Annotated in this window: 102 protein-coding genes and 1 tRNA gene (1 of these 103 running past the window's edge); 71 read left to right on the plus strand and 32 right to left on the minus strand. The window is 34.1% G+C overall.

Features of this window, described 5'->3' with window-relative positions; all coding sequences use genetic code 11:
• Window positions 1-441 precede the first annotated feature (441 nt).
• From ACNQGX_RS10320 to ACNQGX_RS10540, 45 genes are all read left to right on the plus strand, one after another.
• Complete coding sequence (locus tag ACNQGX_RS10320; protein WP_417975957.1) at window positions 442-1,461, plus strand: PDDEXK nuclease domain-containing protein; 1,020 nt, start codon at window positions 442-444, stop codon at window positions 1,459-1,461.
• Between the two features lie 405 nt (window positions 1,462-1,866).
• Window positions 1,867-2,394 (plus strand): GNAT family N-acetyltransferase, encoded by a 528-nt coding sequence (locus ACNQGX_RS10325; protein ID WP_417975959.1) that lies wholly within the window; start codon window positions 1,867-1,869, stop codon window positions 2,392-2,394.
• Window positions 2,395-2,458: 64 nt separating this feature from the next.
• Window positions 2,459-3,247: a PhzF family phenazine biosynthesis protein gene (locus ACNQGX_RS10330; RefSeq protein WP_417975961.1), complete on the plus strand. Its 789-nt coding sequence runs from the start codon at window positions 2,459-2,461 to the stop codon at window positions 3,245-3,247.
• 202 nt (window positions 3,248-3,449) lie between these two features.
• Window positions 3,450-4,742 carry a DUF2268 domain-containing putative Zn-dependent protease gene (locus tag ACNQGX_RS10335; protein ID WP_417975963.1) on the plus strand — a complete coding sequence of 431 codons (1,293 nt, stop codon included), beginning with the start codon at window positions 3,450-3,452 and terminating at the stop codon, window positions 4,740-4,742.
• Between the two features lie 520 nt (window positions 4,743-5,262).
• Window positions 5,263-5,835, plus strand: coding sequence for a helix-turn-helix domain-containing protein (locus ACNQGX_RS10340; protein WP_417975965.1), 573 nt, complete (start codon window positions 5,263-5,265; stop codon window positions 5,833-5,835).
• Window positions 5,836-5,944: 109 nt separating this feature from the next.
• Window positions 5,945-7,423, plus strand: coding sequence for a serine hydrolase (locus tag ACNQGX_RS10345; protein WP_417975967.1), 1,479 nt, complete (start codon window positions 5,945-5,947; stop codon window positions 7,421-7,423).
• Between the two features lie 332 nt (window positions 7,424-7,755).
• Window positions 7,756-8,658 carry a cation diffusion facilitator family transporter gene (locus tag ACNQGX_RS10350; protein ID WP_417975969.1) on the plus strand — a complete coding sequence of 301 codons (903 nt, stop codon included), beginning with the start codon at window positions 7,756-7,758 and terminating at the stop codon, window positions 8,656-8,658.
• Window positions 8,659-9,047: 389 nt separating this feature from the next.
• On the plus strand, window positions 9,048-9,494 hold the full coding sequence (locus tag ACNQGX_RS10355; protein WP_417975970.1) for a GNAT family N-acetyltransferase: 447 nt from the start codon (window positions 9,048-9,050) through the stop codon (window positions 9,492-9,494).
• Window positions 9,495-9,501: 7 nt separating this feature from the next.
• Window positions 9,502-9,792, plus strand: coding sequence for a DUF1272 domain-containing protein (locus ACNQGX_RS10360; protein WP_417975972.1), 291 nt, complete (start codon window positions 9,502-9,504; stop codon window positions 9,790-9,792).
• Between the two features lie 174 nt (window positions 9,793-9,966).
• Entirely contained in the window at window positions 9,967-10,428 is a 462-nt protein-coding gene (locus tag ACNQGX_RS10365; protein WP_417975974.1) for a GNAT family N-acetyltransferase, read from the plus strand.
• A gap of 98 nt (window positions 10,429-10,526) precedes the next feature.
• A complete protein-coding gene (locus ACNQGX_RS10370) occupies window positions 10,527-11,174 on the plus strand; it encodes a DUF7010 family protein (RefSeq protein WP_417975976.1) in 648 nt (215 codons plus the stop codon).
• A 216-nt stretch (window positions 11,175-11,390) separates the two neighbouring features.
• Window positions 11,391-12,530 (plus strand): helix-turn-helix domain-containing protein, encoded by a 1,140-nt coding sequence (locus ACNQGX_RS10375; protein WP_417975979.1) that lies wholly within the window; start codon window positions 11,391-11,393, stop codon window positions 12,528-12,530.
• 153 nt (window positions 12,531-12,683) lie between these two features.
• On the plus strand, window positions 12,684-14,153 hold the full coding sequence (locus tag ACNQGX_RS10380; protein WP_417975981.1) for a serine hydrolase domain-containing protein: 1,470 nt from the start codon (window positions 12,684-12,686) through the stop codon (window positions 14,151-14,153).
• Between the two features lie 67 nt (window positions 14,154-14,220).
• Window positions 14,221-15,210 (plus strand): alpha/beta fold hydrolase, encoded by a 990-nt coding sequence (locus tag ACNQGX_RS10385; protein WP_417975984.1) that lies wholly within the window; start codon window positions 14,221-14,223, stop codon window positions 15,208-15,210.
• Between the two features lie 1,526 nt (window positions 15,211-16,736).
• Window positions 16,737-17,606, plus strand: a complete 870-nt coding sequence (locus ACNQGX_RS10390) for an ABC transporter permease (protein ID WP_417975986.1) — start codon at window positions 16,737-16,739, stop codon at window positions 17,604-17,606.
• Between the two features lie 105 nt (window positions 17,607-17,711).
• Window positions 17,712-19,007, plus strand: a complete 1,296-nt coding sequence (locus ACNQGX_RS10395) for an ABC transporter ATP-binding protein (protein WP_417975989.1) — start codon at window positions 17,712-17,714, stop codon at window positions 19,005-19,007.
• Window positions 19,008-19,017: 10 nt separating this feature from the next.
• The gene (locus ACNQGX_RS10400; RefSeq protein ID WP_417975991.1) at window positions 19,018-19,881 is read left to right on the plus strand and encodes a class I SAM-dependent methyltransferase; all 864 of its coding nucleotides are present in this window, start codon (window positions 19,018-19,020) and stop codon (window positions 19,879-19,881) included.
• Window positions 19,869-20,954, plus strand: a complete 1,086-nt coding sequence (locus ACNQGX_RS10405; RefSeq protein WP_417975993.1) for a glycosyltransferase WbsX family protein — start codon at window positions 19,869-19,871, stop codon at window positions 20,952-20,954. The genes ACNQGX_RS10400 and ACNQGX_RS10405 overlap by 13 nt, the downstream gene beginning before the upstream one ends.
• Window positions 20,955-21,851, plus strand: a complete 897-nt coding sequence (locus ACNQGX_RS10410; RefSeq protein ID WP_417975995.1) for a glycosyltransferase family A protein — start codon at window positions 20,955-20,957, stop codon at window positions 21,849-21,851.
• Window positions 21,848-22,702, plus strand: coding sequence for a glycosyltransferase family 2 protein (locus ACNQGX_RS10415; RefSeq protein ID WP_417975997.1), 855 nt, complete (start codon window positions 21,848-21,850; stop codon window positions 22,700-22,702). Before ACNQGX_RS10410 ends, ACNQGX_RS10415 begins: the two co-directional genes overlap by 4 nt.
• A 4-nt stretch (window positions 22,703-22,706) precedes the next feature.
• A complete protein-coding gene (locus tag ACNQGX_RS10420; RefSeq protein WP_417975999.1) occupies window positions 22,707-23,486 on the plus strand; it encodes a glycosyltransferase family 2 protein in 780 nt (259 codons plus the stop codon).
• 77 nt (window positions 23,487-23,563) lie between these two features.
• Window positions 23,564-24,469: an IS1595 family transposase gene (locus tag ACNQGX_RS10425; protein ID WP_417976001.1), complete on the plus strand. Its 906-nt coding sequence runs from the start codon at window positions 23,564-23,566 to the stop codon at window positions 24,467-24,469.
• Between the two features lie 24 nt (window positions 24,470-24,493).
• Window positions 24,494-25,516 carry an acyltransferase family protein gene (locus ACNQGX_RS10430; RefSeq protein ID WP_417976003.1) on the plus strand — a complete coding sequence of 341 codons (1,023 nt, stop codon included), beginning with the start codon at window positions 24,494-24,496 and terminating at the stop codon, window positions 25,514-25,516.
• 66 nt (window positions 25,517-25,582) lie between these two features.
• Entirely contained in the window at window positions 25,583-26,230 is a 648-nt protein-coding gene (locus ACNQGX_RS10435; RefSeq protein WP_417976005.1) for a methyltransferase domain-containing protein, read from the plus strand.
• A gap of 8 nt (window positions 26,231-26,238) precedes the next feature.
• The gene (locus ACNQGX_RS10440) at window positions 26,239-27,417 is read left to right on the plus strand and encodes a glycosyltransferase family 4 protein (RefSeq protein WP_417976007.1); all 1,179 of its coding nucleotides are present in this window, start codon (window positions 26,239-26,241) and stop codon (window positions 27,415-27,417) included.
• 1 nt (window position 27,418) lies between these two features.
• Window positions 27,419-28,564, plus strand: a complete 1,146-nt coding sequence (locus tag ACNQGX_RS10445; protein WP_417976010.1) for a glycosyltransferase family 4 protein — start codon at window positions 27,419-27,421, stop codon at window positions 28,562-28,564.
• A gap of 14 nt (window positions 28,565-28,578) precedes the next feature.
• Window positions 28,579-29,460 (plus strand): glycosyltransferase family 2 protein, encoded by an 882-nt coding sequence (locus ACNQGX_RS10450; protein WP_417976013.1) that lies wholly within the window; start codon window positions 28,579-28,581, stop codon window positions 29,458-29,460.
• A 21-nt stretch (window positions 29,461-29,481) separates the two neighbouring features.
• Window positions 29,482-30,918 (plus strand): MBOAT family O-acyltransferase, encoded by a 1,437-nt coding sequence (locus ACNQGX_RS10455; protein WP_417976015.1) that lies wholly within the window; start codon window positions 29,482-29,484, stop codon window positions 30,916-30,918.
• Between the two features lies 1 nt (window position 30,919).
• Window positions 30,920-31,825 (plus strand): hypothetical protein, encoded by a 906-nt coding sequence (locus ACNQGX_RS10460; protein ID WP_417976018.1) that lies wholly within the window; start codon window positions 30,920-30,922, stop codon window positions 31,823-31,825.
• A gap of 41 nt (window positions 31,826-31,866) precedes the next feature.
• Window positions 31,867-33,027, plus strand: coding sequence for a cytidylyltransferase domain-containing protein (locus tag ACNQGX_RS10465; RefSeq protein WP_417976020.1), 1,161 nt, complete (start codon window positions 31,867-31,869; stop codon window positions 33,025-33,027).
• The gene (locus ACNQGX_RS10470) at window positions 33,020-33,895 is read left to right on the plus strand and encodes an N-acetylneuraminate synthase family protein (protein WP_417976022.1); all 876 of its coding nucleotides are present in this window, start codon (window positions 33,020-33,022) and stop codon (window positions 33,893-33,895) included. Before ACNQGX_RS10465 ends, ACNQGX_RS10470 begins: the two co-directional genes overlap by 8 nt.
• Before the next feature lie 228 nt (window positions 33,896-34,123).
• The gene (locus ACNQGX_RS10475) at window positions 34,124-35,521 is read left to right on the plus strand and encodes a glycosyltransferase family protein (protein WP_417976024.1); all 1,398 of its coding nucleotides are present in this window, start codon (window positions 34,124-34,126) and stop codon (window positions 35,519-35,521) included.
• A gap of 1 nt (window position 35,522) precedes the next feature.
• Window positions 35,523-36,956: an MBOAT family O-acyltransferase gene (locus ACNQGX_RS10480; RefSeq protein WP_417976027.1), complete on the plus strand. Its 1,434-nt coding sequence runs from the start codon at window positions 35,523-35,525 to the stop codon at window positions 36,954-36,956.
• A gap of 107 nt (window positions 36,957-37,063) precedes the next feature.
• Entirely contained in the window at window positions 37,064-37,939 is an 876-nt protein-coding gene (locus ACNQGX_RS10485) for a hypothetical protein (protein ID WP_417976029.1), read from the plus strand.
• A 3-nt stretch (window positions 37,940-37,942) separates the two neighbouring features.
• Window positions 37,943-39,097: a glycosyltransferase family 4 protein gene (locus ACNQGX_RS10490; protein ID WP_417976031.1), complete on the plus strand. Its 1,155-nt coding sequence runs from the start codon at window positions 37,943-37,945 to the stop codon at window positions 39,095-39,097.
• Complete coding sequence (locus ACNQGX_RS10495) at window positions 39,091-40,623, plus strand: glycosyltransferase family 2 protein (protein WP_417976033.1); 1,533 nt, start codon at window positions 39,091-39,093, stop codon at window positions 40,621-40,623. Before ACNQGX_RS10490 ends, ACNQGX_RS10495 begins: the two co-directional genes overlap by 7 nt.
• Window positions 40,613-41,464 (plus strand): FkbM family methyltransferase, encoded by an 852-nt coding sequence (locus ACNQGX_RS10500; protein WP_417976035.1) that lies wholly within the window; start codon window positions 40,613-40,615, stop codon window positions 41,462-41,464. The genes ACNQGX_RS10495 and ACNQGX_RS10500 overlap by 11 nt, the downstream gene beginning before the upstream one ends.
• Window positions 41,461-42,480: an exostosin domain-containing protein gene (locus ACNQGX_RS10505; RefSeq protein WP_417976037.1), complete on the plus strand. Its 1,020-nt coding sequence runs from the start codon at window positions 41,461-41,463 to the stop codon at window positions 42,478-42,480. The genes ACNQGX_RS10500 and ACNQGX_RS10505 overlap by 4 nt, the downstream gene beginning before the upstream one ends.
• The gene (locus ACNQGX_RS10510) at window positions 42,477-43,478 is read left to right on the plus strand and encodes a glycosyltransferase family 2 protein (protein ID WP_417976039.1); all 1,002 of its coding nucleotides are present in this window, start codon (window positions 42,477-42,479) and stop codon (window positions 43,476-43,478) included. The genes ACNQGX_RS10505 and ACNQGX_RS10510 overlap by 4 nt, the downstream gene beginning before the upstream one ends.
• The gene (locus tag ACNQGX_RS10515) at window positions 43,475-44,284 is read left to right on the plus strand and encodes a class I SAM-dependent methyltransferase (RefSeq protein WP_417976041.1); all 810 of its coding nucleotides are present in this window, start codon (window positions 43,475-43,477) and stop codon (window positions 44,282-44,284) included. Before ACNQGX_RS10510 ends, ACNQGX_RS10515 begins: the two co-directional genes overlap by 4 nt.
• Window positions 44,285-44,312: 28 nt before the next feature.
• Window positions 44,313-45,179 carry a class I SAM-dependent methyltransferase gene (locus ACNQGX_RS10520; RefSeq protein ID WP_417976043.1) on the plus strand — a complete coding sequence of 289 codons (867 nt, stop codon included), beginning with the start codon at window positions 44,313-44,315 and terminating at the stop codon, window positions 45,177-45,179.
• Window positions 45,180-45,716: 537 nt separating this feature from the next.
• Window positions 45,717-46,838 carry a glycosyltransferase family 4 protein gene (locus ACNQGX_RS10525; RefSeq protein ID WP_417976045.1) on the plus strand — a complete coding sequence of 374 codons (1,122 nt, stop codon included), beginning with the start codon at window positions 45,717-45,719 and terminating at the stop codon, window positions 46,836-46,838.
• A gap of 220 nt (window positions 46,839-47,058) precedes the next feature.
• On the plus strand, window positions 47,059-48,141 hold the full coding sequence (locus tag ACNQGX_RS10530; protein ID WP_417976047.1) for a glycosyltransferase family 4 protein: 1,083 nt from the start codon (window positions 47,059-47,061) through the stop codon (window positions 48,139-48,141).
• Window positions 48,138-49,481, plus strand: a complete 1,344-nt coding sequence (locus ACNQGX_RS10535; RefSeq protein ID WP_417976049.1) for an O-antigen ligase family protein — start codon at window positions 48,138-48,140, stop codon at window positions 49,479-49,481. The genes ACNQGX_RS10530 and ACNQGX_RS10535 overlap by 4 nt, the downstream gene beginning before the upstream one ends.
• Before the next feature lie 278 nt (window positions 49,482-49,759).
• Window positions 49,760-51,154, plus strand: coding sequence for an exopolysaccharide biosynthesis polyprenyl glycosylphosphotransferase (locus ACNQGX_RS10540; protein ID WP_417976051.1), 1,395 nt, complete (start codon window positions 49,760-49,762; stop codon window positions 51,152-51,154).
• 62 nt (window positions 51,155-51,216) lie between these two features.
• On the opposite strand, the gene ACNQGX_RS10545 is transcribed toward ACNQGX_RS10540, so the two are convergent.
• Together ACNQGX_RS10545 and ACNQGX_RS10550 are read right to left on the minus strand one after the other, a co-directional pair.
• Window positions 51,217-52,353 (minus strand): lipoprotein N-acyltransferase Lnb domain-containing protein, encoded by a 1,137-nt coding sequence (locus ACNQGX_RS10545; protein ID WP_417976053.1) that lies wholly within the window; start codon window positions 52,351-52,353, stop codon window positions 51,217-51,219.
• Window positions 52,354-52,377: 24 nt separating this feature from the next.
• The gene (locus tag ACNQGX_RS10550) at window positions 52,378-53,448 is read right to left on the minus strand and encodes a putative type IX sorting system protein PorV2 (protein ID WP_470303509.1); all 1,071 of its coding nucleotides are present in this window, start codon (window positions 53,446-53,448) and stop codon (window positions 52,378-52,380) included.
• Between the two features lie 192 nt (window positions 53,449-53,640).
• Here ACNQGX_RS10550 and ACNQGX_RS10555 point away from each other — a divergent pair, with 192 nt between their 5' ends.
• Both ACNQGX_RS10555 and ACNQGX_RS10560 read left to right on the plus strand, forming a co-directional pair.
• Entirely contained in the window at window positions 53,641-54,357 is a 717-nt protein-coding gene (locus tag ACNQGX_RS10555) for a CDP-alcohol phosphatidyltransferase family protein (protein ID WP_131915373.1), read from the plus strand.
• A 9-nt stretch (window positions 54,358-54,366) separates the two neighbouring features.
• Entirely contained in the window at window positions 54,367-55,230 is an 864-nt protein-coding gene (locus tag ACNQGX_RS10560) for a glycoside hydrolase family 25 protein (RefSeq protein ID WP_417976055.1), read from the plus strand.
• A 1-nt stretch (window position 55,231) separates the two neighbouring features.
• Here the strand turns inward: ACNQGX_RS10560 and ACNQGX_RS10565 are convergent, their stop codons facing one another.
• The 5 genes from ACNQGX_RS10565 to ACNQGX_RS10585 all read right to left on the minus strand — a co-directional run bounded on the left by ACNQGX_RS10565 (window position 55,232) and on the right by ACNQGX_RS10585 (window position 58,513).
• Complete coding sequence (locus tag ACNQGX_RS10565; protein WP_417976058.1) at window positions 55,232-55,468, minus strand: hypothetical protein; 237 nt, start codon at window positions 55,466-55,468, stop codon at window positions 55,232-55,234.
• 96 nt (window positions 55,469-55,564) lie between these two features.
• The gene (gene lptB / locus ACNQGX_RS10570) at window positions 55,565-56,305 is read right to left on the minus strand and encodes an LPS export ABC transporter ATP-binding protein (protein ID WP_131915371.1); all 741 of its coding nucleotides are present in this window, start codon (window positions 56,303-56,305) and stop codon (window positions 55,565-55,567) included.
• Window positions 56,306-56,386: 81 nt separating this feature from the next.
• Window positions 56,387-56,740, minus strand: a complete 354-nt coding sequence (locus ACNQGX_RS10575; RefSeq protein WP_417976061.1) for a carboxymuconolactone decarboxylase family protein — start codon at window positions 56,738-56,740, stop codon at window positions 56,387-56,389.
• On the minus strand, window positions 56,733-57,548 hold the full coding sequence (tatC, locus tag ACNQGX_RS10580) for a twin-arginine translocase subunit TatC (RefSeq protein ID WP_131915369.1): 816 nt from the start codon (window positions 57,546-57,548) through the stop codon (window positions 56,733-56,735). The genes ACNQGX_RS10575 and tatC overlap by 8 nt, the downstream gene beginning before the upstream one ends.
• Entirely contained in the window at window positions 57,548-58,513 is a 966-nt protein-coding gene (locus ACNQGX_RS10585; protein ID WP_165929406.1) for a KpsF/GutQ family sugar-phosphate isomerase, read from the minus strand. The genes tatC and ACNQGX_RS10585 overlap by 1 nt, the downstream gene beginning before the upstream one ends.
• Before the next feature lie 85 nt (window positions 58,514-58,598).
• On the opposite strand from ACNQGX_RS10585, the gene recQ reads away from it, so the two are divergent.
• On the plus strand, window positions 58,599-60,794 hold the full coding sequence (gene recQ, locus ACNQGX_RS10590; protein ID WP_417976064.1) for a DNA helicase RecQ: 2,196 nt from the start codon (window positions 58,599-58,601) through the stop codon (window positions 60,792-60,794).
• A gap of 82 nt (window positions 60,795-60,876) precedes the next feature.
• Here the strand turns inward: recQ and ACNQGX_RS10595 are convergent, their stop codons facing one another.
• Complete coding sequence (locus tag ACNQGX_RS10595) at window positions 60,877-61,116, minus strand: hypothetical protein (protein ID WP_417976067.1); 240 nt, start codon at window positions 61,114-61,116, stop codon at window positions 60,877-60,879.
• 205 nt (window positions 61,117-61,321) lie between these two features.
• Between ACNQGX_RS10595 and ACNQGX_RS10600 the strand changes: the two genes are divergently transcribed.
• Window positions 61,322-62,884, plus strand: a complete 1,563-nt coding sequence (locus ACNQGX_RS10600) for an NAD(P)/FAD-dependent oxidoreductase (RefSeq protein ID WP_417976069.1) — start codon at window positions 61,322-61,324, stop codon at window positions 62,882-62,884.
• 259 nt (window positions 62,885-63,143) lie between these two features.
• Here ACNQGX_RS10600 and ACNQGX_RS10605 read toward each other — a convergent pair whose 3' ends face one another.
• The 8 genes from ACNQGX_RS10605 to ACNQGX_RS10640 form a co-directional block, all read right to left on the minus strand.
• Window positions 63,144-63,503 (minus strand): cupin domain-containing protein, encoded by a 360-nt coding sequence (locus ACNQGX_RS10605; protein WP_417976071.1) that lies wholly within the window; start codon window positions 63,501-63,503, stop codon window positions 63,144-63,146.
• A gap of 517 nt (window positions 63,504-64,020) precedes the next feature.
• Complete coding sequence (locus ACNQGX_RS10610) at window positions 64,021-64,683, minus strand: hypothetical protein (protein WP_417976073.1); 663 nt, start codon at window positions 64,681-64,683, stop codon at window positions 64,021-64,023.
• Window positions 64,684-64,841: 158 nt separating this feature from the next.
• Entirely contained in the window at window positions 64,842-65,327 is a 486-nt protein-coding gene (locus ACNQGX_RS10615) for a nuclear transport factor 2 family protein (RefSeq protein WP_417976076.1), read from the minus strand.
• Between the two features lie 79 nt (window positions 65,328-65,406).
• Complete coding sequence (locus ACNQGX_RS10620) at window positions 65,407-66,192, minus strand: CHAD domain-containing protein (protein WP_417976078.1); 786 nt, start codon at window positions 66,190-66,192, stop codon at window positions 65,407-65,409.
• 391 nt (window positions 66,193-66,583) lie between these two features.
• Window positions 66,584-67,897 carry an amidohydrolase gene (locus ACNQGX_RS10625; RefSeq protein ID WP_417976080.1) on the minus strand — a complete coding sequence of 438 codons (1,314 nt, stop codon included), beginning with the start codon at window positions 67,895-67,897 and terminating at the stop codon, window positions 66,584-66,586.
• A 209-nt stretch (window positions 67,898-68,106) separates the two neighbouring features.
• Window positions 68,107-68,733, minus strand: coding sequence for a peptide-methionine (S)-S-oxide reductase MsrA (gene msrA / locus ACNQGX_RS10630; protein WP_417976082.1), 627 nt, complete (start codon window positions 68,731-68,733; stop codon window positions 68,107-68,109).
• Between the two features lies 1 nt (window position 68,734).
• Window positions 68,735-69,295: a peptide-methionine (R)-S-oxide reductase MsrB gene (gene msrB, locus ACNQGX_RS10635; RefSeq protein WP_417976084.1), complete on the minus strand. Its 561-nt coding sequence runs from the start codon at window positions 69,293-69,295 to the stop codon at window positions 68,735-68,737.
• A gap of 381 nt (window positions 69,296-69,676) precedes the next feature.
• On the minus strand, window positions 69,677-70,138 hold the full coding sequence (locus ACNQGX_RS10640; protein ID WP_417976087.1) for a GNAT family N-acetyltransferase: 462 nt from the start codon (window positions 70,136-70,138) through the stop codon (window positions 69,677-69,679).
• A gap of 167 nt (window positions 70,139-70,305) precedes the next feature.
• On the opposite strand from ACNQGX_RS10640, the gene idi reads away from it, so the two are divergent.
• The 7 genes from idi (at window position 70,306) to ACNQGX_RS10675 (ending at window position 73,898) form a co-directional block, all read left to right on the plus strand.
• Window positions 70,306-70,833: an isopentenyl-diphosphate Delta-isomerase gene (gene idi, locus ACNQGX_RS10645; protein WP_417976090.1), complete on the plus strand. Its 528-nt coding sequence runs from the start codon at window positions 70,306-70,308 to the stop codon at window positions 70,831-70,833.
• Between the two features lie 102 nt (window positions 70,834-70,935).
• Complete coding sequence (locus tag ACNQGX_RS10650; protein WP_417976092.1) at window positions 70,936-71,346, plus strand: 6-pyruvoyl trahydropterin synthase family protein; 411 nt, start codon at window positions 70,936-70,938, stop codon at window positions 71,344-71,346.
• Window positions 71,346-71,801, plus strand: coding sequence for a peroxiredoxin (locus ACNQGX_RS10655; protein ID WP_417976094.1), 456 nt, complete (start codon window positions 71,346-71,348; stop codon window positions 71,799-71,801). Before ACNQGX_RS10650 ends, ACNQGX_RS10655 begins: the two co-directional genes overlap by 1 nt.
• Before the next feature lie 48 nt (window positions 71,802-71,849).
• Window positions 71,850-72,818 carry a type I phosphomannose isomerase catalytic subunit gene (locus ACNQGX_RS10660; protein ID WP_417976096.1) on the plus strand — a complete coding sequence of 323 codons (969 nt, stop codon included), beginning with the start codon at window positions 71,850-71,852 and terminating at the stop codon, window positions 72,816-72,818.
• A gap of 68 nt (window positions 72,819-72,886) precedes the next feature.
• Complete coding sequence (locus tag ACNQGX_RS10665) at window positions 72,887-73,153, plus strand: hypothetical protein (RefSeq protein ID WP_029286506.1); 267 nt, start codon at window positions 72,887-72,889, stop codon at window positions 73,151-73,153.
• Window positions 73,154-73,231: 78 nt separating this feature from the next.
• Window positions 73,232-73,305: transfer RNA gene (locus tag ACNQGX_RS10670), tRNA-Thr, on the plus strand.
• A 128-nt stretch (window positions 73,306-73,433) separates the two neighbouring features.
• A complete protein-coding gene (locus ACNQGX_RS10675) occupies window positions 73,434-73,898 on the plus strand; it encodes a hypothetical protein (RefSeq protein ID WP_417976098.1) in 465 nt (154 codons plus the stop codon).
• Window positions 73,899-74,050: 152 nt separating this feature from the next.
• Here ACNQGX_RS10675 and ACNQGX_RS10680 read toward each other — a convergent pair whose 3' ends face one another.
• From ACNQGX_RS10680 to ACNQGX_RS10730, 11 genes are all read right to left on the minus strand, one after another.
• Window positions 74,051-74,761, minus strand: coding sequence for a DUF4369 domain-containing protein (locus tag ACNQGX_RS10680; RefSeq protein WP_417976100.1), 711 nt, complete (start codon window positions 74,759-74,761; stop codon window positions 74,051-74,053).
• 215 nt (window positions 74,762-74,976) lie between these two features.
• Window positions 74,977-76,845, minus strand: coding sequence for a M61 family metallopeptidase (locus ACNQGX_RS10685; protein ID WP_417976102.1), 1,869 nt, complete (start codon window positions 76,843-76,845; stop codon window positions 74,977-74,979).
• 76 nt (window positions 76,846-76,921) lie between these two features.
• Window positions 76,922-78,319 carry an alpha/beta hydrolase family protein gene (locus ACNQGX_RS10690; RefSeq protein ID WP_417976104.1) on the minus strand — a complete coding sequence of 466 codons (1,398 nt, stop codon included), beginning with the start codon at window positions 78,317-78,319 and terminating at the stop codon, window positions 76,922-76,924.
• A 1-nt stretch (window position 78,320) separates the two neighbouring features.
• The gene (locus tag ACNQGX_RS10695; RefSeq protein ID WP_417976106.1) at window positions 78,321-78,665 is read right to left on the minus strand and encodes a hypothetical protein; all 345 of its coding nucleotides are present in this window, start codon (window positions 78,663-78,665) and stop codon (window positions 78,321-78,323) included.
• A 64-nt stretch (window positions 78,666-78,729) separates the two neighbouring features.
• Entirely contained in the window at window positions 78,730-79,008 is a 279-nt protein-coding gene (locus ACNQGX_RS10700) for a DUF2805 domain-containing protein (RefSeq protein WP_131915345.1), read from the minus strand.
• Window positions 79,009-79,126: 118 nt separating this feature from the next.
• Complete coding sequence (locus ACNQGX_RS10705) at window positions 79,127-79,954, minus strand: sterol desaturase family protein (RefSeq protein ID WP_131915344.1); 828 nt, start codon at window positions 79,952-79,954, stop codon at window positions 79,127-79,129.
• A 45-nt stretch (window positions 79,955-79,999) separates the two neighbouring features.
• Window positions 80,000-80,602, minus strand: coding sequence for an alpha-ketoglutarate-dependent dioxygenase AlkB family protein (locus tag ACNQGX_RS10710; RefSeq protein WP_417976108.1), 603 nt, complete (start codon window positions 80,600-80,602; stop codon window positions 80,000-80,002).
• 68 nt (window positions 80,603-80,670) lie between these two features.
• Entirely contained in the window at window positions 80,671-81,378 is a 708-nt protein-coding gene (gene aqpZ, locus ACNQGX_RS10715) for an aquaporin Z (protein WP_131915342.1), read from the minus strand.
• Between the two features lie 17 nt (window positions 81,379-81,395).
• Window positions 81,396-81,761, minus strand: coding sequence for a DoxX family protein (locus ACNQGX_RS10720; RefSeq protein WP_417976111.1), 366 nt, complete (start codon window positions 81,759-81,761; stop codon window positions 81,396-81,398).
• Window positions 81,762-81,844: 83 nt separating this feature from the next.
• Window positions 81,845-82,741 (minus strand): EamA family transporter, encoded by an 897-nt coding sequence (locus ACNQGX_RS10725; RefSeq protein ID WP_417976113.1) that lies wholly within the window; start codon window positions 82,739-82,741, stop codon window positions 81,845-81,847.
• A 223-nt stretch (window positions 82,742-82,964) separates the two neighbouring features.
• On the minus strand, window positions 82,965-83,219 hold the full coding sequence (locus ACNQGX_RS10730) for a DUF2721 domain-containing protein (RefSeq protein ID WP_417976115.1): 255 nt from the start codon (window positions 83,217-83,219) through the stop codon (window positions 82,965-82,967).
• 142 nt (window positions 83,220-83,361) lie between these two features.
• Between ACNQGX_RS10730 and ACNQGX_RS10735 the strand changes: the two genes are divergently transcribed.
• The gene (locus tag ACNQGX_RS10735) at window positions 83,362-85,467 is read left to right on the plus strand and encodes a TonB-dependent receptor domain-containing protein (RefSeq protein WP_417976117.1); all 2,106 of its coding nucleotides are present in this window, start codon (window positions 83,362-83,364) and stop codon (window positions 85,465-85,467) included.
• 42 nt (window positions 85,468-85,509) lie between these two features.
• Here the strand turns inward: ACNQGX_RS10735 and ACNQGX_RS10740 are convergent, their stop codons facing one another.
• Both ACNQGX_RS10740 and ACNQGX_RS10745 read right to left on the minus strand, forming a co-directional pair.
• Window positions 85,510-86,025, minus strand: coding sequence for a TlpA family protein disulfide reductase (locus ACNQGX_RS10740; RefSeq protein WP_417976119.1), 516 nt, complete (start codon window positions 86,023-86,025; stop codon window positions 85,510-85,512).
• Between the two features lie 109 nt (window positions 86,026-86,134).
• Complete coding sequence (locus tag ACNQGX_RS10745) at window positions 86,135-86,650, minus strand: YybH family protein (RefSeq protein ID WP_417976122.1); 516 nt, start codon at window positions 86,648-86,650, stop codon at window positions 86,135-86,137.
• Window positions 86,651-87,032: 382 nt separating this feature from the next.
• Between ACNQGX_RS10745 and ACNQGX_RS10750 the strand changes: the two genes are divergently transcribed.
• Window positions 87,033-87,500 carry a hypothetical protein gene (locus ACNQGX_RS10750; protein ID WP_417976124.1) on the plus strand — a complete coding sequence of 156 codons (468 nt, stop codon included), beginning with the start codon at window positions 87,033-87,035 and terminating at the stop codon, window positions 87,498-87,500.
• A gap of 240 nt (window positions 87,501-87,740) precedes the next feature.
• Here the strand turns inward: ACNQGX_RS10750 and ACNQGX_RS10755 are convergent, their stop codons facing one another.
• Window positions 87,741-88,637, minus strand: coding sequence for a TlpA family protein disulfide reductase (locus tag ACNQGX_RS10755; protein WP_417976126.1), 897 nt, complete (start codon window positions 88,635-88,637; stop codon window positions 87,741-87,743).
• Window positions 88,638-88,923: 286 nt separating this feature from the next.
• Window positions 88,924-90,825, minus strand: coding sequence for a molecular chaperone HtpG (htpG, locus tag ACNQGX_RS10760; RefSeq protein ID WP_417976128.1), 1,902 nt, complete (start codon window positions 90,823-90,825; stop codon window positions 88,924-88,926).
• Between the two features lie 180 nt (window positions 90,826-91,005).
• On the opposite strand from htpG, the gene ACNQGX_RS10765 reads away from it, so the two are divergent.
• From ACNQGX_RS10765 to ACNQGX_RS10775, 3 genes are all read left to right on the plus strand, one after another.
• Window positions 91,006-91,482, plus strand: coding sequence for a lipocalin family protein (locus ACNQGX_RS10765; RefSeq protein ID WP_417976130.1), 477 nt, complete (start codon window positions 91,006-91,008; stop codon window positions 91,480-91,482).
• Window positions 91,483-91,496: 14 nt separating this feature from the next.
• Window positions 91,497-92,192: a YiaD family glycine zipper/OmpA-like lipoprotein gene (locus ACNQGX_RS10770; RefSeq protein WP_417976132.1), complete on the plus strand. Its 696-nt coding sequence runs from the start codon at window positions 91,497-91,499 to the stop codon at window positions 92,190-92,192.
• A gap of 104 nt (window positions 92,193-92,296) precedes the next feature.
• Window positions 92,297-93,244, plus strand: coding sequence for an ABC transporter ATP-binding protein (locus tag ACNQGX_RS10775; protein ID WP_417976134.1), 948 nt, complete (start codon window positions 92,297-92,299; stop codon window positions 93,242-93,244).
• A gap of 61 nt (window positions 93,245-93,305) precedes the next feature.
• Here ACNQGX_RS10775 and ACNQGX_RS10780 read toward each other — a convergent pair whose 3' ends face one another.
• Window positions 93,306-95,720, minus strand: coding sequence for a S9 family peptidase (locus ACNQGX_RS10780; protein ID WP_417976136.1), 2,415 nt, complete (start codon window positions 95,718-95,720; stop codon window positions 93,306-93,308).
• A 342-nt stretch (window positions 95,721-96,062) separates the two neighbouring features.
• On the opposite strand from ACNQGX_RS10780, the gene ACNQGX_RS10785 reads away from it, so the two are divergent.
• The 10 genes from ACNQGX_RS10785 to ACNQGX_RS10830 all read left to right on the plus strand — a co-directional run.
• On the plus strand, window positions 96,063-97,070 hold the full coding sequence (locus ACNQGX_RS10785; protein WP_417976137.1) for a 3-oxoacyl-ACP synthase III family protein: 1,008 nt from the start codon (window positions 96,063-96,065) through the stop codon (window positions 97,068-97,070).
• Between the two features lie 158 nt (window positions 97,071-97,228).
• Window positions 97,229-98,197: a type I phosphomannose isomerase catalytic subunit gene (locus ACNQGX_RS10790; RefSeq protein ID WP_417976138.1), complete on the plus strand. Its 969-nt coding sequence runs from the start codon at window positions 97,229-97,231 to the stop codon at window positions 98,195-98,197.
• A gap of 408 nt (window positions 98,198-98,605) precedes the next feature.
• Window positions 98,606-99,616, plus strand: coding sequence for a LacI family DNA-binding transcriptional regulator (locus ACNQGX_RS10795; protein ID WP_417976140.1), 1,011 nt, complete (start codon window positions 98,606-98,608; stop codon window positions 99,614-99,616).
• A gap of 820 nt (window positions 99,617-100,436) precedes the next feature.
• On the plus strand, window positions 100,437-103,775 hold the full coding sequence (locus tag ACNQGX_RS10800; RefSeq protein WP_417976142.1) for a SusC/RagA family TonB-linked outer membrane protein: 3,339 nt from the start codon (window positions 100,437-100,439) through the stop codon (window positions 103,773-103,775).
• 31 nt (window positions 103,776-103,806) lie between these two features.
• A complete protein-coding gene (locus ACNQGX_RS10805) occupies window positions 103,807-105,381 on the plus strand; it encodes a SusD/RagB family nutrient-binding outer membrane lipoprotein (RefSeq protein ID WP_417976144.1) in 1,575 nt (524 codons plus the stop codon).
• Window positions 105,382-106,016: 635 nt separating this feature from the next.
• Window positions 106,017-108,014, plus strand: coding sequence for a beta-mannosidase (locus ACNQGX_RS10810; protein WP_417976147.1), 1,998 nt, complete (start codon window positions 106,017-106,019; stop codon window positions 108,012-108,014).
• A 164-nt stretch (window positions 108,015-108,178) separates the two neighbouring features.
• Window positions 108,179-110,443, plus strand: a complete 2,265-nt coding sequence (locus ACNQGX_RS10815; RefSeq protein ID WP_417976150.1) for a GH92 family glycosyl hydrolase — start codon at window positions 108,179-108,181, stop codon at window positions 110,441-110,443.
• A gap of 59 nt (window positions 110,444-110,502) precedes the next feature.
• Window positions 110,503-112,785 (plus strand): GH92 family glycosyl hydrolase, encoded by a 2,283-nt coding sequence (locus ACNQGX_RS10820; protein WP_417976152.1) that lies wholly within the window; start codon window positions 110,503-110,505, stop codon window positions 112,783-112,785.
• Window positions 112,786-112,789: 4 nt separating this feature from the next.
• On the plus strand, window positions 112,790-114,250 hold the full coding sequence (locus tag ACNQGX_RS10825) for a glycoside hydrolase family 125 protein (protein WP_417976153.1): 1,461 nt from the start codon (window positions 112,790-112,792) through the stop codon (window positions 114,248-114,250).
• A gap of 15 nt (window positions 114,251-114,265) precedes the next feature.
• Window positions 114,266-115,343: the 5' portion of a glycoside hydrolase family 18 protein gene (locus tag ACNQGX_RS10830; protein WP_417976155.1), read on the plus strand. It continues 38 nt past the right edge of the window; 1,078 of the gene's 1,116 nt are visible here — the first part of the coding sequence; its start codon is at window positions 114,266-114,268; its stop codon lies off the right edge, out of view.

Raw genomic sequence — 115,343 nt, forward strand, 5'->3', positions numbered from 1 at the left:
TGAATAGCCATTATTTAAAACTAACTCAACACATTCTTTCTTAAATGCATAATCATATTTTGATTTTCTTTCCATAAAAATACCCCAAATAGTGTCTAACTTTTTGGGGGCAGTGCATTTAAACCTTTTTAAGCGAGGTTTTAAAACAGGAAAAATAAATCCCATAGTTTTCTGAATTTTAAGTTTGCCTTCTATAACTTAAAAGCGGAGTTTAATACTTCCGCTAATCGAATGCCCGCTTTGTAGATTTGTGATTGCGATAGGGATTACATTGGAAAAGATGCTGTGTGATACATTCCGTTGTTTTTTACTATGTTTGTATATGTTACTGGATTCTAATGTTTTCTTGTTAGAATTGGTTTCTCTTCAATAAAAGACTCTGTAACTAAATCCAAAAGAAGTATAATAATTTTTTAGTACAAATGCTCAAGAAATAATAGTATGGCAGGAAAAATAAATGAGATAACAATTATTGAAACCGATTTACTCAACGAGTTATCTCTACTTGTGGAACAAAGCCAGCAGCAAGTTATTGTTCAAAATAATAGTGTTTTAACGTTGCTTTTTTGGCAAATTGGTTTTCGTATCAATGAAACTGTACTTCAAAACAAGCGTGCTGAATACGGTAAACAAATTGTGCCGACGGTGTCGGCACAATTGGAAAACAAATACGGAAGAAATTTTGAAGAAAAAAATCTTCGACGAATGATGCAATTTGCTGAACAATTTACAGATAAGCAAATTGTCGTGACACTGTCACGACAATTGAGTTGGTCTCATTTTTTAGCAATCATACCGATCAAAAATCAAGAAGCTAAGTTATTCTACGCACACCAAGTGACCCATCAGTTAATGAGCGTTAGGGATTTGCGAAAACAAATTGCTAGCAAAACTTTTGAGCGTGCCGCAATAGCAAACATTCAAACAAATCCATCGGAAGATGATCTACAATACACATTTAAAGATCCCTATTTATTGGATTTTCTTAATTTAGGAAATGCTTATTTAGAAAAGGATTTAGAACAAGCAATATTATATGAATTAGAAAAATTTATTCTCGAACTGGGCAAAGGGTTTACGTTTGTGGAACGCCAAAAACGAATGATTATAGATGGCGAGGATTTCAATTTAGATTTGCTTTTCTACCATCGAAAATTGAAAAGATTAGTAGCCATTGAATTAAAATTAGGAAAATTCCAAGCCAAACATAAAGGTCAAATGGAGTTGTATCTCAAATGGTTAGATAAATACGAAAAACAAGAAGGAGAAAATACACCAATAGGACTAATCCTTTGTGCTGAGAGCAGCAGAGAACAAATAGAGTTACTCGAAATGCACAAAGACGGAATAATGGTTGCCGAATATTGGACAGACTTGCCTCCCAAAAAGCAATTTGAAGAAAAAATACATCTGCTTTTAACCGAAGCAAAAGAAAGAATTGAAAGAAAAAAGTTGTTGTAAAAGACAAAGACTATGCTGAATACCAAGAATATAAAGCGAAGTTTAATTGTATGGATAATTGAATGCCAGTTTTTGGGTTTGTAATTGAATTGTTATTGCACTGGGATTATATAAGAAAAGATGCTGAGAGGTGTCTTTTTTTGTTTATTATATTTTTTCTAATAATGAGGAAAACCGTAAAGAATTGTAAAAATGGTTTTGGATTTGTGTGAATTTGGTTAATCCGGATATAAGGCTTAATTTAGTCCCAAACCACTTGTAGCAGCGGGACGACGTCAAACTGTCTAAAAATCTAAAACAAGTCTCTGAGAATTGCATATAGGTCCGAATATAAAAAAATAAAATGGTGGTTATTAGACCTACTGACGTTGGTGGTAACTTTGAACAAGCATATCTAAAAAAAGAATGGCAAATATTGAAATAACAAAAGTAAAGCTAAACGAGATTGACCAATTGCAAAAAATTGGCAGACAAACGTTTCAAGAAATATTTTCAGAATCAAACTCTGAAGAGAATATGAAAAACTATTTAGAGGAAGGATTTTCTAATGAAAAACTAACCGCGGAACTTAACGTCAAAAACTCTGAATTTTATTTTGCATCGCTTGAAAATGAAGTAATTGGCTACTTAAAAATCAACTTTGGAGAATCACAAACTGAGCTCAAAGACAACAGAGCTCTTGAAATTGAACGAATATATGTGTCCAAAGAGTTTCACGGAAAAAGCGTTGGACAATTACTGTATGACAAAGCAATCCAAATAGCAAAAGAAAAAGATGTAGAATATGTTTGGTTGGGTGTTTGGGAAGAAAATCCAAGAGCAATACGTTTTTATAAGAAAAATGGTTTCGTTGAGTTTGACAAACACATTTTTAAAATGGGAGATGACGAGCAAACAGATATAATGATGAAACTGCAATTGACACACATGTGAGAAAGTAGGCTATTGCCATAATACTAAGCCCTATTTGTTAACAGTAATTTAAAAGAACAACACAATGAAACTTAATCTTTATCAAATAGACGCATTTACAGACAAGACCTTTGGTGGAAATCCAGCTTGTGTCGTGCCTCTGGAAAAGTGGCTAACAGATGACATCTTATTGGAAATAGCGAAAGAAAATGCAGTTGCCGAAACAGCTTTTTTCGTAGACAAGGGCGACAAAATACACTTACGTTGGTTTACACCTGAAATTGAAATGGATCTATGTGGTCATGCTACTCTTGCAACAGCACATTGCTTAAAGGAAATTCTCAACTACAAAAGCGATAAAATTGTTTTTGAAACATTAAGTGGCGACTTAACCGTCTTGGTTGATAAGGCACTTTACAAAATGGATTTTCCTTCGAGAATGCCATCATTAGACACTTTACCAAAAACTATTGAAAATTCACTGAATATTAAACCCAAAGAAGTTTTTAAGTCCAGAGACTATGTTTTGGTTTATGACAACGAAACTGAAGTTAGAAATATTAAAATTGACAGGCAGTTTTTTGACCAAATAAATCTTGACCCAGGTGGTGTAATTGTGACAGCAATAGGTGACAACTGTGATTTTGTTTCAAGATTCTTTACTCCTCAAGCATCCATTCTGGAAGACCCTGTAACAGGTTCAGCCCATTGTTCTTTAATTCCATTTTGGGCGGCAAGACTTAATAAAAAAGAACTTTATGCACTTCAAGTTTCAGAACGAATAGGAAAACTCTTTTGTGAAGACAAGGGCGACCGTGTTATGATTAGTGGACGAGCAAAAACCTATTCTATCGGAAACTTGTGGACAGAATAAAAAGTAGCAAGGGTTTCGTTGCGTGCGCAGCACGAATAATGAAACCCGTGTTGAACGGAACAGAAGCAGGTAAAAAGTATTTAATTATAGTTTAAATCCTATATATTTACTTTATAATCAATAAAATAAAGTTCGTTTGGAGGTTTTTATCCCGACGCTTCGGGAGAACTGACTTTGTGTGACATACTAAAAACAGAGAATTATGAAAATACTAAAAATTTTAATTCTTTTATTTCTTCCATCATTATGTTTCAGCCAAAAAATTATTACTGATGATATAAGTAATTTTTGGAATGCGTATGACAAAATAGTTTTAGAGAAAGACTCATTGAAACAATTAGACTTAATCAAAACCTTATACATAGATAAAGGGACTCCTGGGCTAAATGGCATTATGAGAGCAAGAAGGTATTCAGCAGATGGATACATTTATGCTATAAATAATTATCCCAAGTTTTGGACTTCTGTTCGTAATAATACGTTGAAATCGAATCAATTCTCAAAAGAAATACAAGCAGGTATAGAAAAGCTAAAGGTAATTTATCCGAATTTAAAACCTGTGAATATTTATTTTGAAATAGGTGTTTTAAGAACTGGAGGAACTACAATTGACGGTATGTCTTTGATAGGGAGTGAGATTGCTTTGACAGATTCAACTATAATAACCAGCGAATTTGACCAACAATACCCACATTTGAGAAACTACTTTAATACCAATCCAATCAATAACGTTGTTTTTCTCAATATTCACGAGTATATTCACACACAACAAAAAGAAACGATTGGTACTACACTTCTATCGCAGACTATAATGGAGGGAGTTGCTGAATTTTTGGCAGAAATCGTATTGGAAACGAAATCTCCAAATCCACAAATTGAATATGGTTACAAAAACGAAGAGAGAATAAAACGTGAATTCGAAAAGGAAATGTTTTCACCTAACATTTATAATTGGATTATGAACAGCCTAGAGAATCAATTTGGAATGCGAGATTTAGGCTACTTTGTTGGTTATGCAATTTGTAAGAAATATTATGAAGCCTGTAATGACAAAAAAACGGCAGTCAAAGAAATGATTGAATTGGACTATAACAACGAAAAAGAACTAATTAAGTTTGTAGAGAAAACGGATTATTTTGATAAACCATTAGCCTATTATAAAAATGAACTTGATAAAATATCTCCCAAAATTGCTTCCATAAAACCATTCAAAAACGGCAGTAAAAAAGTAGAAGCAGGAGTAATTCAACTCTCCATAACTTTCTCCCAAGAAATGAATCCAAATTTTAGAAGTTTTGATTATGGTCCTTTGGGTAATGAATATTTATATAAGTTTAGAAAAATAATTGGTTGGAGCAACAATAACAAAATCTTCACTTTTGAAGTAGAAGTTGAACCCAATCGTCATTATCAATTCGTAATAGGCAGTTCTTTTAGAAATATTCAAGACATCAGGCTTAAACCTTATTTAGTTGAGTTTAAAACAAGAGAGTGATAAGTACTTCACACAACAGCAGTTTCGCTAAATTTGGGATTAATACTTGTCAAAAACGGAGTTTTTGATTTCATGGTAAAAGAGGAAATCTCAATTCCTTATAAAATTTTCGTTTTACCCCGAGCCTATAGGGAACCGAAAATCTAGAAGTTGTGTCATAAAGATACTACGATTTTCATTTTGCCCCTGGCCTAAAGGGATTTAGTGAAAAGTGAAAAGTGAGAAGGAAGTTTTATGAGCATTTGTGGAATAGGAGTTATAATGATAGTTGGAAGAGTAGGGGGAAGAGGTCAAAAAGATGCTGATGAGGTGTCTTTTTTTGTTTTATAATGAAGGATAAAATGTAAGCCTCATAGAGTGTTCTGACTTTTTGCCATTAGCTTTTTACCCTCCAAAAGGATGCAACAAATAAAAAGTACGTTTGATGATTTGTAATAAAAAAACTATATATTAGCTAAACAATAAATAAGCCATTTTATGGCTGGTATATACAAGTTAGCGGTAATTTTAAAACCACAGAATGTCAAAATTAAAAAGTATAAGAGAATTACAAAATCTGACTCAAGAAGAATTATCTGAAAAATCAGGGGTTTCGGTAAGAACAATTCAGCGAATTGAATCAGGAAAAGAGCCAAAAGGGTATACACTTCGAGTTTTGGCAAAAGCATTAGAAGTAGAAGAAGACGAATTGGTTTACAAAGAATCTGAACAAGAAAAAGCCGAGATTGTTGAAGAAAAAGAAGTATCCAAAGAAGCGGTTTTGATTAACTATTCCTCACTAAAATTAATCAACCTTTCCTCAATTCCATTTATCGTAATTCCGCCACTGAACATCCTCGTTCCGCTTGTTCTGATGCTGACGATGAAACAAAAAAATATCTTAACAAAGCAACTCATTTCTGTTCAAATACTTTGGACGATAATTGCACCCATCGTGTTTATGTTAGGCATTTTTTTAAAGCTCGGCAACAAGTTTACCCTAATCATTATGATACTAATTGTTTTATCTAATGTATTTATTGTCCTTCGGAATGCAATAGAAATAGATAGAAATAAAAAACTTCGTTACAGGCTGAATTTCAGTCTGATATAAAAATTTGTCGGGATTTTGTCAGGTTATTGTCGGGGAGCTTTTTAGGATAGAAAAGATGAGTTTCTAACCTTTGCTAAAAAAAATAATTAGAGCAAAACAAAATTTCGTTATGACAAAAAAGATTCTCTTAAGCTTCATCATCGCCATCATTTTTAGTGCAAACAGCAAAGCACAGGTTGACAAAAATTCAGACCTCTATAAAACCATTCTTTCTAAAGACAGTTTGCTTTTTAATGTAGGTTTTAACACTTGCGACATCTCTCAATTTGAAAATTTGTTGAGTAATAATTTAAAATTCTATCACGACAAAGACGGAGTTTCTGATAAAACAAAATTTCTTTTCGACTTAAAAAATGGACTTTGTAAAAGTCCAGAAACTCGCCAAGTAAAACGATTTTTAGTAAAAGAAAGTACCGAAATTTTTCCGCTTTATAAAAATGGAATTCTTTACGGTGCAGTTCATAATGGAGAACACCTATTTTCTGAAAAACGGGAAAGCCAACCCGGAATTGCGAAGTTCACCAACGTTTGGCAATTGGAAAACGGCAAATGGAAATTGGCGAGCTCATTTAGTTTCGACCATCAAGCCTATGAAAATAAAAAAACAGAAAATCCAATTTTTGATAACGATGTTGAAATTGAGAAGTGGTTGAAACAAAACAACGTTCCAACACTTGGATTAGGAATTATTGAAAATGGTAAACTACAACAAGTAAAAGTTTTTGGGGAAATTACAAAAGGTGTATCTGCACCTCACAATACTATTTTTAATGTTGCTTCTTTAACAAAACCCGTAACCGCAATGGCAGCATTGAAGTTAGTAAGTTTAGGAAAATGGAATTTGGACGAGCCTCTTCATAAATATTGGATTGACCCCGACATTGCCAACGACTCTCGAAATAAAAAATTGACAACAAGGCTAATTTTAAGCCACCAAACAGGTTTTCCGAATTGGCGAGGAAATAATGATGATGAAAAACTCAATTTTCTTTTTGACCCAGGAACAAATTACCAATATTCAGGCGAAGGATTTGAATATCTCAGAGAAGCATTGGAGAAAAAATTTAAAAAATCCTTACAGCAATTAGCTGATGAACTTATTTTTCAACCACTAAAAATGGATGATACAAGATATGTTTGGGACAAAAATGTGGACACCACAAGACTTGCCATTGGTTATAACAAAGACGGAAATGCTTATGAAACTGTAAAAAACAAAACACCCAATGCCGCCGATGATTTAATGACGACCATTGAAGATTACGGAAAATTTTTGGTAAGTGTAATGAACAGCGATGGACTGATAACAAAAGTATTTGATGAAATGATTGCACCTCAGGTTGCAAGTACAAGAGGGAAACATTTTGGTTTAGGTTTTGAAATTTATGATTTAGGAAATGGAGAATATGCTTTGTCGCACGGTGGTTCAGACAAAGGCGTTCAAACCATTGCGTTTATTTTCCCTAAAACAAAACAAGGACTTTTGATTTTTACTAATTCTGATACAGGCGCAAGTGTTTATGAAAACTTGGTAAAACATTATTTAGGAGAAAACGGACAAAAAATATTTGACATCGAAACGAAATAAAAAAACTACCGCTAACAGCAAGGGTTCGTTGCGTGTGTAGCACGAACAATCAAAACTGTATTGAACGGAACTGGTGATAGTTTTAAAAAGTATTTTAATTGTAGTTCAAATAATCCCATATATTTACCTTTTAATTAGTTAAATTTAGATTCGTTTGGAGGTTTTTATCCCGACGCTTCGGGAGAACTGATGTTATGTGCAATAGCAAAAATAACAGAATTAATGTATTAAGAGTAAACACACAGGAATGATATAGGCTCCAGACAAAAGACCAAAGAAATAACACTTGTCGGGAAAGCCTGTTAAATTGACGGTGGCATTTTTATCATACTATGAAACAAATTTCTTCAGGTAAAGCAGTATGGACATCCTTCTTGGTAGACTTTGGGGATATCGTCCTCAATGTGGTAGTGATGATTGTAACGGGAAGTGTTGTGATGCTTGCCGAAGCGTTCGAAGGATTATCTGATCTGGTGGCTTCCGGCCTTCTGCTTATAGGGCTTGGTATTGCCAGGCGAAGACCCAACAAAAAACATCCGTTTGGCTATGGTAAAGCACTCTTTTTCTGGACACTGATCTCCGCGATTGTCATACTTGTTTTCGGAGCGAGCTTATCCATTTTTTTTGGGGTACAGCGATTACTTTATCCTGAAGAAGTAGAAAAGATTGTGTGGGCCTTTGCTGCCCTGTGTATTTCCATTATCACCAATGGCTATGCTTTATCATTGAGCTCGCGCAGGCTACTGGGAAAGGAAAAATTTACGAAATTGTTTCGCATATTTTTATCAACAACGCATGTTGAGAGCAAGAATACCTTCATTCTTGATTTTGCCGGTACGTTTTCAGCTATTGTGGGACTCCTATCTCTCAGCCTGTATCAGTTGGTAGGCATCCAATATTTTGATGCGATAGGAGCCATACTGATCGGGATTCTTGCTGCTGCTTCATCCTTGCTGCTGATATGGGGAGTAAAAGATTACCTTATAGGCAAAACTGCTTCGGAAGATATAGAGCAGAGTATCAAACAAGCAGCTCTTAAGATCACCGAGGTTGATAGCATTATTTCTTTGGATACGATGTACCTTGGCAGCGAGAAGCTCCTAGTCCACCTTGATATCCATTTACGTCACAGCGTGAATAACGATTCAGGAGAGATAGTGGAAAAAATCAAACAATCTGTTCAAAAGGCAGTGCCAATTGTTTATTCTATTCAAATAGAAACACAAGCACGTTAATCCTCTTTTTTATTATGAGATGAAAAGAAGAGAATGGGGAAGATCAACAACTAAAAAAATATTAAGGGGCCAATAAAGTAGGGTGAGATGGAGCAACCAAATGAAGCATTATAAAACTAAAGCTTTGCGCCGCATTTTTAATTTAAATGACCACAAACTTTTAAAACAATATCTAAAAGCATTGGCTTTGTGTTTTGGGGTTCGAATTGTTTTCTTTTAAAAACCATCACGCAACTTTTTACAGAAAGAATTTCGATTGTAGTTTAAATCCCATATATTTACTTTCTAATTAACAAAATTGAGTTCGTTTGGAGGTTTTTATCCCGACGCTTCGAGAGAACTGACGTTGGCAACAAGCAGAAACAAGCATCCGTACCAATAAGAAACATATGAAAATACGAAAAATAGAACTAAATGACATTAAGAATTTATCCAAGCTTTTTAATGACTACCGAATTTTCTATGAAATGGAATCTGACTTGGAAGGGTCAGAGAAATTCCTGCTTGAAAGAATTAAAAACAAGGAATCCGAGATTTTTGTAGCTGAGAATCCAGAAAACAACTTAATTGGTTTTGTTCAAATGTATCCAATTTTCTCATCGACAAGGATGAAAAGACTTTGGCTTTTGAATGATTTATTTGTTGTTAAAAATCACAGAGGACTTGGCGTTTCGGTTTTGTTAATCAATAAAGCAAAAGAACTTTGCATAGAAACCAATTCTTGTGGAATAGTTTTAGAAACTGCAAAATCAAACGATGTTGGAAACAAACTATATCCAAAAGCTGGATTTTCAATGGACTTAGATCATAATTATTATTCGTGGAATAACAAATAAAGAAAGAATGTTAGAAATTAGACCTATTTGTGAACATTGCGCAAAATCTTTACCAAACGAAAGTAAAGAAGCAATGATTTGTACTTTTGAATGTACTTATTGTAAGGATTGTGTAGACAATCTCTTAGAAAATGTTTGCCCAAATTGCGGAGGTGGATTTGAGAAAAGACCAATTAGACCGAAAGAATTGCTACTGAAATATCCATCCAAAATGGAACCTCTACTTAAGCCAGTTAATTTAATTGAGTTTGAAGTTTTGAAGAGTAAAAACAAGGATTTAGAACCCAACAAACGATAATGCCAGCCGCCAACAGCAGTTTGGGTAGATTGAGGATTTAGTGGAATTAGCGTTTTTAATCGTATTTCGTTTAGTCGAAAATACGCTGTCATTAACTCCCCAGCCACGCCAAGCGCAGAACGTTAGTGGCAAGCATGCCGCACGAGACGGAATAAGCATCGAGAAAACTATATTATGGATATTGAAATCAAAAAAATTAATTCCTCAGAAAATGAAATCGTAATTGAACTATTTGATAAATATCGAATATTTTACAAACAACCTTCGGATATTGAGCTTGCAAAAACATATATAAAAGAATGTTTAGAACAAAATGAAGCACAAATCTATGTTGCGTTCGTAAAGGAAAATCCAAAGCCAATAGGTTTTACTCTGTTGTATCCAAAATTTTCTTCAGTTTCCGCTAAAAAGAATTGGCATATTGGAGATTTATATGTTGAAATAGACCAAAGAAAAAAAGGTATTGGAAAAAAATTGTTAAATACAGCTTTAAATTTTGCGAAAAATGATGGAGCAAATTTCATTTCATTAAACACTGCAATTGATAATTATTCTGCACAAAAAATTTATGAAAACTTTGGTTTTGTAAAGCAAGAACATTTGCCAGGATATTTATATTATCAATTTAATATCTAAAATTAATGCCAAAGTCCCGTGTCTTTGCGAAATTTGGGCTTTAAGGCTTAAAATAATGGCGATTTTGTATTTGTAAACTTTCTCTTAAATTTATATATTTGGCTAATCGTTTCCCAAACTTAGCAAAGACACGGGACGTTCCAGCAAGCAAAAAACAAGCTCAAAAATCTAACGCAATTATGACAAATAAAAATTTAAATATCGGTAATTTACAAGATGCTCAAGGTGATATGAGAGATGGCTACGGCTACGGCTCAATCGGTGTTTTTGTTTCAGGGATAGTTTGGGTATTTTCGAGCTTAATTGTGAATTACCATTCATCACAAAAAGGGATCTGGACTTTAATTATTGGAGGAATGTTCATCTTTCCAATGGCAACATTAATTGGAAAACTAATAGGTATTAAAGGAGGACATAATAAGAATAACCCTCTTGGAAAACTTGCAATGGAAGGTACAATATGGATGATTATGTGTATTCCGTTAGCTTATGGTTTGTCGCTGATTAAAGTAGAATGGTTTTTTCAAGGAATGTTGATGATAATTGCTGGACGATACCTGACCTTTGCAAGTATTTACGGTATGCGCTTTTATTGGGTTTTGGGAACTATTCTGGGATTGGCAGCTTATACTCTTTTTAAAATGGAAGCAGGCAGCTTTCCCTCTGCATTGACAGGAGGTTTAATTGAAATTATATTTGGTATAGTTATTTATGGTCTTTACAGATATGACAAACAAAAAATATAGACAATTAATGGACACTCTTTGATACATAAATGGAATGAGATTAAAATGCCTGTGGGTAACACACGTTTCAATCGATTTGCGGATTTAGTGGAATTACCGTTTTTAATCATAATTCCGTTCAGCCAAAAATACCCTGGTAATAAGCCCCCAACCACGCCAAGCGGCCAAACGTTTGCAATAATTATGAACCGTAATACTACCAAAAAAAGATAAGGAATGGATAAGATTAATTTATTAATAATTGTGACAGTAATCTCCTTGTTCATTTCATTTTTTCTTGCATTTTTTCTGGTTACAGTTAAAACAAAGCACAAGACAAGTAATGCTCTTTTTGCCCTTTTTCTAATAATAACGGCAATAGATGTTAGTGAACCTTTGTTTAACTTAATGGTTGATGGTCCTTCAAATCTGGGAATGCTGAGAAGTTCATTTGCTTTCTTACAAATTCCTGTTTTTTATCTCTATGTAGTATCGGTTTGTTATTCTGATTTTAAGTTAAAACCCAAATACATCATACATCTGCTTCCATTTTTAATTGCAAATGCCATTTTATTGCCTCGTTTTTACACTGTAGATGTTGCTTCTAAAATTAATTTTATTATAAATCGTCAAAGCAGGTTAGAACTACAGTTCAATCATATTCTTATACATATTCAAATAGTTATCTATTTTATTGCCGTCTTTATGCTATTAAGAAAAGCAAAAAAACTATATCTTGAAAATTATGCAGGTACCAGTATTAATTCTTATAATTGGTTGTTTCAGTTTACGATTGTACTGACTATTTTATATTCGAATGCCATTGTAAAAAACATTTTTAAATTTTCGGATTATCCATATATCTCTGAATGGATGAAAATTGGTAGCCTAGTATTTCAGATGTTTATTGTTTGTTGGTATTTATTTAAAGCATTAAATAATCCTGGTTTATTTAGAAATATCGATTCAAAATTAAAACTTGTTTCCGATATTATTTTAGAAGAAAAAAATAGTTCGCCATTAGCTGTAAATGAAAAAGAGTACAATTCAGCATTACTGAAATTGCAGCAACATATGATAAAAGAAAAACCTTTTCTTAATCCATCAATAACTATTCAAGATATTTCTGTTGCTATTGAAATTCCTGTTCGCGACTTATCTCTTTTGATTAATCATAAATTAGAGCAGCATTTTTACGATTTTGTTAATACCTATCGTATAGAGAATGCTATGGATATTTTAAAAGATGTTACAAAAAGTAAGGTAACTATTTTAGAAATTCTATACGATGTAGGTTTTAATTCAAAATCTTCTTTTAATACGGCTTTTAAAAAACACACAGGTAACACACCGACTGCTTATCGTAAAAGTTTGTAAAACAATGTTTTGTAATTATTCGTACTTATTTTTTTAACTACTCGTACTTATTTTTTGAAACAAATGCGTTCGAATACTTCTATTCGGTCGCATAGCGTTGATTTCCTCCACATATTTGTATCGAAATAAATTTTTAACCTAAAACACGATACAATGAAAAACACTATTTATTTACTAATTCTTTTAGTAGCAATTTCGAGTTGTCAAACAAGCAATAAAGTATTGACAAAAAACAGAGACTATAGCTTTCTTACGGACAGTTTACATATTGAACAACAATTAGAAAAATACAAATTGGCAGGATTTAGCCTTGTTGTTTTTGAAAACTACGAGATTGTTTATTCCAACCAATTTGGATTGAAATCAACGAATTCTAACGAAAAGATAAATGTAAACACTGCTTTTTCTACAGCATCAATCGCCAAACCAATCACAGCACTTCTTTGTCATATTCTTGAAGAGAAAGGATTAATCAATTTAGACGATCCTATAGACAAGTACCTAAAACGCTGGCATTTGCCAAAAAGCAAGTTTACTGAAAATAACAGTCCTACTTGGAAACAATTTCTGAATCATACCGCAGGAACAACTCAGGATGGATTTGAAGATCATTATGAAGGAGAAATAATTCCAACATTAACACAAAGTCTTTTAGGACAAATACCGAGATACGATAAAGAAATTGAATTTTTGTTCACACCAGGAACCAATTGGCAATATAGCGGTGGCGGTTATACAATTATCCAAATGGCGTTAGAAGACACTTTAAATAAATCTATTGCAGCGCTTGCAGACGAACATATTTTCTCCCCTCTAGGTTTGAAAAATACAACCATGATACAGCCTAATGAAAATGGATTTCTGACCAATGTTGCTCTTGTTCACGATAAAGATGGAAAAGTGATTAAAACAGGCTTGCCCATCACGCCACAAGTTGGACCATCCGGTTTATGGTCTACACCGACCGATTTAGCTAAAATTTCTATTGAGATACAAAATGCCTTGCGTAATAAAAATAACAAAGTGATTTCTCATAATGTTGCAAAAAAAGTAACGGAAGTAAGCGTTTTAAAAAATGCTGTTGGAGGCTGGAGTTATGGATGGCAGAAGTCTTTTGGTTACAATAACTATGATTGGTTTATGTGCAACGGTTCCAATACCGGAGTCGGCGGCAATGTTGGCGCTACTATGACAGATGGAAATGGCTTTGCATTTCTTGCCAATGGCGAAAAACCCAATCGTTTTCCTGTGATGGGCAATACGCAAAGAACGATTCTGACATTAATGGACTGGGACAAAAAAACACCTAATGAAGACATTCAGGAAATTTCCTCAAGTCTAAAAGAAAAACTAATCGGAACTTATGACGATTTTCTTTATGGACAGAAAATGGAAACCAAAATAGTAGAAAAGAATAACCGTCTTTATGTAGAATCTCCGTTTTTAGAACATTATAAAGGAAAAAATGACAATGAGTTGGTGTATCTAAAAAATGGATCATTTAAAATTATAGATTATCCTAACTTGTTACAATTCGATTTCAGCGATGGAAAACCAAATGCTGTAATCTTAACAAGAGATCATCTGAATACCAAAATCCAAATCATTAATAAAGGAAAATAACTATTGTCAAGCAGCTAAACGTTGTAAATAATTTTAACAAAAATTGAAGAATTCACTAACCTAACAAATGATACGAAAAAAATTAATAGTACTTCTATTAGCACTCTTATTTCACTCTTATGAATGTAGTTCGCAAAATAAAAAAGAACTCAAGTCTGAAAATATTTCACGTAAAATTGACACGCTTCTAACACCCGAAATTGGCGGAATAAAACAGTTTGTGGAAATTAAAACAGATGATTCAAAAAAGCCAGTTCTTCTATTTTTATCTGGCGGTCCTGGAAGCTCAATGATGAAAAATGCGGACTCTTTTACAAATATTTTAAAAAATAAATTTACCATTGTTCAATGGGATCAAAGAGATGCCGGAAAAACATTGAAATTAAATCCTTCGCCAATCCAACTGTCAGTTGAGCAAATGGAAAAGGACACCTATCAAGTTATACGTTTTATAATAAAGGAGTTAAACCAAGAAAAAATATATTTATTAGGCAGTTCTTGGGGAAACGTTTTAGGCTTTTATATCGTTAAAAATCATCCTGAACTCTTATATTCTTATTTTGCTGTAAATCCTGTTATCAGTCAATTAGCGAGTGAGAAAGAATTGCTCAAAACTTTGAAAATTCATTTTAAAGAAAATTCTCTTGCCAGTCAAGAATTGGCAAGCGTAACTATTCCTTTTAAAATTGATGAAGACCTATTTTATTTAAGAAAGTGGCTTTTTTATAAAGATGGTAAAGAATATGCAACAAGTAATGATTTCAAAAACGGTTTTCTTCAATGGTTAAAAACTTGGTCGCCTGTTTGGAACGAAGTAATGACTATTGATTTACCAAAGACTTTAAAGAAAGTTGACTGTCCAGTTTATTTTTTCGTTGGCAAAAACGATATTCAAACATCGACTAAAATTACAAAAGAATATTTTGAGGAATTGAAAGCACCAAAGAAAGATTTATTTTTATTTGAAAATTCTGGACATCAAATTCATCAAGATGAATCCCAAAAGTTTCAAAATACAATAATCAAAACATTGGATACGATTAAATCTGAGAAGTAAAAACTACTTACAACAGCAAGGGTTTCGTTGCATGCGCAGCAAGAACAATGAAACCCGTGTTGAACGGATATGGAGGCAGTTTTAAAAAGAAAAATAATTGTAGTTTAAATCCCATATATTTACTTTCTAATTAACAAAATAAAGTTCGTTTGGAGGTTTTTCACAAACTGACGTTAGCGACAATGCCAACAGACGTTCGTACAATTAAAGAACTTAATGCAATAAAATTATGCTGAAATATTTTTTACTTTGGTTTCCAATGGTTTTTATTGCAATCGTAAACGGACGGCAAGGGATTTATGGTATAAAAAATATATTGATGAATTAGCAGCTCGCCAACTTTCCACTTTATCATTAATTATCTTTTTAGGGGTTTATATGTTTTTTGTTATAAAAAGATTTCCGCCTCAGTCAGTTTCACAATCGTTGTTTGTGGGATTAATTTGGTTAGTCTTAACTTTAGTTTTTGAATTTGGATTAGGATTTTATAGAGGAAATACCTTGAGTCAATTATTGGATGATTATAATATTCTAAAAGGACATATTTGGTTGTTGATTCCTATATGGATTATTTCGGCACCTTACATTTTTTTTAAAATATTACAACATTAAATCTGAAATGTCAGCGAACACAAATCTCAGACTTATAAAACTTTTTCATACCGCAATATGGGTGTTTTTCAATGTTGTTATTTTTTATCTTCTTTACGCTGTAATTGTAAATAAAATAGATAAGTGGGTTTGGATTTGTGTTTGCTTAATTTTTTTGGAAATAATAACTTTAACTATTTTTAAATCGATTTGTCCAATAACCTTGTTGGCTCGAAAATATTCGAATTCTACAAACGATAATTTTGATATCTATTTGCCAAACTGGTTAGCAAAATATAATAAGTTAATCTACACGGTAATTGTTATAATCGCAATAGGCATATTAATTTATAGATTGAGCTAAAAACACAGACAACACTGTCGCTAACAATGCATTTGCAAAATGCGGGGCAGTCTAGATTTTGAGGTGTCTTTTTTGTTTTCTAACGATACGTAATACTTGTCAATTTGGGATTAAAAGTTGTCAAAAACGGAGTTTTTGATTTCATGCTAAAAGAGTAACTCTCTATACCATATAAAATTTTCGTTTTACCCCGGCCCTAAAGGGAGCCGAAAATCTAGAACGATGTTGAAATACGATACCATTGTGTTTCTTTTTTCCTCCCTTTAGGGTTGGGGAAAGAAAAAAGAAATAAGGAGTGTGAATTTTCATTTTACCCTTGGCCTAAATGGAGTCGGAAATCATAGTTGAGATCTTTTGCGTTAAATGAATAAAAGATTATTCCAAAAAGAATTAATCTACTCCGTGATTTTAATGCAATACCTAGTGCAAAATTTTTATATTTGCTTTGTAATGATACTATTTAGTTAATAAAAAGGAAAAGGTCTCCCGTCTCTCGACTGCGCTCGAGATGACACGCTCGAGATGAAGTGCTTGAGAAGACAAAACTTAACCAGTATTTTAACATCAATCCATGAACCAACCCGAACATACCAATACCACATGGCTGTTTGAAATAACGCCAAAAAACAAATTCTTCTCGCTTAATCTTAAGGAAGTTTGGCAATATCGTGATTTGCTGATGCTTTTTGTAAAGAGAGACGTTGTGACCGTTTATAAACAAACCGTTTTAGGACCACTTTGGTATCTCATACAACCCTTATTTACCTCGATTACTTTTACTATTATTTTTAATACTGTAGCTGGAATTGATACCGGGACGGTGCCGCCTTTTTTGTTTAATTTGGCTGGAATCACGGTTTGGAATTACTTTACAGCCTGTCTCAATGGAACTTCAGATACGTTTAGAAATAATGCAGGGATTTTTGGAAAAGTGTATTTCCCTCGCATTATAGTACCGCTGTCTATTGTGGTTTCTAATTTGTTAAAATTTGGAATTCAGTTTTTTATCTTTATTGTCTTTTATATTTATTTTTACTTTCAAGGAGCTGCAGTAAGCTTAAATGGATCTATATTGTTTTTTCCTTTACTGATTGTTATGATGGGGGTTTTAGGATTGGGCTTGGGAATGTTGATTTCCTCTTTAGTAACTAAATACAGGGATTTTAGTAATCTAATCGGTTTTGGTGTGCAATTGTTGATGTATCTTTCGGCAGTAATGTATCCTATGGCATTAATCAAAGAAAAATTGCCCAGTTACGGTTGGCTTGTGGAATACAATCCGCTGGCTTATGTGATAGAAACTACGCGTTATATGTTGCTGAATGTAGGCCAGATTTCGGTATTAGGATTAGGCTATACTTTTTTGGTTACTATAGTAGTTTTTTTAGTGGGTGTGTTGATCTTTAATAAGACGGAGAAGAGTTTTATAGATACGGTTTAAAAAACAACAAAAATCAATGTCAATGTCAATGTCAAAAATCAATAGTAATAATAGCAAATTCAAAACGGACCAATTAACAGATTAACCCATAACTCATAACCTCCCTTGAAAGACATTATATTAAAAGCCGAAAACATCTCTAAGCAATACCGCTTGGGTCAAGTGGGTACTGGGACTTTGAGTCATGATTTGAACCGTTGGTGGCATCAAGTGAGAGGTAAAGAAGATCCGTATTTGAAAATTGGAGATACCAATGATCGCAGTACCAAAGGAGAGAGTGATTACGTTTGGGCACTACAAGACATTAATTTTGAAGTGGAACGTGGTGAAATTTTAGGGATTATAGGCAAAAACGGAGCGGGGAAATCTACTTTGTTAAAAATTTTATCCCGGGTTACGGCACCCACTACAGGAAGTATTAAGTTTGGGGGGCGTGTGGCTTCCTTACTCGAAGTGGGGACTGGTTTTAATGGCGAAATGACCGGTAGAGAAAACATTTTTCTAAATGGTGCCATTTTAGGCATGACCAAAAAAGAAATCACCTCAAAACTGGATGAGATTATTGATTTCTCAGGCTGTGAGCGTTACATTGATACTCCCGTAAAAAGATATAGTAGCGGTATGTATGTGCGTTTGGCTTTTGCAGTAGCCGCTTTTCTCGAGCCTGAAATTTTAATTGTTGATGAGGTTTTAGCCGTGGGTGATGCGGAGTTCCAGAAGAAAGCCATTGGGAAGATGCAGGATATTTCTAAACAAGGTGGTAGAACGGTGTTGTTCGTGAGTCACAATATGGCGGCGGTGAAGAGTTTGTGTACGAGGGGGGTTGTATTGGAGCATGGGAGGGTGATTTTTGAGGGTGGGATTGATGAGGCAATTTCCGAATACTTAAACTTAAATAATAATGTCTTATCTAAGAAAATATACAATAAAAGTGAAGCTCCTTCAAGTGAAATTGTAAGGTTGTTAGAAACCGAGGTCATAAATAAGGTATTTGAAAATAAATCAGATTATTTTATTAATGAAAAAGTAGGTGTTAAAATAAAGTTTAAGATTTTAATTGAAACGGATGATTTAGTTTTAGGTTTAAACCTTTACAATAACCAAGAAATTCATATATTAAGTTCACATCAAAAAAAACAAAACATAAATTATAAAGTTGGAATTTATCAAACTATTGTTTGGTTTCCAAATAATTTTCTATCTGAAGGATATCATTTTTGTGGAATAGCTGCTATGTCTTATAAAGGTGTCTTTAGAGTGCATTTTCATGATGTCAATAAATTTTCTTTTAATATTATTGATGAGTTTGTGGATAATACCGCCAGAGGAAGTGATTATAAAGGTAAAATTCCAGGAGTTGTAAGACCAATTTTGGATTGGGATAATGTTGTTCTTTTATAAAAATTAAAATATGAAAAATTTAGAGTTTACAGGAGAACGGTTAACTACTGGTATTGAGTCAGTTCATGGTGTTGTTGAGCATTTGCATAGATATGCAATAGCTCAAAAAATCACTAAGAATAAAGTGGTTCTGGATATAGCTTCTGGTGAGGGTTATGGCAGTTTTTTATTAAGCAAAGGAGCTACTAAAGTATATGGTGTTGATATAGACGAAAAATCAATAAATCATGCAAAAGTTAAGTATGCCTCATCAAAAAATATCGAATTTAATGTTGGTTCTACCGATGCTATACCTTTGGCTGATAAATCAGTTGATGTAGTAATTTCATTTGAAACAATAGAACATCACGATAAGCATGATTTGATGATGAAGGAAATTTCTAGGGTTCTTAAAACAGATGGTCTTTTACTTATTTCTTCTCCAGAGAAAAGTATATACACTGAAAGAGATCATAATAATCCGTATCACATTAAAGAATTGATTTTAGATGATTTCAGAGATTTGCTAAAAAGGAATTTTAAAAATGTTGAATTATTTAATCAGCGATTTGTAATAGGTTCATTAATTAATTTGATTAACCAAGATTCTATGACAAAATTTAATTTATTTGATGGGGATTATTTGCACATTAAGAATGAATTAGAGGAGGATGATTTTTATAATAAACCTTATTTTAATTTAGCCTTATGTTCAAATGTAATTAATAATGATTATTTAGATGTTGGGGTATCTTTTTTTAATGGGGTAAGCGTGGTTAAGAAAGAAATTAACGGACTTAAGTCTAAAAACGAAAATATTTTAAAATCTGAATCTTTTAAATTAGGAAATTCAATAGTTAAAAAGATAAAATTATTAAAATTTTGGAAAAAATAAAACCTATAGCCATATATCTACCTCAATTTCATCCTATCCCGGAAAATAATGAGTGGTGGGGAAAAGGATTTACCGAATGGACTAATGTAACTAAAGCCCAGTCTCGTTTTGAAGGGCATTATCAACCCCATTTGCCAGCTGATTTAGGTTTTTATGATCTTCGCTTAGAAGAAGCACGATTAGCGCAAGAGCAGTTAGCAAAAGCGTATGGAATTCATGGTTTTTGTTATTATCATTATTGGTTTAATGGTAAAAGATTGTTGTATGAACCTTTGGACAGGAAGCTTAAAAATCCTAGAGAAGACTTACCGTTTATGATGTGTTGGGCTAATGAAAATTGGACTAGAACTTGGGATGGGGATAATCATCAAGTATTGTTGCGTCAAGAATACAGTTTTGAGGATGATTTGGTACATATTGAACATTTAATTCCTTTTTTTAAAGACAAGAGATATATCAAAGTAAATGGTAAGCCCATGTTTGTAATTTATCGACCAAGATTATTTCCAGATATAGAGCAAACTATATTATTATGGAGGAATGAAGTAAAGAAAGCAGGTTTCCCCGATTTATATATTGGATTTTCTCAAAATTTTGAACATTCTTTTGCTCCCTTAGAAAAAGGATTTGATTTTGGTTTTCAATTTCAACCTAATTTTGGGAGTCAAACAGGAGGGATTGTTTATGGAGCTAGTTTATTAAAAAGAATAAAACGAAGAATTAGAAAAAAACTGGGTTTGAAATTAGAACGGTTTGATTATTACTTTGATTACGTAAATTATTCCAAAACACAAAAAAGACTTGGTTTTAAGAAAGATGTTTATCCTGGCATTACCCCTATGTGGGATAACACGGCCAGACGAAAAGAAAATCCATTTATATTGCATGATTCAACTCCTGAAAAATATAAAAATTGGCTAAGTCACATCAAAGAAAACTATCCTTGGGACACTGTTCCAGAGAAATTTTTATTCATAAATGCATGGAACGAATGGGCGGAAGGAAATCATTTGGAACCTTGTCAAAAATGGGGAACGGCTTATTTGAAAGCCACAAAAGAAATTTTAGAATAAATGCTAGCTATAGTCATCCCATACTGCAAACTCACATTTTTTGAAGCTACTTTACGGTCGTTAGCTAGTCAAACCGATCAACGATTCAAAGTTTATATTGGAGACGATGCCAGTTGGGAAGATCCATCTGATTTATTGGCTAAGTATCGAGGGAAATTTTATTTTGTCTATCATCGGTTTGAAGAGAATCTTGGAGGGGTTTCTCTTGTGAAACAATGGGATCGTTGTATTGCTTTGTCAGGAAATGAGGAATGGATTATGATTTTGGGGGATGATGATTACCTTGATAAAAATTTTATAGCGTCTTGGTATAAACATTATTATTCATTTAGTAATGATTCAAATGTAATTCGGTTTGCGACCAAAATTGTAAATGAATTATCAGTAGTTATTTCGAATACATTTCTTCACCCTGAATTTGAAACTGCTGGAGATTCTTGGTATAGGAAATTTAAAGGACAAACTAGGGGTTCCTTATCTGAATATGTCTTTTCAAAAGAACCTTACCGCCAGTTTGGATTTAAAAATTATCCCTTAGCGTGGCATAGTGATGATAGGGCTTGGTTAGATTTTTCTAGTGGAAAATCAATTTATACTATTAATGAAAGCATTGTTCATATTAGGGTGTCAAATATTAGTATATCTGGGAAACAGGATAATAAAGATTTAAAATACTTAGCGACCCTTCAGTTTTTAAAAGATCTTATTTTTGAGAAAAATCATTTTTTTAATAAAAAACAACGCCTCGACTTATTACTTAAATATGAAGTCATAATAAAAAGAAAGTTAACTCTAAAAGAATGGGGTGTAATGTTTCTGTTTTATTTAAAAAATTTTAGTGTAATGCCATTTTTTAAATTCGTTAGAAGATTTGTAATAAATATGTTCAAATTATGAAGCCATTAGTTTCTATTATTGTTCCTTGTTACAGCCAAGCAAAATATCTGAATGAATGCTTGCAATCTGTTTTAAATCAGGGTTATGCTAATTGGGAGTGTATTGTCGTTAACGATGGTAGTCCTGATAATACAGAAGCAATAGCTCGTCAATGGTGTAATTTGGATGGTCGGTTCAAATATTTATTCAAGCAGAACGGAGGTCCATCAAGTGCTAGAAATATTGGAATAAAAATTAGTGAGGGGGATTTTATCCTTCCCTTAGATGCGGATGATTGTATTAGTAGTAATTTTTTAGAAAAGGTAGTTCCAGAGTTATTAAATGATGAATCTTTGGGAATTGTTTCCTGCTATACTAAATTTTTTGCTGAGAATAATAAGAAAACGATTTCCGAATTAAAACCTAAGGGAACAGATTGGAGGTATTTATTATATGTAAATCAATTAATAGCGACTTCATTATTTCGAAAAAAATGCTGGGAAGAAGTTGGCGGGTATGACGAAACCATGAAGGAAGGCTTTGAAGATTGGGAATTTTGGATCGCTGTTACTAAACGAGGTTGGAACTATAAAGTTGTAGAAGATTTTTTATTTTTCTACAGAAAGGCAAAAAAATCAAGACAGGTAGATTCAATAATTAATCACTTTGAGACCTCTAGAGAATATATTTGTAAAAAACATAAAGAGCTTTATATTCAAGATTTTGACAATTGCATGACCGTTCTTTTTTTTGAGCTAAACCAGCACAGGATTAGCAAAATGGAGATAAAAAATTCCATCGAATATAAAATCGGAAGATTAATTACAAAGCCTTTTAAAGTTATTTCAAAACTATTTTCAATCAAAAAGTAAAGCCATGATTTCAGTAGTGATTAGAAATAAAAATCAGTCAAACGCTTTAACCTTTTTGTTGAAAAATTTAACAGAAAGGTACTCAAAAGACGTTGCAGAAATCATTATTGTCGATAATCTGTCAACAGATGATAGTAAGGCCGTAGCCGCAAAATACGGAGCACGTTTTGTACCGATTAAAAACTTTAGTTTTGGCGGCAGTGCCAATATTTGCGTTCGTGAAGCAAAACATCCTATTGTGGTAATTTTTAGTGCGCATTCGTATCCTGTGAGTCATGATTTTTTTGAATTAATTCAAAATAAATTTGAAGAGAATCCCAATTTAGCAGGTTTACGTTGTTTGCATCAGCCCAATGATTATAAAAATTACATCAATAAAGTACCCGCTAATACTGATCCAAACAAATCAGGATTAATATTCTCAGGCTCTGCTTTTAGTAGAGAAATTTGGAAGAAACATCCTTTTAAGGAGGATGTGGCTACATTTGAGGACAAGGAATGGACCACTAGAGTGTTGAAAGAAGGATATGAAATTGATTTTGTACCTTCTATTTTTTGTTATGAGATAAAGAGAACTAAGAAACAATTGTTTTTCAGATTCAAGAATGATGTGGTGGGGAATTATCAACTTTGGCATCAAGACATTAGTTTAGGTAGTGCCATTAAGGGATTTCTGTTTGGTGTTTTTCATTTGATGAAATCTTTTGTCTTAGACTTGTGGTATACGGGTTTGAGGTTTTTGTATCTAATAAAATTTATGTGTAATAAACCTAATAAATTCTAAGGAACTTAAAAAAAAATTGATTGTCCGTAATTACCAATAATTAAATTTAGTTTAATATTTTTGATAAAAAATCAGATATGAATTTATTCAGTTTTACGGCAAACTTTGAAAGTGAAGAAGCTTGCAGGCTTCATTTTAAGGAAGAAAGAGATAAGATTGGTGTTCAATGTAAGTGTGGTAGCAAAGAACATTTTTGGATAAAAAGTGTTTGGAGTTATGAGTGTAAAAAATGTAGAAGCAGAATCTCATTACGAAGTGGAACCATTATGCAAAGTTCTAATTTGTCATTTTTGATTTGGTATAAAACTATGTTTTTGATGACAGCTACAAAAAAAGGTTTTTCCAGTAAAGAAATTCAAAAACAGCTTGGATTGAAACGTAACGAACCCGTTTGGGCAATGGTTCATAAGCTACGAAAAGCAATGGGAAATAGGGATGCCCGCTATACATTGGAAGGAATGATAGAGTTTGACGAAGGTTATTTCACTGTTGAATCTTCAGAAAAAGAAAAAGAAAAAGGAGTTAGAGGTCGTGGAGCTGCGGGAAAAATAAATACAGCAATTATGGCGGAATCAACACCGCTTGAAGATATTGAAACAGGAAAAAAATCAAACCAGTGTAGATATTTTAAAGCTAAAGTTTTGACTGATCATACTGCTGAACAAATTAATGAGACTATTCAAGAATCAATTTCTGAAAGGAGTATTCTTTTGACAGATAAAAGTACATCGTATATTGATATTGCAGACTTTGTTGAGATTCATATAACAGAGAAATCTAATAAAGAAACAACAACAGAAACTTTAAAATGGGTACATATTGCAATAAGTAATGCTAAACGTAATTTTTTAGGAAATTATCACAAAATCAAAGGGAAATATCTTCAATTATATCTAAATGAGTTTGTTTATAAACTCAATCGAAGATATTTTGAAGAAAAATTATTCGATAGGCTAGTAATAGCAAGCATTACGGGGTTATGACTAAAAACGGACAATCAAAAAAAAATGAATAAAAATAATAATTTTGATTTCTTACGGTTTTTGTTTGCCCTTTTAGTAGTTATATCACATGCTTATCCTTTATCAGGAAGTAGTGAAACAAGTCAATGGATTTATCAAATTACAAATGAGCAAATTGTTTTGGCTCAAGTAGGTTTAAGTGGTTTCTTTATTATTAGTGGGTATTTTATTTTTCAAAGTTTGGAGCGAAGTAAAGGTCTTTTGGATTATTTTAAGAAAAGGGTTTTAAGATTGTTTCCTGCCTTATTTGTCGTTTTATTGTTAACGATTGTTTTAGCACCCTTTGTATATAATGGAGCAGTTCCTTTTTTTAAAAACACAGCAGTTTATTCTTATGTTTCCAATAATCTTAGTTTGTATTTTTTTCAATCCAGTATAAAAGGAATTTTTGATACGAATGCTTATCATTCCATAAATGGTTCGTTATGGACAATCAGATATGAGTTTAGTTTGTACATTGCATTATCATTGCTGTTCTTTTTTAGAAAACAAAAACAGCTAGTACTCCTGATAATTTTATTTTCTTATGTCGTTTTTATTTTTCTTTATACTTTTTATCTTGATAGGTTTAGAGGTTCGTCTTTGTTTGGGTTACAAGGATTACATGTGCTCAACTTAGGAACTTTTTTCATTGGCGGTAGTTTGTTGGCTTCGTTACAATTTGAAAGGATGGGAAACAAGAGTCTGATTTTAGGTATATCCATTTTGATTTTAGTACTGTCCCTATATTTTAATTATTATGAATGGGTAAAACACATTATTATGCCTGTTGTTGTGATGCTACTAGGTTTTATCCCTGTTTTTTTTATCCGTACTTTTGGAAAAATAGGAGATATGTCTTATGGAATTTACATCTATAGTTTTCCGATTCAACAATCATTGATGTATTTTTTTAAAATGGATACTTATGTATTAATGATTTCTTCCGTCTTGCTTTCGATGGGTTTTGGTTATGTATCTTGGCATTGGATTGAAAAAAGAGCATTAGAATATAAAAATAACATTTGAAATGAAATGTTATTGAAGTATAGTGTTTAAAATGTAAAGCAATAAAACAATTTTTAATAAAATACCATGATAAAGAAAATCATAAAGAAAGTACTTAATTTTTTTAAGAAAAAACAACCAAAATATACTTTGCATGATAAATTTTGGATTCAAAAAGTAAAGACTACTACTATAGCTGATCGAGTTCCTTTTTTCGAAGAATTAGTTAAAGGTAAAAATGTTTTGCATTTTGGTTGTAATGATTGGCCAATCTTTAATCCGGATTATAATTTACATATAAAACTAGCTAAACAAGCCAAATCTATTCACGGATTTGATATAGATTTAGAAGGGATTGAAAATTTAAAAAAGTATGTAGATCAATCTTATTTTTCAAATTTCAGTCAATTGAAAGATAAACAATATGATATTTGTTTAGTTCCTGAAACTATAGAGCATGTAGATAACGTAAGGACTTTTCTTGAAGGATTGTCTACTGTAAATGCTAAAGTCTTTTATATAACTGCACCCAATTGTTTTTCTAAAAAACATATGGAGAGAAACTTTTACGGAGATAATGAATTTATTGAAGTGGTTCATCCGGATCATAATTGTTGGTACAGCCCTTTTACTTTAAAAAATCAAATAGAAAAATATTCTAATTTAAAGGTCATAAGAGTATTTTTGTTAAATGAAGATACAATGATTTGTTGTCAAGCAATAAAAACTAATTGAAAATAGACGTGAAATCTAAAGTAAAAAAAATAGTTTATTTCTTTTATGGATTTTGGAATTTTTTGAGTTTCTTAGTTTTCGATTCAAAGAAAATAAGAAATGCAGAAATAGTATGCTTTTTTCCTTTTTACCAAACAGGCGGTGCGGAAAAAGTGCATTTGAATATTATAAAAGCGTTAGCTCACAAAAATGTTTGTGTCATTTTTACTTTAAATTCAGCTACCAAAAATTTTCAAGAGCAATTCAAAGCAAATGCCCAATGTATCGAAATAAACCTGATACTCAATAAGCGAAATACGTTTGTAAGTAGATTGTTAAAAAAAAGCATTTATAAAGCGATTAATACATCAAATAATTGTAAGGCTGTTTTTGGGAGTAATGCTACTTACTTTTATCAAATACTTCCTTTTATTTCGGATCAAATCGCTCGAATAGATTTGTTTCATGCTTTTAGTAAACCTGATAGCCGAGAATTGGAGGTGGTAAATAGCGTAAAGTATATTGATAAAAGAGTTGTTATTAATCAAAACACTAAAAAGGATTTACTAAAAATTTATGCTTGTAATAATATAGGGACACAGTATCATAAAGTGATTCAAGTTATTGAAAATGGAATCGCAATAGAAAATCATGAATTTTCCTCAAAAGATTATTCGACGATTAAAGTAGGATATGTGGGTCGTTGGTCTGATGAAAAAAGACCAGAACTTTTTTTAGCAATAGCAAAAAGTATAAAAAGTAAATATCCTTCAATTTCATTTGTAATGGCAGGAACAGGAATGAAAAGTAATTTGAATTTAATTACAGATGCTGGGGTAGATTTTTTAGGAGAAATAACAGATAAGAAGATATTAAACGAATTATACGATGAACTTCATTTTCTAATATTACCCTCAATTTACGAAGGATTCCCATTGGTAATTATGGAGTCAATGGCTTATGGGGTGATTCCAATAGCCACAGATTTAGATGGCATTAGGGAACATATTACCTCTGACTATAACGGTATATTAATTAACGAGTCTGATGAAGTGAAAATTATTCAAGCCTTTTGTAATTCGATTACTCAATTTATTGAAAATCCTGAAATGCGAAATAATTTAGCAGAGAATTGTTTTTCTTATGCTCATAAAAATTTTGGTTTAGAAAAATTTAATTTTTCGTATCAAAAATTACTAAATTCTTAAAATGAAAATCCTAATGGTCTCCATACCCAATCATCATTTTTTTCAATGGGCAAACCAATTGAAAGATGCTGGCTATGAAGTGTATTGGTTTGATGTTACGGATGGCGGACCAAAAGTTTCTAAAATAAGTTGGGTACAGCAAATAAAAGGATGGAAGCTGAAAATAAACTATCCTTTCCGCCATGCGATTAAAAATAGATTTCCAAAAATAGATCAACTCATTCAGCACTATAATGAAAACTCGGTAGCAGCTGTATTCAAAAAAAAAATAGACGATATACAACCTGATATTGTGCATTGTTTCGAAATGAAATTGGCAGGATTTCCCATTCTGGGCGTAATGGAGAGGCATGCGAAAATCAAATTTATTTACTCTTCTTGGGGTAGTGATCTATTTAGATTCGAAGAAATGGGAATAAGTAAAAAAGAAGTTGTTCCTTTTTTTGATCGTGTAAATTATCTAATTACCGATTGCCAAAGGGATTACACAATCGCATTGCAAAATGGTTTTAAAAATAAGTTTCTAGGTGTTTTTCCTGGAAATGGCGGAATAGTAATAGAATCAAAAAACATTTGTAGCTTCGATAAAAGAAATAAAATACTTCTAAAGGGGTACGAAGACGGAGTAGGGAAAGCTTTACCTGTTTTAGAAGCATTAAAAAAACTTCCTATTTCTGTAATTAAGGAATATGAAATTGTGATTTTTAGCGCTGATGAGGCCGTGAAAAACAAGATTAAACAAGATCCTTTTTTTACTTCGTTAAACGTGCAAATCATTGGAAGAAATAGTTTTTTGGCAAACGAGGAGTTACTGAAAATTATGGGACAAGCTATTGTTTATATTGGGAGTAGCATTTCTGACGGAATGCCAAATACGGTCTTAGAAGCCATGGGTATGGGAGCATTTCCTATTCAATCTAATCCAGGTGGCGCAACAGAGGAAGTTATTACTCATGGAGTGAATGGTTTTTTAATAGCTAATCCATTAGACAGTACTGAAATTGCAGCTTGGATTGAAAAAGCATTAGCAAATCAAGAATTAAGAGACAATGCACAAAAGTACAATGTAGATTTTGTTAGTAAAAACTACAATAGAGAGCGTTTGAAAAAGGAGATCGTACAATTATATAAAGGCATTTTGTCATAAGTAGCAAGAATTGAATGGAAGTATCAATACTCATCGTAACCAGAAACAGACTGGATGAACTGGAAATCACGTTAAACAAACTAATCAGTTTACTTGATTTGTCCATTCACGAAGTGTTGGTTTATATTGATGGCTGCAAAGAAACGGAGGTTTTGATTGCAAAATATCCATGGGTACAATGGGAAAATTCACCAACTAATATTGGCGCATCTCCTGCAAGAAATAAATTGTATAAAAATGCAAAAGGAAGTATATTTATAGGATTAGACGATGACGCACATCCTATAAGTATAGATTTTATTACACAAACACGAAAGGTTTTCGCAGAAGATGCGAAAGTTGGAATCATTGCTTTCCAAGAAATACGAGGTTTTTTTTTAACAGATCAAGAGGTTTTGCAAAATGCGGAATCCAAAGTAATGAGTTATCCCACAAATGATTTTGTGGGTTGTGGTTTTGCTATCAGAAAAGATGTTTATGACAAGACCAACGGATTCCCCATTTGGATAGATATTTATGGAGAAGAGTCTTGTTTGGCCATCGAAGTTTTGGATTTAGGGTATGAAATTCAGTATAACAATGCGATTATTGTTAATCATAGAGTAGATAGACAAAAGCGTCTGAACATAGGACGTAATTATTTTCGGTTTGAAAAACAGCTCAAAAATACGGTATATTATTATTTTGTCTATTTTCCGAATCCTTTTTTGAAAATAGCCAGATTGCTGTATCATAATTTTAAAAAATATGCGCTACAAGATAGCACGTATTTTATGTTATTTTGGAAATCGGTTTTTAGTGCTGTCGGAAAACTGTTTTATGTGTTGAAATTCAGAAAACCAATTCAGAAAAGCACCTTGCAAAAAATAAAAACGTTGAAAGGAATACAATATTAATTTTTAAAGGAGAACATAACAATGCTTTTTAACTCCCTCAGTTTTGCTGTCTTTTTAATCTTGGTTTTTATTTTTTATTGGTTTGTCGCCAATAAAAATTTAAAATTTCAGAATCTCCTTTTATTGGCTTCCAGCTATTTCTTTTATTCTTGTTGGGATTGGAGGTTTTTATTCTTACTCCTTTTTTCTACCCTTTTAGATTATTATTCGGGGATTCAAATAGAAAAGAGTAAGATAGCAGTGCAAAGAAAATTTTGGTTTTGGTTAAGTATTGTCATTAATTTAGGATTTCTTGGAGTATTCAAATACTTTAATTTTTTTGCCGATTCTTTTGCCGATTTACTTTCTATTTTCGGATTTCAGGTAAATGTTTGGTCGTTACAAGTGATTTTACCGGTTGGGATTTCATTCTACACGTTTCACGGTTTGTCCTACGTAATTGATGTCTATAAAAAGAGAATAACCGTTGAGAAAAACTTTGTTGATTATGCGGTTTTTGTGTCCTATTTTCCATTGTTGGTTGCGGGACCTATTGAGCGGGCTACCCATTTGTTGCCGCAAATAAAAAGGAAAAGGACTTTTAATTATAATCAGGCGGTAGATGGTTTACGGCAAATTTTGTGGGGATTGTTTAAGAAAATTGTCATAGCAGATAATTGTGCTGAATATGTCGATATGATTTTTAATAATTCAGATGATTACTCGGGTAGTACATTAGTCATGGGAGCTGTGTTTTTTGCCTTTCAGATTTATGGAGATTTTTCGGGATATTCGGATATCGCTTTAGGAACTTCACGATTATTGGGAATTGAGTTGTTGAAAAACTTCTCATTTCCCTATTTTTCCAGAGATATTGCGGAGTTCTGGCGGCGTTGGCATATTTCATTGTCCTCATGGTTTAAGGATTATCTGTATATCCCTTTGGGAGGAAGTAAAGGAGGGAAATGGATGCAAATCAGAAATACGTTTGCGATTTTCTTGGTCAGCGGTTTTTGGCATGGAGCCAATTGGACTTTTATTGCTTGGGGAGCATTGCATGCCATTTATTTTTTACCACTGCTGCTTTTCAACAAAAACAGAAATCATCTCGAAATAGTGGCACAGGATCGATTTTTACCTACTTTTAAAGAAGCAACCTCCATTTTAGCAACTTTCGGATTGACCACTTTTGCATGGATATTTTTCAGAGCCAATAATTTGCATCATGCACTGGAATATATATCCAAAATATTTTCGAAATCACTGTTCACCCTACCGGAGGTTAGGCCAAGTAACGTTATCTTGCTCATCATTATTTTCATGTTAGTGGAATGGTGGGGTAGAAAAGATAATTACACATTAGAGAAACTGGGATTTCAATATAATAGAGCATTTAGATGGTCAATGTATTTAGCGATATTAATTGCCATTTTTATTTTTGGAGCCAAAGAGCAGCAATTCATTTATTTCCAATTTTGATATGAAAAAGTTTTTAATAAAGTTGCTTTTATTTGGTTTTGTCTTTTTTATTTTAGACAAGCTGTTTTATGTGTTTTTATATGTATCACCAAATTTAGAGGTTGATAAAAGATTGGAACTGTTACTAAAGGGTAAAATTAATAAAGAAATCATCGTTATGGGTTCTTCCCGTGGTGCAAGAAATGTAGTTGCGAGCCAAATAGAAAAAGAAACGTCATTGAGTGCTTATAATATTTCCTATCCGGGATCTAATATTGAATTTCATCAGTTTTTGTTGGAGACATTGTTGAAATACAATCAAAAACCTAAAATTATTGTTTTAGTATTGGATGATCCGGCTCAACTGCTTGATGCAGAATCTATAAATTTCAGAGTGGAAAGACTTTATCCATTAGTAAAGTATAATTATATTAATCAGGAATTGATTAAAAGAGGAGAAAAAAATGAACTGTCATGGTTTTTATGTTTGGCACGAATAAATAAAAGTAATTTCAATATTAGGAATAAAAAATTTACTGTTGAAGATTCCATTCGATCTTGTGGTTCGATGCCGCTGTCTTTTCACAGAAAAAAAAGAGCATATAATTATGTCGTTGATACTTTACGTTACCCGATTGAAAAGGAATTGGAAATTAAAAAAGTCGCATTTAGCCGATTTCAAAACCTTTGCAAGAGGAATGATATTCGGCTGATTTTGGCTTTTTCTCCCAATTTCAAAACCCATAACAAACATTTTGAAAATAGAATTAAGCAACTTTCCTTCCCTAAGAACCAATTTTTTATTTATGACACGACCAATACAAAGTATAGAAATAAAGATTATTTTTACGATGAGTCGCATTTAAATATAAAAGGTGCAAAACTATTTACAAGTGAATTGAGTCAGTTTATAAACATGAATAAATAATTAGAACACTAGTCATTAACGGTATCAAATAGAATATAATAATGAAAAAAATAGGTATACTTCCGCTTCGTAAAGATTCCAAAGGAATTCCGGGGAAAAATAAAAAGAAAATGGTGGGGCGTCCCTTATTTTCATGGGTACTTACTGAAGCTCTGTTTTCTAATTTGGATGCCGTTTATGTGTTTACCAATGATCCAGAAATTATTAGTTATGTAGAGCGAGAATACCATTGGACAAGCAAGGTAAAGGCGATGCTCCGCAACGAAGAAAACGCCAATGATACTGCTTCAACCGAAAGTACGATGCTTGAGTTTTCTGAGAAAATCAATCATGATTACGATATTTTGTGCCTGCTGCAGGCTACTTCGGCTTTAACATTGGCAGCGGATATTAATAATGGATTGGAGAAAATCAGCAAAGAAAAATATGATGCTTCTCTAAGTGTGGTAAAAACACATCGTTTTACATGGAATAGTGATGGGACTCCACAAAATTATGATGTGTTCAACAGACCCAGAAGACAAGATTTTGAAGGGTTGTTGATAGAAAACGGAGCCGTTTATTGCACTACAAAAGACAGTTTTCTTAAATCTAAAAATAGGGTGAGCGGAAACATTGGCTTGGTCGAAATGCCAGAAGAAACCCTGATGGAAATAGACAGCCTTTCCGATTGGCATATTGTAGAAAATATTTTGATAGAACGCCAAAAGAGAATGAAATCGAATCAAAGAATTCAATATTTGGTTTTGGATGTAGATGGCGTTTTTACAGATGGAGGAATCTATTACAATGAAGAAGGTGAGTTTGCCAAAAAGTTTGACATGCGAGATGGCATGGGATTGGAGATTTTAAGACAAAATAATGTTGAAGTAGTGGTGCTGACTTCAGAAAATTCTAAATTGGTTGCACAACGTATGAAAAAACTTCAAATTCAAGATGCGTTTTTAGGGGTTAAGGATAAATATGCTTTTTTAAAACACTTTCTTGTGACTAAAAATAGTAGTTTTGAAGCCGTTGCTTATGTAGGGGATGATGTCAATGATTTGGCTAATATTTGTAGTTCGGGCTGGTCTTTTGCTCCAGCAAATGCAACGGCCATAGTGAAGTTAAACGCTGATTTTGTGCTTGGTACTGCTTCAGGTGCAGGAGCGATTAGAGAAGTTTGTGAAACGATATTAAAATATAATAAAAGATATGACTGAGTTTAAAAAGCCTTATGTAATTGCTGAAATTGGCTGCAATCACAAAGGAGATATAGCAATAGCAAAAGAACTGATAAAAATTGCTAAGATATTTTGTAATGTTGATGCGGTTAAGTTTCAAAAACGTAATAATAAAGAATTATTGACCGAAGCGCAATACAATGCGCCACATCCTAACACCAATAACTCTTATGGGGATACGTATGGTGCGCATAGGGAGTTTTTAGAATTTGATGTGAATCAACATCAAGAATTAAAGGATTATTGTGAGGAAATAGATATCGTTTATGCTACATCGGTTTGGGATACCACCTCGGCCAAGGAAATAGCTTCGCTTAATCCAGAATTTATTAAGATTCCTTCTGCTTGTAACAACAACTATGAAATGTTGGGTTGGTTGTGCGCTAATTATAAAGGAGAAATTCATATTTCGACCGGGATGACCACTAAAGACGAAACAACTGATTTAGTAGCTTTTTTTGTGTCCAAAGGCAGAAATAAAGATTTAGTATTGTACAATTGTACCTCAGGTTATCCGGTTCCCTTTGAAGATGTCTGTTTATTAGATATTAATTTGCTCAAGCAAAAATATGGTGACACCGTAAAACATATTGGGTTTTCCGGGCATCATTTAGGCATAGCTGTAGATGTTGCAGCTTACACTTTGGGAGCCAATATCATCGAAAGACATTATACCATAGACAGGACTTGGAAAGGGACAGATCATGCTGCCTCATTAGAGCCTATGGGTTTGCGAAAATTAGCAAGGGACTTAAACGCTGTTCATAGTGCTTTGTCCTTTAAATCAATGGATATTTTGCCTATTGAGCAAGTACAAAGGGATAAGTTGAAGAATAGGAAAGGATAAGTCATAGTGTTTTGTCATCCGACGAAGGAGGAATCACATGGAGTGAATCATCGGGAACAGTTGGGGTTTATTTTAACAAATCGAAGTGTCTAATACTTAAAACTCCTTTTTTTTTCTCAAATTTGCCCTACGATGAAGCAGGAATAACATAATGCAAATTGACGGGAAATGATTTTAGGTTTTAAATATTTGAAATCATAATTACTACAATAGACGGATAATAAATTTATGAGTAAAAAAATATTTGTTTTTTTTCCCGATGGAGTGGGTTTGCGCAATTTTGCCTTTACAGAATTCAAAGCGTTAGGGGAGCAAAAAGGGCACCAAATTGTATATTGGAATAATACTGTTTTTTCTCTAAAAGCAGCACTGGGTTATGATGAGGTTAAAATAGAAAAGCATAGTATCCATCGCTTTACCCCAATCTATTCCCGAATTAGAAAACACATCGAACTTAATGTTTCTCAAAAGAAGTTCAATGATAATGTGTATCCGACCTATAAATTCCCTTTTAGCTACAACGGAATAAAAAATACGGTAATAACGCTCTATACGAAGTTCTTAATAGGGTTTAATTCTTCTGAAAAAGGGATTGTCCGCATCCGAAAACGAATTAATAGTTTAGAACGTTCAACTGAAAAATACCAGTATTGTAAGGCACAGTTACAAGAGCATCAACCGGATTTGGTTTTTTGTACCACACAACGTGCTACGCAATCCATAAGCGCTTTATTGGCAGCCAAAGATCTAGGAATTCCTACCGTGGCTTTTGTATATTCCTGGGACAATGTGCCTAAGGCTATGCAAGTGGTAGAAACCGACTTTTATTTGGTTTGGAGTGATTTAATGAAATTCGAAGTTTTAAAATACTACCCATTTGTCAATGAATCTCAAGTTATCGTAACGGGAACTCCTCAGTTTGAACCGCATTATGATAAAAGCTTATTAGAAAAGCGAGAAGATTTTTTTGCGCAATATGGTTTAGATACTACTAAGAAATATATTTGCTATTCTGGCGATGATGAGACCACTTCGCCTTTAGATCACTATTATTTAGAAGATTTGGCTCGTGCGGTACGAAGTTTAAATGCAAAAGGCAAAAATCTGGGAATCATTTACAGAAAATGCCCCGTTGATACTACAACCAGATATGATGCGGTTCTTGAAGCGAATGCCGATATTATTGCTGTTTTAGATCCTATCTGGAAACCCCTGGGGAAGCAGTGGAATGAAATTTTGCCTACCAAAGATGATTTGGCCATGTTGCACAATGTTTGTGCCCATTCTGAATTGGTGACCAATGTGTGTTCTTCTACTGTTTTTGATTTTCTGGCACACGATAAATCCTGTATTTATTTCAATTACGAGCAACCCCAATTAAAAAAAGGCATTCGGGATATAGGACAAAATTATAAATACGTTCATTTTAGAAGTATGCCAAGTCAAGAGGCTGCTGTATTTTGTACGGATAAAAAAGATTTAGAACATTTGGTAAACCAAATCCTAGAAGGAAAATTATCGAATGTTCCAGACGGTAAAAAATGGTATGAAATTGTGGCTGGTACAACTCCAACACAAGCTTCAGAGACTATTTGGTCTGCAATTGAAAATTGTATAAAAAAGTAGTATGTTTTTTAACTCCTTATCCTTCGCCCTTTTTCTACCCGCAGTATTTCTGTTGTATTGGTTTGTTTTTAATAAAACCAAAAGTAGTCAGAACCTAATCTTGATTCTAGCCAGTTATTATTTCTATTCCTGCTGGGATTGGCGTTTTTTATTTTTATTGGTTTTCTCCACTTTTTTGGATTATTATACCGGTATTCGAATTGAAAAGGCTAAGACTGAAATGGGGCAAAAATTTTGGTTTTGGTTGAGCATCAGTATAAATCTTGGTTTTCTGGGGGTTTTTAAATATTATAATTTTTTTGCAGATTCTTTCTCCCAGTTATTGAATGGGTTTGGATTGCAAACCAGTCCTTTATTGCTAAATGTGGTTTTGCCAGTAGGGATATCCTTCTATACCTTTCATGGTTTATCGTATGTTATTGATATTTACTTAAAAAGAATCAAGGCTGAATATAACTTCGTGGATTATTCCTTGTTTGTCAGTTATTTTCCATTGCTGGTCGCGGGTCCTATTGAAAGAGCCACCCACTTGTTGCCACAAGTAAAAGTGAAACGCAGTTTTGATTTCGAAAAAGCTAAGGAAGGAATATATCAATTTGTTTGGGGACTGGTCAAAAAAGTGGTGATAGCCGATACCTGTGCGACCTATGCCAATGCTATTTTTGATAATTATGAATCCATGAATTCCCTGTCGTTGTTGTTGGGTGCTATTTATTTTGCCTTTCAGATTTATGGTGATTTCTCCGGTTATTCGGATATGGCATTGGGAATGTCTAAATTATTTGGTATCGATTTGTTACGTAATTTTAATTATCCCTATTTCTCTCGTGATATTGCTGAGTTTTGGCGTCGTTGGCACATTTCGCTGTCGTCCTGGTTTCGGGATTATCTGTACATCCCTTTGGGAGGAAGCAGTGGTGGAATGGCGATGAAAATTCGCAATACCTTTGTCATTTTTTTGGTCAGTGGTTTTTGGCATGGCGCCAATTGGACATTTATTGCCTGGGGTTTTATCAATGCGCTGTATTTTTTACCGTTGTTGCTTCTCAAAAAAAACAGGTCTAATATGGAAACGGTTTCTTTGTATTGGAATTGGAGCTCTTTGAGGATAATTTTAAACATGATTAGTACTTTTGCATTAACTTGTTTGGCCTGGGTGTTTTTCAGGGCAAAATCGATAGGTGAAGCTTTTGATTATATTGGGCGTATTTTTACCAATCAAAGTTTTTTACCGCAGTATTTGGAAAATGAACGGTACAGTTATGAAATCATAATTCTGATTGTGGTTTTTATCTTGGTCGAATGGAATAGCCGAACTCAAGTGGAACCGATTTCAGGAAGAAACAGTACCTTAAAAATAGTATTGTGTATTGCCGCAATTATAGCGCTGGGAACCTATTCAGATTATAAAGAATTTATATATTTTCAGTTTTAAGGAGCAATTTTCGTTTTACCCCCAGCCCTAAAGGGAGCCGAAAATTAGGGTGAAGTATAAATAATAATTAGAATGAATTCATAAATATAAAAGAGAATAATATAACCATGAAGCAGTTTTTAATTTTTACAGTCAAAACCCTCTTGCTGCTGTTTTTACTGCTAGTCGTGTTGGATTTTCTTTATACGACTGTTTATTTGCAGTCTTCGAATAGAGGAAAAATAGAGTATGTTTACAACTCAGAAGCCCGAAATTACGATGTAGTGATTTTAGGTTCTTCCAGAGCGAATAATCATTTTGTTGCGCCGCTATTTGAAGAGAAGGGATTGAAAACCTTTAATTACGGCATGAGCGGAGGCCATTTATTTGAAGCCGCTCTCCTGTTGAAATTAATGGTAGCGCGTAAATACAACATAAAAAATGTAATACTCGAAGCTGATTTAAATTTGTCTAATGAGCATAGGGACGATGGTGTTTCTGCCAGATTTATGCCTTATATTTATGATTCGAAAATAATAAAAGATCATTTTTCAGGAGAAGATGACTTCAAACCATTGTATTATATTCCTTTTTATCGGTATGTGGTATTTGACTCCAAAATAGGGTTCAGGGAACTGTATAAAACAGTAACAAAAGAGCCCACTGCTTATTTAGCGCATTTAGGCTATTATCCTTTAAAGAAGAAAAAAGGAAACATGAAAAATGATATACGCGCTTTGAAGCCACTTCAAAACAAGTATTATGAAGAAATTAAGCAAATTTGTGCAGCCAATAATATCCATTTTATTGCAGTGATGACACCCATGTGCACCAATACAAAAGGATTGGATTATTTTGAAAAAGTAAAACAAATTTATCCCGAAATTCATAATTATGAATCCATAGTAGAAGGGGATCAGTATTTTTCGTCCTGTGGGCACATGAATGATGAAGGGGCAAGAAAATTTACAGCAATTATTTTAAATGATTTTTTTAATAAGTAGAGAATGCATATAGCTTTTTTAACTCCCGAATATCCACATGCTAAAGTAAAGCATGCCGCTGGTTTAGGAACCAGTATAGGAAATCTTGTTTCGGCTTTAGTCAGGCAGGGTGTTTCGGTGACCGTAATTGTGTATGGTCAGGAAAAATCAGAAATTTTTACAGAAAACGGTATCACTTTTCATTTAATTGACGATAAAAAATACCGTTTTGGTAAATGGTATTTCTACAGAAAGCATATTCAAAAGTATTGCAACAGGATTATAAAGGAAGAAAAAATTGATGTCCTGGAAGCTCCCGATTGGACTGGGATTACCGCCTTTATGAACTTCAGAGTTCCATTAGTGATTCGGTTTCATGGCAGCGATACCTATTTCTGTCATCTCGAAAAAAGGAAACAGAAATTGAAAAATTTTTGGTTCGAAAAACTGGCGGTTCAAAAAGCACAAGGCTACATTGCACCAACTGCTTTTGCGGGGAAACTATCTGCAGCATTGTTTGGGATTCAACCAGAAAAAATAAAAACAATCCATTACGGATTGGAATTGGATCAATTTGAAAATGATTTCCCAAATCAATTTGAAAAAGGATTAATAGTATATATTGGAACTATTATTCGCAAAAAAGGAGTTTTGGAACTTCCTGCTATTTTTCATAAAGTGAGAGCAAAATGTCCCGAGGCCAGATTGGTGCTTATAGGCTCAGATTCTACTGATATTGCAACGGGAAAAAACTCGACTTGGGAATTGATTCAAGAAAAAATAACACCAAACGACATGCCTTTTGTGGCTTATTTAGGCAAAATCCCGTATAGCGAAGTGAAAAATTACATTCAAAAAGCGCATCTTTGTGTCTTTCCCACTTTTGCCGAAACATTAGGAATGGTAACCATTGAATCTATGGCGATGCAAAAACCGGTGGTCAACAGTAATATGGGCTGGGCACAGGAACTTATGGTAGATGGGGTAAGTGGTTGTTTGGTAAATCCTAAAAATCATGAGGAATATGCCAAAAAAATGATTCAAATACTTTCGAACAAAGAATTGGCATCTAAAATGGGAATAGCCGCCAAAAAACAGGTTCAAAATAAATTTGACATCAATGCAATTGTTAAGGAGAACATGGACTACTACGAAACTATTATTTCAAATCAATGTTAGTTATAGCACATAGCTACTATAAAGTAACGCACGTTACCATCAATTCAATTGAAAACATGGAGTTTTTGGGACAAAACATTGGATTTGTTATTCGTGCTATTGCTGAAAAATATCCAAACACAATTGTGGTTTGGTATGATGAGCAAGTTAAAGATTCGGTAAACGTTGAAAAAATATCGGAATTATTGAATTTGAAAAGAAAATTGATAAGCTATAATCCCAGTTCCAATTATTTTTCTCCCAGAATTGGGTACATAGAAGAATCACCATTTATAAATGTAAATAAAAAGGTCACTTACCCAACTTGGCAAATGAGTAGTTGTGTAGGCGCTATTTATACCGACATTATACTACAATTTGATTTTAATTTTTTTAAGATTCAAAATTTTGATTTCACGCTCAATAGTATTGCCAAGCTGTATCAACCATTAGGATTGTTTTGCTATTCTGAACCACAATTGCTACATGGTGAAGTAAATTATAAAGCTGTTGAAGCATCTAATTACGTTTTGTTTCAGTTTGTGAAGCAGCATTATAAGTTTGTTTGGAAATATCTCTTGTTTTTAGATGTGTTTCTGTTTGAAAAGAGCGTTTTAATACGACCTCTTATCCAATCTTTTTTTTATAAAAACAGAGATTTTTTCCAACCGATTCAATTTGAAGACACTAATGTCGAAGCATATGATTTAAACGGTGAAACCATAGACGTGATAATTCCTACTATTGGAAGAAAAAAATACTTATATGACGTACTTTGTGATTTACGAAACCAAACTCATTTGCCAAAAAACGTAATAGTTGTGGAACAAAATCCATTGGAAGAGAGTATTTCCGATTTAGATTTTATTACCGCCGAAAAATGGCCGTTTGTAATAAAACACACTTTTACACATCAAGCAGGCGCCTGTAATGCTAGGAATATTGCTTTAAGTAAAGTCGAAAGTGGATGGGTTTTTTTAAATGATGATGACAATAGATTTGATGAAAAATTGCTGGAAAAAGCAATTTTTTGTTTAAAGCAATATAAATTGAATACGTTAATAACAAGCTATTTGATTGCAAATGAAAAGAAGAAATTTCATGCCATTTCTCAAACCACAATTTTTGGCTCGGGTAATTCATTTATAAATGCAAGAGTTTTAGCAAGAGTTGGTTTTAATATGGCGTTTGAGTTTGGCTACGGTGAAGATGCTGACTTTGGGCTTCAGTTAAGAAAGAATGGTTTTGATGTGGTTTATTTCCCCAATATAGCTATTGAACATCTTAAAGCTCCTATTGGAGGTTTTAGATACAAACATAAATTTCCTTGGGAAAATTCAAATATCAAACCTATACCGTCACCTACTATTTTTCTTTGCAGGAAATTGCATCACACAAGAGAACAGCTAAATGGATATAAAGTGATATTGTTTATAAAATTATTGGTAAAACAAAAATGGTACAAAAAAATTGGCTTTTACAAAAAATTTAAAAGCCAGTGGGAAGCTTCAAATGATTGGGCTAATAGACTACAAAATGAAAATTAATAAGATATTTTACAAAATAATCGATCGATATAAAAAATTTAAGGATTATCCGCTAACTAAAAACGAACCTTTTTTAGCGTTATTTCGTTATTTTAAATTCAATATTATTACTTATTTTGATAACAAAAAAAGAGTTTATAATTGGGTGAATGAGTTGAAATTTTATGCCAAAAAAGGAGAAGCAGGAATAGTGCCTAACATTTATTTTAAACTTTTTGATTATGAGGATTCGATGTTTTTATTAGATCATTTGCAGGAAGATGATTTATTTGTAGATGTAGGTGCCAATGTTGGGCATTTTTCATTATTGGCTGCAAGTAAGAAGGCAAAAGTAATTGCGATAGAACCTATCCCTGATACTTTTAGAAGATTGAATGATAATGTAGTTTTAAATAATTTCGAAAATTTAATTAATTTGATGAACATTGGCATAGCAGATAAAAAAGGGAAACTTTTCTTTACCACTACTAGCGATGTAATGAATAAGGTGTCACTAACTAAAACAGCAAATACAATCGAGGTTGAGGTCACTACTTTAGATGATTTATTAATCAATTTAAGTCCTAAGCTGATAAAGATAGATGTAGAAGGATACGAGAAATTTGTTTTACAAGGAGCCACAAAAATAATATCATCACCAAGTTTGTTCTACTTAATTATCGAATTAAACAATTCTTCAGAAAATTTCAACACAAACAATGACGAAATACACAATTCAATTATGCAATGCGGATTTCTGCCTGCAAAATATAATGTTGAAGACAAGAAAATAGTAAAGCAATTGGACTATAACAAAGACTCATTCAATACTCTATATGTAAAAAAAGAATTAATTTCATGATAAAAATATATACAGATAAAAATTACCTGAATGGAAAATATAGGAAAAAGATATTTCCATTATTATTCGAATTATATTTTTTAAAGAATGCGAATCTTTCAAAACTATTTGTTCTTGTTGATGACATGGATGAATGCGATATTGTTATTGTTCCTGTCAATATCATTCATCTGATAAAGGAAAATCGAAAGGGATATTTGAATCAATTTATTTTTACCGCAAAGCAAAAAAATAAAATTATCTGGGCTTATAGTGGTGGTGACATTGGAAAAACGATTGACGAATCGGTATATGTTTTTAGATTTGGGGGATTTGACACCAAAATGGGGGGGAGAACAATTATTTTGCCGTCATTTATTTCAGATCCCTATGAAAGGTTTCTCAAAAAAGAATTTAAAGCATTAGAAAAAGAAGCATTGCCAGCGATTGGATTTGTTGGAAATGCAAATGGCTCAATAACTAGTTTGGCAAGGGAAATGACCGTTTTTTTGTATTTGCAACTGGAAAGGTTGACAAAGAATTTCTATTTTGATTACCAATCGTTTTACCCATCGGGGTATAAAAGGTACCAATTGCTTAAAAAAATCGGAAACGACAAAAGAATAGAATCCAATTTCATTTATAGGGAGAAACATACAACAGAAGCCTTAACAGAAGGTGAAGTAAAAAAATCAACCTTGGAATTCTATGAGAATATGGAACAAAACCCGTATGTGTTTTGTTTAAGAGGCTTGGGTAATTTTTCGATACGATTTTATGAGACCATTTTAATGGGAAGGATTCCGGTAGTTGTAGATACTGATATGCGATTGCCCTTTCCAGAAAAAATTAATTGGGAAAAGCATTGTGTTTTTGTGAAAGAAGAAAGCATGACAAGTCAATTAGTGGCGTTTCACAATAAGATCTCAAATGACGATTTCAAGAAGATGCAGGTGAACAATCGAAACTTAGCCATGAATGTACTGTCAAGTGAGGGATATTTTATAGAACTGTATAAAATTTTTAAAAACAAATGAAATTTTCTCTAATTGTCTGTACTTATATGCGTCCGGAACCTTTGCTTCAATTGTTGCAATCGGTTCAGGAACAAACGTCGTATCCTGATGAGATTCTGATTATAGATGGTTCAACAAATGAGGAAACTGAATTTGTCATCAATGAAAATCAGTTTAAGAATCTACATTATTTTTCAGTTCCACCAGAGCATAAAGGTTTAACCAAACAGCGAAATTACGGTATTGAACGAGTGGGAGGTGAAACGGAGATAGTTTGTTTTCTGGACGATGATGTCGTTTTAGAGAAAGATTACTTTGAGCAAATAATGAAAGCCTATGAAGTTCATCCCGAAGCTTTGGGTGTAGGGGGGTATATCATTAATGAGTCTGAATGTGAATTTGTAGAAGACAATTACCAACCAAAAATTGATGAATATTATTTTGACGGTTGGAAGCGAAAAGACGGCAGTCGATTTGTTTTGAGAAAAAAGTTAGGCTTGGACAGCGATTGTCCACCAGGGTATTCGTCTTTATTTTCGCATGGGAGAAGTGTGGGGTTTTTACCACCTAGCGGTAAAATATATGAGGTTGAAATGTTGATGGGTGGTGTTTCGTCTTTTAGAAAAAAAGTGTTTGAAACCATGCAATTTTCCACTCATTTTGAAGGCTATGGCTTGTATGAAGATGCCGATTTTACGTTGCGACTAGCAAAAAAGGGGAAGCTATACGTGAATACTGCTGCACAGCTAAATCATTATCACAATCCATCAGGAAGACCCAATCAATATCAATACGGAAAAATGGTGGTGCGAAACGGTTGGTATGTTTGGAGGGTGAAGAACCCTAAGCCTTCCTTTAATGCAATATTAAAATGGCATTCTATCACGATACTTTTGACAATAATAAGATTTAGCAATACTTTTACAACAAGTAAAAGGGTAGCAGCCTTTACAGAAGCCATGGGGCGAATGATAGGTTGGTGGAGCTTGATGATTGATAAACCAAAAATAACCCAATGAAAACAACAGAAGCTATTTTAGAAACCAATAAAAAGCAAAAGGAATTTTACAACAACAATAGCAAGCAGAATTTTTTTACTAAAATTTGGGCAAAATTCAGAAATGGACTTCTCAATACGATTAGGAAAACCATTGGTATTCAAGACCAAGCCTATCTCTTGCACAAAGAATGGTTTGGTGATTTGTCCAATAAAAAAGTACTTGACTTGGGGTGCTATTCAGGAAATTACTGGTCATTGTATCTTGCCGAAAATGCCAAAGACTATCTGGGTATTGATTTGAGCGATGTGGCTATTGCGAAACTGAACGAAAGGTTGAAACCTTTTCCCAATGCCAAAGCCGAAGCCGTTGATTTCCTTTCCGATGATTTTACACAGAAAGGCTTTGACTTAATTTATGCCTATGGGGTATTGCATCATTTTGAAAACACCAACATTCTAATTGACAAATTGAATGAAAAATTAGCTCCAAAGGGTGAAATAATAAGTTATGATCCGCTGCAAACGAGTTGGCCCATAAAAATTATAAGAACCCTTTACCGTCCTTTTCAATCGGATGCGGCTTGGGAATGGCCATTTACAAAAAAAATATTTTACCAATATCAAAAAGCCTTTGCAATCCTTGACAGACGCGGACTTTTAGGAAAATCCAAATGGAATCTATTTGTAGCTGTTTTGCCCATTTCTGAAGAAAAGAAAAAGCAAATAGGGCAACAATGGCATCATCATGATTGGGAAAAATCCAGAACTTCTAATCGAGTTTTGTTCCGTTGCATGCATTTGACCATGCTAATGAGAAAGAAATAAAAGAAAGAATTACAACAAAACTTTGTAAATGAACCATAAATCCAAAACAGTTCTATTTAAATGCCTAGATGTTTTGCCTAAACAATTTGGGTTTTACTTGTATCACAAATTACAGGAGCTATTTGCCAAGGATACGATTGACTATAAAATCGAATCCACCAGAAAATCGTTGGAAACTATTTCAAGAATACTTGATAAAAATGGATTCGAATTAAAAAACAAGCATATAATAGAGTTAGGATCGGGTTGGTTGCCCATACTTCCTTATTTGTTAAAGTATGATTTCAATACCAATAGGGTTGATACTTATGATATTAACAAGCATTATAAGTTGTCTGAAATTGTAAAATTGAATGTGCTGTTTTCAAAAAAGTATGGAGTACCAACAAGTAACTTTGAGGGTGTTTTTCATTTGCCAAAGGACATACGATATTTTCCGTATACAGACATTTGTAATGGAGATTTCATAAATGCAGATCTGGTGGTGTCACGATTTGTATTGGAACATGTACCTCCAGAAAGTATTATTAAAATTCATGAAACATTCAGGGAAAAATTAAAGAGTGGGAGTTATATAGTACACCTAATTTCACCAAGTGATCATAGAGCTTACTCGGATAGTAGTCTTTCGTTGTATGATTTCCTTAAATACAGCAATGAGGAATGGGATAGGATTCAAACGAAATTCGATTATCATAACAGATTTCGATTGCCACAATACCTGCAGCTTTTTGAGAAAAGTTTTGAAATTGTTTCTCTTGAATTTGATAGCTGTAAAGAGGGAAGTGAGCAGCATGAAAAATTCAATAAATTAAAGATTAATGAATTGTATGAAAACTATTCTGATGAGGAATTAACCGCCGGGAGCATTGTTATTTTATTAAAGGTTAGATGATAATGCGAATCGAAGCAAGGTAGAATTGCTTTCTATAGCTGTTATACCGTTTGTAAATGCAAATACGTCCGACATCTTTATGTCGCATCGAGCGCAATGTCATTAAGGTTAAGGTTTCGTCAGTTCGTCCCGACGCTTCAGGAGAGTAATAATTTGCGATAGAAAATTTTTACGAACCCCGATAGCTATCGAGGGAGAATCTTTACATTTTGAAGGCTTCTCGATACAATTTTGAACATTAAAGCTGTCGCATTAATGTTCAAAATCACTACCATTGACGTTTTTTATTACGTAGCCCTTCGACTGCGCTCAGGGTGACACAATGAATGTCATTTTATATTGCTTTTTTTGTAAAAAAATTAAGCCTCGAAGTGACGATTAAAATAGCTTAACCTTAATGACATTGCGATTGAACTGAAAACCGGACTGCTTGATAAATATAAATGGTATTAGTCGAAAATAGTATGCTTCGATTCAGATTAATAACTAACTTTCCGTAAATTTTTTAAACAAAATCTTTTTCATTTTAACCATAACATGACTTTTTTAATAATCACCCATGTCCCCCATAGCGTTGAGCAAAAGAATTATTTTGCTTATGCACCTTATGTGGTCGAAATGAATATTTGGTCTAAGTATGCAGATGAACTGATTTTGGTTGCCCCAATAGCGCATTCTTCAAAAACTCCCATTGATATTGATTATAGGCATACAAAGATTAAATTTGTAGGTGTTGAGCCTATCGATTTATTGGATCTGAAAGCAGTTTTGAGAACGGTTGTAAAACTGCCTAAAATCAGTTGGAAAATTTACAGAGCGATGCAACAAGCAGATCACATTCATTTGCGTTGCCCTGGAAATATAGGATTGTTGGGATGTTTGATTCAAATGCTTTTTCCAAACAAACCTAAAACAGCCAAATATGCCGGCAATTGGGATCCAAAATCGAAGCAACCTTGGAGCTATCGTTTACAAAAAAGAATACTAAGCAATACATTGGTGACTCGGAATATGCAAGTTTTGGTGTATGGGGAATGGGAAGGCAGGACTAAAAACATCAAACCCTTTTTTACCGCCACCTATACCGAAGCAGATAAATTGCCATTAGCCCAAAAGGATTTAGAGGGAAAAATTAATTTTGTTTTTGTGGGGACTTTGGTCAAAGGGAAAAATCCTTTGTATGCTATACAGTTAGTAGAATCATTGTCAAAAAAAGGACTCGATGTAATGTTACGTTTATTTGGAGATGGAATAGAAAGAAACAAATTAGAAAACTATATTGCAAAAAATAATCTAGAAAAAATCATTTCATTGGAAGGAAATCAAACAAAAGAAATTTTAAAAACAGCCTATCAAAGCAGTCATTTTGTGCTATTGCCTTCGGATAGTGAAGGTTGGCCGAAAGCGATTGCCGAGGGGATGTTTTGGGGTTGTGTTCCCATTGCCACTGCAGTATCTTGTGTGCCTTTCATGTTAGATTATGGAAATAGAGGGGTTTTGTTGGAAATGCATTTAGAAAAAGATGTGGCACAGATAGAAACTCTTTTAAGAAGTGAATCTGGATTTTATGAAAAAAGAGTGAAAGCTTCGGACTGGTCCAGGAATTATACGTTGGATGTTTTTGAGGAAGCGATTAAGGAGTTGCTGGTTTCTAAATGATTGAATGTGTTATTATTATTATTATTATTATTATGTGATTAAGGAGTGATAGTGAATTGTTACACAATGACACTTTTGTAGTAACGGACAGATGATGCAAGATTTGTATTAATGATAAACTATGATGGGATTCCTCTTTCATCGGAATGACAAGTTTACAGGAATGACAAGTTTTCAAGAATAATAAATTAAAAAGAAGATAAAAAAACATAGAAATAGAATGCGTATCATTCAAATTATAGATTCCCTCGAGGCCGGTGGTGCCGAACGCATGGCGGTAAGTTATGCTAATGCTTTGGCAATGAAAATAGCCTTTTCCGGATTGGTGGTGACTCGAAAAGAGGGCAGTTTGAAGGGGCAGTTGGACAATCAAGTTTCTTATTTATTTTTAAATAAGAAGAGGGCATTGGATTTTAAAGCAGTAATTCGATTGCGAAACTATGTCAAACAACACAAGGTAACTGTTGTTCACGCACACAGTACTTCTTTTTTTATGGCTTTTTTATTGAAAATGAGTTGTCCGTCTTTGCAATTAATCTGGCACGATCATTATGGAGATAGTGAATTTTTATCCCAAAGATCTTTGCTTACCTTGAAAATTACCCTCCCTTTTTTTGATGGAATAATTGCAGTAAACCAAAAGCTAAAAAGTTGGGCTGAGCAAAACTTAAATTTCAAAAACACGGTTTATTTGCCTAATTTTCCATCTGAAGAAAAGACCAGTATAACAGCTACCGTTTTGAATGGGATTAATGGAAAGCGGATTGTCTGTTTGGCCAATTTGAGAGCGCAAAAAGATCATTTTTTATTGTTGGAAGTTGCAAAAAAGATTAAACAGAGCCATCCGGATTGGACCATTCATTTGGTAGGTAAGGATTTTGAAGATGACTATTCGAAAAAGATTAAAAATCTAATTGTTGAATTTAATTTAGGAAACACCGTTTTTTTTTACGGAACAAAACAAGATGTACCTAACATTCTTAACCAATCGACAATTGCAATATTGACATCGAAGTCAGAAGGCTTACCTGTTGCCTTGTTGGAGTATGGATGGCATAAAAAGCCTGTTGTGGTGACGAATGTGGGAGAAATTTCTTCTTTGGTTCAGGATAGTGAAAATGGTTTTATCGTCGTTGCACAGAATGAGGAGTTGTTTTACAACGCCTTGGTTATATTAATGGGAAATGATTTTCTAAGGATTAATTTTGGAAATGCACTATATAAAACTATAGTGAAGAATAATTCTGAAGAAGTCGTAATAAAACAATATTTAGGTTGGTTACAAAATAATAAACGAAAATGAAAAAAGAGGAACTGTCCTATCTCTATTTAATACTATTCCATATTTTTATTGGGGTATTGGTGTATGTTATTCCCTTTACTTCTAAAATATACGGGTATTCTGTTTTTATTTTTGGCGTGTATTACATTATAAAAAAGCAAAACAGGAACAATGAAGCTCTTATGGCTGCCGCTTATGTGGTGGGGAGTGAGGTTTTCTTGAGGATGACCGGTGGCAACCCATTGTATGAAATTTCTAAGTATGGTGTAATGGTCTTTATTTTAATTGGGATGTATTACAGCGGTTTTTCTAAAGGGGCCGCACCGTATTGGATTTTTTTGTTATTGTTAGTTCCAAGTTTGGTAATCTCTACTTTTGTATTGGATTTTGATACCAATATTCGAAAAACGATAGCCTTTAATATTTCGGGCCCCGTATGTCTAGGGATAGCTTCCCTATATACTTATAGACGTAGGATTTCATTAGAACAAATGAATAGCATCTTATTGAGTATGGGTTTGCCCATTATTAGCTGTATGGTCTATTTGTCTTTATATACCCCAAACATTCGTGATGTGATTACAGGTACCGATTCTAATGTTGTAACTTCGGGTGGCTATGGTCCCAATCAGGTGTCAACTGCTTTAGGTCTCGGGATGTTTATTTTTTTTTCCAGAATTATATTAGAGTCTTCAACTAAATTTATGTTAGTAGTCAATTTAATTGTTGCTCTAAATATTAGCTATCGTGGAATGCTTACGTTTTCAAGAGGCGGTATGGTCACTGGTTTTTTAATGATTGTTTTGTTGCTGTTTTTCTTGTATTTGAAATCCAATTATAGGGGAAAAGTAAAACTCAATTATATTATAGTGATGGTTGTTTTGGCTATGATGGCTACTTGGGGGTACACTTCGTTTCAAACAGGGGGGCTTATTGACAAACGCTATGCTAACCAAGATGCGAAAGGAAGGTTAAAAGAAAGTCGATTTACAGGTAGGGAAGAAGTCGCAATAAATGAAATAAACACTTTCTTGAAGAACCCTATTTTTGGGGTGGGGGTAGGAAAAGGTCAGGAAGTTCGGGAAGCTGAAACCGGTATTTTTATAGTATCACACGATGAAATCACCCGAATGCTGGCGGAACATGGTTCATTGGGTGTTATGGCCTTGCTGATTTTGTTTTTTACACCGCTGGTATTGTATATAGAAAACAAGTTCAACATGTTTTTATTGTGTTTTGTTGCTTTTTGGTTTTTTACTATCAATCATGCTGCCATGCGTACCGCGGCGCCAGCCTTTGTGTACTCTCTGTCTTTGCTGAATGTGCAGTTGGGTTTTCTTAAAAGAAAGAAAGAGGATTAATTTGTTATTCTTTATTTTTATTAATGAAGTATGTTTCTAATCTATTTACCAATGACGTTTTTACTATATGGGCTTCTTCCGATAGTTATCGGAATACGCTCAGCCTGACAGTTGAATGTCATTATTATATTGCTTTTTTTGTTTCATTATATTAATTAGATCTGAGTTGGTCACAGATTAATACGTTAAAAAGAAAATTTTGTTAAAAAAATTAACATATCTTAAATTTACTTCGACTCAAAAGCACTAAATTGCACTCCTAAACGTAAATACTACTCATGTTTTCAGTAGATAAAATTCATTTTGAAATATCAGAACGAAAGATGATTCTTCGTATTTTTGATGTATTTTTTGTTTTAGGCTCTTTGTTTTTTGTTGGGAAAATATTTGATTTTGACTATTTTACTATGTCAACCAATAATTTATATTGGATGATTATCCTGGGAGTTTATATCAATCTTTTCGGAACTATTTTCGAAATGTATAATCTTCAGGTTGCCAGCAATCAATTTCAGGTACTAAAGAGTACCATTCTTACCGTTTCAACGACTGTTTTAGTGTATTTATTAACACCGTTTTATTCTCCGGTATTGCCCTCCAAAAGAATTCAGATTCTATTGTTTTATCTAGTTGTATTTTTGGCTTTGTTTTTATGGCGGATGTTTTACGTTACGTTTTTAGCCTCTAATCGGTTTCTTCAAAATGCAGTTTTAATATGTGATAAAGAACAAGTAGAAGAGTTGATTTCCGGATTAGAGCATATTGATCCCCATTATAAAATAATTGCGTTTGTCAATGCCGATGCTGCCGAAGATGCAATAGCCGAATATCCTTATGTTAAAAATATAAAAAGAGAGGAGTTGTTTTTATTCGTGAAAGAAAACTCTATATCCGAAATTGTGATCGCTTCTCAAAAAACAGATGGAATTACTGCCGAGTTGTATCAGCAGCTACTTCGTTTACTGGAGTCGGGGAGTATAATTAGAGAGTATACCCAAGTGTATGAAAGTAAAACGCATCGTATTCCGGTACATTATATGTCCAGAGATTTTTACCGATTTTTTCCTTTTAGCAGAATCAATCACAATAAATTGTATTTATTAAGTGTCAGAATTTTTGAAATTGGTATCTCGATACTTGGATTATTCATTGGTCTGGTATTAATCCCAGTGCTGCTAATAGGAAATACAATAGGAAACCGAGGAAAGTTATTTTATACCCAAGAACGTGTTGGTAAAGATGGTGTGGTCTTTGAAATTTTAAAATTCAGGACTATGGTCAGCAATGCTGAGTCTAACGGAGCTGTTTTTACCGCTACAAATGATTCGCGAGTAACAGTGTTCGGTAAATTTTTAAGAAAAACCAGAATTGATGAGTTTCCCCAATTTATAAATATCTTAAAAGGCGATATGGCCGTTATTGGTCCTCGTCCGGAACGTCCTTTTTTCGTAAAGGAAATTGCTGAAATAATGCCTTTTTACGAAACAAGACATATTATAAAACCGGGTCTTACGGGATGGGCACAAGTAAATTATGCTTATGGAGCGACAATTGATGAAAGTTTGATAAAACTGCAATACGACTTGTATTATATCAAACACAGAAGTGTTTTTCTGGATTTGAGCATTGCTTTTAAAACAATTACCACCGTTTTGTTTTATAGAGGGCAATAGTATTATTTCCTGTTATCCCTATTATTATTATTATTATTATTATTATTTCAAAACATTATATTTTAAATGATAATTGGAATGCGTTTTTTATTTTGAATTGCCAATCTGACCAAAATAATTCCGCTTGTAATTACCAATGGCAGTATCAATATCAAATGAGCTTTGTTGATTATAAAAAAGAAATAGATTCCTAACGACAGGATATTAAATAACGCCAGATTGTAAATTCCTTTTTTATTTTTTGTCCAATAAAAATAAAGCAACCCTAATAAGGTTGGATTAAACAGTAAAATATTATAGTTGTATCCTAATTCCAAATGTGACGAATAAAATCCGACAAACACAAAGAATATACCTGTTACTGCCATTACGGTGAGGTAGAATAAATAGATACTTTTCTTTTTCATAAAAATAACAAAGCAAAGAAAGAGTATATACGTGTAGGGATTATTCCACCAAGAGAAGGGAACTTCATTTTCGAATTCCAGTATTGTTTTGTTCTCCTGCGCCAGCGGATGGTTCTGAAAAGAAACTTTCTTCAGGCTTTTTTGCAGTTCAAAAGGTAAAAATATTCGTGTCCCCAAACCATCCACTTTTTTACCAAAGATGATGCTGGTCCCTAATTTTTCGTAAAAGTGATTGTCAAAATACGGATAAAGGATGGTTCTGTAGGTGATGTCAGTATCTGCATTTTTTACAATTGCGGTGGTGTCTACTGTTTTATTGATGATGTCAACAACCATCGATGTACAGTTTTTATCAATAAACTTATACGTATAATGACTTTCGCCCGAGGCCAAAGAAGTATTCAGATTGTCAAATAGTTTTTGTTTCAATGTAAAAGGAATATTCAATTCCTGCTCATAAACGGATCTTTTTTCATATTGGTATTGATTAATGAAATCAGGATAAGAGTGTGCTACGGCAAAATATTGTAAGTCCCCTTTTATGAATTTCATGACGAAATTCGGTGTATTAAAATCAAAAGCACCATAATTGTATACCACATCAATTGCGTTGACTGTATCGCGTACCCGAATTGCAGTGTGTCCAAAAAGAGAATAGGATTCGTTACCCGTTCCGCAAGTAAGTACACTGACTTGTATGTTTTTTGATAACTCGATGCTTTGACTAAAGCTATATAGGGATGAGAATAGTAGTGTGAAAAGAACTATTTTTTTTAAAGAAGATATATTCATTTGTTGTGGTATTGTTGTTTTAAATTAATTTCTAAACATTCCCAAATCTACTTTAACCGAAAAAATATTGGAATACAAAGCGGCACTTTGGTCGCCCAAATCAGTCAGTGCATAATCAATTTGAATGCCTTTGTATTTGAATCCCAAACCGATATTAGGCTGGAAGCCCACTTTTTCGGAATTGTCTAATTGTTGTATATTCTGGAAATTACCAACCCCTGCGCGTACAAAGACCAAATCGGTATAACCAAATTCAAGACCCAAAGCCGGATCGATACTGACAAAATCAGTCGAGATAAGATCATGGGTTTTGGTAAAACGCATATTCATGTTGGCTGCTGCCAAAATACTGTAATCGTATCGGATGATGAATTTTTTAGCGATTCCCAATTGTGCTTTTGGAGCTGTAATCTCAGTACTCTCCGGTAATTCCTGGTTTTCTCCGGGTATGGAATTGGCAATTTTCTTGTATTCTTCCTCATCAATATTCCATACATTATAGGTTGTGGTTATATCCCGAAGCATTAATCCAAATTGCCAGTTGTTCTTTTCGAATTGCAATCCGACATCAAAACCAAAACCCCAGGAATTGGCAAATTTGCCAATAACTCGTCGGATAACTTTGGCGTTTACCCCATATTGAAACCCGGGAACAGGAAGTTTTCGAGCATAAGAAAAAGTGAAACCATAATCAGCTGTCGAAAAAAGACTGATTCTGTTGTAATCAATATTGCCTTGGCTGTCGATTAATTCCGTGGTATTTAAAATGTCATCCACACCAAAACGGATTAAAGAAATTCCCCAAGCACTTCTGTCATCTATAGGGCTTGCATAGGCCAAGTAATCGTATTGGGCAATATTGGCAAAATAATTAGCATGCATTACTGATACCTGATGATCCTCCAGATGAATCAGTCCTGCAGGGTTCCAATACCCGGAATTCACATCACTGGTAGCAGCTACAACGGTATTTGACATGCCCAATGCAGCCGCATCTACGCCGATATTCATAAACTCATTCGAGTATTTTCTAACAGCCTGACTGTAATTTAGAGTACTAACCAAAACCGCTGCTAATAGGAAGCTTTTTTTCAATGGGGTTATTTTTACAAACGAAAAGTCTGTTTAATTTTTATCAAAAATATAATTTTTTACTGAGCTTATTTCTTCCTTTGAGTAAATATATGCAAACAAGAAACCGCTATTAAAAAAACTCTATTAAAAACGTACTTCTCCTTGACTTATTATGCTAAATTTGCCAACTGTGGTTCACTAAATTTTACAACTATGACTATTAAAAAGCATATCCCCAATATCATTACTTTACTAAATCTTTTTTGCGGTTGTATCGCTTTGGTTTTTGCTTTTAACCAAGATTTTGAAATGGCATTTTATTTTGTTTGCTTAGGTATATTCTTGGATTTTTTTGATGGATTTTTTGCCCGCTTATTCAAAGTTTCGAGTCCGCTTGGATTGCAGTTGGATTCTTTGGCAGACATGGTTACCAGCGGTGTTGTGCCGGGTTTAGTGATGTTTCAAATGATGATCGATCATTCATCAACTGCACCAGTTGGTCATTTACAACTTTTTCCTTATTTAGGATTTTTGATTGCCTTAGGTTCTTGTTACCGATTGGCAAATTTTAATATTGATACCCGTCAAACAGATTCTTTTATTGGTTTGCCAACGCCTGCCAATGCACTGTTTATTTTAAGTCTTCCCTTGGTTTTAAAATACACCGATTCTTTATTTATTGTCGAAATTTTGACAAATCAATGGGTTTTATTGGCAATAGCGTTATTAAGCGCTTACATCTTGAACGCTGAAATTCCTTTGTTCTCATTAAAAATAAAAAAGTTCAATTTCAAGGATAATGTACTTCAAATTGTGTTTTTGATTTGTTCTCTTTTGTTATTAATTTTTCTCCAGTATTTAGGAATTCCTTTAGTCATTCTCTTTTATGTTTTGCTGTCAGTGGTGCATAATAAAATGCTGAAAAAGTAGTTTTTTTGAATGAAAAGAAAAACGGTCAGAAGAAAAACTACGGTAGTCCGTAAACCTAAAAAGAAAGCGACTGTTTTCTCCGGAAAGGTTTTGCGCTATTCTATTTTTACTCTTTTAGTGGTACTGATGGCTGCAGTTGGGTATCATTATCGAGATGGCTTAGCGTATTATTTTAGTTTTAAATCAGATAAAATTCTAAGAGAAGAAACCGAAGCCAAGCGCATTTCTGATGTTCGTAATTATCAGGTTTTAGAAAAACACGAGGGAAAAAGCATCGGTTTGGATGTTTCGGAATACCAAGGAAAAATCCGATGGACTTATGTAGATACTTTAGAAAATAAATATCCGCTGCATTTTGTGTTTATTCGCGCTACGGTTGGAAAAGACAGGAAAGACCATCAGTTTAATAGGAATTGGCTTGGCGCCAAAGAGAATAAAATGATTCGCGGTGCCTATCATTACTATCGCCCCAACGAAAATTCATTGGAGCAAGCCAAACTTTTTATTAAAACAGTAACACTTCAAAAAGGAGATTTACCACCCGTTTTGGATATTGAAAAACTTCCCAAAAATCAGTCGATTGAAAATCTTAAATTAGGTTTGAAAAGATGGTTAAATGCTGTAGAATCGCATTACGGTGTAAAACCTATTATCTATACCGGCGAGCGGTATTATGATGATTTTTTGAAAGAAGAATTCAGTGATTATCTTTTTTGGATTGCCAATTATAATTTCTACAGAGAAGAAATAGCCGAGGATTGGTTGTTTTGGCAATTCACCGAAAAAGCATCAGTTCCTGGAATTAAAGGCAATGTAGATGTGAATATTTATAATGGTGATTTGCAACAGTTGCAGTTTATTACTGTGGAGTAAATTATTGCTTTTTCAGGATAGAAAAGGTTACAAAGACAAAAAATAATAGAGCTCCAATCATAAAAAGTACCGATTTTGGATTGGCAAAGTTTATTGTGTTTCCCATCGAAGCATTTTTTTTAGGAGGTAAAATGCGATTGTCTTCTTTATTATAATAAAATATTCCCCAAATCCAGTTGCTGGGGTCTTTACTCCATTTCTCTAATGTCTCTTGACTTGGGTTGTCTTGATCTATCATTTTTGTGAATTTTAGTTTTAAATAAAAAATGATGAAATAGTAATTTTTATAATCAAGCTTCAGAACACTCAAAAACTGACTGCTGACCACTGATTACTAAAACTCTAATTTTTTCTTTCTCAATTCAAAATTTTGTCCAAGATAGACGCGACGTACCATTTCATCTTCTACTAATTCTTCCGGCATTCCCGCTTTTAGGATTCCACCTTCAAACATAAGATAGGTTTTATCCGTAATAGCCAAGGTTTCCTGTACGTTGTGATCGGTAATAAGAATACCGATATTTTTATTTTTTAATTGCGCCACAATTCTCTGAATGTCTTCTACGGCAACAGGATCTACACCGGCAAATGGTTCATCCAGTAAAATGAATTTTGGATCTGTGGCCAAACAACGTGCAATTTCGGTACGACGGCGTTCCCCTCCCGAAAGTAAATCGCCACGATTGGTACGAATGTGTTCTAAGCTAAATTCTTCGATTAAACTTTCCATTTTAGCTTCTTGTTCAGCTTTGGTAAGTTTTGTCAATTGCAGTACGCTTAATATGTTGTCTTCAATGCTTAATTTTCTAAAAACAGAAGCTTCCTGTGCTAAATAACCAATTCCCTGCTGTGCTCTTTTGTACATAGGATAATCGGTAATGTTCAAATCATCCAGAAATATGTTACCTGAATTTGGTTTAACCAATCCCACAATCATATAAAAAGAAGTTGTTTTTCCGGCACCGTTAGGTCCCAAAAGCCCTACGATTTCGCCTTGATTTACTTCTACCGAAATGCCTTTTACAACACTGCGTCCTTTATAGGTTTTGATTAGATTTTCGGCTCTTAATTTCATATTCAGATTCTTCGATTTTTAGAAGGTTAGATTTTTAGACAAATAAACGAATAAACATATAACCAAAGTACCATTTAACAATTATTTCACAGCGGTTTCTTCCAATGCTTCCCAGAATTCGTACGCTCTTCTTAAATGTGGTACCACGATAGTTCCGCCAACAAGCGTTGCAATTCCCATAGCTTCCATCATTTCCTCTTTGGTAACACCTTCTTTAAAGCTGGTTTCCAAATGGTATTTTACACAATCATCACAACGTAAAACCGTCGAAGCTACTAATCCCAGTAATTCTTTGGTTTTTACATCCAGCGCTCCCGCTGCATAGGCATTGGTATCTAGATTAAAAATTCGCTTTACAATTTTATTATTGTCTGCCAATAATTTTTCGTTCATTTTAGAACGATACGCGTTGAATTCTTCAATTATATCAGCCATTTACCTTTTTTTGATTTTTCACTACTATTTTTGAAATTAAGATGCTTGCTTCATAAATTAACAACATCGGAATCGTTACAATTATTTGACTCACCACATCAGGCGGAGTAACTATTGCGGCAACTATCAGAATGATAATTACGGCATATTTCCAGTATTTTCTCAAAAAAACGGGGGTTACTAATCCTAACTTCGTCAGAAAATAAATGATTATGGGCAATTCAAAAAACAATCCACAAGCGATAACACTCGTCTTTACTAATCCAATGTAGGAATCAATACTAAACTGGTTTTTTACGACATCACTGATGGTAAACGTGGCGAAAAAGTTGACTGACATGGGTACAATTACAAAGTAGCCAAACAATACGCCCAAGAAGAAAAGCAAGGAAGACGAAAAAATAAAAAGTTTAGCATGTTTTTTCTCTGCTTCATATAAAGCAGGACTGATGAATTTCCAAACTTCCCATAGAATGAATGGAAAACCAAGAATAAAACCGGCTGTTACACACGTCCAAATCAAAACGTTAATCTGACCCTCCATATTCGTATTTTGGATGATGAAAGGCATTTCGGTTACGCAAATACTCTCAGCAAAACCCAAAGTGTGAGACAAATCACAAAAAAAACGGTAGGTAATAAAATTAGCATCTGTGGGGCCAAAAATGATCACATCAAAAATATAATCACTTATGAAAAAAGTGACGGTAGCCAAAATTAATATTGCAATTGTGCTTCGAACTAATAACCATCTTAATTCCTCAAGATGATCTAAAAACGACATTTCGTTTAGGTTTTTTTTTGCCATTATACTATTCCTTCTTTTAAAATATCGTGTAAATGTAATACCCCTTTGTACTCCCCATTATCTACAACAACTAATTGTGTGATGGAGAAGTCTTCCAAGATGTTCAAGGCATCTACAACCATAGCGGTAGATGGTATTAATTTTGGGTTTTTTGTCATAATATCTTTGGCGGTCAAATCAGCGAAAGAATCTCGGTCGTTTAACATTCTTCGAATATCACCATCGGTAATAATACCGATAACTTTATCTTGATCGACAACCGCAGTTACGCCAAGACGCTTCTCTGAGATTTCGAAAATTACCTTTTTTATCGATGCATCTGGAGCAACCATAGGTTTCAAGGTGTGTTCTAACATATCTTTCACACGCAACAATAATTTCTTGCCCAATGCACCGCCAGGATGGTAAATAGCAAAATCTTCGGCTTTGAAATCGCGCATTTCCATAAGACAAACAGCTATTGCATCACCCATCACTAATTGTGCGGTTGTGCTGTTTGTAGGAGCAAGATTATTAGGACAAGCTTCAGCATCTACTGTGGTGTTCAAAACAAAATCAGAACCTTTAGCAAGAAAAGAAGTTGTGTTTCCGGTTATTGCGATCAAAGTATTGCCAAAACGTTTTAAGAGTGGCACTAAAACTTTTATTTCAGGACTGTTGCCGCTTTTTGAAATGCAAATGACAATATCTTCATTTTGAACCATCCCTAAATCACCGTGAATAGCCTCTGAGGCATGAAGAAACAGCGATGGTGTTCCCGTAGAATTAAAGGAAGCTACCATTTTTTGGGCAATAATAGCACTTTTTCCTATCCCTGTAACCACAAGTCTCCCTTTGGAATTATAGATATTTTGTGTCGCTTCAATGAAGTTTTCATCAAGAAAATCAGTTAGTTTAGCAATAGATTGGCTTTCCGATAAAATAGTTTTTTTGGCACTAGCCAATATATTTTCTTTAGATATCAAAACAGAATAATTAAAATTTGTATGTGTAAAAGAAATTTGTACCTTTAGGTGTTGCAAATTTATACAAAATACCACATAATAAAGAATGAATTCAAACGAAATTGACATACACAAAGAATTAAAGAAATATTTTGGCTTTAGCCAATTTAAGGGGCTACAGGAGCAAGTCATAAAAAGTATCCTAAACCAAGAGAATACATTTGTGATAATGCCCACAGGAGGAGGGAAATCACTTTGTTATCAATTACCCGCTTTGATTCAAGAGGGAACTGCTATCGTAGTTTCGCCCCTTATTGCTTTAATGAAAAATCAAGTTGATGCCATCAGAAGTTTGTCTTCTGAAAATGGTGTTGCGCATGTTTTAAACTCCTCTCTTACTAAAACCGAAATTGCCCAGGTAAAAAAAGATATTACTTCAGGATTGACAAAGTTGCTGTATGTAGCACCTGAGTCTTTGACTAAGGAAGAATATGTGAACTTTTTGAAAAATGTTACCATATCTTTTGTGGCTATCGATGAAGCGCATTGTATTTCGGAGTGGGGACATGATTTCAGACCGGAGTATAGGAATTTGAAACACATCATCAAGCAATTGGGCGATGTTCCTATTATTGGGCTTACCGCAACAGCTACGCCAAAAGTACAGGAAGATATACTGAAAAACTTAGATATGTCTGATGCTACCACTTTCAAAGCATCATTTAACAGACCTAATCTGTATTACGAAGTACGTACTAAAACTAAAAATATAGAATCGGATATTATTCGTTTTATCAAACAACATAAAGGGAAATCAGGAATTATTTATTGCTTAAGCCGCAAAAAAGTAGAGGCTATTGCCGAAGTTTTGCAGGTTAATGGAATAAGTGCCGTGCCTTATCATGCGGGATTAGATGCTAAAACACGTGCCAAACATCAAGATATGTTCTTGATGGAAGATGTAGATGTGGTGGTGGCAACAATTGCTTTTGGGATGGGAATTGACAAACCGGATGTGCGTTTTGTGATTCATCATGATATTCCAAAATCATTAGAAAGTTACTATCAAGAAACCGGTCGTGCCGGTCGTGACGGTGGTGAAGGACACTGTTTGGCGTACTACTCCTATAAAGATGTCGAGAAATTAGAAAAATTCATGTCGGGGAAACCCGTTGCCGAGCAGGAAATAGGATTTGCTTTGTTGCAGGAAGTTGTGGCTTACGCCGAAACGTCTATGTCCAGAAGGAGATTTCTACTTCATTATTTCGGAGAAGAATTTGATGATGTTAATGGCGAAGGCGCTGATATGGATGACAATGTTCGTAACCCAAAAACAAAAGTCGAAGCCATAGATCAAGTGGTGAAACTGCTGGAAGTGGTTCGAGATACGAAGCATTTATACAAATCGAAAGAAGTTGTTTTTACCTTGATTGGCCGTGTCAATGCCGTCATCAAAGCACATAGAACAGATACGCAGTCCTTTTTTGGATGTGGTTCAGATCATGATGAAAAATACTGGATGGCCTTATTGCGACAAGTTCTTGTTGCAGGATTTTTATCGAAAGATATTGAAACCTATGGCATTGTAAAAATTACCAAGAAGGGATTGGATTTTATTAAAAACCGCGAATCCTTTATGATGTCTGAAGATCATGAATACAACGAATCTGAGGATGAAGCTATAGTAACCGCTTCCAAATCTACCGGAACTGCCGATGAATTATTGATGGGTATGCTGCGTGATTTGCGTAAAAAAGTAGCTAAGAAATTAGGTGTTCCCCCATTTGTGGTATTTCAAGATCCATCATTGGAAGATATGGCTTTGAAATACCCTGTTTCTCAAGAAGAATTGATTAATATTCATGGGGTTGGGGAAGGAAAAGCGAAAAAATACGGAAAAGAATTCTTAGAATTAATCAGCCGATATGTAGCCGATAATGATATCATCCGTCCGGAGGATTTAGTGGTGAAATCTACAGGAGTAAATTCTGTAAATAAACTTTATATTATCCAAAATATCGACAGGAAATTATCCCTCGATGATATTGCTTCCGCAAAAGGATTGAAGATGGATGATTTAATCAAAGAAATGGAGCAAATTGTCTATTCCGGAACCAAGCTGAATATAAAATATTGGATTGATGATATGCTTGACGATGATCAGCAGGAAGAAATTCACGATTATTTTATGGAATCTGAATCCGATAAGATAGAAGACGCACTCAAAGAATTTGATGGTGATTATGATATTGATGAATTACGCTTGATGCGAATTAAATTCATTAGTGAGGTTGCTAATTAGCCATAATGTCGAAAGTCATAAAGTCGTAAAGTTTTGCAAGGTTTGGTGTTTTTTGGACATTTTGACTTTCGACTTTATGACTTTAGACTATATAAAGCTCTCCTCGATGCGGTTTCAAAGCATCTCGAACCTGAATCATGTTTTCATCCGTTACCACCATAAAAGCGATGGCTAGCAATTCGCCTTGAATTTCAAACCCAGTTATATTCAACGGTAATTTTTCAATAGCGATGTATTCTTTCAAATGAATTTCGTGATGTTCCGCTGTTTTTGCAGCAGCCGGACCACGGAAATCCCATATCAGTTTTATTTTTCTGGACATTTTGTTGAGGCTATTTGTTTAATCGGTTAACTGTTTTAAAGTGCCAAAGTTACAAAGTCTAATTCGAAAATAGGCCAATTTGAAAATTTGAAAATGGATTCTCCTTTCAATAATAAGAAGTCAGTACAAAATACTACTTTTGTACCTGGATTATTTTAGACATTTTTAAAAGTCAAATAATCTAAAAATCGATAATCTAAAAAAAATGCCTCAAGAACTCTTATTACAAGTATCACCGGAAATTGCAGCAAACGATTTGTTGTTGAAAGACTATTTGTCGAAACAAATTAAGGTTTCTGTAAATGAAATTCAGCATGTTTCTGTCTTAAAAAGATCTATTGATGCACGTCAAAAAGCTATAAAAATCAATCTTAAGGTTGTAATCTATTTAAAAGGAGAGCCTTTTCAAGAGCAAAAAATACAACTTCCGGATTATGGTAATGTAGCCACGGCTCAAGAAGTAATCGTTGTTGGCGCAGGACCTGCAGGACTTTTTGCTGCTTTGCAATTGATAGAATTGGGTTTGAAGCCTATAGTTATTGAGCGCGGAAAAGACGTTAGAGGCAGAAGAAGAGATTTGAAAGCCATCAATGTGGATCATCTTGTGAATGAAGACTCTAATTATTGTTTTGGCGAAGGTGGAGCAGGAACGTATTCGGACGGGAAGTTATACACGCGTTCTAAAAAAAGAGGCGATGTAACGCGAGTTTTGGAATTATTTGTCGCTTTTGGAGCTTCAGAGGATATCTTAATTGAGGCGCATCCGCATATTGGAACGAATAAATTGCCTCAAATTATTCAGGACATTCGGGAGAAAATTATCGAATGCGGCGGACAAGTTTTGTTTGAAACCCGATTGACCGATATTTTAATAAAAAACAACGAAGTGCAAGGTATCGTTACTCAAAAAGGGGACACGATTCTTGCCAATAAACTCATTTTGGCCACAGGACATTCTGCCCGTGATATTTTCGAATTGTTGGATAGAAAAAAGATTTTTATCGAGGCCAAACCTTTTGCCTTGGGCGTAAGAGCAGAGCATCCACAATCTTTGATTGACAGTATTCAATATAGTTGTGATTATCGTGGGGATTATTTACCTCCAGCTCCATATTCTATTGTGAAACAAGTAGGAGGAAGGGGAATGTATTCCTTTTGCATGTGTCCTGGCGGCGTGATTGCACCTTGTGCCACAAGCCCCGGTGAAGTGGTTACCAATGGTTGGTCGCCATCCAAAAGGGATCAGGCTACTGCCAATTCCGGAATTGTAATTGAATTGCAACTGGAAGATTTTAAACCTTTTGCTAAATTTGGTGCTTTGGCCGGAATGGAATTCCAAAAAAGTATCGAGCAAAAAGCTTGGCACTTGGCTGGTGAAAACCAAAAAGTTCCTGCACAACGTATGATTGATTTTACGCAAAACAGAGTTTCTTCAGATATTCCTAAAACATCTTATGTTCCAGGAACGACTTCAGTCGAAATGGGACAGGTTTTTCCTGGATTTTTAACGCAAATATTGCGAGAAGGATTCACCGAATTTGGAAAGTCTATGCGTGGTTATTTGACAAATGAAGCGATACTTCATGCGCCAGAATCCAGAACGTCTTCGCCAGTGCGTATTCCCAGAGACCCGCTGACGTATGAACACGTTCAAATAAAAGGCTTGTATCCTTGCGGCGAAGGAGCAGGTTATGCAGGCGGAATTATCTCGGCGGCGATTGATGGGGAGAAATGCGCGTTAATGATAAAAGAGTGTATAGGAAATTAATTTTCCGACCTACTTACATAAAAAACACACTTAGAATATCGTGTTACTATTGAAAAGACTCTACTAAAAGGCAGTCTAAAAATTTTAAACAGTTGTTTTTGATTTGTCAATAAATTCAGGACTTTAGTAAACAAAGAGATTAAGAGTGATATTTAAGTAAGCAACTCGATTAATTTTTTAAGCGGTACAGCCCGTTGTTTTTTAAAGAAAGCAGCCCTTATTCAGGCTGCTTTTTTAGTGTTTTTTAAATAGGATTATATTATTTTTTCTTGGCAGATTTTATTTCTGTAACAACAATCTTGAATGTTGTAGTTCCTGTGTTTTTTGCCTTGTGTGTTACGGGTGGGAAATACAGTACGTCTCCTGCTTTGATATTGGATTCGGTTGCCGGCATGCCTTTTTCTGTGATCTGAATTTTACCACCGGTCAAAGCATACACAGTGTGATGAGGATGGCTATGCCATGGCATTGTTGCGCCTGGGGCAAATTCAGCCGACATGACCCTCACTTTATCATTCTCAAGGAGGATTTTTTTATACACTTTCGGGCCAGCTTTCATAGGATCTTGTGCATACATACTTGAACTCATTATTAGGAATAATCCAATGAGCAGAGACATCGAAATCATTTTAATTGCTTTCATCTTTATTTCATTTTTTTTTGATTATACATAAGGTGGACAATGTTTTATTCTCCTTTATTTAAGAGCAGTTTTTTATTTTAGCTTCATTCTGGATGGATGTTGACTTCTGCCGAAACACCATTTTTAATTATGAATAAGAAATTCGGTGACACTGTAACTAGTGCTTTTTAAATTTATTGACAACTTCTATGCGGTTTTTTGCATGAGTACAGTTCAATTAAAAAGGAAATGTCAATTCTTCTGGACGGTGCAAACTTTTGCATAGCGATTCATTTGAATATCGAAGCGCGATAAATAGCTTTTTTGGGTACCACTAATTTACAAAAAAAATAGATAAAATAGTAAATAGAGATTATTTTTTTTATTTAAATAATTGATATTTAGTTGTTTATGTTTGATATGGATTGATGGTGTAAAAAAATAATAGAAAAATCCGTTTCTAAAAATTTAAAAACGGATTTTGTATATCTATTAAAACCAGATAAGATGTTTTTTACTTTGTTCCTGATGCAGTAGGAATCGCTTTGGTTTGATTGCATTCCATATTGTAAAATTCAACTACTTCTTCAATGTCATTTTTTGTATAGGTTTTGTTTTGTATTTTTTCAACAAGTACAGGGCAATCTTTAAAGAAATCGGAAGCTGCATTTTTAAAGTTTTTACTAATGTTACCAAATGAAGTTATTTTGAAAACTTCACTTTCGCCTTCATGATTGATGTAATAACTGGTTATATTTCCACCACCACCATAGGACATACCGCCAAAACCTCCCGCAGTATTTATTGCACTTGGAGCATAATAAAACCCTGAAGCGTCACTTTTATATAAATTAACTGTTCCTTCAATGATTACTTTTAACCATTGCTCAAAGTTGTTTTTTAACTTTTTGTATTTGTATGTTTCATTAGTTCCTTTTTCATTCATTTCGATTCTGTCAATCAATGTTGCTTCATAAACGGTGCTTTTACTATCGCTATTTAATTTGAACTTGATATTTCCGTCAGTTTTAATTTTACCTAATCCAGCTATTGAGGTGTTGTCTTTCAGGTAAATAGTGCATCTTTGGTTTTGTGAAAATCCTATTGAAAAAATAAATAAAAATGATGCTATAATTACATTTTTTAAATTGAAAACTAAGCTGTAGTTATTGTTCATGTACTTCTAATTTAATGAGATTTAGGGTTATTTTTTTTCAAATGTAAAGATGTGCTTTCTACCTTTTTTTTGGATTGCAAAGAAAGAAAATAAAAAGATGAAACAGGATTTTGGTACTACAAAAAGTAAAGCAAAACTAACTTTTTATACCTCTAAATCTAATGATCGTAACTGATTACTCTTGATATTTTCCATTGATTGTCTTTTTTCTTCCAAATCATAAGAAATTTAAAGGTTCCGATTTCTTCTTTTCCGTTTTCCATGTGTCGGAATTCGTGTACGCCAATTTCAATGGCTCCATAGTCTTTAATCGGATGGACTTCCAGACTTCCTTTAACCAATTTTCGGGTTAGTTTATTTTCGTTTTTAAACATATTCGAAAAATTGGTAAAAACGGTTTCATAGGTAAGTAATCCGCCATTGTCTTGAAACCATTCTAAATCTTCGGTAAATAAAGATTTGAATTTTTCGAATTCTTTCTTGTTAAACGCTTCAAACATAATCTCATCCATTCGTTCAATTTCCTTATATAGTTCAGCTGAGGTTGGTGCTACTTTTTTTTCTTGTGCAGTTGCAGTATTAATAAAAGCTAAGGCAAAAATTAGATTTAAAAAATAATGAAGTTTGAAAGTGTTCTGTTTCATAATGTTCAAAATATTTTGGAGGAGCACATGATTTCTGTAATCCTTTATCATGGTTTTTATCTTTATTTTTCTCAAATATTTAAAAAAGAGTCTGATAGGGTAAAGTTGCATTTATTTTATTGAATAACAATTCTCTTTTTGAAGTTAATATTGCTTTAGTTATTTTAAGCTGTTTCGTTTCGCTTGGAATCGTTTTATTCGAATTAATTCCTTTTTTCAAATGATTGATGACAACCTCGTAATCATGCCATTTCCCAAGTAAATCGGATAAAATATTTTTGTCTGGCAATGATTGGTTTTGTGATACGCAATTTAGGATTTTTTCATTGTATTGGTATGTTTTTAACCGTTTGCGAAAGGTGTGCATTTGCGTTTTTTTAAAGTTGGTTTTGCACATTAATTTTTTAATAGCTCTTCTCCTTTCATCCATGTAGCGATTCATCTTTTTTTTACTTGTTTTAGCCAGCATGGGAATAATTTTACGATACTTTTTTTTTAATTTTCGAACGAAGCTCTTATTAACAATAGAGAAGAAACGTATCAGTTCTTTGGTTTCAAGTTTTTGTAAACGATTTCTGTATGCTTGAAGCAAATGGGAATTGGGTTGTTCAGCAAGCAAGTATTCTTCTATTTGAAGTTCTCTTATTTTTCCTGCTTGTTTAAAAATAAGTCTAAATGGTTTGTAAATTCTTTTGTGCTTAAATTTTTTGGAACAATAGTTTAGCAAATCAAATAAGGCATTCATTTTCTTGATTTCTACTCGAAGGGTATGAAAAGTTTCCGGAGTAAAGGATTTTGGAGATTTTTCTAAAATAAGATTTGCGGCACTTTTTCGTATTTTAAAATATGTTCTAAGTGCTTTCATCTTTTATAAAATAGTTGTTTTAGAATAAAAAAAGGATGATAATTACAACAATGAATACGTTTAAAAAGACGTAAAGAAGTTTGTTTTTGGGTTTAATTTTTGTCAAAAAAAATCTTCTTTTCTTCAAATTCTTTTTTTTGTAATTTCTCCTCTTGCAAATCTTTTTCTTAGAATATCCAATGGAGTCTCATTTTTTGTTCGTCAGGTGTGATTTAGTGTTTAAATTATTGAAAATCAGTATAAATATATGAATTTTAGAGCAGTAAATCAATTTGTTGTGTTGGATTTTTCATGCGGTTAAACAAAAAAAACGTCTCATTGTAGTGAGACGTTTTGTGATTTTTTTATTTTGTAATTGACAATACTTCGGTAGTGTATTTGTTTTTTATAATCACTTACTTTTTTTAGTATTCATTTCCATATAATCGATAGTTAAATCTGACATTGCTTTCATCCCTAATACAAAACCACTTTCGTCAATATAAAAATCAGAAGTATGATGTGAGGCAGTTTCAGATGGATTTTTGCCTTTAGGCATTCCGCCAAGAAAAAAGAAAAGCCCTGGAACTTTGTCTTGGTAATACGAAAAGTCTTCAGCTCCAGTTGCTGCGGGTGTTAATACAACATTGTTTTTTCCTGCGACAGCTTCTAATGTTGGCACCATTTTCTCGGTCAATACTGGATCGTTGTAGGTTATAAGGGTCTGTTTTGTGATGCTCACTTCGGCAGTAGCTCCGGCACTTTCTGCAATATTAGTGGTTATTTGTTTTAATCTGTTGTGAATCATTTCTTGCACTTTACTGTCAAGGGTACGAATGGTACCAGCCATTTCGAGTTCTTCAGGAATAATATTGCTTCTTACACCGGCCGTAACTTTTCCGACACTAACCACAGCCGCAGATTCAGTAAGGTCTACATTGCGACTTACAATAGTTTGTAAACCCAATATTATTTGGGAAGCCGTAACGATAGGATCCACTGACTGCCATGGACTGGCGCCGTGCGATTGTTTTCCTTTTATTTTTATTTTGAACCAATCCGATGAAGCCATCGCTCCTTTTGGTCGGTAATTAATTTTGCCTACTTCGGTTTGTGCGCTGATATGCAAGCCAAAAATAACATCTACTTTTGGATTTTCAAGAACCCCTTCTTTTACCATTAGTGCGGCTCCGCCTTCTTCTCCTTCGGGCGCTCCTTCTTCTGCTGGTTGAAAGATAAACTTGACGGTTCCGTTTAATTCACTTTTGATAGAAGCTAAAATTTCAGCAGTTCCCATCAAAATAGCGATATGGGAATCATGCCCGCAAGCATGCATAACGCCTACAGGCTGGCCGTTATATTCGCCTTCAGCTTTTGAAGCAAAAGGGATGTTTACTCTTTCTTTAACCGGTAAGCCATCCATGTCAGCCCTAAGAGCCACAACCGGACCGGGTTTTCCGCCTTTTAAAATCCCCACCACTCCAGTTTTAGCCACTCCGGTTTGTACCTCGATACCCAAAGAGCGTAAATGTGCCGTTATTTTTTCGGCAGTTTTAAATTCTCTATTTCCTAATTCCGGGTTTTGGTGAAAGTCTCTTCGCCAAGTAATAACCTTGGATTCTAAAGAAGCTGCCTTTTGAGCAATGGTAGCTTTTAGCGCTGTATTTTGAGCAGATGCAAAAATGGAGAAAGTAAATAGGCCTGCAAAAAGAATAATTTTTTTCATTAGTTGTGGTGTAAAGTTATGGTTCCATAATAGCAATTATTTCATATGAAATTCAGCCTATTTTGGTAGTCAATAAGGTCAGTTAAAAACAAATATAGCAAAATTATTTTGCCCTACAGCAATTTAAATAGTAGCGTAAAGTATCTTGCTTTAAGTAGGATATAAAAAAAACCGCCTTGTTTACAGTAACAAGACGGTAGCTTAATAATTTATTTTTTCTTCTTTAATCGGCTTTTAAAAAGCTTTTCGAATTTTTCCATTTTGGGTTGAATTACCATTTGACAATAAGGTTGATTTTTATTGTTGGCATAGTAATTTTGATGGTAGTCTTCGGCTTTATAAAATTTAGTCAACGGTTCCAATGTTGTAACTATTGGACTGTCATAAATCCCAGCTTTTTTCATAGCATTAATAATCGTTTGTGCTGATTTCTTTTGTGCTTCATTTTTATAAAAAATAGCAGAACGATACTGCGTTCCTACATCGGCACCTTGACGGTTAAGTGTAGTTGGGTCATGCACTGTAAAAAAAACTTTGAAAATCTCATCCAGATTTGTTACGTTTTTATCATAGGTAATCTGAACCACTTCGGCATAACCGGATCTTCCGGTAGAAACATCCTTATAAGTAGGATTAGCTATTTTTCCACCTGCGTATCCTGATACTGCCGATTTTACTCCAATCAGATTCTCATAAACGGCCTCAACACACCAGTAACAACCACCGGCCAATGTAATGGTTTCAAAATTGGATTGTTTTTTAGTTTTATCAGTTGTGCTGTTTTGTCCAAACATTCCCAATGAAGTTAATAGTGCAATTAAAAATATATTTTTCATCTTATTTAGTGTCAGGGATAAAGTCAAGTGCGATAGAATTCATACAGTATCTTTTTCCGGTTGGTGCAGGGCCATCATCAAAAAGATGTCCTAAATGTCCGTTGCATCTTCCGCAAAGAGCTTCAATTCTTTCCATTCCAAGAGAATTATCGGTTTTGTAAATAACACTGTTTTTGTTGTCTTGTTCGAAAAAGCTTGGCCAACCACAGTTACTTGAAAATTTGGCGCCAGAACGAAATAGTTTGTTGCCACAGGCTGCACAATAATAGGTTCCTTTTTCATCCGTGTTCCAATACTTTCCTGTAAAAGGTCTCTCCGTGTCCGCATTACGGGTTACTTCATAAACGTCTTCCGGTAAAACTTTTTTCCATTCGGCATCACTAACATTAAGTTTTGTCGTGTCTGTATTAGAATAATACGGATTTCCGGGTTTGTTGATGAGATTTTCCATTGTGATAGATTTTTTTGGACTGTCTTTTTTGTTTGTCGTTTGTCCACAAGCAGTGAACATGATTAATGGAAGCAAAAATAATACGCTTAAAAAACGGGTTGTTGTTCTCATGATTTTCTTTTTATAGTACAAATGTAAAGCGCTTTTGAATCGAAAAATGTCGCCTACTTTACAAAGTAATAGTTATTTAAGTACGTTTTAACTATCGTTATTTACGGGTAAAAGGTATATTTGGATTTAGAATTAACAAAACCTTATTATTATAAAATAGGTCTATCCGTATGCAATACCAGCAATAATTCTGCCACAGATTTGCTTCGCCTGTTCGCTCTTTCAGGCTCGGGATACAGATTTTTGTTTGTGTAAATTGGTTAATCTGTGTTTCATTTCATCAATGCCTCTGGAACTCTGCCCTGAGGTAGTTTGTTCTGTGGAAATCTTTTAAATCTGTGGCAAAAAAATAAAGTTTATCTACAAAGCAGACCGTCATATTTATACAATCATTCGCATGTTGACAAGGTGTTTTTTGAACCCTGCTTTCTCATACGCTTTAATTGCCGAAGAGTTGTCATTGTATACATCCAGTCGAAGTTCAAATACATCCTGCAGGTTGCACCATTCTTTGAGCGCTTCAATAATTTTAGCGTTTATTCCTTTTCCTCTATGATTAGCATCGGTGTACATGAATCCTAAATAGGCATAGTTCAGATGATTCAAATAAGGCTTCGCGGTCTCTATTCTCGCATATCCGGAGCCGACAAGCTCTGAATCAATTTCGGCTACCAATACTTCTATATGTGGTGCTGAAATCATTTTTTCAATATCATAATAATGTATTTTTTCTTCTTTTAAAGTAGGGTCAAAAGGACGTTCGGCAGTAATAATTCCCTGTTCGAATTCAAGAAGTTTTTCTAAATCGTTGCGATGTGCTTTTCGGATGGTTATAGTGTGCATGGTGCTGTTTATAATTTGTTATAAAAATACAAAAGAATCTTTGAAAGTATGGCGTCACTTTTATTTGGACAGCCCTGAAATAATTCCGCTTCAACAAATCGAAACAGAACGTTAAAGCCCCTGTCCCTAATTATCTTTTTTGTATTTTTGACCAGTAATAGATTTATATGTTAGAAGAAAACGTAATATTAGTTAATGAAAATGATGAGCAGATAGGGTTGATGCCTAAGCTTGAAGCACATGAAAAAGCGGTTTTGCATCGTGCTTTTTCAGTTTTTGTTTTAAACAGTAAAAATGAAATCATGTTGCAGCAACGGGCACATCAAAAATACCATTCCCCTTTGCTTTGGACCAATACCTGTTGCAGTCATCAGCGCGAGGGAGAAACAAATGTTCAAGCAGGAAGCCGAAGGTTATTTGAAGAAATGGGTTTTAAAACAGAACTCAAAGAGCTTTTTCATTTTATATACAAAGCTCCTTTTGATAATGGTTTGACGGAGCATGAACTCGATCATGTCATGATTGGTTATTATGATGAAGCGCCTGAAATAAATACTGAGGAAGTAGAAGACTGGAAGTGGATGAAAATTGAGGATGTGAAAATTGATATGGAAGTTCATCCGGAGTTGTATACCGTTTGGTTCAAAATTATCTTCGACGAATTTTATCATTTCCTTGAGGAACATAAAATATAAGATTGCAAATAGCGGTTCAAAAGTGTATTAACATAAAAAAATTTCAGATTTCGCAACTTTGAGAAATCTGATCCCGAAGCTTCGGGACTAAAATCTGAAATTATGAAAGTTACTATTTCACGGAAAGCCCATTTTAATGCGGCACATAGATTATACAGGAAAGATTGGACTTTCGAACAAAACGATGCTGTTTTCGGGAAGTGTAACAATCCTAATTTTCACGGGCATAACTATGAATTGACAGTAAGCGTAACCGGCGAAATTGATCCGGAAACGGGTTATGTAATGGATGTGAAATTCCTGAGTGATATTATTAAAGAGGATGTTGAGTGTCAGTTTGACCATAAAAACCTGAATATTGACGTGCCTGAATTTCAGGATTTGAATCCAACAGCCGAAAATATTGTTGTGGTAATTTGGAATAAAATCAGAAAAAGAATCAAGCCTGAGTTTGAATTAGAAGTTGTTCTTTACGAAACACCACGAAATTTTGTAACCTACAAAGGCGAATAATGGGACTAAAAGTAGGCGATACAATCCCCAATTTCAAAGCGAAAGATGCGAACGGCAATGATTTTGACAGTCAAAATATGGTGGGGCACAAGCCTCTTGTTATTTATTTTTATCCAAAAGACAATACGCCAGGCTGCACCGCTGAGGCATGCAGTTTTAGAGATCAATATGAAGACTTCACAGCCTTAGGCGCTGAGGTAATAGGAATCAGTAGTGATAGCGTCAGTTCACATCAACAATTCAGTAAACAATTTAAACTGCCTTTTATTCTTTTGTCAGACAATGACAAGAAAATTAGAAAACTTTTTGGAGTTCCCTCCGGATTGTTTGGATTGCTTCCAGGAAGAGTGACGTATGTAACGGATAAAAATGGAGTTATTCAAATGATATTTGACAGCATGCTGGCCACCAAACATATTCCTAAAGCGCTCGTAGCTATTAAAAAATTAGTTTAATAGAGTAGGTCAATCAGTTAAGTTGACAAAATTTGTAAATAAAAAAATATGAATCCAAAAATATACCCCTTACAATTTGAGCCCATTTTAAAAGAAAGAATTTGGGGCGGTGAAAAACTAAAAACACTACTTAATAAACCAATTACGTCAACAATCACTGGCGAAAGTTGGGAGTTGTCTACAGTTGAAGATGACGTAAGCGTTGTGGCCAACGGAGAATGGAAAGGGAAATCATTGACGGCAATTATTAATGAGTTTCCTGATGAAATAGTAGGAACGGAAGTTCATGCCAGATTCGGAAAACAATTTCCGTTGCTTTTCAAATATTTGGATGCTCGTGAAGATTTGTCCATACAAGTGCATCCTAATGATGAGTTGGCTAAAAAACGCCACAATTCCTTTGGTAAAACCGAAATGTGGTACATCATGCAAGCTGATGATGATGCCAGAATTATTGTGGGTTTCAAAGAAAAATCGAATGCTAGCGAATATTTAGAAAATCTAAAAAACAAAACGTTACTTTCTATTCTGGATACTGTAAAAGTAAAATCAGGCGATGTTTTCTTTTTAGAAACTGGAACAGTTCACGCGATTGGTGCCGGATTAGTGGTTGCCGAGATTCAACAAACTTCGGATATTACCTATCGTCTCTATGATTTTGATAGAGTAGATGCCAATGGAAATACTAGAGAATTACATGTTGATTTGGCCTTAGACGCTATTAATTACAATAAAGTAGAAACGAAAAAAGAGTACACTAAGAACTTAAACGATTCAAACGAAATTGTTGACTGTCCTTATTTTACGACGAATTTTATTCCGTTAGACGGAGAAATTTCGGTTTCTAAATCTGGAAAAACCTTTACGGTATATATGTGTACAGAAGGAACATTTGAACTGGAATATAACAATTCAAAATTACAATATAAAAAAGGAGATACTGTTTTGATTCCTGCGGCAATGAATGCATTCATTCTCAATGGAAAAGCTTCAATTTTAGAAATTTACATTTCATAGTCGGTAATAGAAAGATTATGTGTACTTTTGCAGACGCAAATTAAAATTCAAATTTTAAAAAAATAAAAATGGCAAACGTTAAGAATTTAAAAAAAGACATCAACTACGTTTTAGGAGATATTATTGAAGCAGTTTACTTGTTCGAAATTTCTACAACAGGAAAACCAACAACAGAAACTAATGATTTAATTGATGAAGCTATCGCTGCTTTTGACGCTTTAATCACTAAAGTGAACGCAAAAAAGGTAGAAGATAAAAAAGCACACTTCAAACAAATCAATGTTGAATTGGAACAAACTGCTAATCAATTGATTGCTAAAATCAACGAATTGTAGTCAAAAAAAAAGCGAAAAAAGTTTGAATTTGTTTTGGAAAATAGAAATTCAGACTTATATTTGCACCCGTAATGAGTCGCCAGCGTAGCTCAGTTGGCTAGAGCAGCTGATTTGTAATCAGCAGGTCGTGGGTTCGAGTCCCTCCGCCGGCTCTTTAATAAAACCACTTAACTTTTGTTAAGTGGTTTTTTGTTTTTGATAAAAATGAGAATTCAATTCCGTTTTAATTGAATGTCATAATTTTTTTGTTAAATTTGGCATCTAACCTAAAAAATAAATTATGGAAGAGCATTCAGTTATTGAGAATTTTGAAATGAAATTAAATGAGTCTGCGAAAGACTTTTTGAAAGAAACAGCAAAGTGGGCTTATTTTTTATCAATTCTTGGTTACATAGGAATTGGTTTTATTGTTTTTGCAGCTTTATTTGCCGGTACATTATTCTCAGCTATGGGGAAAATGAATCCAGCAATGGGAATGATGGGTTCCTCTTTTGGAATAGTGATGGCTGTCGTTTATTTGCTTATTGCGGTACTTTATTTCTTTCCGGTGTATTACTTGAATAAATTTGCATCTAATGTCAAAGCAGCGTTTAATAACAACGATTCCGAAACACTGACTACTTCTTTAGGATATTTAAAATCTCATTACAAATTTATTGGAATTATGACACTGGTAATTTTCTCTCTGTATCTTTTAATGTTTGTAGGGATGATTGTTACCGGAATAGCTTTTAATAACGCTTAAACAGCTTTTATATATGGTAATGAAGAGGTTTTGTTCGGTCAGGCCTCAGGATTACTATTCTTCTTTATAAAATAAAAAAAAATCATCTTGTTATACAGCAAGATGATTTTTTTTATTCTAATTATGGAATAGAACGCAGCCTTTAGAACTGTTTACTTTTGGTTCTTTATGCTGGCAACATATTCAGTCAGTTTTTTGCCATAAAGCGATTGTGCTACTTTAGGTGACATTGATTTTTGAATTGTATCTAAATATTTGATATTGATATCATAGATTTCTGATAAGGCGATATAAGGCGCCACTTCGAATTTTCTGTTGTTTAATGCAAAATTAGTGGCAAACAAATACTTTCTTTTTATGTTTGAATCTTGTTTTGCGATTATACTATCTACTTTTTGTGTGTTTTGACTTTTGACAGCATTAAATTTTTGTTCAATCAAAGTAAGATTTTCATCTGTAAAACGGGTGTTAATCTTTTTATACTCTTCAAATATTTCGTGATTTTTTGACCCTTTAATTTTGGCATCAGACAAATAACGATCTAAACTTGTTTCAATAGTTATGTTTCCTGGCTCAGCAAAGAAGGATAAATTATTGTCCAAGGAATTGCTCACGCCTCTGTCTAAGAACAAATAAAGCATTTCAGGTGATTTTAGGTCCAGATCACTTTCGAATGTAGAACTTCCATCGATATTGATTGTGTCAATGGCTACCAGTGTGGTATCAACAATTCGCTGGATATACAAAGTTCCTTTTTTTAGTCCTTTAATATTTCCGGTAATATGTAAATTAGCTTTTGATTCATTCTTGTCACAAGATGACAATAGGATGAGTGTAACGAATGCAATAATAGATTTTTTCATGTGAAGTTAAAATTTGATTTTTGGAACATGGTATCGTCATTCTTTATTATGATTTGTCCCGAAACTTCGGGATTGAATCATGACGATTTTATTGGTGTTTATATTTTGGCGCAAAATAAAGAAAATTGTTGGAATGATTTTGGTAACGCGTTCAAATTTCACAAAAAAAATCCCAATTTATTTCTAAATTGGGATTTCCTGAATCATTTTTAAAATTATGCTTTTAACCAAGCTTCTTTCAAAGTTGTTTTTGAAGCATCAGTAGCTTTAAGACCTCCTTTTTCTTCATAAGGAAATTTTACCTTTCCTTTGATTACTTGTTCCTTACCGTCACGTTTTATTTTAACAGAAATAGCGTCGTTTTCTTTCCAGTTTTGGCTCTCCGTAATCATGTCATAAATATTGTCCAATGAGTACGGTTTTTCATTTATGGATATCAAAATGTCTCCTCCTTTAAGTCCTAAATTTGTATAAAAAACGTTCAGCTCCATATTAGGGATAACAATGATCTCTTTTGTTTGTTGATTCACCGTGATGTATGGTGATTGTCCTTTTAAGAATACATTACCGGGTACTTTTTCCATGGATTTAGTAACGCCAACTTTAGCCAAATAAGTCTCGTAAGGAATTGGAGTTGCTCCAGATACATAAGTAGCTAAAAAAGCTCCTACTTCAGGATAGGTAAATGAAGTTATTTTGGCAAAAAGTTCAATATCATTAAATGGTTTTGAAACGCCATATTCATTAGATAATTTTTGCATTAAATCAAGAATTCCTCTTTCGCCATTACTTTTTTCTCTGATAATGATGTCCAAACACATTCCAATAAGTGCTCCTTTTTCATATACGTTCAAGTATTGGGTTTTGTATGGTTCTGTCAACACATTAGCGCTCATCGTAGTGAAAGGCATCGTGTCATTCATGGCATTCGCATGTTCAATTTTTTCTGCTATACGCGTATAAAACTCCTCTTCGGTGATTAATCCTTGATTAATTTGAAAAAGGTTGGCAAAGTATTCTGTAACGCCTTCGTACATCCATAAATGCTCTGACATTTTAGGCGTGTTGTAATCAAAATAATGAATCTCTTTAGAATGAATAGTCAGCGGAGTTACAATATGAAAAAATTCATGCGAAACCACATCTTTCATTGATTTAACCAATTCTTCTTTTGGCATCATTTCAGGTAAAACAACAGTTGTTGCAGTAGGATGTTCCAGTGCTCCAAATCCTTTGGCATCAGTAGGTGTCATGCTTGATAAGTACAACAACACGCTGTATTTTTTTGTAGCATTGATTTTTCCTAAAAAGGTTTTTTGAGCGATCATCATGGTTTTCATCTCAGGAGTAATGCTTTCGGCAGTCACTTTTCCAGTAGGAGAATAAACACCAATCAGTATTTCCATGCCATCCACTGTGAAAGTAGTATAGTCCGGTTTAGCATACATGATAGGGTTTTCAACCAATTCAGCATAACGAGGTGTTGTAAATACATCATTCGTTGTGCTTGCATCTTGATCCGTCATTGAAGTGGCTCCCCAAAGTGTTTCAGGGTGTGCAATACTAACAGTATAGGGAAGGTCTTTTTTGTCTTGAAAATAGCCTACAAAACCGTGCATGTTCAGCATAAAGTTTTTTCCTGCATCTATATTTGTTCCCGCTGGCGAAAAAATGTCGTTTTTGCCAAAACCGCCACCTTTTTCAGTGTCAAATGTGTCGTTTACCAAATAGGTGATTTTTACCAATGTTTTGGCATTTTTAATATTCCAGGTATTGTCATCAGTTTTGGTAACTGGCAGCATATTTCCTTTGTAGTCAAATGCTTTTAAATCCTCAATATATTTTCCATAATCATCTACAGAATATGTTCCCGGAACAATTTTAGGAATGCTATACGTCACTTCATCCATGCTGATTTTTGGGGATGTAATTGAGACAAGTACTTTGTCATCCTTTACATTATTCAAATTAATAGCAACTTTTACGGCATCAGTAATAAATTTTGAATCATTAGTTGAAGTACTGGCAGTTTTACAGCTCCAAAGAACAGAAGCAAATGCTAGTGCAAAAAATATTCTTTTCATTTTGTGTGATTTTATTTTAAGTGTTAGTCTTCCGGATTATAAAATTGTTACAAACTTGAACGCTTTTATAAAGAGATTATTGGCGGGAATTTTTATTTTGGTTTAGTATCCATTTTGTAATTTCGTCTAATGCTGTCGGTGAAAAAGTCTGTTCGATTTCGGCATATTCATTTGGGGAACCCGTTTTGCATTCTTGAAATAAATGATTCAAGTTTGGAAACTCTTTTATTGTTACTTTTTTATTTCCACCCTTTTCAAGCGCATTTTTTATTGCGGTCAAATTTTCTTTCGGAGGAACTTGCAAGTCTTTTTCTCCATTCACTGCCAAAACGGGACATTTCACTTTTTCTAAAATTATTGCAGGGTTATATTTTATAAAGTATTCCATCCAAGGATTTGTCATTTGATCCACTTGAAGAGAAACAAATTCATCATCTGTCATGTTTTTTGGTTTATTATCATTTAAAGTCTCCTTTATGTATTTTGTCAAATCCGTTTTTAAAGTTGGAGTGTCTTTTGATTTTAAAACTATTTCAAATGCTTTTGAATTTGTTTTTTTATTTTTTTGTATTTCTGTTTCAGATACACCCGAAGCTTTTGCAATTAATTCTTGTTGTAGCAATAACAATTGGTCGCCTGGAATCCCTGTCCCAGCCAGCAAAACAATACAATTCACGTCTTTCGATTTGGAAGCTACCATAGGCGCAATAATTCCGCCTTCACTATGTCCCACCAAGCCTATTTTATTTTTATTAATTTCTTTTCTTGTTTTTAAATAAGCAATAGCACTTTCAACGTCTGATGCAAAATCTAACGAAGTTGCAGTTTTGAAATCTCCTTTCGATTGAGCAACTCCTCTGTCATCATATCTTAACACCGCTATTCCATTTTTGGTTAAATAGTCTGAAATTACGAGAAATGGTTTATGTCCCATTAATTCCCCATCTCTATTTTGTGCGCCACTTCCGCTTATTAGAATTACAACGGGATAATTGCCTTCCTTTTTTGGCAATGTTAGCGTTCCCGCTAAAACTATTTTATCTTTTTTGTTTTCGAAATTGATTTCTTCTGAATAGTAGGAATAGGGTTTGCTTGGTTCTTGAGGTCTTACATGAACTTTTTTTTCTATTTTTCCCCTAGATAAATCCATCGGAAAAGATTGTCCGTTTTGCATAAAAGTTCCAATTATAGCTTTTTCTTTTAGCTCTCCATTATATTCAATTCGTGCGTTGGCAACTTCTAATTTCAATTTTGAATTCTCAAATGCAGTTGTAGTAACGGGAATGCCTTTTGCGCCTTGGTCAGGACTGTCCATTGTAGCACTAAAACCATTCTCAGTTTTGGAAATATTAATGACAATTCTTAATGAAGTGCCTTGAACTTTTAAAATTCCATTCCATTGTCCAGTGATGTCTTGACTGTAAATAGTTAACGATGTAAAAACGGTAAGTAAAATTAGTATTGATTTTTTCATTTTATTTTGTGTTTAATAAGTTCATTATTTGTTCCGGATTTTCGACTTCAATGATCAGTTTATTGTAATAGGAATCTTTGAGGTCGACAATAATTGCTTTTTTTTTATTGCAAACATCCCAAAAATTGCGTTTTCCTTTTTTTATATAAGTTCCAGCTGTAATAACCCATGGTAATTGGGTACCGGGCATTTTCCAACCGATCCAAAAGGTAAATTCATCATTATTTTGATAGGCTCGGATTATTTTATCTTTCGGTACTCTAATCTTATTTTCGAAAGCCCAAAATTTATGACTTCCGAGAATATCAAAAACAAATTCGTTCTCGTTTGATGTTACAGCTACCATTATTAAGTTTGTAAAAGTGTATGGGTATAAAAACAAAAACTCCCGAATTACAGGAGTTTTATTTTTAGTCTAATTTGTTTTTTATGTAATATTTTCCATCCAAATCTTCATCAAAATCATCTATTTTAACGGGTTTTGGTTTTGGTTTATTTGCAGTAGCTTTCTTTTTCCACATTTCAAATTTTTCTGCCGGCAGCTTCTTTTTCATAATCTCCAGAACTTCTTTTTCTGCTAAACCAAATTCTTTTTTTATGATTTCAAAAGGATTTTTTTCTTCTAAAGCCAATGTAACAAGTTTTTCTGTTTGCTCCCAGTTCAATTCTTTACGGTTACTCTTTTTCATCACGTGAAAATTAATTCAAATAAGTTGTTAATGATTAATAAATGGCATTTCTAATTTCATTCAATATTAAGAAAAAAAATAATTACTTTTTCTCAAAAGATCATTTTTTTTATACTTTTTAACTATTTTCCTTCAATGGTTGTTTTTGAAAGGGGATTTTTAATAAATTTTTTAATTCATTGTGCTCTTCAGGTTTCGGGTGTGTGTCGATACCGTAGATGATTTCTTCTTTTGGAAGCGTCATAAAGGTTCCAAAAAGCCGGTCCCAAATAGAAAAGATATTTCCATAATTGCTATCAGTATACGGTAAAACATAGTGATGGTGAACTTTATGCATATCAGGAGAAACGATAAAATAACTCAAAATAGTATCTAGTTTTTTAGGTAATGAAATGTTAGCGTGATTGAATTGAGTCGCCACAACGGATAATGTTTGGTAAAGAAAAACCATCCACATGGGACTTCCTACGATTAAAACTCCCAGTGTTGTAAAGGTAAACCTGATGACACTTTCTCCGGGATGATGCCTGTTTGCTGATGTGGTGTCAATCCAAGTATCGGTGTGATGAATCAAATGGAAACGCCATAAAAATTTAGTTTTGTGTTCTACTAAATGTACCAGATAAGCGCCAATTAAATCCAGTAAAAGCAATCCGATAAGCGCATAAAGCCACAAAGGCATTTCAGGCAGCCACTGTAAAATTCCAAAATTAGCAGCAATAGTCCAATCGGCTGATTTTAATAAAATAAACGCCAAACAAAAATTGATTACAATAGTAGTGAAAGTCATAAAGATATTAATACCCGCATGATGCCATTTTTTGTACGTGAAGTTAAAAAGCGGAAAAGCATTTTCTATCAACCAAAAAAAAGTGATTCCCCCAACAAGAATTAAGCTTCTGTGTGAGGATGGAATTGTAGAAAAATAAGCAATAATATCATTCATAATTGGAGTATTTATTCCAAATTTAATGATTTTTATTGAAAATAATTATTTGATTACTCGAAAGGTACCATTTATTCTGGGGCCAATGGGTTTTGCGGTTTTTGGGATTTGGTGTTTCCAGTAATGCTGCGTTGTTCCTTTCATTAGTAATAAACTGCCGTGTTCCAAAACGATACTTTTTTTCTGGTCTTTGTAGAGATTATGTTTCAGTTGAAACGTACGTTCCGCACCAAAACTTACAGAAGCAATTATTGGGTTTATTCCTAATTCCTTCTCATTATCAGCATGCCAGCCATTACTGTCTTTTCCGTCGCGGTAGTAGTTGAGTAAAACGGTTGTGAAATTGGCATCGGAGACATTTTCGATTTTCGTTTTTAACTTTTGCAAAAGCAAATTCCAAGGATGCGGTTGCATTTTTATATTCGAATAAGAGTAGGGTTTTCCTTCATTTCCAAATAAAGCCGTCAATCGTGGTTGTAAATGCTTTTTGCCAAATACTGTGATTTCGTCCTGTTGCCATGGAATAGTATTCACTAATTCATTATAAATAGCATCAGCTTCCTTTTTATCAAAAAAAGCAGGATAATAAATGATTTCCGCATCAAGTAAATTAAGACGTATGGGTTCCGATTGAAAAAGTGAATTCATTTTACAAAAATAAAGAGAAAAATGTAACGTTGAAGCTTCATTTTTCTCTTTAGAATAAATTATTCGGGTTATGCTTCTGAAGTATCCTGTAACAGATTTTTATATATAAATCCGGCCACAATGGCTCCCAGAATTGGCGCAAGCCAAAACAGCCATACTTGGGATAAAGGCTCGCCACCTACAAATAATGCCTGTGACAATGATCTTGCCGGATTTACGGAAGTATTGGTGATGGGAATACTGATTAAGTGAATTAAGGTCAGGGCAAAACCGATGGCAATTCCTGCGAATTTTCCGTTGGCAAACTTATCGGTTGCGCCAAGGATAACCAATACGAAAAATAAAGTCAACACAAATTCAGCTATAAAAGCCGCTTGCATCGAATACCCGTCCGGAGATAAAGTACCAAATCCATTGGAAGCAAAAGCACCCGCTTTAGTATTGTCTATCATAAAACCTGCTTTCCCGGAAGCAATCGTGTATAAAGTTCCGGCTGCGGCAATGGCGCCAACACATTGCGCAATAATGTAGGGTACTAATTCTTTGGCAGAGAATCTACCGCCTGCCCATAATCCGAAAGAAACAGCGGGATTAAAATGACCTCCTGAAATATGGCCTACCGCATACGCCATGGTCAAAACTGTTAAACCGAAAGCCAGTGAAACTCCTGCAAACCCAATTCCTAAATCAGGAATTCCAGCAGCAAAAAGTGCGCTGCCACAACCGCCAAATACCAACCAATACGTTCCAAAAAATTCTGCAAATAGTTTTTTCATAATAGATTAGTTTAAAGTTAATTGTTGAATAATGTGTATTGAAAAGCCCAATACATTAAAAATAATTGTAAAGGCATTCGAAGCAGTAAAACCCATTTTGGCAAGCCCATTCTTGCTTTCTCGTCAAAATACATATAGAGATGCGTTGGAAAAATGGCAATCAATAAGGCTATAATTCCCCAAGCAGCATAGTTTGAAAGTAAAGGAATACAGAGTGCGATACCTAAAATTATTTCAGCTAAACCACTGATGTAGTTTAATAATTTTGGATTCGGGAAATAAGGCGGGATGATTTTTAAATAAAGGCGAGGGTTTCTGAAATGATTAATTCCGGCTAATAGGAAAACAAAAGCCATTATATATAAATGCCAAGGTAAATTCATAACAAGAATGTTTGTTGCGAATTTATAAAAATTTTAACAGGATTAACGCTATTGTATGGATGATTTTATCTTTAGATGGAAATCTAGGCAGTTTTCTTAAAGTTTACATTCATAATCACAATCGCCAGAATAATTAATACAATTCCAAACCATTGGATTAGAGTCACGTTTTCACTCAAAAGAAAATACGCCATTAGTACAGACACGGGAAGTTCCAGTGCTGAGACAATACTTCCTAACCCAATTCCTGTGAGTGGGAAACCGGCATTGAACAATAAAGGTGGAATTATAGTCCCAAAAAGAGCCAGTATTATTCCCCATTTCATGAAAATGTCAAAATTGAAAGGGGTAGTTTGTGTCGCAATTGCAAATCCGGTGACAATAACTGCACCACCAAGAAGCATAAACAAACTGCGTTGTGCCGAGGAAATGTGCGTTGCCACACGATTAGCGGTAAACATAGTTGTTGTGAAGGAAGTCGCAGATAAAAGCCCTAAAACGATACCGCGCCAGTCTAATTCTACTTTGCTTTGAATAAGATTTGTGGCAAGTGCGGTTCCAATTAATACAATGACTACGGAAACTATTTTTTGAGTGGAAGGTCTTTTCTTTTCTAAAATCATTTCGAATAAAACGCCCATCCAAACCGTTTGCATCAGTAAAACAATAGCAATGGAAACAGGAATGTATTTTACCGCCAGATAATAAAAGATACTAGTCATTCCCAGGGAAGTTCCGGCAAGCATTAACTGAGTAATGTTTTTCTTGGAAGCTTTTACAACGTCATTCCCTTTTTTAGCTTTTTGGAAGGTATTAATAAGCAGTATTCCCAGTATTCCATAAACAAATTGAGCAATGGTAACTTCGGGTGTGGTGAACCCTTCGCCGTAGGCTATTTTTACAAAAGTAGCCAGCATTCCATAGCTAGTTGCGCCAATACCTACTAAGAAAACTCCTTTTAATACACTATTCTTTATCATTTTTTTCAATTTTAAAAAGCGGGCAAAGGTAGGGTTTAGTTCTTAGTTATGAGTTATAAATTAGGAGTTAATATTTGAGACATTAATTCTGTTTTGATTACGCTTCGCAATGAGGCGATTATAGATAAATCTAAAAGGGTTGCTCAGTTGAAAGTTAATTTTATAAATAGATTTTTAGGTTTTGGGATTTTGAAGAGTTGAGAATATATCAAGAATGGGAATTTTATTTCACTTCTTTATCGATTAAATCACTCAAATGCAATCGCAATGTATTTACAGAAATACTAATTTTTAAAAATGATAATCTTAATAAAATCAGTGAATTAAGTAAGCTAAGCCCAAAAAGATAAATCCCATCCGTTTGCTGTTCCAAGAACAATAAAAGCATGCAAAACGGAAAAAAAAACAGACTCAAAATATTTGCCATTTGCATATAGCGAATCAGTGTCAACCGTAAATTCAGGTTTTTGATTCCCAATTAACGAGTTTCAAAGGTCGTTGATTCTGAATAGAAATAGGTCTTTTAGATATATGAAATAGAGCTGTTCTCTAAATTATTTTTCATTTCCAGTAACGTTTTGTTTCATGGCAAGACTAAATGGATAACACAAATGGAAACAATGAAAAAAAAATATTTACTGAGTATGCTGTTTTTAGGGGCGGTATTTACAATCACGGCTCAAGAAGCACCCAATAAAGCAGTGGAATTGAATGAAGTTGCGATTGTAAAAACTAAAAAAGCAATAGAACAAAAAGCCGATAGAACCATATTTGATTTTTCTGACCAGCCCAGTTTGAATTCCGGATCTGTACTAGAAGGGATTAAAAAACTACCCGGACTTATCGCTTCTGATGTTGCTGGGATGTTGTATCAAGGCAAGCAGTTAGATGTTTTTATGGATGGAAGACCGCTCAATATTACCTCTAACGAGTTAAATTCTTTTTTGGAAGGAATGCCTGCAAATGCTATTGAAAAAATTGAAATCATAACACAACCAGGTGCTGAGTTTCCTGCTACTTCGGGTGGCGCGATTATGAACATCATCACCAATAAAAATGCCAAGAATTATTTAAGCGCGACATATACGAACAGTACTAATTTTACAAGTTACGACCATTTGCGATGGAGAATCAATAATAGTTTGTTATTGAGTGCTAAGAATAAATATTTTGGATGGCAATTGAATGTTGGACAGAATTACAGAGAAACTGCGGTGTGGACTTCATTGACCAAAAAAGAAAACAATGCAACCTCTTTACTTTCTGCTACCAATGCCGATCGTATCGGGCGAACTAATTTCGTGAAATCAGCACTGACTTTTGATATTGGCAACGACCGATTATTATTTAATTACGATGTAAATTACAGCAACAATAATAGTAATACATTAGGAAATGGTCCCGGATTTAGTACCAATGATGATTCCTTTACGGATGCTTTGCGTCAGGATTTTGTCGTTACTTTCCAAAAGAAGTTCGAGAATAAAGCTAAAAAAATGGATTTTAGACTGAATTATAACAGCAATCAAAATGATTTCACACTCAATTCAAGAACTGATAATGTTGCAATATTAGATAATGCTTCAACACAACGATTTTATAACGCTAAATTTGATTATTCCCAACCCATTGCATTTTCAGATGAAGGAAAAATAAGTTTTGGAGGTTTGTATGAAACGCTTCTTTTTGAAACCCAAAATAAGGAAATTGTCAATCTGGATTATCAACGAAAAACGGCAGCAGCCTATGGAGAATTACAATCTAAATTTGATAAGTTCAATTTTATTATTGGCGGTAGAGCCGAGGACTATAATATTACCGGTAAAACCAACACAGCCAATTTAATTCCATTCAAACAGTTTCGCTTTTTTCCAAATGCGAGTGCCCAATATAATTTCAGTAATTCCGTTCATTTTAATGTCAATTACAACAAGAAAATCAGTTTGCCAAGTACTTCCGCTTTAAATCCAAACAACACTAATTATCAAAATCCAAATGTGGATTACGCTGGAAATCCTAATTTGCAACCTACCATTTTCGATAATTACGAAGCAAAATTAAGTGCTTTTGATTACGCTTTCATCGGGTATAATGTTAGCTCTGCCAAAAATCATGTAATCAACAGAGTATTGCTTACAGATGATGTTGTTGTAAATACAAGTGTAAATGTCCCGCAAATTAAAATCCACAACTTTAATGTGGGAATGCCTATTCCGTATATGTTGTTTACAAAAGGACTCAAAGAAACCATGAAGATGAATGTTAATCCGGATAAGATGAACTTTTTGTATGTGTATACTGCCTATCAGTTTCATCAAATACCGGAAATTACGACCAATGGTTTTTGGATGTTTAATTTGATGTCTCAAATTCTGTTGCCAAAAGACATCAAGTTTGTAGCCAACTTTAATTATATCATGTCTAAGGGGAATTATTTTTATTTTATTGCAGAGAAGCCTTTTAATAACACTTTGGACTTAACGTTTTCTAAAAAGTTTTTCAAGGATCAATTATCGGTTTCCATAAGTGCAGATGATGTGCTCAATTCAAATCGATTTGTTTTCAGCTCTTATAATACGCCGTTGTTATTGGCTAATAAAAACGATACGCGTCGATTTGGGTTTAGTATAAATTACAAAATCCCGACTAAAAACAAACTGGCTAAAGAAGATCCTAATTTATTAAATAAAGAGAAAAAAGAAGAGGGAGGCCTTTTAAATCAATAACAGATTATTTTTTTAGGACTAGACAAAATTGAAAAATCTACATTAATTCTTTAGCAATTCATTGATTTTTTCTTTCATTTTTTCAAATTCTTCAGGAGAGTATCCAATTGATGTATATACAATAATTCCGTTTTTATCAATAAGGTAATTCCTTGGGATATATTGTGTAGCAAATAAATTATAAACGGATTTGTCTTTATCGGCATAAATAGGAAAATCAAATTTCTTTTTATCTCGAAATAGGTTTACTTCCTCCGCTGAATGTCCTCTTCCGAAACTCATTAAAGCAAAATTTTTATTTTCTTTGTATTTGGTCCAAACTTCCTGTTGTAAAATTGGCATTTCGACCATACAAGGACCGCACCAAGTTGCGAAAAAATTTAGTAAAACGACTTTTCCTTTTAAGCTAGAAAGATTAATTGTTTTTCCTTTTTCTAATTTTATGGTAAAGTTTGGTGCTTGCTGCCCTTCTGATACTACATTACTTTTTTGATAATCTTGTCCATAAATATTGGCTAAACTCATAAATAAACAAACTAAAATAATTCTTTTTTTCATGTTTTTTTAATTTTTATTGTAGCTAATGTACAAAAAAACCTGCAACTTTATGTTTGCAGGTTGTTTGTAATCGATCCGATTCATATCTAATAATCCAAAACCGAATTGTCTATTTGGATGGAGGAGGAGGCATACAGGGCAAATCAGAATTAAAACAATCACGGAAAAGTTTCCATTTTCCATCTTCCATTTTCCATAATTCCAATGCCTTTCCACGGTCGATTTCTTTTCCGTCTTTGTCGGTCATAGACCATTCTTCTTCCACGGTCAGCATCATCTCATCGCCCCAAACTTCTACGGGTTTTATACTTAAATTAATCTCCCCGGCTTTGATATATCCTGCTATTGTTGTTTGGATGTTTTTTCTTCCGGATACCGCTTTCTGATTCGAAGGCATGAATTTGGCATCAGTAGCATAAGTCATGGCGGCTCCTATCGAGTCCCCTTTATTAAATGCATCAGTAAAAATCTTGTTTTCTTTTGCAATCGCCTCCTTGGCAGCGATTTTGTCAAATGTGGTTTCTTTCTCTTTTTGGGAAGTATTACAACTAACCAATACCAATAATAGTGTTGTTACTGTGACAGACACAATTGTGGATTTAATAAAATTTAAACTTTTTCTCATGGTTGCATTTTTTTAGATTAAAAATTGATTTTTCATAAAAAGCACCATAAAGATATTGATTATTTTAACATATTTAACATGAGTATCTTTATAATTATTTGAATAGTAATTTGTTATGTTTTAAATATATTGTGATACTATTTTTTGATTGTAACAAAATTGCAGTTTTGATAAGCAAAAAAACTTCAAGAATGAACTTGTATTTTACTGTGTTTTCGTTGTTAGTATTTTTGAATGCGGAGTTGGATGAGTTGTCAATTTGCAGTATCTCGGTACGTTTTTAAAATAATATAATTTTTTGGTAGGGTAAAGTGCTTTATAGTTGTCTTACTATTGAAGTTAGAAATAAAAAAGATAGTAACTGTAATAAAAATTTATAATCATGAAAACAATTAAATCTTTACTGATCCTACTTTTTTCGGGAACAATAGCAACAGTACATGCACAAGAAGCCAGTGTGAAAAGTGAAACAAACATGAATGTCAATCCGGATAAAATTACTTATTATCAACAAAGAGGTAGTCAAGATGCCAATTATGAGTTGACATTTAAGGCTAAAACTAAAGCCGAAGAGAAAGTTTTTTGGAAAGAGCAAAAAGAGTACGAAAAGGAGTTAAAGAAAAAGAATAGAAAAGCGTATCAGGCCTATATTGCCAGCAAGCAAGATGTTTATACAATGCATCACTCTCATTGTGATGTCCATTGTCATCACAGCGATTCCTTTTATGGACACGCAGGATTTTATTATTATGAATATGATCAAAGAAATTATCAAAGAAGACCAAGCAATACTTCAGTAAATACACAAATAGGTGTGCGCGCCCCCAGCGTACGATTAGGTATTTTTTAATATATTGAAGTTTGCAAAAAGCCGTTTTTTCTTGTTTAGAAAGAACGGCTTTGCTGATTTTACAGCAGGTATTTTGCATTGTACTCTGTTATAAGGAATCCTATTTACGACAAAAAGTAAACTCGTTCCAATTAATGTGTACATCATTTTAGTTGGATTTATTTATCTGTTTTTGTTTGGGGGCACGAACACAATATTCTTAACGTAATGACATTGCTATCGCTAAGTTGGGTAAAGCTTTCATTTAATTATTTCGTTGATTTTTTGTTCAATTTTTTTTAAATTTTCAGGACTAGCTCCAATTAGTTTTTCAACAACTTTAAGGTTTTGATCAATTACTAAATTAGTTGGAAATGATGTGATATTATAATCATCTTGGTTTACTAAAACAATTTGATATTTAAAAGGATGTTTAGGGAGAAAACTATTAGTAAGTATTTCTTTAGTTGCATCAATTACAGGAGCAATAAAAACTATTTCTTTACCTTTCATTTTTTCCACTAAATTATTAAGCTCTGGTATTTCAGCGATGCATGGTGGACATCTTGTTCCCCAAAAATTAAGAACAATTACTTTACCTTTCAATGAATCAGAGGAAAGTAAGTTACCATTGATGTCTGTAAACGAGAAAGGAGTGATGGGTTTTCCTATTTCGTGCGATATTCGTTTACCAAATTTTGGATCTATAAACTTTGAAAAAACAGTATCTATAGTAGGAATCTTTTTTATTATCTGGTCAAACTGTACTTGATTAGAATAAGCATTTGTGAAAAACCAATTTTTACCTTTGTCATTAGATATTCCAAAAATATATCCATCCTGATTGTTATTCCTTTCTAAAAATAAAGCTTGATATTGACCATTAACAGTTGAAGTTTTTAGAACTTTTATTATTTCAATTTTATCGGTTTCATTGTTTTTATATTTCTTATATAAGTCTGCAAGTTCTCCTTTTTTTGCAATGTCATTACCATAATCTTGTGGAAAGACATAATTAACATAATTAAGAAAATCTTTACTATTGTAAAAAGAGGTCATTTTGTTAGCGTTTAATAGCGCACTTTTTTCTACATTATTTTGCGACCATAGATTAACAAAAATCAGTAAAAATAATGCTGAAAATGTAGTTTTTTTCATTGTGTTTTAGTTATTTATAAAATTGGTAAAATCACACAAAGCCACTTAATTTTAGATTTATATGATTATACTCTTTTTCAAATATATAGAAAAAAACTACAAAATAGAGAAGTGATTGTGAAATAATAGTTTCTAGCCTAGCCCTGATAAAGCCGATATCCTCGTAGCGGAGCGAAGAGATAAAGGCGAAAGCAGGAGGGAAGTATTTATGAAAAATCGTCATTCTGCTCCAAAAAAAAAGCTGCCCGATGTGGACAGCTCTTGATATTTTAGCGTTTTGCTGAAATTATTTAATCATCTCAAAACTTCTCTTCACGAACGCCGTTAATGCTTCGCCTTTCAAAAGATTTTGTGATAATTTAGCTAAGTCTAACGCTTGTTTTACCAAACTTTCCTGAGCGTCTTTGTCTTTGTTGTTTAGAATGCTTGTTGCCAATTCAGAATTGGTATTTACCACTAAATTGTACATTTCCGGCATATTTCCCATTCCGAACATTCCACCGCCACCAGACTGACTCATTTCTTTCATTCTACGCATGAATTCAGGTTGCGTGATGATAAATGGGGAAGCATTGCTATCTAAAGCTTCCAGTTGTACAGAATAGGTTTGTTTAGGAACAATAGCTTCCAAAACGGTTTTCAAGTTCGTTTGTTCTTCCTCAGATAATTTAGAAATAGTAGTTTCCTCTTTCTTGATTAAATTATCAATATGATCCGAATCGACACGCACAAAAGTCATGTTGCTGTTATCTCCTTCAATTTTTTGAATTAAATGCGAGATAATTGGAGAATCAAGCAACAATACTTCATATCCTTTGTCTTTTGCAATTTCGATATAAGAGTGTTGCGCTTCTTTATTTCCTGCATATAAAACCACTAATTTCCCGTCTTTGTCCGTTTGATTAGCGGCTAAGTTTTCTTTTAATTCTTCCAGTGTGTAAAATTTGCCATCAACTGTTGGATATAAAACAAAAGCGCCTGCTTTTTCGTAGAATTTATCTTCAGAAAGCATTCCGTATTCTAAAACGATTTTGATATCGTTCCATTTTTGTTCAAAATCTTCACGGTTTTCAGTAAACAAAGATTTTAATTTATCGGCTACTTTGCGCGTGATGTAATTTGAGATTTTCTTCACCGCAGCATCAGCTTGCAATCCAGAACGAGAGACGTTCAATGGAATGTCCGGTGAATCAACAACACCTTTTAGCATCATTAAAAATTCAGGAACAATTCCTTCTACATTATCCGTTACATACACTTGATTTTGGTACAATTGGATTTTGTCTTTCTGAATTTGTAAATCAGAACCTAATTTTGGAAAATACAAAATACCGGTTAAGTTGAACGGATAATCTACATTTAAATGAATGTGGAATAACGGTTCTTCAAATTGCATCGGATACAATTCATGGTAGAAATTCTTGTAATCCTCAGCTGATAATTCAGTTGGTTGTTTGGTCCAAGCCGGATTTGGGTTGTTGATGATGTTGTCTACTTCAACTTCCGTAAACGTTTCTTCTTTGTTTTCAGATTCAACAAATTCACCCTTTTTTTGCTCTATTTTTTCCTTTTTTGTTCCAAATTTAATTGGAATAGGCATGAACTTGTTGTATTTATTCAACAGTTCTTTGATTTTGTATTCTTCCAAGAATTCCAAAGAATCTTCGGCGATATGCAAAATTATTTCTGTTCCACGAGAAGTTTTGTCAGCAGGTTCTAATGTAAATTCCGGGCTTCCGTCGCAAGTCCAGTGTGCAGCAGGTTCGTCTTTGAACGATTTAGTGATGATTTCCACTTTTTCGGCAACCATAAAAGCGGAATAAAAACCAAGACCAAAATGTCCAATAATTCCAGAATCCTTAGCCGAATCTTTGTATTTGTCCAAAAATTCTTCTGCACCGGAAAATGCCACTTGGTTGATGTATTTCTCCACTTCATCCGCAGTCATTCCTAAACCTTGATCGATGATGTGCAGTTTTTTGCCTTCCTTATCAATTTTTACTTCGATAATTGGGTTGCCGTATTCTACTTTGGCTTCGCCAATGCTTGTTAAATGTTTTAATTTTAAAGTAGCATCAGTACCATTAGAAATCAATTCACGCAAGAAAATTTCGTGATCACTGTATAAGAATTTCTTGATTAAGGGAAAGATGTTCTCTACCGAAACATTAATTTTACCTGTTGTCATATTTTGAATTTTTAAGTTTATTTTAATGGATATGATCCTTTCAAATAGAATACCAATTACAATTGAAGTGACAAATTGTCGTAGGCGTTAATTTTGATATAAAATAATTTAATTTTGAAACAATTTTCTTTTCATTGCATTGTATCTTTGTGTAAGTATTAATTCATTAAATTTAAGAAAATGAAAAAAATAATTTTATTATGCACGTTAGCTGTTTTGATGTTTGCCTGTAAGTCAACATCAGTGACAAGTACGAATACAGATAGAAAAACTCAAGTTGCAATGAAAGGAAATTGGGAAATAAGTTCCGTAACGTATCCAGGGTCACAATATATCAAAGTGAATAGTTTTCAACTTGCGGATTCAGAATGTTTTGTCGGAAGTACATGGACGTTTATTTCGAATAATAACAAAGGGAATATGGCTTTGACAAAAGCAAATTGCGCATCATTTAGCTCGCCAATTACTTGGTTTGTAAATAATGATGGACAGTTTATCCTAAAAATTCTTAATGCTGGTGAAAAAGCAAGAAAAGTTAGAGATGGTTATATTTTATACGTAGCCAATCAAACAGAGTCTTCTTTTCAGTTGATTGATAAAATCGATGTTGGAGGGAAAATGACGAATGTAGTGTACCAATTTCAAAAAGTTAATTAATAAAAAATTCAGATATGAAAAAGATTTCAATAGTTGCAATGGCAACAATAATGGTTATAGGTTCCATGTTCACCAGTTGTGAAGCAGTAAAAAACACCAATAAAACACAAAGAGGAGCCGTAATTGGAGCCGCAGGTGGTGCGGTGTTAGGCGGAATTCTTGGGAACAATCTTGGAAAAGGAGGAAAAGGTGCCATGGGAGCAGTATTAGGTGGTGTTATTGGTGGCGTTGCCGGTGGTGTTATTGGTAACAAAATGGACAAACAAGCAAGAGAAATCGATGCTGCGCTTCCGGGAGCTGAAGTAGTTCGTGTAGGAGAAGGAATAAAACTGGTTTTGAATGAAAATGCTGTGCGTTTTGATACTAATAAATCTTCCTTAACTGCTACTGCAAAAGCAAATTTAGATAAATTAGTTCCAGTTTTCAAAGAATATCCAGATACTAATATTACTATTTATGGATATACTGACAGTACTGGTTCAGCTGATTACAACTTAAAACTTTCAGGAGAAAGAGCAGCGTCAGTTAGAAATTATTTGACTAGCAAAGGGGTATCTTCTGGTAGATTTCAAGTAACTGGTTTAGGAATTGCTGATCCAATTGCATCAAACGAAACGGTTGACGGCAGAAGTCAAAACCGTCGTGTTGAATTTGCTATTACTGCAAATGAGAAAATGATTAAAGATGCAAAATCGGAGGTTAAAAACTAAGCATAAAATGCTATAAAAACAAAGGCTGTTTCATCAAGAAGCAGCCTTTTTTTGTGCCTAAATTCGAATTAAACATTGTAAATTTGCACTCTTAAATACAGATGATGCTCGAGATAAAAGATATTTCCTTCACTTACATTGATACCCCCGTTATTGAAAATGTTAGTTTTACTATTGCCAAAGGTCAAAACACCGCTATTATTGGCGAAAGCGGTTGCGGTAAAAGCACCTTACTAAAACTCATATACGGATTATATGATTTGGATAATGGAGAAATAACCTATAATGAAAAACCCATTTTGGGACCCAAATACAATCTTGTTCCGGGAGAAGATTACATTAAATATTTAGCACAGGATTTCGATTTGATGCCTTACATATCCGTAGAAGAAAATGTGGGCAAGTTCTTGTCGAATATGTATCCTGACGATAAGAAAGCCCGTGTTCAAGAGTTATTAGAAATGGTAGAAATGACTGCTTTCGCAAAGGTAAAAGCGAAATTCTTAAGTGGCGGACAGCAACAACGAGTGGCCTTGGCCAGAGTTTTGGCTCTGGAACCGGAAATTATTTTGCTCGACGAACCTTTCAGCCAAATTGATTCTTTCAGAAAGAATTCACTTCGCCGCAATTTATTCCGTTACTTAAAAGACAAAGGCGTTACCTGTATTATTGCCACGCATGACAGCACTGATGCTTTGTCTTTCTCTGATGAAACGATTGTGGTTCAAAACGGAAAAGTAGTGGCGAAAGGAGACTCAAAAACCTTGTATGAAGATCCGGCTAATAAATACATTGCTTCTCTTTTTGGGGAAGTAAATGAGTTAAAATTGTCTCAATTAATAGATCTTGAGGATGACGATGACGCAGCACTTTTATTGTATCCGCATCAATTAAAAGTGGTGGACAACGCAATTATGAAAGCAGTTGTGAAACAATGTTATTTCAAAGGAAGTCATTATTTGGTTAAAGCAGCTTTTGAAAGAAGAGCCATTTTCTTTGAACATGATTCAGCATTAGAATTCAATGAGGAAGTATACTTGATGTTATCTTAAAAATAGAAAAACCCCGAAATCATATCGATTTCGGGGTTTTGTTTTTTATGTGAAGTTTGAATTAATTCTTCAAATACTTTTCTAAGAACTGATCTTGTTCCCAAAGCAAATGCAAAATATTCTCTTTGGCTGCATAGCCATGACTTTCTTTTGGAAGGATCACCATTCTTGCCGGAGCTCCCAAACCTTTCAAAGCCTGAAAATAACGTTCGGTTTGCAAGGTGAACGTTCCCGGATTATTATCGGCTTCACCGTGTACTAAAAGCATTGGTGTTTTCATTTTGTCGGCATTCATAAACGGCGACATCGTGTTATAGACCTCAGGAGTTTCCCAGTAGTTGCGTTGCTCGCTTTGGAATCCAAAAGGAGTTAACGTTCTGTTGTAGGCACCACTTCGAGCAATTCCACAAGCAAAAAGATTAGAGTGGGTCAATAAATTAGCCGTCATAAAAGCGCCGTATGAGTGACCTCCAACCGCTACTTTTTTTCTGTTGATGTATCCCAAAGCATCTACCGCATTAATCGCCGCTTCTGCATTGTCTACTAATTGCGTCATGAAATTATCATTTGGCTCCGTTTTTCCTTCACCTATTATAGGAAAAGCAGCATCATCAAGGACTACATACCCTTTGGTTACCCAATATACGAAGGAACCATAATTAGGAAATGTAAATTCGTTTGGGTTTTGCGTGCTTTGTCCCGCTGAATTTTTGTCTTTGTATTCTGCTGGATAAGCCCAAATCAATAATGGCATTTTCTCTTTTTTCACCTTATCATAACCAACAGGTAAATATAAAGTTCCGGATAGTTCAACACCATCTTTACGCTTGTATTTAATGACTTCTTTACTCACGTTTTTGATGCTTTCAAAAGGGTTTTTGAATGCTGTGATTGGTGTCAGTTTGTTTTTTTGTTTGATGTTCCTAAGGTAATAATTCGGATACTCATTTTTAGACTGGATTTGTACTAAAACCGTTCCTTTTTTGAAGTCTTCAATCTCCAATAAATCCTCTTTTTTATCCGTGTAAGCTGAGGTATAAAGACGATTTGATTGTAGTGTTTTCAAATTATACGCTGTGATAAAAGGAAATTGCCCGTTTTTAGTAAATCCGTCCCCAATAAGAAATGCATTGTCATTTTCGATAGCTAAAACATATCTGTTGTATTGGTTTTTTCTGGTTTCAAAATTCCCTGGATCTGAATACACATCCTGAGAGTTTCTGTCGAAAATTACTTTTGGAGCCTGACTTGGATTCGATGGATTGATTAAATAAGTTTTGGTATTACGCGTGTCATACCATTCATCTGAAACAACAGCAACGTTGTCATTCCCCCAAATCATTCGGCTGTAGCGTTGCGGTGTTTTTACCAATGAAGTAGCTGCTGCGTCAAATGGTGCGTTCCAAAGAAAAACTTCGTCTCTGAATTCCACTTTATTTGCAGGGTCTCCAGCGTCTAAAGCTTCAGCGTAAACTAATGTTGCCGGTTTGTCCGCTCTCCAGCTCATGTTTCTTTTTCCTTTGCGAACTGCCATAAATCCTTTAGGAATAATTTCGGTTAGTGGTACTTCATTCACAACTTTTACTTCGTTTCCAGTTTTGTCGTACACTACTGATTTTGACGGAAAACGGTTCAACGGAACGATGTATGAAAATGGTTTTTGAATGGTAGTCAGCATGATATAATTTCCATCAGGAGAGAAACTTTCTCCGGCATACATATCCGCATTTTTGAATAAAGTTGCCGTTCCGTTCAGGTTTATTTTGTACAATTCAGAAGTGATGATATTCTCAAAATTGATTTCATCATTCTTGTTTTTCAACATGTCCGGATAGGTTCTGTTTTGAGATTTAGCACCATCGGCATTTGAAATTATCGGGCCGGTTGGTAAATCTTTTTTCGCGTCCAAAAGTGCAGGTCTGTTTTTCGGTAACATTTTTACCAAAATAGTCTCGTTGTCATTCATCCAACTGAATGGATTGCCAAGATTAGCATTTACAGTAGCCTCTGTTAGTCTGGTGGCTTTCGCCGAAGCTACATCGATAAACCAAAGTTCAACTCCAGAAGCTGTAGTATGGGAAAACAAGATTTTTGTATCATTTGGAGACCAAGAGATATTACTGATACGAGGATTTGTTGGCAAACCTACAACCTGTACTTCTTCTTCTTTTTCTTTTATTTTACGTAATTTAAGGTTGTTAATATACGTAACGGTACTCGAAATATTAGTGATTGGATTAATTCTCAATCCTCCTAAACGCAATTCGTCTTGGTTTAAATCGTCCAGTGATTTATACGTATTTCTATACGTGAGTAACATATATTCTTTTTTGGTATCCATTGATACCGAAGGAGCTCTTTCATAATCAGCCAAATCAGCGATTGATTTGGAAGGTTTTTGATAGGTTAAATTTTCTTGGGCAAAAGTGGTTAAACTCAAGCCCAGAAACAGGAAAAAAGGAATCTTTAACTTCATAGTTTGAATGATTTTAAATTATTTGGTATTCTGAATTATTGGTCTAAAATAATTCAATGTTGTTACATCTGGAAACAAATATTTCTTTTTAACGTTTATGCCTAGCCCAGATAAAAGTGAAAATCCTTTTCTTGTATCGTTTTTTAACGATACAAGAAAAGATTACTTCACTATATTTTTATTTTAATTGGAGTTCAGTGAATTTCATTTGTAGCGGATAGCTGGGAAAAGCTCCTAAAAAACAGATATAAATGATAAGTTGTCAAAAAAAGAGTAATTTGTGGGCTCATATTTTTAAGTATGTTTAAATTTGCACTCTTATTTTAATAAAATAACAATAGTATGTATCATTCAAAAATAGCAGGATTGGGTTATTATGTTCCCGAAAACGTGGTCACTAATGACGATTTATCAAAAATTATTGATACCAATGACGAATGGATTCAGGAACGAACAGGGATTCAGGAAAGAAGACACATTATAAGAGGGGAAGATACAACGACTTCTATGGGCGTGAAAGCTGCCAAAATTGCGATAGAACGTTCTGGTGTTGCTGCAGCAGATATCGATTTTGTGGTTTTTGCCACATTGAGTCCTGATTTTTATTTTCCTGGCCCAGGAGTTTTGGTACAACGTGATTTGGGTTTAAGAACCGTTGGCGCATTAGATGTAAGAAATCAATGTTCCGGATTTATTTACGCGTTGTCGGTTGCGGATCAATATATCAAGACCGGAATGTATAAAAACATATTGGTTATTGGGTCTGAGGTACATTCCACAGGATTAGATATGACCACGCGTGGACGTGGCGTTTCGGTAATTTTTGGAGATGGAGCAGGAGCGGCCGTTTTGAGCAGAGAAGAAGATTTGACCAAAGGGATTTTATCCACACATTTACACTCCGAAGGACAACATGCCGAGGAATTAATTGTAAAAGCCCCCGGAATGGGAGGCCGTTGGGTTACTGATATTTTGGCTGAGAACAATCCGGATGACGAAAGTTATTTCCCGTATATGAATGGACAATTTGTATTTAAAAATGCCGTGGTTCGTTTCAGTGAGGTAATTAATGAAGGACTGCAAGCCAATAATCTACAGGTTTCGGATATTGATATGTTAATTCCGCATCAGGCGAATTTGAGAATTTCTCAGTTTATTCAAAAGAAATTCAATTTGACGGATGATCAGGTCTATAATAATATTCAAAAATACGGAAATACAACTGCAGCCTCTATACCGATTGCTTTAACCGAAGCATGGGAAAAAGGAAAAATAAAATCAGGAGACACCGTTGTATTAGCTGCATTTGGAAGTGGTTTTACGTGGGGAAGTGCTATTATTAAATGGTAGTGTGACTTTTAGTTGTCGATTGTAATCGTATTGTTTTTCATATGATAAAACCCGAAGTAAGCTACTTCGGGTTTTTCTGTTTATGGTCTATTGTATGAATTATAACTATTTTTATATATTTGCTAAAACGATTTAGTAATTCATAAAAATGATGACAGATGAGCATAAAATTTTACCCATTACAGTTTGAACCCATTTTAAAAGAAAGAATTTGGGGCGGTGAAAAACTAAAAACAGTACTCAATAAGCCAATTGCATCAAAAATTACCGGAGAAAGCTGGGAGTTATCCACAGTGGAAGGTGATGTAAGTGTTGTTGCCAACGGGAAATTAAAAGGGAAATCATTAACCGCAATAATCAATGAATCGCCAAACGAAATTTTAGGAACGGAAGTTTATAAAAGATTCGGAAAACAATTTCCGTTGCTTTTCAAATATTTAGATGCTCGCGAAGACTTGTCCATACAAGTACATCCTAATGATGAGTTGGCTAAAAAACGTCACAATTCTTTTGGTAAAACCGAAATGTGGTATATTATGCAAGCCGATGTTGATGCACGAATTATTGTAGGTTTCAATGAAAACTCGAATGCCAGCGAATATTTAGAAAATCTAAAAAACAAAACCTTGCTTACTTTACTGGAGGATGTAAAAGTAAAATCAGGTGATGTTTTCTTTTTAGAAACCGGAACCGTTCACGCAATTGGTGGCGGATTGGTGGTGGCCGAGATTCAACAAACCTCTGATATTACGTATCGTATTTATGACTTTGACAGGGTAGATGCAAAAGGGAATACTAGAGAATTGCATGTTGATTTGGCTTTGGAGGCTATTAATTATAATAAAGTTGATACCTATAAACAATATGACAGAGCGCTCAATCAATCCAATCCTGTTGTGGATTGTCCTTATTTCACCACTAATTTTCTTCCATTGGACGGGAAGATTACTATTAATAAAACAGGAAAGACATTTACGGTTTATATGTGCATTGACGGTATTTTTGAAATAGAGTTTGATGCTACTCGTTTTCGATATAAAAAAGGAGATACGATTTTAATTCCCGCCGATATGGACACATTCATTCTGGAAGGAAATGCTTCAATATTAGAAGTATTTATTTCATAAGGAATCTAAGGCTCTGTTAAAAAATAACTGATACATTTTGTCTCGTTCTTTAGCTCTTTTTCTGCGTTGAAAATTCTTTAAATAGTGGTGCTATTAAAAAAATTTTCGCCTTAAAAATAACAAAATAGCATCGCCAATTCTGCACCATTTATTTCTTAACAGATCCTATGTTTTGAAAGAAATGGATTAATTTATCAAGTTTACGATTAGTTCAGAGTTAAATTTTGTACTGATTTATTAATTAGTCAGTTATAGGAATATCGCTGTATATGGCATTAATCACTCTGTTTTTAATGGTTTATTAACTTTAAAAAAACATTTTGTTTAAAAAAAAATAATTACTAAAACGATTTTGTAACTGTTTTTATATATATTTGTGATATAATTAAGAGAAAATTGGCGCGCTAGATGAAAAAAATTACCATTAAAGATATTGCTATAGAGGCCAGAGTTTCAATCTCTACGGTATCTTTTGTACTTAATGACAAAGGAGGGAAAATGGGTATTAGCGCTGCCGTTATTAAAAAAGTACAAGATGTTGCTGAGAAGTTGCATTACAAACCTAATATGATTGCCAGCAGTCTTCGCACTGGAAAGACAAGATCTATTGGGCTTATTGTTGAAGATATCTCAAATCAGTTCTTTTCTGATTTAGCCAGAGTAATAGAAGATGAAGCAAAGAAGTTGGGATATAGAGTTTTTTATTGCAGTACAGGTGATGATGATGAAAGATCGGCTGAATTAATACAAAGCTTACTTCAGGCGAATGTGGATGGTTTTATCATAACTCCAACCGAAAAATTAGAAAAAAGTATTGATCATCTTGTGGCTTTAAAAATGCCAGTGGTATTAATTGACAGGTATTTTCCGAATCAAAATGTTAGTCATGTTGTTATGGATAATTATAATGGAGCCTATATAGCGACAGAATTTTTCATTAAAAAAGGCTGCAAAAATATTGCTGTGGTTAATAATACTTCAGGAATGATTCAGATGAAATTACGAGAGAAAGGGTACACTGATGCTATGAAAGAGGCAGGTCTTTATGATGAATCACTTATTCTTCATTTAGATTATCGCAGCAATGAAGAAAGTAAAATCACCGCCATTATCGACTTTTTTCAAAAGAAATCGGGTATAGATGCGGTACTTTTTTTAGCCAATTACATGGGTTTAGCCGGATTGCAAGCTTTTAAAAGAATGGGTTTAAGGATTCCTGAGGATATTTCCATTATCAGTTATGACGACCACTATAGTTTTAAATTGCACTCTCCTTCGATTTCAGTTATTGAACAACCAATTGATGGGATAGCAGTAAAAGCAGTTCAATTACTTATGGATCAAATGACGAATGAAAATGATTTTGCGATAGAGAAGGTACTTCAAAAAGGAAAATTGGTTATTAGAGAATCGGTATAATAAATTGGGTCATTTTAATTGATAATCTGTTTTTTTTATTAATTTACTAAAACGATTTAGGTAATCTAGTCTCTGTTAATTGATAATTAAGAATTAAAGAAAGATAATATTGAATTAATAAGTATGCTTTAGTCATTATATCTTTCGGTCTTTGTAATAACAAAAAATTAACAAAATTACCGATAGAGTTAACTCTTCAGTCGAATGGGTAAAATAAAATTATTTCCAAACGAGTGAAAATTACTGTGGACCTAGACTCTGAAATTGTTTATAGTATGTAGGAAGAGGAGTTGCTAAATTAATGCTTTTTTAAATTCTGAGTTGATGTCCTTAATGGACGAGGATTTATAGCTGGAAAAAGAAAAATTGATGATTCGATAATCTGTGTAATTAGGATTTAGTAAGGTCTTAGTTATTTGTGAGCTTTAAATGGAGCTTGTAATTTTTTATTTGATTACTAAAACGATTTAGGTAATTTGTTAGATGTTTAAGCTATTAGGAATGAAGGAGAAGGAGTCACTATGATTAATACATTTTTAAATTCTGAATAGATGTCGTTAAGGGGTGAAGATTTATAGCTAAAAAAATATAGAAAGCACCTATTTCAACAAGCAATAAATATACATTGTATTATCAAGATTAAATTTCATTATTGTCTTATGAGACAGAATCATATAAGGTGCAATTTTTTGATTCATTGGAAACAATGAAAACTAAATTTTATGAAAAAATTTAGAAATAGAATTAAAATAAAAATGAACGACAATAATTTTAAGTATTTTTTTTAACCAATTTTAACCAATTTTAACCAATTATTATTATGAGAAAACTGTTACAACAGTTGCTGCTGGTTTTCCTAGTAGCTCTGTACTATCAAGATGTTAGTGCACAAGAAAAGAAAGTGGTTTCAGGTATTATTAAGGATTCCGACGGAGTTCCGGTAATGCTGGCGACTATTAAAGAAAAAGGAACCTCCAATGGAGTTGTTTCTGATGAGAAAGGTGCCTATAAAATTTCGGTAAAGCCCAATGCGGTTTTAGTGATTAGTTCGATAGGACTAAAGACTCAAGAGATGAAAACCGATAATAGCGGTGTGACAAATGTACAAATGCAGGCTTCGACAAATGAACTTGAAGGTGTTACTGTTACTGCTTTGGGACAAACTAAAAAGAACAAATCGATTGGGTATGCCACCAGTGTTGTTAAATCAGATGCTATTGTAAAAACGGGTTCGCCTACAATTGCTAACTCTTTATATGGTAAAGCACCGGGAGTTCGTATTGCTTCTACGCCAGGAGGTAATGGAGTAATCAATATCACTATTCGTGGGCTTAACTCGATTAAAGGTAAAACGAATCCGCTTATCGTTTTAGATGGTGTGCCAATTCGTGACGGAGAAGCAAAAAATAATAACTATTGGGAAGATTCCCGTATGAGAAACAATGGACTGGCAGATATTAACCCTGAAGATATTGAGAATATTTCGATACTTAAAGGGGCATCTGCAGCTGCATTATACGGTTCTGAAGCCGTAAACGGGGTTGTATTGATTACTTCTAAATCAGGTAAGGGAAAAAAAGGCTTAGGTGTAGATTTTAGTACTAGTTATTCAATTAATAATATCGCATACTTGCCAAGATTTCAATATGAAAGAGGTCCTGGGTATTCTAATAATAATTATGCTTCGTCAGGATTTGTACTTCCAGATGGTTTTGCTCATTATGATACTGATGGTGATGGTATCAAAGAAACGAGAGGTGTTTCGGGAGCAAGTCAATCTAATTTCGGTATGTGGTTTGATGGTCAGCCTATTATGTCTTGGGATGGTGTGGTTCGTCCTTATTCGGCTCAAAAAGATGGATACAAAAATATGTTCCAAGATTCTTGGGATGGGGTAACAAACATTGCACTTTCTAACAATACTGAAAATAGCACTATCCGTTTTTCTTATACTCATAATGAATCACAAGCGTTGACTATGGGGAATATGAATAAGAAAAATACCCTTAATTTGAATACATCATTTAATATTGGTAAATATTCGAAAACAGATGTGATTGTGAGTTATATGAATCAAAATATTCATAATCGTGCAATTCTTATGGATCGATTGGTAAATAACTTTGGTGGAATGCTTAGTCCGTTTGACAATGGGGATTGGTACAAAGCCAAATACAAAACCAGTTTAGGTTACAAATATGTTAGGGGTGCAAATCAAAGTTTGACCATGGATGAAAACATCATCCGTAATGGTTTCAAAGCTGATGTTGGTGATTACTTTTGGAATACGAATGAAAATTCAAATGATGAAATTACAAACCGTTTGATTGCGAGTGTTACCGAAACGCTTACGATTTATAAAGATTTTAAATTTCGCGGACGTGTTTCTACTGATTTAACCTCAATAAATGTTGAAACTAAAAATCCAGTAGAAAGACCTTTAATTTTTGGAACTGGACCTGGTTCTTTTTCAATGATATCTAATGATTACAATGTTCTTTACGGAGAAGGGATGTTGATTTACAACAAAAAAATCAATGATGATTTCGAGGTGGGAGCCCAAGCGGGGTATAATGCAACTAAAGAAACTGGTTTTACTTTGTCGAGATCAACTGATGGAGGTTTAAGTGTTGAAGGCTGGTATGATATGAATGCCTCAGTTAATACTGCTACAAGTAGTTCTAGTAGATATACACTTGTAAAAGATGCTATATTCGGAACTGTCAACGGAAGCTATAAAAATTACCTGTTTCTTGAAGGAACTATAAGAAAGGACCGTACTTCTACAATGCACCCTGATAGAAATGCCTTTACTTATCCTTCAGTCAACTCCTCTTTCATATTGTCTGAAGCAGTTAAATTACCAGAAGTAATCAGTTTTGCAAAATTACGTGGTTCTTGGGGAATTGTGGGTAACTATCCTGCAATTTATGATTCTAATGTAGCTTTCAATCAAACTACATTAGGAAATCAGGGGACAACTGCTCCGGTACTGATTACTACTTCAAATGCTTCTTATGGAAATGAAGGTATTAAACCGGAGATGAAAAACGAGTTTGAGTTTGGTTTCGAAACCAAATTCTTTGACAGAAGATTGGGATTGGATTTCTCTTACTACAATGCAAAAGTTAAAGATCAAATTTTGCCAATGACATTGGCACCTACTACGGGAGCTACATCCATTTGGGCTAATGTTGGGGATTTAAGTAACCAAGGATTTGAAATAGCTTTGACAGCTTCACCTTTTAGAACTCAAGATTTTTCTTGGGATATTACTTTGAACTGGGCTAAAAATACCAACAAAATTGTAAAATTGGCTAACGGTGCAAGTGAATATTTACACAATGACTATGATGGGTCTGCGGCTCAATTAAAATCAGTGGTTGGTGATCCAATGGGAGGTCTTTATGCTCATCCTGTTAAAACAGATGCCAGTGGTAATAAAATGGTTGACTCTGATGGATTCCATATGATTGATGGAGATAAATGGGAGAAATATGGTACAGCTACACCTAAAGGGCTGGGAGGTTTATTGAACTCGTTTACGTATAAAAACTTTACTTTGGATGTTAATATTGATTATTCTTACGGAGGTTATTTAATGCCAACCGGTATCAACTGGATGAATGCTAGAGGGTTAACAGAAGAGACTTTGAATTACAGCACTAATGAGCGTGGTGGTTTGACTTACTATATGGATGCTGCCGGTAATGGAGTTCAGGTTCCTAATAGTGCTACAGCTGGACCAACTGGACAAACATTATACCGTGATGGTATGTTGATGGATGGTGTTACTGCAAATGGTGCAGCAAACACTAACATTATCTCTCAGGCAGGTTATTATAATATGACTTATAACTGGGGAGGTCCTCAATACAGTAGTTCACGTTATGAATTGTATATCGTAGAAAACAACTATATCAAAATGAGAGAAATGTCATTGGCTTATAGTTTGCCAGCAGCTTGGGCTAACAAGATTGGTGCTACTAAAGTAAGTTTTTCAGCTTTCGGACGTAATTTATTCTATATCTATAGAACAATTAAGGATATGGATACCGAGGGAACTGTAGCGGGAACAAGATGGGATCAAAACGTAAACAATGCTGGATTGACTCCATCTACTAGAAGTTTTGGATTAATGATGAGAGCATCTTTCTAATTTGATAAAACATAATTTAAAAAAAAATAACATGAAAAAATTATTATATATATCACTGGCAAGCTTAGCTGTTTTCTTTGGCTCTTGTTCGCAAGACGAGTTTGCAGATGCTTATAGAGATCCTTCTAAGGTTACAACAACAACTGTTCCTAAACAGTTTGCCGGTTTCATGAAAGTCAATTACGAGGATGTAATTCCGTCGTATTGGAATTATTTTACAGTTATAAGAACGACTTCTTTAACGTACACTCAGGCACATGGATTTACAAATACAACTGGTCGTTATATTCCGGGAGCAGCTGTAACCAACAGATGGGATAGATATTACAGGTTCATTACCCAATATAGAGAGTTAGAAAAAGTGATGGCTTCATTGCCTGCAGCTGAGCAGGCTGATAATAGAATCTATACCATTGCTTCAACTATTTATTTATTCGATCATACATCAAAAATGATTGATAACTTTGGGGATATTCCTTTCTCTGAAGCGGGTAAAATCAGTATGACCGGTGGTGATTACGCTAGTGCATTGGCTAAGTATGATAATCAAACGGAAATGTATACCATGATGTTGGATCAATTGAAAGCTTTCTCTACTGAATTGAATTCAATTACGTTGTCTGCTAAGATAGATTTTGAATTCAAAAATCAAGACTTGATCAATAAAGGAAACTTGACAAGTTGGAAAAACTATTGTAATTCTTTGCGTTTGAAAATGTTGAACAGAGTTTCTGCAGTTCCTGCTTTTTCAGCAAGAGCAACTACTGAAATTGCTCAAATCATTGCTGAAGGAAACATTGTAGATGAAAATGCAGAAAATATTGCGTTCAGAGTTTATAATCAAAATTCTGATACTGGGTTGAATACTTCAGGTTTTAAAGACGCTTTAGAGTCATGGAACAATAATGTTGCTCCAAAACCTATGATTGATCACATGAATGCTAATCTTGACCCTCGTAAACCTTGGTTGTTTGAAGCAGGTGGTTCTGCAGCAGGTGTTTATACAGGACTTGATCCAGTGTTGGCTTCATCAGTTCAAGATCAATTAATCATTGATGGTAAAATTGCAATCTATAATCGTTCTGTAATCAGTCAAAACAAATGGTTACCAGGGACATTGATCAATGCTGCTGAAGTAAACTTACTTCTTGCGGAATACTATTCAAGAACTGGTAATGCTGGTACGGCAAAAACTCATTTCGAGAAAGCGATCAGACAATCGGTTGAATATTATGTAAGATTAGGGGATAAAGCTGATGTTCTTACTTGGAAGCCAACGGTTGAACCAACAACTGCTCAAATTGATGCTTATATTCTAAAAATCAATTTTGCTGGAGCTGTAACACCTGCCGCTCAATTGCAGTTGATTGCTTTCCAAAAGTATATTCACTACAATGTAATGCAAGCAGACGAATCTTGGGCTGAACAAAGAAGATTAAAACTTCCAGTTTTAACTTTCCTAGAGGATGAAACAAGCAGTATCAGAAAAACTCCACCAACACGTTGGACATATCCAAATTCTGAGAGTGTTTATAATCCTGAGAATTACAATGCAGTTAAAGCAAATGATAATTTAAGTACTAAAATTTTCTGGGATGTAAAATAATCTTAGATTAAAATTAAAAAATGAGTCGGGTATGTTATTTACCCGACTTATTTTATCACATGACGCTATTAATTTTAAGGATGAGCAAGAAAGTGTGAAAGACTTTAGGTTAATTAAAGGCTTTAGGATTACTGTTTTTAATCTCTTTTTTTTCGCAATAGACAAAATTGTTCTCTGCTGAAAAAAATGGAATTATAAGCAACTATCTTTTAAAACCAATCTAAAAAAGCTTCATTTGTTGCGAATACTTTTATATCGATGTTAGTTTTGCCTTTAGCAAGTATAAAAAAGTACTAGGTTTATATTTGATCTTCAACGTATATTTCAGATGGAATATGTTTTTAGAAAAATAAAAGTGCTTTTCATTAAATAAAAAAATCAATTTTTACTGTGTATAGTATAATAAAATTGTTTTTTTAAGAGGTAATGTTTACTGATTTTTGTTAGTTATTCTGAAGGAACAGGACCTGAAAGGAGGGATGTTGTTACAAACGATACTCCCTCTTTTATTTTAAGAATGTATTTATTTATAAAATACTAATGAGAATGAATAAGAAAAGTTTTGGGTTCCAAAAAGAAAAATTTAACTTAAAATAAATCAGCACAGTAATAATTTTTAAAAATACCGAATCACAATGAAATGTAAGAAAGGCTTTTATTGGTTTGTTATCCTTTGTTTTGCAAACCTGTCCTTTGTGGCGAATGCCCAAAATAGTTCCGTAGTTTTAAAAAACGGCTGGCAATTTCGTCAGGAGAAAACGGTAAAATGGAATGCCGCTACAGTTCCGGGAGAAGTGCATACTGATTTGTTGAATAACAAACTCATTCCAGATCCATACTACCGTGACAATGAGAAAAAACTGCAGTGGATTGAGAAAAAAAACTGGGAATATAAAACGTCTTTTCAGATTAGTGCAGAAATTTTAAAGAGAAAAAATACGGAACTCGTTTTTGACGGGCTGGATACCTATGCAACCGTTTATTTGAATGGAAAATTAGTATTAAAAGCGAATAACATGTTTCGTCAATGGCGTGTTGATGTGAAAAAGTATTTGCATCCCGGTACGAATAAATTAGTGATTGTCTTTCTATCTGCGCAAAATGTTGTGGATTTACTTGCCAAGAAAGATTTGCCTTTTGTAATTCCAGATAATCCTCGTTTGTATGTTCGGAAAGCACAGTATCATTTTGGTTGGGATTGGGGACCTAAATTTACGACTTGCGGCATTTGGAAAGAAGTACGATTGGAAACTTTCGATGAAAAAACACCAGAGAAACCGTATGTTCTCAACCGTAAAATAGAATTGGTACAACAACCGGACAGCCTTGGAAAATCATTTTATTTTAAAATTGATGGGAAGCCGGTTTATATGAAAGGAGCCAATTACATTCCATCGGATGCTTTCCTTTCGAGAGTTACCAAAAAGGAATATGAAAAAGTAATTTCTATGGCGAAAGATGCCAACATGAATATGCTTCGTATTTGGGGCGGCGGAATTTATGAAGACGATTATTTTTATGATTTATGTGATAAATACGGAATCAATGTTTGGCAGGATTTCATGTTTGCCGGAACAATGGTTCCCGGAGACAAAGCCTTTTTTGACAATGTAAAAGAAGAAGTTCAATACCAAGTAAAGCGTTTGCGTCATCATCCGAGTATTGTTTTGTGGTGTGGGAATAACGAATCGGATGAAGCATTTAAAAACTGGGGCTGGCAAAAATCGATGAATATGTCAAAGCAGGATTCGACTCGTTTGTGGAAAGATTATGTTCGATTGTTTCAGGACAGTATTCCAAAATGGGTAAAAGAAGTAGATGATAAGAGACCGTATATCAGCAGCTCGCCCTTATTTGGTTGGGGTAAAGAGAAAAGCATTACAGAAGGCGATAGCCATTATTGGGGAACTTGGTGGGGACTGGAAGATATTGAAGTGGTTAAAAATAAAACAGGACGTTTCGTTAGTGAATATGGGATGCAAGCGATGCCGAATTATTCTTCAATAGAAAAATTTACGTCACCTGAAGATCGCTATTTATTTTCGGATGTATTAAAAGCACATCAAAAAGCAGGGAAAGGGTTTACAAAGTTAAACTCCTACTTGAACCGTTATTTTATTGATTCCACCAAAGTTAAAAATATGAAAGTGGCCGATTATACTTATCTTACGCAGTGTTTGCAGCATTATTCACTAAAGAATATTATTGGGATTCACCGTTCCAAAGCGCCTTATAATATGGGAACTTTAGTTTGGCAATTGAATGATTGTTGGCCTGTGGCGAGTTGGAGTGTCACCGATTATTATAACCGACAACCCAAAGCAGCTTGGTATGCCATGCGGGAAGCCTATCGGGATGATAAAACACCTGAAATAGACCTGACGCGTCCTATAGATTTGAAATTGGAAAATCCTAAAATTACCTGGACAATTAAAGGAAATGAAATAATCATTAAAGCCCTGAGACCAGCCAAATATGTATATGTGGAAATTAAGGGATACGAAGGAAAACTAACTGATAATTATATGGATTTGAAAGCTGGGGAAGAAATGAAACTTTCGTTCGAAGGAAAAATAACAAAGCCAATTATAACAGTTATGTCATTGTATGATGTAATTAATCGATACAAGTAGAATAAAGGGATTAAAGGATATAATGAATATCAAATCTAAAGTAGGATTAAATGTTGTTTTTAATCCAACTAATTATAAATATTAAATCCGCGTCATCTGTGTTCCATTTCTTCACAGAGATTTATTTTTACAGCACGCAATTCATATTTTAAAAAACAAACAAAATGATTTCAAAATATAAACACATTGTTTTCTCAATAATTATTTTAGGTATTTTGCCAGTAACTTCACAGGTGAAAACCAAAAAACAAAATAATTTAGATTACACTCAATATGTAAATCCTCTGATTGGTTCTGCTGGTCATGGCCATGTTTTTGTGGGTGCTAATGTTCCTTTTGGAGCCGTTCAGTTAGGACCGGTAAATGTTTTTGAAGGTTGGGATTGGTGCAGTGGCTATAATTACGCGAGTAATACGATATTAGGATTTACACATACCCATTTGAGCGGAACCGGAATTGGAGATTTGAATGATATTCTTTTGCTGCCGGTATCAGGAAAAGTGCCGCTTACCAAAGGAACAAAGGAAGATATGGTTACCGGTTATGGCTCTTATTTTTCGCATGAAAATGAAATTACTAAGCCAGGATATTACAGCGTTTTACTCGATAAATATAAAATAAAGGCTGAATTAACGGCAACCGAAAGAGTTGGTTTTCATAAATACACTTTTAATTCTGTTGATGATTCCCATATTTTACTTGATTTAGCCGATGGTGTGGGTTGGGATAAACCAATGAAAACATTCATAAAAAAAACAGGAGCTAAAACCATTGTTGGTTATCGTCATTCGAAAGGTTGGGCTGATGATCAAAGGCTATATTTTGCAATGGAATTTTCGGAGCCTATTGCGAATATTTCCTTGTATGACAACATTTCAGCGGTGTTAGGAAATGAAGGAGAAGGTGTCCGAATGAAAGCTGTTATTGATTTTGCAACTTTAAAAAATAAACAGGTTTTAGTAAAAGTTGGTCTTTCTCCGGTAAGTTATGAGAATGCTTCCGCAAATATAAAAGCGGAAATTCCAACTTGGGATTTTGCTAAAACGGTGAAACAAGCCAATTCAAAATGGAATACTGAATTAAATAAAATTCAGATAAAGGCCGATGAAAAAACGATGAAAGTTTTTTACACTTCCTTGTACCATACGGCATTTGCACCTTCTATTTTTAATGATGCGAATGGCGATTACAGAGGAACAGATAAAAAAGTATATGAAAAAGCAAATTTCACGAATTATACCACTTTTTCGCTTTGGGATACGTACCGTGCTTTGCATCCTTTGTACACGATTACGCAACCTGATAAAATTAATGATATTGTTAAATCATTCTTGGCAATCTATCAGCAACAAGGAAGATTACCGGTTTGGCACTTGATGGGTAACGAAACCAATACCATGAATGGAAATCATTCGATTGCAGTTATTGTTGATGCGTATCTAAAAGGCTACCGCGATTATGATACGACACTTGCGTACGAAGCCATCAAGAAAACGGCGATGCAAACCCGCGACGGAATGGATTACGTTCAAAAACTGCAATACATTCCTGCTGATACGATGTTAGAAACTGTTGGAAATGCTCTGGAATATGCCATCGATGATTGGTGTGTGGCTCAGATGGCAAAAGCCTTGAACAAGACCGAGGATTTTGCTTATTTTTCAAAAAGAGCTAATTTGTACCAACTTTATTTTGATAAAGAAACAACGTTTATGAGAGGGAAATTAGCCAATGGAAACTGGAGAACGCCTTTTAACCCGCTTTCGTCTGCCCATCGAAAAGACGATTATGTAGAAGGAAATGCGTGGCAATACACATGGTTAGTGCCTCAAGATCCTCATGGTTTAATTGATTTGTTTGGAAGTGAAGATAAATTTCTAGCGAAGTTAGATGCTCTGTTCCTAATAACTGACAAAGTGGAAGGCGAAGAAGCTTCCCCGGATATTAGCGGTTTGATCGGACAATACGCGCAAGGAAACGAACCCAATCATCATATTCCCTATTTGTATGCCTATGCAGGACAACCTTGGAAAACAGCAAAACTGATTCGGGAAATTGATGATAAATTCTATTCTACAAAACCGGATGGATTATGTGGTAACGAAGATTTGGGACAAATGTCAGCTTGGTATGTTTTCTCGGCAATGGGATTTTATTCGGTTAATCCAGCGAACGGGATTTATATTTTGGGAAGCCCATTGGTAAATAATGCAACTGTAAAAAATAAAAACAATATTTCATTTACATTAAATGCTATAAATAATAGCAGCACTAATATTTACATTCAAAAAGCGGAGTATAATGGAAAACCGTATACAAAATCTTATATCACTCACGATATGATTGTAAAAGGAGGCGAATTGAAATTATATATGGGAAGCAAACCTTCGGGAACTTGGGGAGTGAAAAAAGAGGATAGACCGTTGTAAAGGTTATGGGTTAAAGGTTTGAATTTAGAATAAATATACAGTCAACATTTTTATAAGGTATGAGAAAAATAATAATTATTTGCGGTTTGTTTTTCGTTTTTGTTACAACAAATGCACAGACCAAAGTTTTAGATCCAGTAGAATATGTAAATCCTTTGATGGGCACACAATCGGTGCACAGTCTTTCTAATGGGAATACGTATCCAGCGATTGCAAGACCTTGGGGAATGAATTTTTGGACACCGCAAACCGGTAAAATGGGAGACGGATGGATTTATACTTATACCGCTGAAAAAATTCGAGGATTCAAACAAACACATCAGCCATCACCGTGGATGAATGATTACGGACAGTTTTCCATCATGCCAGTCACTGGGAAATTAGTTTTTAAAGAAGAGGAAAGAGCCAGTTGGTTCAGTCATAAATCTGAAACCGTGAAGCCATATTATTACAGCGTTTATCTCGCCGATTATGATGTGACTACCGAATTAACCACTACCGAAAGAGCGGCACATTTTCAATTCACTTTTCCAGAAAATGAGCAATCTTCTATTGTAATTGATGCTTTTGATAAAGGGTCTTATGTTAAGATTATTCCATCTGAAAATAAAATTATAGGATACACAACTCGCAATAGCGGTGGCGTTCCGGCTAATTTCAAGAATTATTTTGTGCTGGTATTCGACAAGTCTTTTTCATCGAATTATACTTGGAAAGACACTGTTTTGGAAAAAGATAAATTGGAAAGTTTAGCCAATCATGCAGGTGCTGTAGTGAGCTTTAAAACTAAAAAAGGAGAGAAAATCAATGTTAGAGTCGCTTCTTCATTTATAAGTATTGAGCAAGCGGAGTTGAATTTGAAAACGGAATTAGGAAATACTTCTTTTGAAAAAACTGTTGCGGAATCAAAAGAAGAGTGGAATAAAGTTTTAGGTAAAGTGCAAGTGGAAGGTGGCAGTGACGAACAATTTAGAACTTTTTATTCTTGTTTGTACCGTACCGCTTGTTTTCCTCAAAAACATTATGAAATAGATGCCGCACGAAAAATTATGCATTACAGCCCGTATAATGGTAAGGTTTTACCAGGTTATATGTATGCTGGTACTGGTTTCTGGGACACTTTTCGAGCATTGTACCCATTACTGAATTTAGTGTATCCTTCCATAAATAAAGAAATGCAGGAAGGTTTGATTAACGATTATAAAGAAGGCGGATTCTTGCCGGAATGGTCCAGTCCGGGATTTAGAAATGTGATGGTTGGTAATAATTCGGCATCCGTAGTTTCAGATGCTTATATGAAAGGATTGCGCGATTATGATATCAATACATTGTATGAAGCCTTGTTGCATGGCGCCAATAATGAAGGGCCGATGGATGCGGTAGGTAGAAAAGGCGCAGCGTATTACAATACGTTAGGCTATGTTCCTTACGATGTAAAAATCAATGAGAATGCAGCACGAACATTAGAATATGCGTACGATGATTTTGCTATTTGGAAATTGGCGAAAGCCTTGAACCGTCCCAAAAAAGAAATCAATTTGTTTGAAAAACGAATGATGAATTATAAAAATGTTTTTAATCCTTCGTTTAAATTGATGAGCGGAAGAAATAAAGACGGAAGTTTTCCTGCGGATTTTAATCCTTACAAATGGGGAGATGCTTTTACCGAAGGCAACAGCTGGCATTACAGCTGGAGTGTTTTTCACGATGTACAAGGCTTGGTTGATTTAATGGGTGGTGAAAAAGCATTCACTACTAAATTGGATGCTGTTTTTACAATGCCTCCAGTTTTTGACGAAAGTTATTATGGCTCCGTTATTCACGAAATTCGGGAAATGCAAATCATGAATATGGGACAATATGCGCACGGCAACCAGCCTATTCAGCACATGATTTATTTGTATAACTACGCTGGTCAGCCTTGGAAAACACAATATTGGTCCAGAGAAGTAATGAACCGTTTGTACAAACCAACCGCAGATGGTTATTGTGGTGATGAAGATAACGGACAAACTTCGGCTTGGTATGTTTTTTCGGCAATGGGGTTTTATCCAGTTTGTCCGGCTACAGAGGAGTATGTTCTTGGAGCGCCTTTATTTAAGAAAGTAACGTTGCAATTAGAAAATGGAAAAGAAGTAATCATAAATGCTCCGGGTAATTCGGAAGATAATAAATATGTTCAGGAATTAAAATGGAATAATTCCACTTACACAAAGAACTATATCAATCATTTTGATTTGCTCAAAGGAACGGTATTGGATTTTGACATGAACAATACTCCTAATAATCAAAGAGGAACTTCGTCGAGTAGTTATCCATATTCTTATTCAACTTCAAAATAATACGATGCAAACACGTAGAAAATTTATAAAAAACACAGGGATTTTATCCGCAGGATTATTGGCAATTCAATCGAAAGTTTTTGCTTCAGAGTCCAATATTTTTAATTTTCCAATGAAGGATTTCGTTAGTAAACGTCCACCATTAGCCGAAAGAAAATTTACCAGTGAAGCGATTGAAGCGGCTATAGTACGCATCAAAAAACAAATTGCAAATCCGGAACTGGCTTGGTTGTTCGAAAACTGTTTTCCGAACACATTGGACACTACAGTCGATTTTGAAATTATCGATGGCAAACCGGATACGTACGTGATTACCGGAGATATTGATGCGATGTGGTTGCGTGACAGTACAGCGCAAATTTGGCCGTACATTCCGTTTGTAAAGGAAGATGCAAAACTCGGGGAACTGGTAAAAGGAGTGATTAACCGTCAGACAAAATGCATTTTGCTTGATCCGTATGCGAATGCTTTTTATAAAGATTTCAACCAAGTAAGTGAATGGAAAAATGATATTACCAAAATGCAACCGGGAATTCATGAGCGCAAATGGGAGATCGACAGTTTGTGTTATCCCATCCGATTGGCGCATGGTTATTGGAAAGAAACCGGAGATATAAGCTTGTTTGACAGCCAATGGAAAAAAGCCATGCTTTTGGTATTGCAAACTTTTAAAGAACAGCAACGTATGGATAGTAAAGGGCCGTACACTTTTCAGCGTACTACCGCTTGGGCCACCGATGGTGTTCCATTGAGTGGTTACGGTTATCCGGTAAAACCTTGCGGGCTGATTGTTTCTACTTTTAGACCAAGTGATGACAGTACCTTGTTTGGGTATTTGATTCCAAGTAATATGTTTGCCATTGAAGTACTCGGCTATTTAATGGAGATTTTCTCTCTGCCGGAAATTAAGGATACTGATTTGGTTGCCAAAGCCAAAGAATTGCAAGAACAAGTACAGAAAGGATTGAAAGAAAACGGAATTATCAAACACCCAAAATTTGGAAAAATTATTGCTTTTGAAGTAAATGGATACGGAAGTTTTCACATGATGGATGATGCCAATGTACCTTCTTTATTGTCATTACCGTATTTAGGAGCGATTCAGCCGGATAGTAGTTTGTATCTTAATACCCGAAAAGTAGTCCTTTCAGAAAACAATCCATTTTTTTATAAAGGAAAAGCAGGCGAAGGTGTTGGTGGTCCGCACACTGGCGCTGATACCATCTGGCCGATGAGTATTATTTTAAGAGCGATCACCAGTGTAGATGAAAAGGAAATAAGAAAGTGTATTAGCAATTTGATAAAAACACATGCTGATACTGGTTTTATGCACGAGTCCTTTCATAAGGATGACGCAACAAAATTTACCCGAAAATGGTTTGCATGGGCAAATACGCTTTTTGGGGAGTTGATTGTTCATACGAGTAACAAGTACCCTCAAATTTTAAGCGATAAGAATATTTAAGCAATATCAATGGCAATGGAAAAAATTAATACTAATTTAAAAACGAAGAGTATAAAATTCCTTTTTTTGTTACTTCTTATCACTAATGGTATAACGGCTCAGAGCAATAAAAATCTAGCTGTAATTGCATATTACACGGGTGATGATAAACTAATAAATGAGTTTGAGATAAATAAACTGACGCATATTATTTATAGTTTTTGTCATTTGAAAGAGGGTAAATTAAATGTTGACACGGCTAAAGATTCCCTTACGATCAAACATCTCGTATCATTAAAAGCTAAAAATCCGAAGTTAAAAATCATGTTGTCATTAGGCGGATGGGGCGGTTGTGCACCTTGTTCCGATGTTTTTTCTACAGCAAAGGGAAGAGCGGTTTTTGCAAAATCGGTACAAGAAGTCAATACTTATTTTAAGTGTGACGGAATAGATTTAGATTGGGAATATCCAACTATAGAAGGAGTTCCAGGGCATTTGTATCAACAAGCTGACAAAAATAATTTTACGGAGCTTATAAAAATTCTTCGTAAAACCTTAGGGAATAAAAATGAATTGAGTTTTGCGGCTGGAGGATTCCAGAAATATTTAGACGAATCTGTCGAATGGAAAAAAATAATGCCATTGGTGAACCGTGTAAATATTATGAGTTACGATTTGGTAAATGGATATTCAAAAGTTACAGGGCATCATACGCCATTGTTTAGCACTAAAAAGGATGAAGAATCTACAGATAAAGCGGTAAGTTATTTATTAAAATTAGGAATACCTGCCAAAAAACTTGTTATAGGAGCAGCCTTTTATACCCGCATTTGGAAAGAAGTATCCAATATTAATAACGGTTTATATCAATCTGGTGAACCAACTGGTGGTGTGAATTTTAAAAAATATACCGCTTCATTTACAACGGTTGATGGTTGGAAATATTTTTGGGATAAAAAAGCAAAGGCACCTTACTGGTATAATGAAAAATTAAAATTATTTGCTACTGGTGATGATATTGCTTCTGTTAAAGCAAAAACGAGCTATGCAATACAAAAGAAACTAGGAGGTATTATGTTTTGGGAACTGGTTTTAGACAGTCCGCGCAATGGGA

It is taken from the genome of Flavobacterium glycogeni (assembly GCF_048286775.1).
Taxonomy (GTDB): Bacteria; Bacteroidota; Bacteroidia; order Flavobacteriales; family Flavobacteriaceae; genus Flavobacterium.

Coding starts and splice junctions, on each gene's coding strand:
- ACNQGX_RS10320 (WP_417975957.1), top strand. CDS start 442: ATGGCAGGAAAAATAAATGAGATAACAATTATTGAAACCGATTTACTC.
- ACNQGX_RS10325 (WP_417975959.1), top strand. CDS start 1,867: ATGGCAAATATTGAAATAACAAAAGTAAAGCTAAACGAGATTGACCAA.
- ACNQGX_RS10330 (WP_417975961.1), top strand. CDS start 2,459: ATGAAACTTAATCTTTATCAAATAGACGCATTTACAGACAAGACCTTT.
- ACNQGX_RS10335 (WP_417975963.1), top strand. CDS start 3,450: ATGAAAATACTAAAAATTTTAATTCTTTTATTTCTTCCATCATTATGT.
- ACNQGX_RS10340 (WP_417975965.1), top strand. CDS start 5,263: ATGTCAAAATTAAAAAGTATAAGAGAATTACAAAATCTGACTCAAGAA.
- ACNQGX_RS10345 (WP_417975967.1), top strand. CDS start 5,945: ATGACAAAAAAGATTCTCTTAAGCTTCATCATCGCCATCATTTTTAGT.
- ACNQGX_RS10350 (WP_417975969.1), top strand. CDS start 7,756: ATGAAACAAATTTCTTCAGGTAAAGCAGTATGGACATCCTTCTTGGTA.
- ACNQGX_RS10355 (WP_417975970.1), top strand. CDS start 9,048: ATGAAAATACGAAAAATAGAACTAAATGACATTAAGAATTTATCCAAG.
- ACNQGX_RS10360 (WP_417975972.1), top strand. CDS start 9,502: ATGTTAGAAATTAGACCTATTTGTGAACATTGCGCAAAATCTTTACCA.
- ACNQGX_RS10365 (WP_417975974.1), top strand. CDS start 9,967: ATGGATATTGAAATCAAAAAAATTAATTCCTCAGAAAATGAAATCGTA.
- ACNQGX_RS10375 (WP_417975979.1), top strand. CDS start 11,391: ATGGATAAGATTAATTTATTAATAATTGTGACAGTAATCTCCTTGTTC.
- ACNQGX_RS10380 (WP_417975981.1), top strand. CDS start 12,684: ATGAAAAACACTATTTATTTACTAATTCTTTTAGTAGCAATTTCGAGT.
- ACNQGX_RS10385 (WP_417975984.1), top strand. CDS start 14,221: ATGATACGAAAAAAATTAATAGTACTTCTATTAGCACTCTTATTTCAC.
- ACNQGX_RS10390 (WP_417975986.1), top strand. CDS start 16,737: ATGAACCAACCCGAACATACCAATACCACATGGCTGTTTGAAATAACG.
- ACNQGX_RS10400 (WP_417975991.1), top strand. CDS start 19,018: ATGAAAAATTTAGAGTTTACAGGAGAACGGTTAACTACTGGTATTGAG.
- ACNQGX_RS10410 (WP_417975995.1), top strand. CDS start 20,955: ATGCTAGCTATAGTCATCCCATACTGCAAACTCACATTTTTTGAAGCT.
- ACNQGX_RS10415 (WP_417975997.1), top strand. CDS start 21,848: ATGAAGCCATTAGTTTCTATTATTGTTCCTTGTTACAGCCAAGCAAAA.
- ACNQGX_RS10420 (WP_417975999.1), top strand. CDS start 22,707: ATGATTTCAGTAGTGATTAGAAATAAAAATCAGTCAAACGCTTTAACC.
- ACNQGX_RS10425 (WP_417976001.1), top strand. CDS start 23,564: ATGAATTTATTCAGTTTTACGGCAAACTTTGAAAGTGAAGAAGCTTGC.
- ACNQGX_RS10430 (WP_417976003.1), top strand. CDS start 24,494: ATGAATAAAAATAATAATTTTGATTTCTTACGGTTTTTGTTTGCCCTT.
- ACNQGX_RS10435 (WP_417976005.1), top strand. CDS start 25,583: ATGATAAAGAAAATCATAAAGAAAGTACTTAATTTTTTTAAGAAAAAA.
- ACNQGX_RS10445 (WP_417976010.1), top strand. CDS start 27,419: ATGAAAATCCTAATGGTCTCCATACCCAATCATCATTTTTTTCAATGG.
- ACNQGX_RS10450 (WP_417976013.1), top strand. CDS start 28,579: ATGGAAGTATCAATACTCATCGTAACCAGAAACAGACTGGATGAACTG.
- ACNQGX_RS10455 (WP_417976015.1), top strand. CDS start 29,482: ATGCTTTTTAACTCCCTCAGTTTTGCTGTCTTTTTAATCTTGGTTTTT.
- ACNQGX_RS10460 (WP_417976018.1), top strand. CDS start 30,920: ATGAAAAAGTTTTTAATAAAGTTGCTTTTATTTGGTTTTGTCTTTTTT.
- ACNQGX_RS10465 (WP_417976020.1), top strand. CDS start 31,867: ATGAAAAAAATAGGTATACTTCCGCTTCGTAAAGATTCCAAAGGAATT.
- ACNQGX_RS10470 (WP_417976022.1), top strand. CDS start 33,020: ATGACTGAGTTTAAAAAGCCTTATGTAATTGCTGAAATTGGCTGCAAT.
- ACNQGX_RS10475 (WP_417976024.1), top strand. CDS start 34,124: ATGAGTAAAAAAATATTTGTTTTTTTTCCCGATGGAGTGGGTTTGCGC.
- ACNQGX_RS10480 (WP_417976027.1), top strand. CDS start 35,523: ATGTTTTTTAACTCCTTATCCTTCGCCCTTTTTCTACCCGCAGTATTT.
- ACNQGX_RS10485 (WP_417976029.1), top strand. CDS start 37,064: ATGAAGCAGTTTTTAATTTTTACAGTCAAAACCCTCTTGCTGCTGTTT.
- ACNQGX_RS10490 (WP_417976031.1), top strand. CDS start 37,943: ATGCATATAGCTTTTTTAACTCCCGAATATCCACATGCTAAAGTAAAG.
- ACNQGX_RS10495 (WP_417976033.1), top strand. CDS start 39,091: ATGTTAGTTATAGCACATAGCTACTATAAAGTAACGCACGTTACCATC.
- ACNQGX_RS10500 (WP_417976035.1), top strand. CDS start 40,613: ATGAAAATTAATAAGATATTTTACAAAATAATCGATCGATATAAAAAA.
- ACNQGX_RS10505 (WP_417976037.1), top strand. CDS start 41,461: ATGATAAAAATATATACAGATAAAAATTACCTGAATGGAAAATATAGG.
- ACNQGX_RS10510 (WP_417976039.1), top strand. CDS start 42,477: ATGAAATTTTCTCTAATTGTCTGTACTTATATGCGTCCGGAACCTTTG.
- ACNQGX_RS10515 (WP_417976041.1), top strand. CDS start 43,475: ATGAAAACAACAGAAGCTATTTTAGAAACCAATAAAAAGCAAAAGGAA.
- ACNQGX_RS10520 (WP_417976043.1), top strand. CDS start 44,313: ATGAACCATAAATCCAAAACAGTTCTATTTAAATGCCTAGATGTTTTG.
- ACNQGX_RS10525 (WP_417976045.1), top strand. CDS start 45,717: ATGACTTTTTTAATAATCACCCATGTCCCCCATAGCGTTGAGCAAAAG.
- ACNQGX_RS10530 (WP_417976047.1), top strand. CDS start 47,059: ATGCGTATCATTCAAATTATAGATTCCCTCGAGGCCGGTGGTGCCGAA.
- ACNQGX_RS10535 (WP_417976049.1), top strand. CDS start 48,138: ATGAAAAAAGAGGAACTGTCCTATCTCTATTTAATACTATTCCATATT.
- ACNQGX_RS10540 (WP_417976051.1), top strand. CDS start 49,760: ATGTTTTCAGTAGATAAAATTCATTTTGAAATATCAGAACGAAAGATG.
- ACNQGX_RS10545 (WP_417976053.1), bottom strand. CDS start 52,353: ATGAATATATCTTCTTTAAAAAAAATAGTTCTTTTCACACTACTATTC.
- ACNQGX_RS10555 (WP_131915373.1), top strand. CDS start 53,641: ATGACTATTAAAAAGCATATCCCCAATATCATTACTTTACTAAATCTT.
- ACNQGX_RS10560 (WP_417976055.1), top strand. CDS start 54,367: ATGAAAAGAAAAACGGTCAGAAGAAAAACTACGGTAGTCCGTAAACCT.
- ACNQGX_RS10565 (WP_417976058.1), bottom strand. CDS start 55,468: ATGATAGATCAAGACAACCCAAGTCAAGAGACATTAGAGAAATGGAGT.
- lptB (WP_131915371.1), bottom strand. CDS start 56,305: ATGAAATTAAGAGCCGAAAATCTAATCAAAACCTATAAAGGACGCAGT.
- ACNQGX_RS10575 (WP_417976061.1), bottom strand. CDS start 56,740: ATGGCTGATATAATTGAAGAATTCAACGCGTATCGTTCTAAAATGAAC.
- tatC (WP_131915369.1), bottom strand. CDS start 57,548: ATGGCAAAAAAAAACCTAAACGAAATGTCGTTTTTAGATCATCTTGAG.
- recQ (WP_417976064.1), top strand. CDS start 58,599: ATGAATTCAAACGAAATTGACATACACAAAGAATTAAAGAAATATTTT.
- ACNQGX_RS10595 (WP_417976067.1), bottom strand. CDS start 61,116: ATGTCCAGAAAAATAAAACTGATATGGGATTTCCGTGGTCCGGCTGCT.
- ACNQGX_RS10600 (WP_417976069.1), top strand. CDS start 61,322: ATGCCTCAAGAACTCTTATTACAAGTATCACCGGAAATTGCAGCAAAC.
- ACNQGX_RS10605 (WP_417976071.1), bottom strand. CDS start 63,503: ATGTCTCTGCTCATTGGATTATTCCTAATAATGAGTTCAAGTATGTAT.
- ACNQGX_RS10610 (WP_417976073.1), bottom strand. CDS start 64,683: ATGAACAATAACTACAGCTTAGTTTTCAATTTAAAAAATGTAATTATA.
- ACNQGX_RS10615 (WP_417976076.1), bottom strand. CDS start 65,327: ATGAAACAGAACACTTTCAAACTTCATTATTTTTTAAATCTAATTTTT.
- ACNQGX_RS10620 (WP_417976078.1), bottom strand. CDS start 66,192: ATGAAAGCACTTAGAACATATTTTAAAATACGAAAAAGTGCCGCAAAT.
- ACNQGX_RS10625 (WP_417976080.1), bottom strand. CDS start 67,897: ATGAAAAAAATTATTCTTTTTGCAGGCCTATTTACTTTCTCCATTTTT.
- msrA (WP_417976082.1), bottom strand. CDS start 68,733: ATGAAAAATATATTTTTAATTGCACTATTAACTTCATTGGGAATGTTT.
- msrB (WP_417976084.1), bottom strand. CDS start 69,295: ATGAGAACAACAACCCGTTTTTTAAGCGTATTATTTTTGCTTCCATTA.
- ACNQGX_RS10640 (WP_417976087.1), bottom strand. CDS start 70,138: ATGCACACTATAACCATCCGAAAAGCACATCGCAACGATTTAGAAAAA.
- idi (WP_417976090.1), top strand. CDS start 70,306: ATGTTAGAAGAAAACGTAATATTAGTTAATGAAAATGATGAGCAGATA.
- ACNQGX_RS10650 (WP_417976092.1), top strand. CDS start 70,936: ATGAAAGTTACTATTTCACGGAAAGCCCATTTTAATGCGGCACATAGA.
- ACNQGX_RS10655 (WP_417976094.1), top strand. CDS start 71,346: ATGGGACTAAAAGTAGGCGATACAATCCCCAATTTCAAAGCGAAAGAT.
- ACNQGX_RS10660 (WP_417976096.1), top strand. CDS start 71,850: ATGAATCCAAAAATATACCCCTTACAATTTGAGCCCATTTTAAAAGAA.
- ACNQGX_RS10665 (WP_029286506.1), top strand. CDS start 72,887: ATGGCAAACGTTAAGAATTTAAAAAAAGACATCAACTACGTTTTAGGA.
- ACNQGX_RS10675 (WP_417976098.1), top strand. CDS start 73,434: ATGGAAGAGCATTCAGTTATTGAGAATTTTGAAATGAAATTAAATGAG.
- ACNQGX_RS10680 (WP_417976100.1), bottom strand. CDS start 74,761: ATGAAAAAATCTATTATTGCATTCGTTACACTCATCCTATTGTCATCT.
- ACNQGX_RS10685 (WP_417976102.1), bottom strand. CDS start 76,845: ATGAAAAGAATATTTTTTGCACTAGCATTTGCTTCTGTTCTTTGGAGC.
- ACNQGX_RS10690 (WP_417976104.1), bottom strand. CDS start 78,319: ATGAAAAAATCAATACTAATTTTACTTACCGTTTTTACATCGTTAACT.
- ACNQGX_RS10695 (WP_417976106.1), bottom strand. CDS start 78,665: ATGGTAGCTGTAACATCAAACGAGAACGAATTTGTTTTTGATATTCTC.
- ACNQGX_RS10700 (WP_131915345.1), bottom strand. CDS start 79,008: ATGAAAAAGAGTAACCGTAAAGAATTGAACTGGGAGCAAACAGAAAAA.
- ACNQGX_RS10705 (WP_131915344.1), bottom strand. CDS start 79,954: ATGAATGATATTATTGCTTATTTTTCTACAATTCCATCCTCACACAGA.
- ACNQGX_RS10710 (WP_417976108.1), bottom strand. CDS start 80,602: ATGAATTCACTTTTTCAATCGGAACCCATACGTCTTAATTTACTTGAT.
- aqpZ (WP_131915342.1), bottom strand. CDS start 81,378: ATGAAAAAACTATTTGCAGAATTTTTTGGAACGTATTGGTTGGTATTT.
- ACNQGX_RS10720 (WP_417976111.1), bottom strand. CDS start 81,761: ATGAATTTACCTTGGCATTTATATATAATGGCTTTTGTTTTCCTATTA.
- ACNQGX_RS10725 (WP_417976113.1), bottom strand. CDS start 82,741: ATGATAAAGAATAGTGTATTAAAAGGAGTTTTCTTAGTAGGTATTGGC.
- ACNQGX_RS10735 (WP_417976117.1), top strand. CDS start 83,362: ATGAAAAAAAAATATTTACTGAGTATGCTGTTTTTAGGGGCGGTATTT.
- ACNQGX_RS10740 (WP_417976119.1), bottom strand. CDS start 86,025: ATGAAAAAAAGAATTATTTTAGTTTGTTTATTTATGAGTTTAGCCAAT.
- ACNQGX_RS10745 (WP_417976122.1), bottom strand. CDS start 86,650: ATGAGAAAAAGTTTAAATTTTATTAAATCCACAATTGTGTCTGTCACA.
- ACNQGX_RS10750 (WP_417976124.1), top strand. CDS start 87,033: ATGAAAACAATTAAATCTTTACTGATCCTACTTTTTTCGGGAACAATA.
- ACNQGX_RS10755 (WP_417976126.1), bottom strand. CDS start 88,637: ATGAAAAAAACTACATTTTCAGCATTATTTTTACTGATTTTTGTTAAT.
- htpG (WP_417976128.1), bottom strand. CDS start 90,825: ATGACAACAGGTAAAATTAATGTTTCGGTAGAGAACATCTTTCCCTTA.
- ACNQGX_RS10765 (WP_417976130.1), top strand. CDS start 91,006: ATGAAAAAAATAATTTTATTATGCACGTTAGCTGTTTTGATGTTTGCC.
- ACNQGX_RS10770 (WP_417976132.1), top strand. CDS start 91,497: ATGAAAAAGATTTCAATAGTTGCAATGGCAACAATAATGGTTATAGGT.
- ACNQGX_RS10775 (WP_417976134.1), top strand. CDS start 92,297: ATGCTCGAGATAAAAGATATTTCCTTCACTTACATTGATACCCCCGTT.
- ACNQGX_RS10780 (WP_417976136.1), bottom strand. CDS start 95,720: ATGAAGTTAAAGATTCCTTTTTTCCTGTTTCTGGGCTTGAGTTTAACC.
- ACNQGX_RS10785 (WP_417976137.1), top strand. CDS start 96,063: ATGTATCATTCAAAAATAGCAGGATTGGGTTATTATGTTCCCGAAAAC.
- ACNQGX_RS10790 (WP_417976138.1), top strand. CDS start 97,229: ATGAGCATAAAATTTTACCCATTACAGTTTGAACCCATTTTAAAAGAA.
- ACNQGX_RS10795 (WP_417976140.1), top strand. CDS start 98,606: ATGAAAAAAATTACCATTAAAGATATTGCTATAGAGGCCAGAGTTTCA.
- ACNQGX_RS10800 (WP_417976142.1), top strand. CDS start 100,437: ATGAGAAAACTGTTACAACAGTTGCTGCTGGTTTTCCTAGTAGCTCTG.
- ACNQGX_RS10805 (WP_417976144.1), top strand. CDS start 103,807: ATGAAAAAATTATTATATATATCACTGGCAAGCTTAGCTGTTTTCTTT.
- ACNQGX_RS10810 (WP_417976147.1), top strand. CDS start 106,017: ATGAAATGTAAGAAAGGCTTTTATTGGTTTGTTATCCTTTGTTTTGCA.
- ACNQGX_RS10815 (WP_417976150.1), top strand. CDS start 108,179: ATGATTTCAAAATATAAACACATTGTTTTCTCAATAATTATTTTAGGT.
- ACNQGX_RS10820 (WP_417976152.1), top strand. CDS start 110,503: ATGAGAAAAATAATAATTATTTGCGGTTTGTTTTTCGTTTTTGTTACA.
- ACNQGX_RS10825 (WP_417976153.1), top strand. CDS start 112,790: ATGCAAACACGTAGAAAATTTATAAAAAACACAGGGATTTTATCCGCA.